The organism is Streptococcus oralis (assembly GCF_002386345.1).
Taxonomy (GTDB): Bacteria; Bacillota; Bacilli; order Lactobacillales; family Streptococcaceae; genus Streptococcus; species Streptococcus oralis_S.
The window spans coordinates 1887501-2002843 of sequence record NZ_CP023507.1 but is presented as its reverse complement, the minus strand read 5'-3'; the positions used below and the strand labels follow the sequence as shown (position 1 = coordinate 2002843).

Below are 115343 nucleotides of genomic sequence, written 5' to 3'. Positions count from 1 at the left end.
ATAGAAAGAGCAGATTATTCTTGGGTTGCTCCTCCAGGGCGCGTTCGAGACAGCCCAAGGCAATGGTCATATGAAAATCGTGTCCACAGGCATGCATGCGACCTTGGTGTTGAGAAGCAAAAGGTAGACCTGTTTGTTCGACAATAGGCAGACCATCAATGTCTGTCCGCCAACCAATGGTCCGCTTCGGCTGGCTTCCCTGCAAATAGACCAAAATCCCTGTTCGCCAAGTACGAACTTGAACAAAGTCCTTATCCGAAGTCAATTTCTCAATCACATCCAGCAAATAAGCCTGAGTCTTGAACTCCTCCAAGCCAATCTCTGGAATCTGGTGCAAATCTCGTCGAGTCTGAATCAAATCTAACATCTATCGATCCTCCTTTTGATAGAAGAAAGAGGCTGGAAAAAGGGTTCCGCCTCTTTTTTACTTTTACAATTACAAGGTACGAAGCGCATCCTCAAGCGCTGTTTTTTGTTGGGTTTGGGCATCGATTTCTTTGATAATACGAGCCGGAACGCCTGCTACCACTACATTTTCTGGGACATCTTGAGTCACGATAGCTCCTGCAGCGACAACTGAACCACTACCGATTTGGACACCTTCGATGACCACTGCATTGGCTCCGATGAGAACATTGTCCCCGACACGGACTGGATCGGCACTAGCTGGCTCAATCACACCTGCCAAAACCGCACCTGCGCCAACGTGGCTGTTCTTCCCAACGATAGCACGACCACCAAGGATGGCACCCATGTCAATCATGGTTCCAGCACCGATTTCAGCACCGATATTGATTACAGCTCCCATCATGATAACAGCATTGTCACCAATTTCAACCTGGTCACGGATAATAGCACCTGGCTCGATACGAGCATTGATAGCACGTTTATCTAACAAAGGAACTGCAGAATTACGAGCATCTTGCTCGACAACATAATCTTGATTTTCTACTAAACCTTCAAGAAGCGGAGCGACATCCTTCCAGTCTCCGAATAAAACATTTCTTAGTTTGACAACAGAGCTAGGCACAGCAGTTGCGAGTTGCCCCTCAAAGGTTACTTTGACACTGGTTTTCTTTTCAGCATTGGCGATAAATTGAATAATTTCTTGAGCGTTCATTTTTGTAGCAGTCATAGGTGCCTCCTGGTTCGTTATAATGATACCTATTCTACCAAAAAAGGCCTCAAATTTGAAGCCTCAACTATCAAATAATCATCTTTACCTGGCTTGTTTTGCTTCTTCTACAGATAAGAAAATCATCGGAACGATAATCAACACCATAGCTAAGGCCAAAAAACCATCCATGACCAATCCCAAAAAAAGAACACTTAATAAAGCTGAAGAGAGCGGTTCGCTAGCACTCACCACCGATACAACCAGCGGAGAAACGAGTGACACAGCCTTCATAGATAGGAAGAAGGCAAAAGCAGTACCAAAAACGGCAATCGTCAGACAAATCAGCACACTTACCAGATCCACTTGAAAACTTATCCGATAAATAGGGTAAAGGAAATTACTAAAGAGACCTGCCAGAATCATCCCCCAACCAACAGTGGGGACAAAACCATAGTGGCGTGCAAAGCGTTGGGGAAGAATAACATTAAACATGACCCCTACTGCACTGAGTAGACCAGTCACTAGAGCCAAGGGTGTCATGGACAACTGGGACAAGTCCCCTTTTGTGGCCATCAAAAAAACACCTAGCATGGCAATCAAAACATAGAGAATCGCTGTAATCGAAGCCTTCTTCTGGTAGACAATGCGATTGTAAAACAAAATAAAAACTGGACTGATAAATTGCAAAATTGTCGCCGTCGTCGCATTGGAATACTCAACGCAGAGATAGAAGAAAAACTGCACAGAAAAAATACCTAGAATAGCATAGGCTAAAAAAGGTAGATAATTTTTCTTATCACGCCAGATGTCCAACAAGCGGCTACGCAACTGAAAAGCAGATAAACCTAAAACCAAACTCCCTGCTACTAGTAAACGCATAGAAGTAATCCATCCAGAAGACACTGGATAATGAGTGAAAAAATACTCTCCTAAAATCCCACAAATCCCCCAGATTAGGCCTGAGAGTAGCGAGTATACTGTCCCCTTAACAATCTTTTTCTGATAATGATTCATATTATTATTGTAACACGAAACCAACAAAGAAAAAAGTAGCAACAAGGAGAAATTACTAACCTTGCTACTACTCTTTCTTAACGATTAAATAGACGTGAACGTCCTGAAGAACCACTTTGAGTATTTCCACTCGAACTTGAACTTCCAGAGCTACTGCTTGAACTTGAGCTTGGAGGAGTCACTGCTGGAACGCTTCCTAGAATATTCTTCCATGCGTTCAGATAATCTGCATCGCTTCCTCCAATAGCAAAGCGATAGGTGGTCACTGGGGCGCCTTCCTTAGTCGCCCAGTAGCTCGTTACTGTTGATCCAGAAACTTCTATTTCTTTCCCATTGATGGAAACCTTGCCTGGTTTTTGCCCTGTAGATCGGAGAACTTGCGACTTGGTCACACTTGGATCCAGATTAAAGCGCTCATTCCCCCATATTCCAGGTTCAGCTTGCTGGATAGCATTGACCAAGTGGGCCATATAGTTGGCATTGCGGTAGTGGCCTGCTCCTTTGGCTAGTGGTCGGTTGTCATCGTGACCTAACCAGCCACCCAAAGTCAAGCGAGGTGTAGAAAGCATAAGCCACATATTTTCATCTTCATTGGTCGTACCAGTTTTTCCGATCCAGTCAGCACGAGCTAGGGATGGATTGATAGTCGTCAAGTCCGTCTGGAAACTTGAGGTAATCCGAGATGAGATAACATCTCGAAGGAGACTTTGCATGATGGTTGCTGTCGCTTTTGAATAAACTTGGACAGGCTCATCCTTGTGCTCGTATACCAGTCGGCCATCCGTTGATTCGATCTTCGCGATCATATGTTTCTTATGGTAAACTCCGTTGTTGGCCAGAGTTTGATACCCGTTGGTATGCTGGGCAACTGTAACGTCAATCCCTCCACCCATCGGTAAACTTTCAATCCCATATTCTGGGATTTCGTAACCCATTTTTTCCATATAGCCTTTGACATCCACACCCTTCTCTCGAAGCGTACGATACGTCCAGTAGGCTGGGATATTCCATGAGTAGTTAAGAGCTTCTCCCAATGTCATCATGCCTGTACCAGGACTATTGACATACATGATGGGATTTCCATTTGAGAAGTTGGTAGGATAGTTTGATAAGATACTTGCACTTCCCATCAAACCTTGGTCAATAGCGATACCATAGGCCAATATAGGTTTTGTGGTTGAAGCTGGAGAACGCTTGGTATCGATAGCGTGATTGTTCTGATTTTCTTGATAATTACGACCACCAACAAATCCAAGGATAGCTCCCGTTTGGTTGTCCATGAGGACATTCCCCACCTCAGGCTGGCCTGTCGAATCATCTAGCAGATAGCCGTAGGTCGCAACCGCATTTTGCATCGCAGCATGAACATTTTTATTGATAGTTGTCGTAATCTTATATCCACCATTTTCAATTTCCTTAGTGGCTAAATCACGATAGGATTTCTGAATGGACTCATTCTTTAATTCTTGCGCAGAAACATTATCTCGTTGGACGAGGTAATCATACATGCGGTCAGTAGCTTCTGCCAAGGTTGCATAGTAGAGATAGTCACGTGAAGTACCACTAACACTACCTGATGGTAGGAAGTCTTTCTTAAAGTCATAATCTTTGTACTTATCGTAGTCTTCCTGACTTAGAGCCCCTGTCCGGTACATGTTGTAGAGGACATCCTTGGCACGCTTGATTCCCAGAGCCATATCCTCATCACTCTTCATACTACCATCAGATTCATAAGGAGAATAACTGATTGGACTCTGTGGCAATCCTGCGATAAAGGCTGCTTGAGGGACCGTTAAATCCGAAGCATTGACCCCAAAGATTCCTTCTGCAGCCTGCTGGGCACCTGCAATATTTTGACCTTTATGATTGCGACCAAAAGGAGCTATGTTAAGGTAGGTTGTCAAAATCTCATCCTTACCCATGGCCCGCTCTAAAGCAAGAGCATCAATAATCTCTTTAGCCTTACGAGCTAGAGTTGGAGCATCCCCCACTACTTGTTGCTTGATGACCTGCTGGGTCAAGGTCGAACCACCACTAGACGAACCTAGACCGACAAAGGTTCCCAAAGTCGCACGAATAACGGCCTTAGGCACAACTCCCTTGTGCTCATTGAAATGCTCGTCCTCTGTCGCAACAATGGCTTTCTTAAGGTTATCTGAGATAGCATCTGAAGCGACTGAAGTGCGCAATAAATCGCCCTCGATCGAGGCAATGGTACTGCCGTCAGAATAAGTGATTTCTGAGATAGAGGCAATATCCTTCACTTGCTTGACCAACTCTTCTGCTTGAGGCACCTGGGCCTTGTCAAATAGAGCGACTCCATAACCTATAGCCACACCAGCGCCAAACAGTCCACCGATAAAGCCTAAGATAAAGAGAGTGTTAAAGACTATTTTAAACCCACTCAAAACCTTAGCAAAAATAGACCCTGCCCTTCTAACTTTATCAGAAGAGATCCCCTTTTTACTGGTTTTCTTATTAGCTAGTTTTTCTGCTAGTCTTTTCTTCCATTTTGCAATTCGTTGTATTAGCTGCTGGAAAAAATGCAGCATTTTTGTTTTTAATTCATTAATTCTTTCTTTCATGAATGTCCTCGCTTTCTCTATTATACCATAAAAGGGAAACTTTCAATAAAATAGCCACTTTCTTCCCTATTCCACTAGGCTATTAATCAAGTTTGTGATACAATAGGTAGAAACAATATTTTATAAAGGAGAAAAGACACATGCACATTTTTGATGAGCTAAAAGAGCGTGGTTTGATTTTTCAGACGACTGATGAAGAAGCTTTGCGCAAAGCCCTAGAAGAAGGTCAAGTTTCTTATTATACTGGCTACGATCCAACTGCTGACAGCCTTCACCTCGGTCACCTTGTCGCAATCTTGACAAGTCGTCGTTTACAACTAGCAGGTCACAAACCTTATGCGCTCGTTGGCGGTGCTACAGGTCTCATCGGAGATCCGTCCTTCAAAGATGCTGAGCGTAGTCTCCAAACAAAAGACACAGTAGAGGGCTGGGTCAAGTCTATCCAAGGACAACTTTCTCGTTTTCTTGACTTTGAAAATGGTGAAAATAAAGCTGTCATGGTCAACAATTACGACTGGTTTGGCAGCATCAGCTTCATTGACTTCCTCCGTGATATAGGGAAATACTTCACTGTCAACTACATGATGAGTAAGGAGTCTGTAAAAAAACGGATCGAGACAGGGATTTCTTACACAGAGTTCGCTTACCAAATCATGCAAGGGTATGACTTCTACGTCCTTAACCAAGAGCACAATGTAACCCTTCAAATCGGTGGTTCTGACCAATGGGGAAATATGACTGCAGGTACCGAATTGCTTCGTCGTAAGGCTGACAAGACTGGTCACGTTATCACTGTGCCACTCATCACAGACGCAACTGGTAAGAAATTTGGTAAATCAGAAGGAAACGCAATCTGGCTCAATCCTGAAAAGACTTCCCCATACGAAATGTACCAATTCTGGATGAATGTTATGGACGCTGACGCTGTTCGCTTCTTGAAGATTTTTACCTTCTTGTCACTGGACGAGATTGAAGACATCCGCAAACAGTTTGAAGTAGCTCCACACGAACGCTTGGCTCAAAAAGTCTTGGCTCGTGAAGTCGTGACACTTGTTCACGGTGAAGAAGCTTACAAGGAAGCCCTCAATATCACTGAGCAACTCTTTGCTGGAAACATCAAAAACCTTTCTGTCAAAGAACTCAAACAAGGACTTCGTGGGGTGCCAAACTACCAAGTACAGGCAGACGAAAACCACAATATCGTGGAACTCCTCGTGTCATCTGGTGTGGTGAACTCCAAACGCCAAGCCCGTGAAGATGTTCAAAATGGAGCTATTTACGTCAACGGCGACCGCATCCAAGACCTTGACTATGTCTTAGGAGATGCAGATAAGTTAGAGAACGAACTCACTGTTATCCGTCGCGGGAAGAAAAAATACTTCGTTTTAACCTACTAAAACATTTAAAACTGTCAACATAAATTATCGAATTTTAAAAACTAAAAGGAGTTGTCTCATTTGAGAATAACTCCTTTTAGTTTTTATAACCTCAGCTCCTCGGTCTCTTACCTACTTTTAATAGAAAGACTACGAAGGACGATTCTTAAAGTAGTCAGATTGTGCAATATCGAAAGATTAGATGGGCTTAACCAATTTAACAACCCAAATCCAATTAAACTTCCATTTATTACAACTGTTTCTTGAATATTTCTTTGTATTAATTTCTGTAACGATTCAGATAAAGAATTCAATTCCTCGAAGAAATCCAAGCGATTATCTAACAATAAGATATCACTCATTTGCTTAGAAATATCTGCACTCTCATTCATCACCACACCGATATCTGATAGGGTTAGAGCAGCTGAGTCATTCAATCCATCCCCAACCATCAAAATAGTGTGACCTGCTCTCTGCAGTTTCTCTACTAACTCAAACTTCCCATCAGGTTTCAAGTCTGTATAGACTTGATCAAAGGGCAAATCTTTTACTAATTCCTCTGTCCTAACCAGGGTATCCCCTGTTGCCAGAATCAATTTTTTCCCTTGTGCCTTAAGTTTCTCCAAGGCTGCTTTTGCTTCTTTTCTCAAAGGAGTATGGATGCAGAACATTCCAATCAATTCATTCTGATATGCTAAGAATAAGAGATTGTAGTGGCTCTTATACTCTTCAATTAAAGCATTTTGTTCCGAACTGATATGAATCTGCTCATCCTGCATCAAGACATAATTCCCAATAACAACTGGTTGGCCATCGATATAGGACTTAATTCCCTTGCTTGCAATATATTGGAGTTTCCCATGCATTTCCTCATGTTCAATTCCCTCTATCTCAGCTTGCTTGACAATGGCATTAGCGATAGGATGATAGATGTGTTCTTCAAGACAGGCACTTATTCTTAAGATTTCTTCCTCACTATAGTCTCCAAAAGGTAACACCTTTTCAACTATAGGATAGCTAGTTGTGATTGTCCCAGTCTTATCAAATAAGAAGGTATCGACTTCCAGATATTTCTCCAGAACATCCCCATCCTTAATCACCATTTCACGATTCAACCCCTCCTTGATAGCTGTCAAATAAGCTACAGGAGTAGAGATTTTCAAAGCGCAGGAGAAATCGACTAATAGGAAAGAAATAGCCTTAGAAAAAGAACCTGTTAATAGGTAAGTTAGCCCAGCCCCCAAGAAATTATATTTGACGACCTTATCCGCCATCTTGATGAAATAGCGTTGTTTCGTTTTCTTGTTTTCTTCAGATTTCTTCATTAACTCAATCAGTTGTAAAATCCGGCTGTTCATCTGATTATCGGTTACACGAATGCGTAACTCTCCAGTTTCTAATACTGTATTTGCACAAACCAAATCAGACTCTCTTTTTTCAACTGGAAAACTCTCTCCCGTCAAGGAACTTTCGTTGACCATACCTAAACCTGAAACTACTTGTCCATCAAACAGAATTTCATTTCCTTGAGATAGGACCAAGACATCTCCTATTTGAACATCGGAACTCTTGATACTAACAACCGTATCGCCCTGTACTAAGAATACGTCGCTCTCTTTTGCAAGAAGGCTTTGTTCTAAATCTGTTGCAGTTTTTTTCAAAGACCACTGATCTAAATGATTCCCCAAATCAAGCATAAACATGATATTGCTAGCTGTCTTGGATTGGTTCATAAACAAGGACAATAAAATCGCCGAACAGTCCAAGACTTCCATCGTTAGTTCCTTACGCGCTAGTGTTTGATAGGCTTCTCTAATATAACCCAAAGCCTGATAACAAGTCCATATATAGCGAATAGGATACGGCACAAAACTACGAAAAAGTACACGCTTAATCGCTGCACCTGAAACAATAGAATAAGCACTCTCTTCTCTACGAATGGGAAGAGTCATCAACTCAGAAACTTTCCCTTTATCAATTCTTTTTAAAAAGGCTTCTGCATTATCTAATACAGAAAAGCCTTCTTTTATGCGTAGAGTAAAGTGCTGTTGATCCATGTAAAACTGGATAGACTCAATCCCCTTTTCATCTCTCGCCAAGGAACGAAGATAGTCTTGAATATCCAAGGTGAGTGAAAAAGAAGATGATAGTCGGATATGTTGGTATCCTCTATGTAGCACTTTAAAAGACATATTATTCTCCTATAAGGCTATCTAATTGCTCTTCTTTTTTCTCTTGCTCGTACAAATATTTGGCATCTTGCAAGACATCGTCTCCATGTTGTTTCACAACAGAAACAGATGCATCTAGCCCGTCTTTCAACTTGTAAGCCTTAGCCAAAGCTTTAGAATAACCTTTTTTAGCTTCCTTACTTGCCAAGATTTTCAAACCAAGGGTACCAAATGCGACACCACCCAAAAAGAGTGATGATTTTTTCGCAACTTTTGCAACGGTTAATACTTCTTTTAACATACTTAATTCCTCCTTATCATTATTATATAGAAATTTAGATATAAAAGCAATTTTATTCTATAAATTGGAGAATTAGTTTTATTTCTACTGAATCTCCCATCTACTTATTTCTAAAGTTGCTTTCATTTGCCTCTTTTGATACACTTAAACTATGAATACAAACCTCAAACCCAAACTTCAGCGTTTTGCTTCTGCGACTGCCTTTTCCTGCCCTATCTGCCAAGAAAATCTGGCCTTGGTAGAGTCTAGCCTCAAGTGTAGCAACCGCCATTCTTTTGATCTGGCAAAATTCGGCTATGTCAACTTGGCTCCGCAAATCAAGCAATCTGCCAACTACGACAAGGAAAACTTCCAAAACCGCCAGCAAATTCTTGAAGCTGGTTTTTATCAGGCTATTTTAGAAGGTATCTCGGACTTACTAACAACTAATCCATCCGCAAAAACAGTCTTGGATATCGGTTGTGGCGAAGGTTTCTACTCTCGTAAACTCCAAGAAAGTCACTCTGATAAAACCTTCTATGCCTTTGACATTTCAAAAGACTCGGTCCAAATCGCAGCTAAAAGTGAACTCAACTGGTCAGTTAATTGGTTTGTCGGTGACCTGGCTCGACTTCCTATAAAAGACGCCAGTATGGATATCCTGCTCGACATCTTTTCACCTGCCAACTATGGGGAATTCCGTCGCGTTTTATCCAAAGATGGCATCTTGATCAAGGTCATCCCGACTGAAAATCACCTCAAAGAAATCCGTCAAAGGGTACAAGACCAGCTGACAAACAAGGACTATTCCAACCAAGATATCAAGGAACATTTCCAGGAATACTTCAGCATCCAATCTATCCAAATAGCTTCCCTAACCAAACCCATCACAGCCGAGCAACGCCAAGCTTTACTTAGCATGACCCCCCTTCTCTTTCATGTTGACCAGACCAAAATTGACTGGAGTCAACTGACAGAGATTACCATTGAGGCAGAGATTTTGGTTGGGAAAGCACTGTAAATAAAACTTTCAGATAAGACAAAACCCGCACCTCTTCTTGAGGCGTGGGTTTAAATCACGATTTTTCAACTGTCTATCCGAAAAGTGGAAAAAATTTTAACCTCTCCATTTATTTTCGATTCGAAATGACAAATTTATCAATGAATAATAAGTGAAATGAGGCAAGTGTAATCCCCAAATAGCACCCATGATAAGAGATTTCTTGATGGGTAAGTGGAAAAAGAGTACGATTCCCCATCGAGAGTGATGACAAAACCACAAATAGTATCCAAAATAAATCAGTCCATTTATATTTTGAAAAATATTTTTTCCACATAAAAACACCTTCTTTCTTCACCACAATGCTATTATAATACAAATTATAAGCGGATACAAGAAATACGAGGCCATCAACTACGAAGAATCATGAGACTGAAATACAGTAAAAAGCAGTATTTCTAAAACTTCAACGTATCTATGATTTATCTCTTTTTAGACCTGATTGGCTAAAATCCACATCATTCAAAAAAGCGAATTTCAATTGAAATTCGCTTTTTTTACAAAGTGATTAGTATAAATTTTGTATCTTAGTTCAAGTGCCAGATATCTTCGTTGTACTGAGCGATTGTACGGTCAGATGAGAAGAATCCTGCTTTGGCAATGTTAACGATGACTTTATCCAACCATGCGTCGCGGTCTTCGTAGTCAGCAAGCATTTGCTCTTTGACTTTAATGTAGTCTTCCAAGTCAAGGAGAGTCATGAACCAGTCTTTGTTGATCAATTCGTTGTAAAGACGTTCCAAGCGTTCTTTCTTGCCTACTGCAAGAACAGCGTCACTCACGATGAAGTCAACTAATGGTTTGATAGCTTTACGAGCGTAGAATTCGCTTGATTTGTAAGCTGCTTTTGCGTAAAGGTCGATAACAGTTTCTGAATCTTCACCGAAGATGTAGATATTTTCGTCGCCAACCAACTCAGCAATTTCCACGTTAGCTCCGTCCATAGTACCAAGAGTCAAAGCTCCGTTCAACATGAATTTCATGTTACCAGTACCTGAAGCTTCTTTAGAAGCAAGTGAGATTTGTTCTGAGATATCACATGCTGGGATGAGGAAGCTTGCTGCAGTAACGTTGTAGTTTTCAACCATAACCACTTGCAAGTGTGGAGCTACTTCTGGATCATTTGCAATCACTTCTGACAAGCAAAGGATCAAGTGAATGATGTCTTGGGCGATTGTGTAGGCAGGAGCTGCTTTACCACCAAAGAAGACTGTGATTGGACGAGCAGGGATGTTACCAGCCTTGATATCAAGGTATTTGTGGATGACATACAAAGCGTTCATTTGTTGGCGTTTGTACTCGTGAAGACGTTTGATTTGGATATCAAAGATAGAGTTTGTATTGATTTCCACACCTTGGTGATCTTTCAAGTGACGAGCCAATTTACGTTTGTTGTGAGCCTTGATGCTTTCCAATTTTTCTTTGACAGCTGCTTTGTCTTCGTAAGACAAGAGTTTTTCAAGCTCATCTGCTTCATGGTGCCATCCCTCTCCAATAATCTCATCCAAGTAGTGAGATAGTCTTGGGTTGGCATGCATGAGCCAACGACGGAATGTGATACCGTTTGTTTTGTTGTTGAATTTTTCTGGGTAGATGTCGTAGAAAGCTTTCAACTCTGAATTCTTCAAGATTTCAGTGTGGAGTGCTGCCACCCCGTTTACGCTGTATCCATAGTGGATATCCATGTGAGCCATGTGTACACGGTCGTTTTCATCAATGATTTGAACAGCTGGATCTTTGTATTCTGCCTTCACACGACGGTCCAATTCTTCGATGATTGGTACCAAGTGAGGAACCACTTCTTCCAAGAATTCAAGAGGCCATTTTTCAAGGGCTTCAGCAAGGATTGTGTGGTTAGTGTAGGCAGTCATGCTACGTACGATTGAGATTGCTTCATCAAGCTCGATACCTCGCGCAGTCAAGAGACGGATCAATTCAGGAATCACCATTGATGGGTGAGTATCGTTGATTTGTACAACAGCGTAGTCTGCAAGGTCATGCAAGTTGCTTCCTTTTTCGATTGCTTCGTCGATGATCAATTGCGCACCGTTTGAAACCATGAAGTATTGTTGGAAGATACGGAGCAATTCACCTTGCTTGTCGCTATCGTCTGGGTAAAGGAAGAGAGTCAAGTTGCGAGCGATATCTGTCTTGTCAAAGTTGATACCATCTTCGATGATAGAAGAATCAACTGAATCCAAGTCAAACAAACGCAAGCGGTTTTTAGTAGCTGTCTTGTAACCAGGTACATCAATATCATAAAGGGTAGATGTCAATGTGAAGTGTGCAAATGGCACTTGGTAGCTACGGCTTGAGCGTACCAACCAGTTTTGCTCTGTCAACCAAGCGTTAGGAATTGTTTCTTGTTGGTTGTTTTTAAGAACTTGTTGGAAAAGACCGAAGTGGTAGTTCAATCCAACACCGTCACCATTCAAACCAAGTGTAGCGATTGAGTCGATAAAGCAGGCTGCCAAACGTCCCAAACCACCGTTACCAAGTGATGGTTCCAATTCTACTTCTTCGATTTCGATCAACTCTTTACCTGCAGCTGCAAGCTCTTTTTTAACTTCGTCATAAAGACCAAGGTTAATCAAGTTGTTTGACAAGAGTTTACCGATCAAGAACTCAGCTGAGATGTAGTAAACCTTTTTCTTACCAGTGTTAACTGGTTTTTGGCTGCTTGCAAGCTTGCTGTAGTTAAGAAGAGCAAGGTAAAGCTCTTCATTGCTACATTCTGCAATGGTTTTATTGTAACGTTTTTGTACAAATTCGTTTAATGGTAACATGTTTATGTGTCTCCTGATAATGTCTTATTTCTTTAATTCTACCAAATTTTCATTGATTCGGCGATAAATTGTAGTCAAGTCAAGCAAAGTTTCTTCAACAGCTGGTGTGAGTTGGTCTGCTGTCATACGCCATGACCAGTTTCCGCCAAGAGTAGATGGGAAGTTCATACGAGCTGACTCATCTAGTTCTAGCAAGTCTTGCATAGTTGCAATAGCCATGAAGCTAACAGATGAAAAGACTGTGCGAAGCATTGCGTGTGGCACTGTTTCGTACTCTTTACGGTTCGTGTAACGAGCCATGTATTCACGAGTTGGATCGTCGATTTCATTACGGTACCAACCAAGAACAGTGTTATTATCGTGTGTTCCTGTGTACATAACAGAGTTGGCAGGTGCCAAGTGTGGGCTATCGATACTTTCATCTTCTGGGTTGAAGGCGAATTGAAGAATCTTCATTCCTGGGAAGCCAGTACGTTCACGCAACTCGATGACTTCATCTGTCATGAAACCAAGGTCTTCTGCGATGATGTTTAGCTCACCAAGCTCTTCCTTAACGGCTGCAAAGAGTTTGTAGCCTGGACCTTTCACCCATTTACCAGGTGCTGCTGTATCGGAACCAGCAGGAATTTCCCAGTAAGATTCGAAACCACGGAAGTGGTCGATACGAACGATATCGTAGATCTTGAAGCTTTCGCGCAAGCGTTCAACCCACCATTTGTAACCGTCTTTGTCCATTGCTTCCCAGTCATAGATTGGGTTGCCCCAAAGCTGACCAGTTGCAGAAAACTCATCTGGTGGGCATCCTGCGATGCAAGTTGCTTTACCATTGGCATCTGTCTTGAAGAGATGTGGATTTGCCCACATGTCGCTTGAATCTTCCGCTACATAGATAGGCATGTCCCCAACGATTTCGATGTGGTTGTCGTTAGCGTAGGCTTTCAATTTCAACCATTGTTGGAAGAAGAAGTATTGAGTCACACGGTGGTAAACCAACTTGTCTGCCAATTTCTCACGGTAGCTTTCAAGTGCTGAAGCTTTACGAGCACGAGCATCTGCATCTGGCCATTCTGTCCAAGCAAGATTGTCAAAATGCTCTTTGATCGCCATATATTCTGCGAAGAGTTCAAGCCATGATTGGTTGTCTTGAGCAAACTTCTCAAAATCTTTGACATCTCCCACTTCCAAGAAGCGTTTAACTGCCTTCTCTAAAAGCGGACGACGTGCGTAGTAAATCTTCGCATAGTCAACTTCAGATGCATCGCTACCAAAGTCAACACCTTCAAGGTCACTGGCTTCGAGCAAGCCTTGCTCTACCAAGATATCAAGGTCGATAAAATGCGTATTTCCAGCAAAGGCTGAGAAGGATTGGTATGGAGAATCTCCATAGCTTGTTGTCCCAAGAGGGAGGATTTGCCAGTAACGTTGCTTCGTACGAACCAAGAAATCAACGAAATCATAGGCAGTCTGGCCAAATGATCCAATCCCGTATGCTCCTGGCAGAGAAGAGATGTGCATCAACACACCACTTTGACGTTTTTTCATAATAGCACCTCATGTGTTTGTTATAAAACGTTGCGCAATTAAGGCGCAAACGTTTGCGTTAATTTAAGTATAACTCATTTCAAAAACAAATGCAAGCGTTTTTAAAAAATTTTTTTGAATTATTTTAATCAAACAAAACTTGGTGCCACTGATATTTTATGAAATAAGCGAAAAAATTTTAAAGATTTTCTGATTTAAGATAATTCATTCCCAATATCTGCTCTATTTTCTGAAAAACCGAGCCGAATTTACGCAATCGTTTTCCTAATATATTTTCCATTCAAGAAAAACAAACATTTTAAGTTCTTTCCTATACAAAGGCTTTAATAAATGTTTGAAACCTTAAAATTTTTTTAAAATTTTTGCTAAAAAAGCTTGCAACCGTTTTCTATTTGTGCTATACTAAGTTCGTAAAAGAAAACGTTTGCGTTTTCTCATTAAATTATTTTTGTTATTCTTTAGGAGGAATACACTATGTCATCTAAATTCATGAAGAGCGCTGCTGTGCTCGGAACTGCTACTCTTGCTAGCTTACTTTTGGTAGCTTGCGGAAGCAAAACTGCTGATAAAGCAGCTGATACTAGCTCATCTGAAGCAAAAGAAATCACTTTCTACGTTGAAGACCAATACAAAGCCTACGCTGAAAAAGTTGCTGCAGCTTATGAAAAAGAATCAGGTACAAAAGTTAACATCAAATCAGGTGACCAACTTGGTGGACTTGACAAACTTTCTCTTGACAACCAATCAGGTCAAGCTGCTGACGTTATGATGGCACCATACGACCGCGTAGGTAGCCTTGGTACTGACGGACAACTTTCAGAAGTTACTTTGAGCGACGGCGCTAAAACAGATGATAAGACTAAATCTCTTGTAACAGCTGCTGACGGTAAAGTTTACGGTGCTCCTGCCGTTATTGAGTCACTTGTTATGTACTACAACAAAGACTTGCTAAAAGAAGCTCCAAAAACTTTTGCTGAATTAGAAGAACTTGCTAAAGACAGCAAATACGCTTTCGCTGGTGAAGATGGCAAAACTACTGCATTCCTAGCCGACTGGACAAACTTCTACTACGCATACGGACTCCTTGCTGGTAACGGTGGTTACGTATTCGGACAAAACGGTAAAGACGCTAAAGACATCGGTCTTGCAAACGACGGTTCTATCACAGGTATCAACTACGCTAAATCTTGGTACGAAAAATGGCCTAAAGGTATGCAAGATACTGAAGGTGCTGCAAACTTGATCCAAACTCAATTCCAAGAAGGTAAAACAGCTGCTATCATCGACGGTCCTTGGAAAGCTCAAGCATTCAAAGATGCTAAAGTAAACTACGGTGTTGCTACTATTCCAACTCTTCCAAATGGTAAAGAATACACACCATTCGGTGGTGGTAAAGCTTGGATCATCCCATCAAGCACTAAGAACCTTGAAGCTGCACAAAAATTTGTAGACTTCCTTGTTTCAACTGAACAACAAAAAGCATTCTACGATGCAACTAACGAAATCCCAGCTAACACTGAAGCTCGTTCATACGCTGAAGGTAAAAACGATGAGTTGACAACAGCTGTTATCAAACAGTTCAAGAACGCTCAACCAATGCCAAACATTTCTCAAATGTCAGCTGTTTGGGATCCAGCTAAAACAATGCTCTTTGACGCTGTAAGTGGTAAAAAAGATGCTAAGACAGCTGCTAACGATGCTGTAACATTGATCAAAGAAACAATCAAACAAAAATTTGGTGAATAATTGAATTCGTTACAAGGGGGGAGAATACAAATCCCCCTTTGATTTTATAAATTTACGAATGATTGCAGTTGCCTATCTAGTGATTGGAGACAAACTTCAATCTCGTATCCTATGAAAGGAGTATTCATGGAAAACCAACAACCTAGCAAAGCAGCCTTGCTTTCAGTGATTCCTGGGTTAGGACAGATTTACAATAAACAAAAGGCCAAAGGTTTTATCTTCCTTGGTGTAACTATCGTATTTGTTCTTTATTTCCTAGCACTTGCAGCCCCTGAATTGCACAATTTGATCACTCTTGGTGACAAGCCAGGTCGTGATAATTCCCTCTTTATGCTGATTCGTGGTGCCTTCCATTTAATCTTTGTAGTCGGTTATGTGCTCTTTTACATCTTTAATATCAAGGATGCACATACGACTGCTAAACGTATCAACAACGGTATTCCCGTAGCTCGTACCTTCAAGGACATGATTAAAGGCATTTATGAAAATGGATTCCCATACCTTTTAATCATCCCATCTTACGTCGCTATGACATTTGCGATTATCTTCCCAGTTATCGTAACCTTGATGATTGCCTTTACCAACTATGACTTCCAACACTTGCCACCAAACAAATTGTTGGACTGGGTTGGTTTGACTAACTTTACAAACATCTGGAGCTTAAGTACCTTCCGTTCAGCCTTCGGTGCGGTTCTTTCTTGGACCATCATCTGGGCCTTGTCTGCTTCTACTTTGCAGATTGTGATTGGTATCTTCACTGCTATCATTGCTAACCAACCATTTATCAAAGGAAAACGTATCTTTGGTGTTATTTTCCTTCTTCCTTGGGCTGTTCCAGCCTTCATCACTATCTTGACATTCTCAAACATGTTTAACGATAGTGTCGGAGCGATCAACACTCAAGTATTGCCTATCTTGGCTAAGGTTCTTCCTTTCCTTGACGGTGCTCTTATCCCTTGGAAAACAGACCCAACTTGGACGAAGATTGCCTTGATTATGATGCAAGGTTGGCTAGGATTCCCATACATCTACGTTTTGACTTTGGGTATCTTGCAGTCAATTCCTAACGACCTCTACGAAGCGGCTTATATCGATGGTGCCAATGCTTGGCAAAAATTCCGCAACATCACTTTCCCTATGATTTTGGCTGTTGCAGCACCAACATTGATCAGCCAATACACCTTCAACTTTAACAACTTCTCTATCATGTACCTCTTCAACGGCGGAGGTCCTGGTAGCGTTGGTGGTGGAGCCGGTTCAACTGATATCTTGATCTCATGGATTTATCGCTTGACAACAGGTACATCTCCTCAATACTCTATGGCGGCAGCTGTTACCTTGATCATCTCTATCATTGTCATCTCTATCTCTATGATCGCATTCAAGAAACTACACGCATTTGATATGGAGGACGTCTAAGATGAATAACTCAATCAAACTCAAACGTAGACTGACTCAAACCCTCACTTACCTCTACTTGATTGGTCTTTCAATCGTGATTATCTATCCACTTTTGATTACTATTATGTCAGCCTTCAAGACTGGTAACGTCGTAGCTTTTAAACTAGATGCTAACGTCGACTTTAGCTTTGCCAACTTCCAAGGGCTCTTCACTGAAACCTTGTACGGCACTTGGTACCTCAATACCTTGATCATTGCCTTGATTACAATGGCTGTTCAAACAAGTATCATCGTACTTGCTGGTTATGCCTACAGCCGTTACAACTTCTTGGCTCGTAAACAAAGTTTGGTCTTCTTCTTGATTATCCAAATGGTGCCAACTATGGCCGCTTTGACAGCCTTCTTCGTTATGGCCCTTATGTTGAATGCCCTTAACCAAAGCTGGTTCCTCATCTTCCTATATGTCGGTGGTGGTATCCCGATGAATGCTTGGTTGATGAAAGGCTACTTCGACACAGTACCGATGTCTCTTGATGAATCAGCAAAACTAGATGGTGCAGGACACTTCCGTCGCTTCTGGCAAATTGTTCTCCCACTCGTTCGCCCAATGGTTGCAGTACAAGCGCTCTGGGCCTTCATGGGACCTTTCGGAGACTATATCCTCTCTAGTTTCTTGCTTCGTGAGAAAGAATACTTTACAGTTGCCGTTGGTCTACAGACCTTTGTCAGCAATGTGAAAAACTTGAAGATTGCCTACTTCTCAGCAGGTGCTATCCTCATCGCCCTTCCAATCTGTATTCTCTTCTTCTTCCTACAAAAGAACTTTGTTTCAGGACTTACAAGTGGTGGCGACAAGGGATAATTTATCCCCGCCACCCTTTTTCATTTTATACTCTTCGAAAATCAAATTCAAACCACGTCAGCTTCGCCTTGCCGTAGATATATGTAACTGACTTCGTCAGTCTTATCTACAACCTCAAAGCAGTGCTTTGAGCAACCTGCGGCTAGCTTCCTAGTTTGCTCTTTGATTTTCATTGAGTATTAGAGCTTGTGACTATAAAACTATTCTTGAAGCAAGCAATTTGTCTCCTAGACTTGAAATAAAGCACATTTCTCTATATAATAATACTCATATAGAAAACACTTTTAGAAAGATGCCTATGCTTCCATATCCATTTTCATATTTTTCAAGTATTTGGGGATTTCGTAAGCCCCTGTCAAAACGTTTTGGACTCAACTGGTTTCAACTCCTCTTTACTAGCATTTTCCTCATCAGCTTGTCTATGGTTCCAATTGCCATTCAAAACAGCTCACAGGAAACGTATCCACTGGATACGTTTATCGATAATGTCTACACACCCCTGACAGATGAAGCGATCATGGATTTGTCGGAGAATGCGCAGATAATAGATGGAAAACTGAGCTATGCTGGAACTAAAAATCAGCAGCCTTCTCTTTTAATTGGCCCAAGCCAAAACAAAGAATTGCCAAAGGACTTGCAACTTCATTTTGATACGGAAGAACTCGTCATCAGTAAGGAAAGTAAGGAACTAACTCGCATTCGCTACCACGCGATTCAAACGGAGAGTTTCCAGAGTAAGGAAGATCTAACCCAAGCCATTTCTAAAGATTGGTACCAACAAAATCGGGTCTATATCAGTCTCTTTCTCGTTCTTGGTGCAAGCTTCCTCTTTGGATTGAATTTCTTCATTGTCTCTCTTGGAGCTAGTCTCCTCCTTTATATCACCAAAAAATCACGCCTCTTTTCATTTAGGACCTTTAAAGAGTGCTACCACTTTATCTTAAACTGTTTAGGATTACCCACTCTGATTACGCTTATTTTGGGACTTTTTGGCCAAAATATGACAACGCTTATCACTGTACAAAACATTCTTTTTGTTCTTTATCTGGTCACTATTTTTTACAAGACACATTTCCGTGATCCAGATTATCATAAATAGGAGATTTTTATGCCCGTGACGATTAAAGATGTGGCTAAAGCAGCAGGTGTCTCACCTTCAACTGTTACCCGCGTCATCCAAAATAAATCAACGATTAGTGATGAAACCAAAAAACGAGTTCGCAAGGCTATGAAGGAACTCAACTACCATCCCAACCTCAATGCTCGTAGCTTGGTAAGTAGTTATACTCAGGTTATCGGCTTGGTGCTCCCTGATGACTCGGATGCCTTTTACCAAAATCCTTTCTTCCCATCTGTTCTACGAGGGATCGCCCAAGTGGCATCTGAGAACCACTATGCTATCCAGATTGCAACGGGGAAAGATGCAAAAGAGCGGCTCAAAGCTATTTCCCAGATGGTCTATGGTAAGCGTGTAGATGGTTTGATTTTCCTCTATGCCCAAGAAGAGGATCCTTTGGTTAAGCTAGTAGCAGATGAGCAATTTCCTTTCCTTATCTTAGGTAAATCTCTATCTCCCTTCATTCCGCTCGTCGATAATGACAATGTCCAGGCAGGTTTTGATGCAACAGAATATTTCATCAAAAAAGGATGCAAGCGAATTGCCTTCATCGGAGGAACCAAAAAACTTTTCGTAACACAAGATCGTCTAATGGGTTATGAGTTAGCTCTTAAACGATACCAACTTCCTATTGATCCAAATCTGACCTACTTTGCGACCGAATTTCTTGAAGATAATGGTTATCGCTTTAGTAAACTTCTCTTCGAGCATGATCCAAATATTGATGCTATTATTACTATTGATAGCCTTCTTGCTGCAGGGGTCTGTGATTACATCGCAAAACACCAACTGGATGTCCCTGTCCTCAGCTTTGACTCGGTCAACCCTAAACTGAACTTGGCAGCCTATGTGGATATCAATAGCTTAGAACTCGGGCGCGTTTCCTTTGAAACCATTCTCCAGATTATTAACGATGCCAAAAACAATAAACAGATTTGTTACCGCCAGTTGATTGGGCACAAAATTATCGAAAAATAAAGACCAGCCTCAAGGCTGGTCTTTTGAGTATTATTAATTGTCTGTTTCTACGAATCGTCCTAGGATGTGGACATTTTCGGATACAGAGACAAAGGCTGTCGGATCGACCTGTTTCATGATGTGTTTAAAATCATTAAACTCTGCTCGCGTGATAACCGTAATCAAGACTGCTTTTCTCTCATGATTATAGGTTCCTTCTGCATCGTGGATCATGGTTGCTCCGCGGTGCAATTTTTTATGGATTTTTGCGATTACCTTGTCAGGATTATTGGTCACAATCATGGCCTGCATGCGTTTTTGCTTGGTAAAGACCGCGTCTGTCACACGACTGGAGACAAAGATAGTAATCATGGAGTAGAGGGCGTATTTCCAACCAAAGGTCAATCCTGCTATCAGCATAATCGTCCCATTCACTAAGAAAGAAATACTACCGACATTTCTCCCTGTTTTCTTTCGAATAGTGAGACTGACGATATCTGTACCTCCGCTAGAAATATTGTTACGGAGTGCAAAACCAATCCCCAAGCCCATGACAACACCCCCAAAAAGGGCATTGATGATGGGATCCTCTGTCAGGGTCACAACTGGCACAAGCTGGATAAAGAGGGAACTCATGGATACTGTGATAAAGGTAAAGATTGTAAACTTATGCCCAATCTGATACCAAGCCAAAATCATCAACGGAAAATTGATAGCATAAAAGGTTAGCGATATCGGAATGTAAAAACCAAACCAGTGATTACTCAAGGCAGAGATAATCTGTGCCAGACCCGTCGCGCCACTGGAGTAAACGTGCCCTGGTTGAAAAAAGAAATTGACTGCTACTGCTGACAAAAAGCCATAAACCAGAGAAGCCGATACTTTCTCATCATATTTTTCCCGAGAGATACTTTGTAAAACTCGTAAGATTTTTATCTGATAAGCAAAGCGGCGCAGATAATAGCGCCACCGCTTAATTTGTTTTGCTTGTTTCATCTTCTTCTACTTGTAAGCTGAGTTCCTCTAGTTGTTTGAGAGCGACTGTTGATGGAGCTTGTGTCATTGGATCGGTTGCCTTATTGTTCTTAGGAAAGGCAATGACTTCACGGATATTTTCTTCTCCTGCTAAGAGCATCACAAAACGGTCAAGACCGATCGCCAAACCACCGTGTGGTGGGAAACCATAGTCCATAGCCTCAAGAAGGAAACCAAACTGGTCATTTGCTTCTTCGGCTGAGAAACCAAGAGCCTTGAACATGCGTTCTTGAAGGTCTTTTTGGTTGATACGGAGGCTACCACCTCCAAGCTCATAACCGTTCAAAACGATATCGTAGGCAATGGCACGAACCTTAGCCAAATCACCTTCTAATTCGTGAGCTGTCTCTTCCTGTGGAAGGGTAAACGGATGGTGGGCACTCATGTAGCGACCTTCTTCTTCAGACCATTCAAACATTGGCCAGTCAACTACCCAGAGGAAGTTAAATTTGTCGTTATCAATCAAGCCAAGCTCTTTGGCAATACGTCCACGAAGGGCGCCTAGTGTTGCATTAGCCACTTCAAGCGTATCCGCTACAAATAGAACCAAATCCTTATCTTCAAGACCAAGTGCTGCAGTCAATTCTCCTTGGATACCCGTCAAAAACTTGGCAACCGGTCCATTTAATTCTCCATCAACTACCTTGACCCAAGCAAGACCTTTGGCACCGTACTGTTTGGCTACTTCGGTCATCTTGTCGATGTCTTTACGTGAGTAGTTGTCCGCAGCTCCTTTGACTACAATGGCTTTAACAGCAGGTGCTTCTGAAAAGACTTTGAAATCAACACCCTTGACAACTTCTGTCAAGTCCTGAAGCAACATGTCAAAACGGGTATCTGGCTTATCAGAACCGTAAAGAGCCATCGCATCATCGTACTTCATACGAGGAAATGGAAGCGTTACTTCGATGCCTTTTGTTTCTTTCATCACGCGCGCAATCAAGCCTTCTGTGATATCTTGGATTTCTTGCTCCGTAAGGAAGGATGTTTCCAAGTCGACCTGGGTAAACTCAGGCTGACGGTCTCCACGCAAGTCCTCGTCACGGAAACATTTGACGATTTGGTAGTAACGGTCAAATCCAGCATTCATCAAGAGCTGTTTGGTAATCTGTGGACTTTGAGGAAGAGCATAGAAATGTCCTTTGTTGACACGAGATGGCACCAAATAGTCACGCGCCCCTTCTGGTGTTGACTTCGAAAGGAATGGCGTCTCCACATCAATAAACTCCAACTCATCCAAGTAGTTACGGATAGAATGAGTCACCTTAGCACGAAGTTTAAGATTTTCCAACATTTCTGGACGACGAAGGTCAAGGTATCGGTAACGCAAACGTGTATCGTCATTGGCCTCAATCCCATCTTTAATCTCAAAAGGTGTTGTTTTAGCTGTATTAAGAACAGTAAGGGCTGTCACATTCAATTCAACTGCACCAGTCGGCAACTTATCATTGGCCTGCTCACGCGCAGCGACTTGTCCAGTCACCTCGATAACAAATTCGCTACGAAGACTTTCAGCTGTTGCCATAACCTCTGCAGAAACTTTTTCAGGGTTGATAACCAACTGCATGATCCCTTCACGGTCACGAAGGTCGATAAAGATCAAACCACCCAAGTCACGACGACGGCCAACCCATCCTTTCAAGGTAATTTCTTGTCCGATATGTTCCTCACGAACACGACCAGCATACATACTACGTTTCATTGTTTCTCTCCTCTTTTATTCTGTTACTATTTTACCATAAAAGCGCAAGCTCTTCATGAAAATCATCAGAAAAGTTTGATTGTCTTTAGAAATCAAAACGAACAGACAAAAAATCCGATGGAAACGTCATCGGATTCTCTGATTGTGATTCTTAACCTTTTTTACGCTTTTCAGCGATCTCAGCTGCCTTTTTAGGTAGAACAATCTCCGTCGCATAAGCCGAAGCAAAACGCAAGACACCTGCAATAGGCGCAAAGACAACTGCTAGATAGTTGTAAAAGAAATCGCCTTTAAAGGCATAGGCAAGTGCCCCGATGATAAAGAAGAGAACGACCGCCTGTATCACTGCTAATAAAATTACTCGTTTCATGTGACCTCCTGACTCTATTATAGCATGAGTATCATCAAAAAGCCGATTAAATTATTCAAAGCGTGGAGAGAAATGCTGTAAAGAAGACCTTTTCGGCTTACATAAGCCAGTCCCAAACTCAATCCCAGACTAGCATAAACTAAAAACTGTTGCAAAGTCCCTGGAAAATGAATCAAGGCAAAAAGCACACTTGATACTAGGAGAAATAGAGCTGTCTGTTTGCTATTGTCCTGCTTAGGAAAGAGATAGCGCGCCACCATCCCTCTAAAGATGAGTTCTTCCGTCAGAGGAGCAAAGACTACCACCATAAAGAAACCAAAGACAGGCTGAGCCACTGTCAGTTGAGATACGATTTGTTGATTGACCGACGGATCGTCTGGTAAAAAGAACTGGGCTGTAATCGCCACTAGCAAAACCAGGGTAGGCAACCAGATATAACGATTAAAAGCAGTCGTCTGGATGCTAACCTTTTCTGTCTGATACCATCTGTAAACTCCATAAACATAGGCTCCTGATAGGGCAATATAAAGTGGCAAGACTCCAAAGATTGAAGCCCCTAGTCCAAGAGCTGATAAAGCCATACTCTGAACCAGACCATAGCCAAAGAAAAAAGATAGAACAGCTAGAAGAAACCAGCCAAGATTTTTAAGTAGTTTCATAAAAGACTCCTATTTGAAATGAAGACTTAGCATTGTTATTCACATCATCTTGATAAAAATGTGGAATACAGTCGCAACTAAAAGGGCTAATAAGAGAATTCCTCTTGCAAAAATAGAAACGGTAGTAATGGTTTTATAAAGATATTTTTAAGCAAGCAAAAGCAATGTTGATCCTAGGAAAAAGAGAGTCAGGATATATTCCTGACCGGTTTTTCTACTATTAAAAGCCTAATTTTTCAAAGATTTCTGAGAAATTTTGATTGATAGCATCAAGTGACACTTGAACTTCTTCTCGTGTTTGGTTGTTCTTAACCGTCACTTGTCCGCTTTCGACTTCGCTCTCCCCTAGCGTGATGAGAGTCTTAGCCGCAAAGACATCGGCTGACTTGAACTGAGCTTTAAGCTTCCGGTTGAGGTAGTCACGCTCTGCTTTGAATCCTTGTTGGCGAAGGGCTTGTACCAATTCCAAGGCCTTAACATTTGCTCCTTCACCCAAGACTGCGATATAAACATCTAGAGCGTTTTCGATAGGGAGGGCCACACCTTGCTTTTCAAGAATGAGAAGCAGGCGCTCTACACCAAGGCCAAATCCAAATCCAGCAGTTTCAGGACCACCAAAGTAGGCAACCAAACCATCGTAGCGACCACCCGCACAGACCGTCAAGTCATTGCCCTCAATCTCAGTAATGAACTCGAAAATCGTGTGGTTGTAATAGTCCAGACCGCGCACCATATTGGTATCGATGATATAGTCTACACCCAGATTTTCCAACATCTGACGGACGGCATCAAAATGAGCTTGGCTTTCCTCATCAAGGAAATCCAAGATAGACGGCGCATTCTCTACTGCTACCTTGTCTTCTTTTTCCTTAGAGTCCAAGACACGGAGAGGATTTTCCTCCAAACGACGTTGGCTATCCTTCGACAAGGTCTCCTTGAGCGGTGTTAAATAGTCGATCAAGGCTTGACGATAAGCCGCACGGCTCTCAGGATTTCCCAGAGTGTTAAGGTGCAATTTCACACCTTGGATGCCGATTTCTTTCAAGAAATGAGCCGCCATAGCGATGGTTTCCACATCGGTAGCTGGATTACTAGAGCCAAAGCACTCGACACCAATCTGGTGGAACTGGCGTAAACGACCTGCTTGTGGACGCTCATAACGGAACATAGGGCCCATATAGTAGAACTTACTTGGCTTTTGCACTTCTGGGGCAAAGAGTTTATTTTCCACATAGGAACGGACAACAGGCGCAGTTCCTTCTGGACGAAGGGTAATATGGCGGTCACCCTTGTCATAAAAATCGTACATTTCCTTGGTTACGATATCCGTTGTATCTCCGACAGAGCGACTGATGACCTCGTAATGCTCAAAAATAGGCGTACGCACTTCCGCATAGTTATAGCGCTTGAAAATTTCACGGGCAAAGCCCTCAACGTACTGCCACTTGGCAGATTCAGCAGGTAAAATATCCTGCGTTCCTTTTGGTTTTTGTAATTTCATAGGGTGTCCTCTTTTAACTTAATAGTCTTATTTTACCATAAATAGAGGGATTAAAACAGTGAGAGGAGAAAATCTCAAGAGAGTCTTTTTCAGAAAATTCATCAAAAACTTGCCAAATTGTCAGAATTATGAGAAAATAGAGGATATTTATCAGGTGGAGGGACTGTTATGAGAGACGATATCAAAATCAATGACCGAGCTTTGGCCTTACAAGACCAAATTATCGAAAAACTAGAGAAGGTTTTTGATACAGATGTGGAATTGGATGTTTACAATCTAGGGCTGATTTATGAAATCAATCTAGATGAAACAGGTCTCTGCAAGATTGTCATGACCTTCACCGACACTGCCTGTGATTGCGCCGAAAGTTTGCCTATCGAAATCGTTGCAGGTCTGAAACAAATCGAGGGTATCGAAGATGTCAAGGTTGAAGTTACCTGGTCGCCTGCCTGGAAGATCACACGAATTAGTCGCTACGGCCGTATCGCCCTTGGACTGCCACCTCGTTAATGAGGCAAATCACTTTTGAAGATAAAAAGAAGCAAGCCGAAGATGGCTTGCTTTTTGATACTCAATGAAAATCAAAGAGCAAACTAGGAAACTAGCCGCAGGTTGCTCAAAACAGTGTTTTGAGGTTGTGGATAGAACTGACGAAGTCAGTAACCATACCTACGGCAAGGCGACGTTGACGTGGTTTGAATTTGATTTTCGAAGAGTATGAGTTTATTTTTTACCTGACTTGTCCATATTCCAGAAGTCTGTCACGGCTCCGCGAGAAGCGGATGATACGATGTGGGCATATTTACCGAGGACACCACGGCTGTAAAGTGGTGGCAAGGTTGTTTCTGCCTTACGTTTTTCAAGTTCTTCTTCGGATACGGCCATGGAAATTTCTTTGGTATCTTGGTCAACTGTAACGATATCCCCTGTACGGAGGTAAGCAATTGGTCCACCATCCTGAGCTTCAGGAGCGATATGTCCGACAACCAGACCATATGTACCACCAGAGAAACGGCCGTCTGTCAAGAGAGCAACCTTGTCTCCCTGACCTTTACCAACGATCATGGATGAAAGGGATAGCATCTCAGGCATACCAGGACCACCCTTAGGTCCAACGAAACGAACAACGACAACATCGCCATCAACGATTTCGTCTGTCAAGACAGCCTGGATAGCATCTTCTTCTGAGTCAAAGACCTTAGCTGGTCCAACGTGGCGACGCACTTTCACACCTGATACCTTAGCTACCGCACCATCAGGAGCAAGGTTCCCGTTCAAGATGATAAGCGGACCGTCTGCACGTTTTGGATTTTCAAGTGGCATAATAACTTTTTGACCTGGTGTGAGATCTGCAAAGTCAGCCAAGTTCTCAGCGACTGTCTTACCAGTACATGTGATGCGGTCGCCATGAAGGAAACCATTTGCCAAGAGGTATTTCATAACCGCAGGGACACCACCGACTTCGTAGAGGTCTTGAAAGACATACTGACCAGATGGTTTCAAGTCAGCCAAGTGAGGCACGCGCTCTTGGATCGTATTGAAGTCCTCAAGTGACAAGTCAACATTAGCCGCATGGGCAATGGCAAGCAAGTGAAGAGTGGCATTTGTAGAACCACCGAGAGCCATAGTTACAGTGATGGCATCTTCAAAAGCTTCACGAGTCAAGATATCTGATGGTTTGAGACCAAGCTCCAGCATCTTGACAACAGCACGTCCTGCTGCTTCGATATCTTCTTTCTTGTCAGCTGATTCAGCTGGATGAGATGAAGATCCTGGCAAACTCATACCGAGAACTTCGATAGCAGTTGCCATGGTATTAGCTGTATACATACCACCACAGCCACCAGGGCCAGGGCAGGCATTACATTCGAGACGTTTCACGTCCTCAGCTGTCATGTCACCATGGTTCCATTTTCCGATACCCTCAAAGACAGAAACCAAGTCAATGTCTTTGCCATCAAGATTTCCCGGTGCAATAGTACCACCATAGGCGAAAATAGCTGGAATATCCATATTGGCAATGGCAATCATAGAACCAGGCATGTTCTTGTCACAGCCACCGATAGCGACAAAGGCATCCACGTTGTGACCACCCATCGCAGCCTCAATAGAGTCCGCGATGATGTCACGAGATGTTAGAGAGAAACGCATACCAGGCGTTCCCATGGCGATCCCGTCTGCTACGGTAATGGTTCCAAACTGAACAGGCCAAGCGCCCGCAGATTTGACACCTTCTTTAGCCAATTTCCCAAAATCATGCAAGTGAATGTTACATGGTGTATTTTCCGCCCAAGTTGAAATCACTCCCACAATCGGTGTTTCAAAGTCCTTATCTGTCATTCCAGTGGCACGAAGCATGGCACGGTTTGGTGATTTCACCATACTGTCATAAACGCTACTGCGGTGACGTGTATCTAATTCTGTCATTTGTTCCCTCCCATTTCAGTTTTTACCATTATAGCACAATTTCCGCATGAAGAACAGAATAAAATTCTTGAATTTTCAGAAAATTTCGATTACTAGCTTCTAATTTTTTTATCTTTTTTTGTCAAGTAACTTTACTTTACAAAAAAAATGTGTTATCCTAGTATGGTTGATGAAAATCACTAGATTGAATCGAATTTAAATACCTAAAGGAGAAAAGAAAATGGCAGTACCTGCACGTCGCACCTCAAAAGCGAAGAAAAACAAACGTCGTACACACTACAAAGTAACAGCTCCATCTGTAAACTTTGACGAAACTACTGGAGATTACTCACGTTCTCACCGCGTATCACTTAAAGGATACTACAAAGGACGTAAAATCGCTAAAGCTGCATCAGCTGAATAATAGAAGGGAGATACCATGCGCGTAAATATCACACTTGAACACAAAGAATCTGGTGAACGCTTGTACCTTACTTCTAAAAACAAACGTAACACTCCAGACCGTCTTCAATTGAAGAAATACTCACCAAAACTTCGCAAGCACGTAGTGTTTACAGAAGTTAAGTAGGGGTTCAATACGAATCAATACATAAGAAAAACGCTGATTTAAAGCGTTTTTTCTTTTTGCCAAATGCGATATATTGCACTGTATTTCAATCCAAACTCTACCTTTTTCTCTACCTTTTTTCTTAAGACCTGGTTTGGAAAGTATGAATTTCAGTTGGACTAAAAACAGCGTAATATCAAGACTTTTCTCCGCTTTTATAAAAGCGTTTTTCCAATCAAATTCAACTAATTTTATCTAAATGGTGTGGATTTTACCCCCAAAATTACAGAGAATGGAGCTGATAAACACTAAACGTTCACACCATTAGTTAAATGATTTTTTTCATCATTTTTCTTAGATGATAGAACTTCTAATTTATTTCTTATTCAAGCAAAAACAACCTGCTATAAGTAAGAAAGAGGAAGATACAAGAAAAACACGGCGTAAAAACCGATTCAGTTCATTGTCCTCAATCCTTGTCTGCTTCATTTTCTTTTACGAGATCGTTTTGTGAATCTTTTTCAGAGAGTTTTTGATCAATATACTTGTCAATGTTTTCATAAAATTCCTTGGTCGCTTCACTATCTAATGTTGGCGAGTTCTGAACTTGATTCACTTTCAATTGAACAGATTGAATACCGTAAGAGGCTTGTTTTTGGTGGAGTGTTTCTAATTCTTCTTCTGAAATCGGATCTCCAACAACCGTCAAGACCAATTCATTGTTACTTGACTTGTAGACTTGATTAATAACCGTATAATTGGCGAACTCTTTTCCTACAAACTGTTTGATCCCTTCTTTGCGCGCTTGTTCTATTGTCAGAGTAACTGCCGAATAGCTAGCTGGAAGAATCAACAATACAATCAAAGAAATCAAGCCAATTCTCATTTTAATGCTCAGCTCTTTAAATGAAGTTAAAGGAGATTTTCTCATCAAAATTCTTGTTCCAACAATGTTGGCTAGCATGATAAAGACACAGTTGATCAAGAAAAGATAGAGAGCCCCCAATAAAAATCGTACATTCCCATTAGCTAAACCATAGCCAGCAGTACAGATAGGCGGCATCAAAGCTGTAGCAATGGCTACTCCTGGCACGATATTGTTTGCTTCTTTTTTCCTTGAACCGATCACACCAGCAATCCCACCAGCAATAGCAATGAGAACATCCCAAATGGTTGGAGAGGTTCGTGCGATCAACTCGCTACTTGCATAAGACAAGGGAGAAATCCAGAAATACAGAGTCGAGACAAGCAAACTGACCAACACTTGAGTCAATAAAACCTCTAGAGATTGCTTGATTAAACGCGTATCAAAAATAGCTAAACCGAATCCCAGTCCAACAATCGGTGTCATGAGAGGTGAAATTAACATGGCTCCAATAATAACAGCTGTTGAATTCATATTTAGACCGATAGAGGCAATAAAAATTGCACACATCAAAATCGCTGTATCTCTCAATCGAACATGAAGGTCATCGTATAATTTCTCACGGTATTCCCGTGTTGAATAATTGGCAGTCATTTGTCCTCTCCTCTTTCCTTATTTAAATCGGTATAATAATTAATAATAACAGCTGATAAACAGCCAAAAAATATGAGCCCATAAATCGTCAAGAAGACACTGGTAATCCTTCCAATCAAGGTCACAGCTAGGAGATCCCCGTAGCCGACAGTCGTCGAAGTCACAAAAGCATACCAAAGACCGTCTCCGTAATTTGTGATAGCAGGTTCAACTAGGAAAAGCACGCCTCCTGACCCAAAAACAAAGGTCACAAAACTCAGAGCAAACCGAGTAAAACCCGTAACCTGTATAATATGCCATAACATTTTTAAACGTCTCATTTGTTCTCCTTATTCATACTAGCTCCTGACCGAGCCGTTTTTTCCAATAATCAAAGTGAAGATAGGACATGATCTCCATCAGAGAAAGATAGACAAACTGATAGATCTGATTTAAGCTGATTATCAACTGATATTGTTTGAAAAATGACTGGAAGAAAGACCAGATATGACTGTCTTGAATCAGTCCCTTCTTAACATCAGACAGGATATTAGCTAAAGCTCCCAAGGACTGAAACGGTAAATCCTTGACATTTATATAGATCCGGTCCACCACATCATTCAGACTGGTATCTTGGATGGCATGAAATTCTCCAAAGAGAACTCCTGCCGCTCCAAGAGTAGAAACAAATTCCACCAAATAATTTCTGAGGAAATTTTCTCAACCTTTTCCCATAATGTGTTTAGTGCCATCCATAACGATCCCAACCAGAAAAAGGAAAGAAAATAAGCAAAGAAATTTTGCCGTAAATCCCAAAAAGCTTGAAGACTTGGTGTCGTTGGTTTTTCTAACTCTAAAATCAAAATGGTCATAATAATTGCTAGAACAGCATCTGTCAATGCAATTAATCTATCTTTCTTCATCAGATTACGTTGCCTTTCATTTTGTAGTATTCTATCTCATCGTATAATATTTATTAATCTTAAATATTGGATAGTCACTTCATATTTTGAGTACAAACAAGATACACTAAAAAGCATGTATCTGTCATATTTTATTTAACTTTAGAAATATTCATCCATCTAATCAATAAATATATCATATTTCACAATAAATGACTACTATCAAAGATACATTTTCTTTCAGATTTCTCCCTTTTAAACTTGGCTAACTTGACCTGCATTACCTAGGTCGCTTTGCTTTAAATTATACTTTTTTCTTAAAGATTTGCTACGAGTAGTCTTTCATGTGAGTAATTTTTATCAAAAAATTTCATAGATAAGTCCTATATATAATCATGATAAAGTAGTAAAAATAGTTGTTATCCTAGTTGATTAAAAAAGTCTTTGATTTCCTCATCTTTTATAAAATAATATATAATTTTCCCCTCTCTTCTAGTATCCAAGATGTTTTGATTGGCTAGTTTACGAAGATGGTGGGAGGCAGATGCCATACTGAGATTTAGTAAACAGGCTATATCACAGACACAGAGTTCTTCAACAGCAAGGAGATAAAAGATGATATTTATCTGTTTATTATCGGTAAACTTTGATAAAATACGAAGTGATTTTTGGACTTTTTCCTTTTCAAGGTAGTTCGTTGCGGTTGTAACATTTTGCTGATTTATAATATTCACTTGGCAGATACTATCTTTTTTCATAATTTTTTCTCCTAGCCGAACACAGTCCTTAGCATGTTAAAGCTGTTGTTTTCAATCAGGATATACATCCCCAGTCCTAAATAAACAACGGCAATAAACCATCTGCTATATTTTTCCAAAGTTTCTCCAACAGAAGGGACTTGTGCCAATTTTTGGGCAGAAAAAACCAAGAGATAAATCATGACTAGAAAGGTAAGTAAAGCCACTATCAAATTCGCTAAATTTAAGGTAATAAAATATGGGACAAAAACACCAATATTGTCAGCACCACAACTTGCAAAAGTAATCATAGCGACTAGAAAAATCAGGTTTTTATTATCTTTGCGCAAACCATCTTTTGCAATAGCTTCTCCATCAGAATCTCCTAAAAGCAAAACTTTGAGTCCTAGGAAAATTGGAATCAAACCGAGCAAACCTAAAATCTCTTTACTAGGAATATAATTTAAGACAAATGCAAAAAGTAAACTTAGCAATATTAGACTAACAGAGCCTAGAAATTGTCCTAAATAGATGTTAATGATGTCTTTTCTGCTTTTTCTTTTGGCAAAAAATAACATTAGGATAATAAGTAAGTCTACGGCTGTCCCAGAATACAGGATTATTGAAGTAACAACATTTTGAACCATAAAGCACCTCATTCAAATATATTTTTGAATGTATTTTAACATTAAACTTTGTAGATGTCAACTTCAGCTCCATCAAAATATAGATAAGAAGGTAGTGTCCCAAACATTAAAAAGCCCTGCCATCGAAATGATAGCAGGGCTTAACTTCAATATCCAGATGATATATTTATCTAAAAAAGGTAGAGTAAAAGGTAGAGTTTTTATTGATTTGTAGTGCGATATAATGAGTTTCCAAAAATCAAAAATCGCTTAAAATCAATATTTTGACATCTATTGACGTGTACTGAAACCCTTACTTAACCTCTGTAAGGATATAATTACGGTACCAGTATATCATAAATAATAACAAAATCTTGACTTTCCGAAAAATAAGTATTTTCCGGAAAAATATCGAAATTAAATCAAAACTAAAAATATCTCATACATTTGAACTGCACCCCAAAAGTTAGACAGAAAAAATCTAACTTTTGGGGTGCAGTTCATCAAAGGTGCTTTTCATTTTAAAAAACTTGTGGAAAAACTTCATCCCATATATCTACTAAGCTTTTCCCGTCAAATACTTTAGCTTCCATAGCTTCATCAATTGTATCAAACTGCTGACCTTCATAATCATAACCAACTACACATATACTCGATAAAAAGCAAGCACCTCGGCTATTATAATTAAATTCAAGATCTTTGTCTAAATATTTTTTAATTTCATCCTTTTTCATATAGGACCATCCCAACTAAAACAATCTCAACAAACAAGATTTTTTCCTTAGATTCTATTCCCACTACTAGCTTTCTATGATGCTGACGATTTCATCTTCAAAATATTCATAAAGAGTTCCATCAACATCTACCAGCAAGGAGTCAATCTCCTCGTCATTGTCAGAGGCGTCACAATAGTCTTCTACAAATCCTCTAACTACCGCGCCATTTTTTAACGTGATAATTACATCTGTACGGTTAAATTTCCAGAGTGTCATTTAAATATTCCTTTCAATATTGGCTAATTGCTTTGCTTTTTCGTAGTAAGGTGTTAAGAAATCGATAAAACCTTGTTTGTCGCTTGGATCATGTTCCTCTAAAAATATCATCAACTCAAAGTCATTGAGAGCGTCAAACATTTCAGAGTTTTCATTATCCCAAGCCTCGGAAAATTCCGCATCTTCTCCAAAAAGAGCGTTAAACGTAAAGGAAAAATCCCAAAAATTATCAATCTGACCACTGACTGTTTGCTGGAGCATGTCTAATACTTGTTGACTATAACCCATTACCCTTCCCCTCCTAATAAGAACGTTGTAGCATATTGAGCTACGTTCCAAAAATTTAACAGACAAAATCTAATTTTTGGGGTGCAGTTCATTCATCAAAGATGATTTTTATTTTAATAATACTGCACTTCAATTCCATCCATAATTTCTACTAAAGTGTTATCGTCAATTTTTAGAGAAATCAGATCAATGAATGATGATACCTGGTATTCCTTATCTCCAATCACCACTACAATATCATGAACAGAATTAGGAAAAATCCCACATACTTGACCATTATAATCAAAAGAGGCATCCCAACCATTGTCATATAACTCTTGTAAATCATCTAATATTGCCATATAAACTAAATCCTTTTCCATAGTGTTTTCTTTCAAATAAGGCAGGTAAAAGCACCTAGATTGTTCTAAGTCCTATGAGATTGTTTTAATCGAGACAATCTCACTCTCAAAGAGAGAAATTTCAGTAGCTTCATCTGGACTAGGATTAGCAATGAGAATAGTGATTTCATCTTGCTCATCATTGTCCATTTCGTCAACAAAGTCTATGACACGTCCCTTGATTATCTTATCGCAATTAGTGACTATCTGAACCCTTGATCGAAGATACTTCCAAAGCTGTTTACTCATTTATTTTCCTCTCTGCTATTTTTTCGATAGTTCTTATACTTTTTATAGTTAGTCGATAAAATCGCCTAGGTTGAACTAAGCACTAATAATTTTGATTTTCTTGATAATATCTTCAGGATATGAGCGATCACCTATAACTATTTCGTCAGGACCATCTAAATCATAACCGTCAAACCAATCAACCACCCTACCCTTGATGGAGGTCCCATCTTCTAAAATAAGGCGAACATTTTTATCAACATATTCCCATAATTTCATTAAGTTCCTTCTCTCTAACATCGGAACAATATGACCCAATATTAGTTATTTACTAATGGCTTTTAGTTCCTGTTAAAAGCATTATAGCACACCTTACTTGCTAAAGTACAACAAGCACCCCATTAGACTAACCTGCTACTTTGCTTTCTTGTAAAAATGTTGTATACTTAAGTAAATAAAGGAAGTAATCTTGTTCCCCCCTGTCTACTATGTGGTCGGAATGATGGTTACTTCTTTTTTCCCCCTTACTATCTCAATAGCCTTGTATTTAAAAGTTTTTTAGGCTATAATTAAATTAACGAATAGAGGTTTTCCATCTCCCCTTGAAACAGATCTTTCTGCGGTAGGAGGTGGGACGCCTCTATTTGTTTTTTAAGTCAAAATGATGTAAAATTAATTCAAGAAAGAAGTGTGGTTTTCCCGCCTAAAAGCTCTATAGCTGTGGGAGGGTCACGCTTCTTTTTACCTCTCAAAAGAGAACGCAAAAAAAGCCGTCTCATTCTTTGAAGCAGCAATGAAATCAATCTAGCAAATATCTAAGCAAACCCAGAAATCAACCTTTTAAGACAAAGCAAAAAGCCCACTGTTGTAGGCTTTCTGTAAGATATTTCTTAAAATTAAAGCATCTTGTTGTATCGCTTTTTTAAATATCCAGCAAGTATCTTTATTACTTCTTAATGTTGGATAACAGGGTTTTTGGAGTTTTCGCTTTTCGTTTGAATGTTTTGGAGTTTCTTCCTTACTCCACAAATCACTGAACATAAAACTCTACTTTTTTAATGAGTTCAGCAGGCAAGAAGCTAGCACGTTTTAAAACGTGCTTTTTATGTTACTCTACGTAAGATTTTAACAACGAAACGTGCTATATCAATTTTTGTGTTTCAGCTTTTCAATATAAGCGAATGCCTCGCTTTCTGAAATTTCTTCAAAATCCGTGAAGTCATTGAAATAGATTTTATTAAACCAATCAATACTATCAATCCACTTTTTTTCGATATCAAAAACTTGCATAACACCACCAAATAAACGAAGTATTTGAGGATTATCCGTTGTTGTGTGATAATATCTGTTTTTTATCATATTACCTCACCACTACTATTTTTCAGCAATTTAATACTTACTTTTTTGTGCCTTTTTCATGTCTACATAATAGGAAACAATTATATCATATCTTCCACTGTTTTTCCATTTTATGCATTTGTGCCACATGAAGTACTAGATCACGATACTTCCAGGTTGGTACCAAATAATCTAGCAAGTCTTTATCCTCTACTTTAAAATCTAATAGGAGCAATAACTTAACTGTGTATTCATTCTTGAGTATTGGTACACTATAAGTCACGTTTACACTAAGATCAATATTTAAATTGTTCATTTTCTTCCTCTAACCTTATTATTCGTAAAAATAAAAAAGCAACTAATAAAATAGTCGCTTTAATTTTTAAATTTTAGATTATATACTATTGCTATTCTATCTAAGAAATCTTCTGGAATATTTAATGTTTCGTATAAATTCCCTCTAGGGGAATATTTTAAATTAGGGTTAAAATCTTTATTTCTAAACATTGTACCGAAATCATAAATATATTGGCGAAATACTAATGGATCATTTATCAAAACCGCAATTGATAATATTACCGCAAATAAATCTTTTTGCCCAATACCTTTGTGGTATTCTCTTTCAGTTAATACTCCCTCTGGGAACAATGATAGCAATATATCCTTAGTTAATTCACTAGTGACATTAGATAAAAATGTTCTATTCCCATGTGCAATATTGTTTCGGTATTCTTGTAAAAGAGATAACATAGAAACAAGCATCTCTTTTGCGCTTTCATCATCAATTGAAAAACTTACAAAAAATTGATTTGCTATGTATTCTTTTATATCATCCTGACAGATTTTATACCAATTAATTGCAGTCCCAAAATATATGCCGCTGGTTGCAACCCAAGGAGGGATTGTATCATGTCTCTCCCGATAATGCTGAATTGAAGCGCTGTTTTTGTTGTTTTCAATTTGATTTCTTATGTTTTGAATTTCAGATTTTCTATCTAAGCTTCCATTAGATCTATATTTTGTATAATCTAAATATGAATCAAATTCTGTAGTATACTTATGAGCAATCTTATAAGATAATTTCGTTTTTAATGATTTTTCAATGTATATAATATACTTAAACAATAAGTTATTCAATGCTTGATCCAGAAGGAAAATACTATGAATAGACGAGAATTGTACTTCTTCTTTAAATCTTTCTATTTGAAAATCTTCATCGAAATATACTCCAAAAATATCTTTATAACCATTTACTATTCCATAGTATGATATACTTTGAAGAACTTCCATTGCTAGCTTATCATTTTCAATAAGTATTCCCTTTCTTCTCATTCTATCTAACTGCTGGGAATATGTTATGCTGGGTTTATCAGTCACAAAAGAAAACCTCCTATCATAATGATAAGAGGTAGTTTCCTAGCCACATCCGTAGCCATTCAATTCACTCTTATCGTAACATTATTTTATCTCTGTGTCAAGTTAAAAATCTTCAATTCTTACTAGATCACCTTTTTTTACTTGGATATCTTTAGGGGCTAAGGGTTCAATTTCTTCTTCATCGACATTAATTAATAGCTTAGTTTTCCCACCTGATAAAAAGTCATTAACAGAGAATGGAGATGTCTCCTCAATATTTTGGGCAATTGAAAATTTTTGAAAAACTTCAGTGGTTATTAACTTAGCTTTAGTGAAATCATATCTCCCCAAACTATTGCCTTCCAAATCTTTTATTTCTGGACCAGGTTCAAAAACAATTATCTCGGTACCTTCTTTTATATCAGCAGTTTCATAACCTTTGTCAATCATAATTGTAAAATCATCAATTATGCGAATAACTCTTGCAAGTTCCATCTTAATTCTCCTTTTATATTTCTAATTTTTAAAAAAGATATAATTATTTCTCTTTTTCATTATATCTTTTTTAAATTTTTTCTTCAACAAAACTATCATTTAACATTATAATTTTTTGTTAATTTTCAGTTGATAATAAAAAGCACTTAGAATAATCTAAGTGCTACATTCCAGGTATCCAATCTTTTATTTCTTTCAAAATTTTATAAGCCTGTTTCATTTTAGAGTTGTCCTCCAAATATTCAATACCTTTAGTTGTAATTCTAACAAGAGACAAATTCTCAATATACACATTTCCAGACATGTCTCCAGTTACACAAGTACCTGTCAAAAATCCATCATCAAATAAATTACGATAGACATCCATTAAGTAAAGATAGGGGATTTCTAGAGCTGAAGCGTTTATTTCATTTTCATCGGCTGGCTCTCCATGCTTCATTTTCTGAAAATAATAACTAAGAATTTTATAAACAATTACCCAATAATCATTTTTTGCCATGAATACAGTCTCCTTTTTTTAAAAGTATAATCCTTTGTACTCCACTTTATTATAGCTCTTTTACTATCTTCCTGCAATAAATCAAGTTTTATCTATTTCTCCTCTACCGTATGTATCTTACCCTTCAAAACTAATCATTTTTCTGGTAAATCGGCCAGTTTTTACCCCCTTTTTGTCTGAAGTGCTCCGACTTGGAAAAAGTTCCCTTCACCGGTACCCTACTGGGCAGAAAGATTTTTTAAAAGGTGGGGGGAGTCAATATCCTTTCAATTCCACAAATCTTTTAGCGATTACCTTTCTACGGCTATTTATATAACGAGTAGTTTTATTTAGTTTCTCTGCCACGTCTTCCCAAGTCGCACCAGCTTCTAAATATCTCATTTTAAAAATTACTAGATCACTTTCAATTAAGTTTTCCATCAAGGTATCTACAACTAGTTTGAAACCTTCTAAATATTTTAGCGTTTGGTCTTCTTCAATTCTAATGATTGTCGCTTCAGTAGGACTAGATACTGTCTTGCCTTTCCCACCAGTATAATCTTCAGTGCTATGTTTCTTATTATGTATCAGTTCCTGTCTTCTCAAATAAATTTTATTAGCAAGTGTTCTATATCGTCCTAACTCAATATCTATCCCGTCCAGGTCTCTGTTACTCAACTCGTACATAGGCAAGTACCTCCACTTAAATTTAAAAATTTTTTTATCTTTCAATTTGTCAAATTGTAAATTCTGTCAAACTGACAAAAAGCGCTAAAAGCCTTCCAACACTCCACTTACCAGGTATCATTGTTTTAAGTTTGACAACTCTTCAATATGACAAGTTCAAGGGAAATTTCTTTAATTTATCCCCTCAGTTTCTCATATCTTACATTCTGTGAAACTCACTCCATTCTGTAAACCCCTGATATACCTTGCTTTCAAGCTATTACTTCTTTTCAGTTTATGCTTACTTTGTTATGTGAAACTTAGTAAAGCATAAAAGTAGGACTAGCGATATCTCTTCTGTTTCAGCCATATATCACTAGCCTTACTTAATTTGTTCCCTATTTTTCTAAATACTCTTTAATGTCCCGATATTCCTTAAAAAAATCCATCCACCCGCTAATATCAGGGTTTAAGAATGGTAGGACAGTAAGCGGACTTACTTCCGTTCGATATAGCGATAGAGAATGTTTCTGACTTATTTCCCTGACTACACCTGTATGGATTTCTTCTACATCCTTCTTTAGTTCTTGAATTTCATCATATGCGTCCAGAATTCGTCTAAGTTTCTTTCGGTATTGTTTATAGATCTTCTTAGTTTCCATCCGTTGCTTAGTTTCTTTAAAAATGTATTCAAAGATGACTGCTTTAGCTTCTGAAAAATCACTATTATATTTTTCCTGAAGAGAATTAATAGCTTTTTCCATCTTTTCAAGCTGTTCCAAAGACTCTAAGTTGTTAGATAAAAAATTATCTATATTCTCAAATGAAACTGTTTGATTGCCTAAAAGGCTTTTTCTTTTTTCGCTTAACTGTTTTCGTGCTGAATTAATCTTACTTTTTTTATTATCTAGATCATCCAGTGTTTCAAATACTTGATTAATATCCATTTCTTTCTCCTAGTTCCATTGAATAAGACAACCACAATCTTCTTCAACTTTTTTTACATCAAATCGGGTATGTAAAATCAACCGTTTCCCAAAATAGTCATTCGCATTTGCCCAACTAAGTGTATCTTTCTTGCGATCAAACAAAGTAACAAAGTTTTCTAGATCTCCGATAAAGCCTTTTTTGTCACCTTTATTCCCTAATGTTGTATCATCTACAATTAAAAAGTTATCTACAAAGAATGTTTCACTTGTTCCTGTCTCTTTATCAACTTTAAGAAGATAATTTCCTGAAGTGTCTTTCATTTTTTCTAAGACACTAAATAGTGATTGACTAACAACCATAGATACATTGCGCTCTGGATTTATTAAAGAAACAATAGATTTCAAGTCGTCCATACTTGTAGCAGTCTGCACTTTCGCAGTTTGGAGAATTTTCCCAATCTCTCTATTTCGTGTTCTACGTTTTAATTTAATAATCTTCTTACCAAGAAAATCCGTTAAATTATATTGACCATCATCTAATTGTTCCTGTGAAAAATCAAGTTTTCCACTGAATAATTTAACTAAGTAATCAACGCTGATAGTTTTCTTTTTATCTGCTTCTGTTCTCTCAACCGAATTTTCGCTAACTTCTTGTAATGAATCAGATTCAAAGTCAGTTACTTCATACTTTCCACCACGGGTGCGAGTCTCAATAACATTTACTAGATCAACCAGTTCTTTACGTTGATGTTCATCTTCGTAACTATCAAGGATTGGTTTTTCAATGAGTACATGATTATTTTCTACGTTCATCCCTCTAGTGTTATAACCTGTACTTCGGATATAAGCTTCTAGATTTTCTTTTTGTTTAGCTAAGTTAGTTGTCATTTTTTGCTCCTTCATCTTTTAATATCTGATTTTTGTTTATAATTTTTTCTAAAATTCTTAGCTCTTAGCTTTTCTTTTATGACTCTCCGAGCCTTTAGAATCATTTTTTCTAGATTTTGATTTGTCTTGTTTGTTAGCATATTTTTCTAGTATTTCTTGTTTCCGTTGTTCTAAGCTATCATCTTCTTTTTTACACTGAGAAAAGATTTTCTGTCTTTTATCTGGATCCATAGAAAACTTATTGGCTACTACATACCCTAAAGAAGTATCTCCTGACATCACCCTCACCCCCTTTCTATGCAAACAAAAAGGGACATACCTCTAGCATTAGATGCTTTACGGTATGTCCCTGAGTTGTTCTCAATAGACTTATTTTTTAGTTTCTTTTTTGACTAGATGGGTAAATTTCCCATCTGAATAGAATAAAGTAATTTCTCCAAAACTTGGAACTTTTTCTATCTCTATTATACCACATTTTTCGTAGACAACAAAGCCTTTTTCTGTTGCAAATCGCATTTTATCATCATTCATTGATATTCTCCCCTCACTGTGTTTATAGTGTATCTCTTATCTTTAATCGTAAAAGCCTTGAAAGTGTTCCCTTCTAAACCTTTCAAAATCCTACTTGAGTTTCTAGCATTGTAAACCGTTCGCAGTTCACTGCTATCTAGATTCGTGTTGAAAATCGTAGTTTCTCGATTATTGATAATATCAAACAAGAAATCCTGTTCCCAATCGCTCTTAGGAGAGATTGTCCCATTTTTTGCCCCCAGGTCATCGATGATTAGAAAATCTACATCAACTAACTTTTTAACCGCCTCATACTCTGTTAAGTTTGCATTTCTTCCATAAGCCCAGCCTTCTTTTATCTGTTTGATAATCTCGGTTAAGCTGACAAACAAGACACTCTTAGGCTCGTGCTTCTCCCTGAAACTCTCATTGATTTCTTTAGCCAAGGCAAGCGATAAATGACTTTTTCCTATTCCTGTGCTACCACTGATTAAAGTATTTCCAGTCATACCTGCAAGGTACTTCTGGACTTGCCCCTTTACAAACTCTAACATCTGACGTTCCTCTGTCGTCTTAATAAAGAAATTATCAAACGTTGCCCCCTTCAACTCGTTAGGAATCGTGCTATCACGCATTAAGACATCATAAGTTTTAAAGTAAGCTTGCCTGTCCTCGAACTGCTGCAATAGGTCTTTCTCTTTTTGTTTAATCTCTCCCTTCACACACTCCGGGCAAAATGCTTGTAGTTTTCTTTCTGAACTCCCTAACACTGGTACAGAAATTTCCCAATAATTTACCTGGTGAATATCGCAAACTTTATCCGATATCTTTCTGTTATTAAATTCTTTAAATTGTTCCTTCATCTTTGCAACTCCTAAAATGGTAGGTCTGGGAAGTTATCTTCAAACTTCCCTTTTATGGTTTTAGGCTTTTGATTCAAATAACCGTCAAACTTAGTTCCGAAAAGTGTTTCTGGTCTCAGATATTTAGAAAATTCAGGGCTATCCTTCCATTCTGCCGTTTTAATATCTATCACCTGTTTAAAATCTTCAAGTGTATAGCCTTCTTTGAATCGTGCTATTATCGGCTTCAAATTTTTGTCCAAATATTTATAATTTTTCCCTACTGTATGATTCAGATAAGCTAGAGGGATTCTTATTAAATACTTCTCAGGATGTCCTTTAGTTATTTCCTCGATCATTCTCGGAGTTAACCAATTTGGGAAAGTAAAGTCAGGTTTACCTGACAATATATATTCTTTATATAACTCTTTATCTTTATCTGACTCTTTATCTATCTCTGTTGGACATGAGTTGGAAATAGTCTTTTTATTTTGGACATTCTCCAATTTTGGTATATCTTGACTATTTTTTCTTTGGTCTCGCTTATATTTCGCCCAGTTTGTTTCACTCTCAACCATGGCTTTTGCTTGCGATAATGTGGCATGGCCATCATCGTCTATCTGAATTAGTCCGCATTTTGTAAAATACGCAACTGTCATATTTATATCATCTTCAGAAACATCCAGTTTTAAAGCTAATTCCTGTACCAAACTATCAAAATATCCTTCATAGTACAAAATACAATCATCTTCTAAACTTTCCAACATAAGGCGGATATAAATCACTGTCATAGTGTAGCCACCAGGTATATTTTTAAGTCGCTTAATAAAAAGGTTATCAAAAAACTTCTTATCAACTTTTAACCAAAAATATATTTTAGTCTTTGCCATCATCTACCCCCAGGAACTTCAAAATATCCGTAACTTTGTAATAGACTTTTCTAGTATCTTCTAGTGGTGGTTGGTAACGTCTTAGTCCTGCACCTTCCCACTTTTGCAAAGTTTTGTATTTTATATCTAACTCGTCCATAGCTTCTTGTGCTGATATTAAACCAGTTAGTCTTGGTTTAGGTTGTTCTCGAACTGCTAGATAGTTTTCTATAACCGTGCTTATTCTATTAGTTAAATCATGTTCGCTTTCTTTACTCAAACTAAACATACTTAGCCCCCTTTACTGACCATTCCAAGCTGAATATATCGCCCATAATCAGGGCTTAAATCCTCGCTAGTTGTTTTCAATCGTCTGTGTACTTTCTCGCTCGATTTGAGCGCTTTTTTTGCGGTCTCGGTGATTTAGATAAAGCAGTAAGCCAATCAGTACCACCGTAAAGATTACCGATTGTATATTGGTCAAATCTAATTCATTCATGCTATGCCCTCGCTTTGTAATTCTTGATATAATTTACTTGATAGTTTCGCTCCATCTTTAGAAAGTCGTACACCTCTTCTGGAGTTACTTTATCATCTAAAAAGTCAATGATGAACTGAAAGAGGTTCGGATTTCTATCCTTGATTTCAGTAATTCGGTTGTCAAATTCTGATTGTGTCATGTTATCTAGATCTAGAGTCATATTTTTCTCCATTAGCCTTTCCTTGTCCTTTTTCTTGCCTGTTTTCTATATGGTATGCTTCACCACTCCAAACGCTGGGCGATTGCCCCAAGTTGGCGAACGCTTGTAGCGGTGTTTCGTGAGTAATTACCCATCTTTCAGCTAAACAAGGTCTTAGAATCACCCTGTCAGCACTTGATTTTCAAAACCTTTTCTAATTGCTTGCCTGCTCTTCGGTTTTTTTAGGTATTTGATAGAATAGATATTTTTTGCTATAATCAGAGCATAGAAAAAATTTCTATATCCTTAATCTTGTCGCTTGCTCGCCTCGTCTAAAATTTGAGCAAGTGATTTTTTTATTTTCTTTTTGCATGATTACTACCTGACTTTGGTTTATAAAGCAAGTCTTTACTTTCGATAAGATCTAGAATCCAACTAATTCCCTGTTCTACTGTTTCAAGAAATACGCCCAGGTCTTCACTGTCCAAGTTCTCGTAGTTCATACAAAGATATTCGGCTAGTTGTCTGTCTTTCTCAACTAGCTTTTTAAAATCCTTGGGATACTTAGGAATTTCTAACCCCTTGGTATTTGTAACTGTCTTAAAATCATTTCCCATTTTCTATACTCCTATACTTTAAAAATTAATTCCTTAATTTCTGAATACCCCCTATTCAAGTTAATCATAGCTATTGCCATATCTTCCAAACGTTGGTAGTTTGTCAGCTCTACACTTGTCAAGCCATCAATGCCGTTCTTACTTTCTCGCTCCTTCATGAGTTGCGCTTTATTCTTCCCTGTCACTCCCTTTAGTAGTAAGTTTGTAAGGGTACTATAGGCGTGCTTAGGTGCTTTCTCCCATGCTTGGATAGCTTCGGTTAAGCTTTTACGCTTTGGCTTTTCCAGTTCTCTTTGAAGATAGCGTTTAGAAAGTTCATCACGCATTTCAAAGAAGGCTTTGACTAGGTTCATTTTGAATTGCCGTACTGGTTCGGTATTCTTCAGATAAGTAATCAGCAAGGTTGCCTGTTGCTCATTCAGAAGATAGATTTTTTTCGGTTGCCCTCTCTTATCTAATTTATGGATTTTAAATCCAAGTATTCCCAACGCTTCAAAATCAGCTTTATTGTCTCTGACTAAGCGTGTAATAGTATGGTGCTGTACTTCAGCACATTCAGCGATAATCTCGCTCGTAGTATACGGCTCTTTCTTGCCGTCTATATAAACCAATTCCATTGGTTCGCTCCTTTCTTCTTGTTGCTCGTGCTTGCCACCTAAAACAGTACCAAAGTAAATCATTGAGGTAGGGAAAATTTAGGAGAGAATAAACCCCTACAAACCCTTGATACTGCCATAGGTAGCAAGCAAATCACTCTAGCAAATATTTAGCTAGAACCGTTTATCAATCCCCAGTGGTAAAGCACCATGCAAGAAGTCTGTAAATATAAACTAAAATCGTGATTGGTTCGCTCCTTTCTATTCTTTCGTATCTAGAAATTCATCCAGTGTAACGCCCAAGTAACTAGATACTTTTTTTAACGTATCAATACTTGGATTCTTTGCACGTTCATAGTACAAAGCCGTTAAAGTGCTTTTTGAAATTCCTGTAGCCTCTGCAACATCAGCGGTTTTCTTACGTTGCTTGGCTAATAACAATCTCATGTTATTTTTCATAGTACTAAACCTCCTTTATTGGAAAATATCAGTTGAATAATTTGAAAAGTGTCGAATTATAACGCAAGATATCTGCGTTACATTTTGAATTATACCGCTTATTTTTTGCGTTGTCAATCATTTTTTTAAAAAATATGCGATTTTTTTGCGTTTAGATTTTGAAAACGTGATATAATACTCTTTGAAAGGTGTTGATATAAATGAATAGATTAAAGGAATTGAGAAAACGAGATAAAATTACGCAAGTAGCTTTTGCTAAAGATAATGGTATACCTCTAAGAACATTGCAAAGTTGGGAAAACGGAGAAAGCCAGATAAAACCCGAAAAAGCCCAGCAACTAGCGGATATATTCGGAGTCAGTGTTGGATATCTTTTAGGGTTCAATATTGATGATGTTACGGAAGATGAAATCAATTTCCATAACAATGTTATGGAGAGGATGAACAAAGAAGCATTTGTTAGATTTTTAGACTTTATTACACTAAGTGATATCGTTTTATCTGATAAACAAATAGAAATGATTTTTTATCAATTACAAGATTTATCTGAACTGAATTCCGATTACAGGTACACAGAAACAGATGTAGAAAAGCTTAAATCTATGTACTCTGTAAAGTTAAATTATATGCCAACTGAAGGATTAATTAAAATATCTAATATACTTTACAAGGAAGATGCAATAGAAGAACAATTCGAACAATACAAAAAAATCATTGACTAAGTTTTATCAATTACTAACATAATAAAAGGAGTAAGCCCCATGGGATTTTTTGACACTGTAAAACAAGAAGGTAGTTTTTCTACTGCATCTGGAGTAAATGGACTACACTACGTTGTCCTTCAGGTAACTTTGAAAGAAAAGTTTTTCGGCACTGGATCAGGAAACCTTACAGAATTAGAAGATGTTATCAATAAACAAGCTTCAAAAGGTTATCGCCTGCATACCATCACAACCGCCAATGGTGGAAGTAAAGGACTGGGTGGTGGTGACCGTATCCAGGCTACAATGGTATTTGAGAAGATTATCTAATTAATATCCTTTATAAGCTCCATAATCGCTTTATTTTCCTATCTGGTTATTTTACTGATAGTCCTCTTAAAATCGAAAATAGAGGAGTTCTCGTAGCTCCTAGCATAGTATAAACTCAAAACCTTTTCTAATTGCTTGCCTGCTGATGGAAAGGAATACTATGCAAATAAAACAAATCACAAAAAAAGACGGTTCAATAGTATATCGTGCTAATGTCTATCTTGGTGTTGATAAAGTCACTGGAAAAGATGTAAAGACAAGCATAACAGGAAGGACAAAAAAAGAAGTTAAGCAAAAGACAAAAGAAGCTGAAATTGCTTTTTTACAAAATGGATCTACTAGATTCCAGGCTGCAAATATTACTACTTACAAGGAATTAGCTTCCTTATGGTGGGAAAGTTACAAGCATACAGTAAAACCTAACACACAATTAAACGTTAGAAGACTGCTAGATAACCATATCTTACCTTTATTTGGCTCTTATAAGTTGGATAAACTAACTACTCCACTTATTCAAAATGTAGTCAATAAACTTGCTGACAAAACCAATAAAGGGGAAGAAGGTGCTTTTTTATACTACGATAGCTTACACGCTTTAAATAAGCGTATTTTGCAGTATGGTGTAGTTATGCAAGCTATACCGTTTAATCCTGCTCGTGAGGTAATATTACCTCGCAACACACAAAAAGAAAAGCGAGAAAAAGTAAAGCATTTTGATAATGAAGACTTAAAAAGATTTCTTCAATACTTAGATACTCTGGATGTAAGTAGGTATCGCTATTATTATGAGATTACACTTTATAAGTTTTTGCTTGCTACTGGTTGTCGTATCAATGAAGCTTTAGCCTTGTCCTGGTCTGATATTGACCTAGATAATGCCATTGTGCATATCACAAAAACACTAAACTATAATCAAGAACTCAATAGTCCTAAATCAAAATCTAGCTATCGTGATATCGATATAGATCAAGCGACTGTTAGTATGCTGAAGCAGTACAAACATAGACAAGTACAAGAAGCTTGGCAACTTGGGCGCTCTGAAACTGTAGTCTTTTCTGACTTCATAAATGAGTACCCCAATAATCGAACCTTACATACTAGGTTAAGAACCCACTTTAAACGGGCAAACGTCACTAATATAGGTTTTCATGGCTTCAGACATACACACGCTAGTTTATTGCTTAACTCTGGAATACCCTACAAGGAACTTCAGCACCGTTTAGGACATTCCCAATTATCTATGACCATGGATATATACAGTCACCTCTCAAAAGAGAACGCAAAAAAAGCAGTCTCATTCTATGAAACTGCACTAAAAAGTTTATAACTGAACAAATAACTGAACAAACCCAGAAATCAACATTTTAAGACAAAGCAAAAAGCCCACTCTTGTAGGCTTCTTACAATATAAAGTCTTATCTTAAAGCATTTTGTTGTAGAATTCAACGACAAGTGCTTCGTTGATTTCTGGGTTGATTTCGTCGCGTTCTGGCAAGCGAGTCAATGAACCTTCCAATTTTTCAGCATCGAATGATACGAATGCTGGACGTCCAAGAGTAGCTTCTACTGCTTCAAGGATTGCTGGAACTTTCAATGATTTTTCACGAACTGAGATTACTTGACCTGGAGTTACACGGTATGATGGGATATCAACGCGTTTTCCGTCAACAAGGATGTGACCGTGGTTTACGAATTGACGAGCTTGACGACGAGTAGTCGCAAGACCAAGACGGTAAACAACGTTATCCAAACGACGTTCCAAAAGAAGCATGAAGTTGAAACCTAGGATTCCGCCTTTGATTTTTGTAGCTTGTACGAACAAGTTACGGAATTGTTTTTCACCTACACCGTAAGTGAAACGAAGTTTTTGTTTTTCAGCCAATTGCAAACCGTATTCTGACAATTTAGAACGGTTGTTTGGTCCGTGTTGTCCTGGTACGTAGTTACGACGTGCCAATTCTTTACCTGTACCTGTAAGTGAAAGGCCAAGGCGACGAGCTTGTTTCCAAGATGGTCCTGTATAACGTGACATATGTATGTCCTCCTGATATAAATAATATTTGGCGGAAATAGTCACTTAGAAAGCCCTGATTCGTGCAGATGCCCTTCGCCTAAACAGCCAAGGTTACTTGTCATAAGACACCTGTTGACGAGCTTCATGCTTTCCTGCTGCTATTTCACACAAAGGCTATTATACCATGAAAAGCTAGATATGTAAAGGGATTTTACAGCTTTATTTCAAATTGAGGCTGAATGTAAATTTGCTTCCTAAGCCATATTGACTTTCTGCTGTGATTTCGCCACCAAGCTGATGGGCTAGTTCGCGTGCAATCGCAAGTCCTAATCCATGTCCACCTGTCTTCATATTGCGCGAAGTTTCTACACGATAAAGTCGTTTAAAGATCTTTTCCAAATCCTCAGGAAGGATTCCCTGACCCTCGTCTTTCACACTGATTCTCAGCTCTTGTTCTGTTAATTGGGCAAGAACCTCGATTCTGGTTCCTGGTTCTGAATATTTAAAGGCATTGTTTAACAAATTGACCAGAATGCGAGAAAGTTTGTCAGAATGGCTCTTGATTTTCGCCGACTCAGGTGATACTTGAATGTAAACATCTCGCTCCTCTTGTTCAATCTGGAGTTGAAATTCACTCATTGACTCAATCAACAGCTGATCTAAAAAGACCTCTTCGACTTCTTCATCAGCAGTATCTTGAGGTTGGGTGTTAAGAGTCAGAACATCCAATTCCTCCACTAGCTTGTTTAGACGCTCGGTTTGCCGACCAATCGTGGTTAAGTAGTGGAGCCGCTCCTCTTCCTTGATCACTCCATCTAGAATTCCCTCCACAGTAACCTGAATGGAGGTAATGGGAGTTTTAATATCGTGAGAGAGCTGCGCAATCATCATTCTCTTTTCTTGCTCGCTCTCATCAAGTGATTGAAAGGTAGCTTGCAAATTGTGAGACATGTCATTAAAAGCCTGGCCCAGCTCTTGAAATTCTAATGGTCCTTTGGTTTCGATTTCTGTGCTGAAATCCTTGCTTGCTATATCCTGAGCTTGTTTTTTCAAATGTTTCAGAGAAGAGAACACAGGCGACAAAAGAAAGATGCTCACTGCAGCGCCAATGAAACTAGCAATCAAGGTCATTCCAACGAGAAAGTAAACTTCACTTTTCTCAATCAACATTCGTTGGACTGCCCAGAAAACGACCAAAATCGTTAGTAGAGTCGACACTAGATACCCCACTAAAATATAGTTTTTTAATTTCATTTTCTACCTCTTGGTCTTTCCATCTTATAACCCAAACCCCAGACAGTTTTGATAGCAGGAGCATTTGAATTTGTATACTTGGTCAACTCTTGCCTCAAAGCATGGATATGAACATTGAGTGTATTGGTATCATCTACATAGTCCTCTTGCCATACCTTCTCGTAAAGTTCCGTCTTTGAAAAGACTCTCTCGGGATTGCTGGCTAATATCCATAGAAGTTCAAAGGATTTTACTGTCAATTCCAAAGGTTGCTCCCCAATGCGAACCTCATGAGTCACATGGTTGATTACCAAGTCACCAAACTCGATCTGTTCGGTCTCTCCTCCACGGCTAAGGCGACGCAAGATATTATTCACTCTTAAAACCAATTCGCGTGGGCTAAAGGGTTTGACTATAAAATCATCTGCCCCCAAACTCAATCCATAAATCTTATCCTGTTCGCTTGTCTTAGCAGTTGTAAAGAGGAAGGGTTGATCCGGAGCGATATACTGAACTTCACTGATAAAATCATACCCGTCCATATTGGGCATCATGATATCTGTGATAATGAGGTCGATAGATTTTTTTCTGAAAAGCTCTAATCCCTCCTTACCATCATGGGCGACCAAAACATCGTAACCTGCCTGTATAAGATAACGGTTTTGAATATCTAGAATATCTATTTCATCATCAACCAGCAAAATTGTCTTTTTCATCTGACACTCCTTCGATAAAAACAGTGTTATACTTGCTTTAGTATAACACTATTTTCTCTAATGTTTAAGTGATTTGAATCTTAATCTTCTCGTTTGCTTGTCAAACCCAAAAGTCCAACAAGACCTGCCAAGGCTAGACCAAAGATACCAAGCCCAGCTGTAGCTGTTTTAGCTTCCCCAGTATTTGGTAACATCGCTTTATCATCTTTTTTCATCATATTAGCCATTGGGCTAGAAGCTGGTTGATCTACTTTCATATCTGACATATGGTGATTTGTACCCATCATACCCTCAGTCGTACCTGTAGAGCCTGTTTCAGAAGGCTTCGTATTCATCTGATCTTGTTGAGATGGTATTGTCGCCATTTCTTTTCCACGAAGCTGAATCGTTACTTGACGAGTAGCAATCAGATTGGTCAAATCAGGTTTGCCATCTTTAGAGCCATAGACTTTAACAGTAGCTAGATATGTATGTGTTCCGTTAGCTCGAAGTTGATCCAGCAAGGCCTGACCATCTTTGCCAACCGTATTGCCATTCAAATCCACTTCGTAGAAATATTGACCTTTAGCCAAGCCTTCAAGTGGCAATAGCGCTGGGTTCTTCGCTGTTCCATTGTCAGACCATGGAGCTTTGTCTGAGGCTTTTAACAAGAGGCGAGTCAACATACCATCTCCACCAAAAGCTTCGTATGGAATAACTTGGTTGACACCGGCCAAGAAAGGTCCAGGAACCTTAGCCTTATCAAGGTAGCTAGCTGGAACATCAATCATGTCTTTGACATTGTTAACAACAGACTCTTTGACCTGATTTGGTGTGGTCAAGCCATTCAAATTAACAGTCAAATCTTTAGTCGCTATGAGGTTAGTTAAGTCAGGCTTGCCGTCTTTCGCACCGTACACCTTGATAGTAGCTTTATAGCTTTGAGTGCCGTTTTGTTTCAAAAGGTCAAGTAGTTCCTTGTCAGATTTTCCTTGAGTGCCAGCCAAATCCACTTCATAGAAGTAAAGGCCTTTGCCCAATTTCTCTACTGGTGGGAGAGCAGGATTTTTAGCTGTTCCGTTGTCTGACCAAGGGGCCTTGTCGGAAGCTTTTAACAAGAGGCGGGTCAACATTCCATCTCCACCAAAAGCTTCGTATGGAATAACTTGGTTGACACCGGCCAAGAAAGGTCCAGGAACCTTAGCCTTATCAAGGTAGCTAGCTGGAACATCAATCATGTCTTTGACATTGTTAACAACAGACTCTTTAACCTGATTTGGTGTGGTCAAACCATTCAAATTAACAGTCAAATCTTTAGTCGCTACCAGATTGCTCAAGTCAGCCTTACCATCTTTCACACCGTACACTTTAATAGTAGCTTTATAACTTTGAGTACCATTTTGTTTCAAGAAGTCAAGCAGCTCTTTATCTGATTTACCTTGAGTACCTGCCAAGTCTACTTCGTAGAAATATTGGCCTTTAGCCAAGCCTTCAAGTGGCAATAAAGCAGGATTTTTATCCATTCCATTGTCTGACCAAGGGGCCTTGTCAGAGGCTTTCAAGATAAGGCGGGTCAGCATTCCATCTCCACCAAAAGCTTCGTATGGTATAACTTGGTTGACACCGGCTGTAAATGGTCCTGGGAAATTAGCTTTGTCAAGGTAGCTAGCTGGAACATCTACTGTGTCTTTGGTGTTGTCGGCCACACCCTTTTGCACTTCAGCTGGAGTGGTCAAACCATTCAAGTTAACATCCAAATCTTTAGTCGCTACCAGATTAGTTAAGTCAGGCTTGCTGTCTTTTGCACCGTACACCTTGATAGTAGCTTTATAGCTTTGAGTGCCGTTTTGTTTCAAGAAATCAAGAAGCTCTTTATCTGATTTACCTTGGGTGCCAGCCAAGTCTACTTCGTAGAAGTAAAGGCCTTTGCCCAGTTTCTCTACTGGTGGGAGGGCAGGATTTTTAGCTGTTCCGTTGTCTGACCATGGGGCCTTATCGGATGCTTTCAAGATAAGGCGAGTCAACATGCCGTCACCAGCGAAGAATTCATATGGAATAACTTGGTTGACACCAGCTGTAAATGGTCCTGGGAAATTAGCTTTGTCAAGGTAGCTAGCTGGAACATCTACTGTGTCTTTGGTGTTGTCGGCCACACCCTTTTGCACTTCAGCTGGAGTAGTCGCTGGTTGCGCTTCACTAGCTTCACGGTCTTGTCCAGAAACTGTAGACTCAGAACCTTCCACAGGTTTAACTGCATCTTCTGTTTGTTTCTTAGAGTCAGGTTGTGCTTGCACTTCTTCTTTTGGCGCTACTTCCGGATCTTTAGCAGTTGCGTCCGCTTTTTCTGAAGAGCTTGTAGTATCCACACTTGCTTGAGGTGTTGGAATAGACTGTTCTGAAGAAAGATCTACATCGACTGCTTTATTTAGAACCTCTGCTGATAGGTCGCCCTTTTCACTCACTGAGGCGTCGTTTGACACGACTTGGGCAGGAGTCGGATTAACGACATCAGCACGTGCAGAACTTGGTTGACCGACTAGGACAAAGAAACCACTAGCCACAACAACTGAAGCAACACCGACACTGAGACGGCGAATAGACCAACGAGTATATCTCTGATTTGGATTGAATTTCATAGGATTCTCCTTAGAGTTTTCTTTTTTTTGATGACTCTAGTATAATCTCCTAAAATTAAAAAGGATTAAGAAAAAGTTAAAATTTTTCTTAAATCCTTCTTATAAAATACTTATATTGACTCAATAGTCACTAGAAAAAAGAATGGTCATTTCTCTTTTAATCATTAAGGTGTGCTAGATTATCCAAATATTGGTTATTGATTACTGCCATCATATAGCCATCGGCTTTCAATAGATCATCCGGCCCAAATTGAACATCCAAGGGAGCATTTTCATAGTCACGAAAACCAAGAATATTGAGATTGTATTGTCCTCGAAGATCAAGTTCACTTAGACTCTTACCTGCCCACGACCTTGGAATTTTCATTTCGACTATCGAGACATTTTTGTCCAACTGAAAAACATCAACGCTGTTATTAAATAAAATAGTCTGTGCCAACGAACGACCCATCTCAAACTCTGGTGAGATGACTGAATCTGCGCCAATTTTTTCAAGGACTTTTTTTGCTGTATGGCTTTTAACCTTAGCAATAACAGTTGGTACTCCTAGACTCTTGCAATGCATAACTGCAAGCACACTAGATTCTAAATTTTCCCCAGTTGCCACCACAACTGTATCGCAGGTATCAATTCCTGCTGAGAGCAAGAGCTCTTCATCGGTAATATCTCCAACAACTCCACGCGCCAGCACAGGTTCAAATTGATTAATGCGTTCCTCGTGGTCATCAATAGCAATGATATTCATGTCATGCTTGGCTAGGGCAGCCAAAACACTGCTCCCAAAAATTCCCAAGCCTAAAATTCCAATTGTCCGATCTGACATCGTTCTTCCTTTCTTATCCGATAGTGATATCTGCTTTCATATAGTGAATCGTATCTTTCTTGTCTGGCTGGTATTCTGCTACACTGACCAGTAGTGTCAAGGGACCAATACGGCCGATAAACATCAGCAACATAACGATGCTGAGGGCTATCTTGCCTAGCTCTGGTGTTAAATTTGCCGTCACTCCAACTGTCGCAAGGGCTGAAATGGTCTCAAACATGAGGTAGATAAAGCGCGGATTTCCCTCTGCTGTTATCCCTAGTAGGATCAAGCCCAGCAAGAATGTTAGCAAGAAGATAATAAAGACACTGAAAGATTTTTGCACGGTTCGGGGTTCAATGGTCCTCCGAGCCACATTGGCATGAGGCAAGCCCAATAGTTCGCTACGAGCGAAGACCAACAAGACAAAGAAGGTCGTAATCTTGAGCCCCCCTGCTGTCCCTCCAGGCGCCCCTCCTAGAAACATCTGTAGGATATAGATGAACAAGGTAACTGGTCGAGCCTGGGTGTAGTCAATGGAAGCAAAACCTGCCGTTCTCATACTAACGGTCTGGAAGAAACTAACCAGCAGTTTCTCTGGGGCGCTAAGATTTCCAATCGTTCCAGGATTATTCCACTCGATGAATAAAGTCGATACGGTTCCAAAGAGTAAAATTCCCGCCGTTAAAAAGAGAACCAGCTTGGTATGGAAACGCAGGCGGCGTTTTTTCTTTTTCCCAAACTGGGTCGCTAGGTCAAACCAGACCATAAATCCTAGCCCACCCGTGATAATCAATCCTGCAATCACTAGATTGATCAAGGGGTCCGTTTGAAAAGCTACCAAACTCGTACTTCCAAAATTATCAAATCCAGCATTACAGAAGGCTGAAACAGCCAAAAAGATAGAAGTTAACACCCCTCGTCCCCAGCCAAATTCAGGAATAAAGCGAAAACTCAGGAGAAAGGCACCAATCCCTTCCACCAAAAAAGTCGTCAAAAAGATCGAGCGAATAAAGTCCTTTAAGGACTGAGTTTCTCCATAACTGAAACTTTCTTGAATGGTCTCACGGCCACGAAGACTGAGCTTTTGCTTGCCTTGGATATAAAAGATTCCGATAAAGGTCATGAGCCCCAAACCACCAATCTGGATTAAGAGCATACAGATCAACTGGCCCCATATATTATAAGTAGAGGCCACTGGCAGGGTGAAGAGCCCTGTAACACAGACCATGGATACCGTTGTAAAGAGATGATCAAAGTAGGTCGCTTGTGACGTTGTTGCTTGCACAAAGGGAAGGCTTAAAAGGAGCGAGCCCAAGAAGATAACTAAGGCAAAACTTAAAAAGATGCGACGGGCTGGTGATAACCGAGACAGCGTCGTCTTGATTTTTTCCAAAAAAGATTTGAATAACATAGCTACATTTTACCATAAAAACAGTCAGAACACTCACATGTGGTGCACAATGGCAAGACAGAGTTCGAGTGCCTTATCAAAAGCTTCAGAGCCCCAGTCACGACTGTTGTAGTTGTCCAGATCTGCCAAGGAATCTGCGGTAAAGAGCAATTCCCCCCAGACAACCCCACGTAGTTGGGCAACTGCCGCAAGAGCAGAACACTCCATCTCCACAACAGCACAGCCTTCTTCCTTGCGATAGGCAACTTTTTCAGCCGTCTCTCGATAAAAACCATCTGTCGTCCAGGTCATGACCTCCTCGTAAGGAATGCCTCTTTGTTCCAAGACTTGCTCAATGGCAGAGATAGCCTCAATCTGCATCTCCATATAACGAGAAGGCGCTACATAGTGGTAGCTGGTCCCCTCATCTCGCAAAGCGCGAACAGGGACGAGAAAGGCATTTTCCTCTATATCGGCTAGGACTCCACAGGTTCCAGTGGAAATGATTTGCTCCACACCATAGCCAATCAACCAATCCATAAACTGGGCCGCTGGGGCAGAGCCCACGGGCGCCTGGGCTAGACAGATCTCCTCGCCCTTGTAGTTGAGGACATAGACTGGATAAGTCTTGGTGGCCGAAACGAACTCACCAACACAATCCGCCCCTACTTCCTGAGCGTAGCGGTCAATCTCCTCCTCCAAAAATGCATAGATGCACTTCTTTGGCAACTTTAAATCTAGCCCCTCGTGATTTGGCATAAGGACCGCCTGGGGGTTGTCGTCAAACTCTAAAATGGGAATCGCATGTTTCTGAATCATAGCCCACCTCCTCTAATTTTGTACTATTGTATCAAAAGCTGACGAAGTGTCAAGGAGTTGTCTTTATCAATCCAGAAATCTCCTCTTCCATACACTTGAGAAATCGTTGCACCGCTGGAGAAGTCGGTTTCTGTTTTGGCAAAATGATTGAGGACTTATAAACACATACCAAATCCAACAACAAAAAAGACATGAATCTGAAATAAGCAGAACATGTCTTTTTTAGCTTGTTTGAAAGTCAAGTAAATAAATCTTAGCTCCTCTAGAACTCCCCTATTTCCACAAAGCACCCAAAATCTGTTTTTCTAATAAGTCTAGGTCCTCTTCCTTTATTTCTCCATTGTCGCTAACGATATAAAGTTGAGCGAAGTAAGCCAACAATGGAGCAACACAAATACGAACCATTTGAGGAATCGTTAACTCTGGATTTACACGTGGATCTGCTAGCAATTCCTTATGAAGTACTCGAAGTTTATCTTGAATAGCATTCCAGATAAAAATCTGTTCATTTTTTAGTTTTTTATTTGAAAAACTCTCCTGCAGAATGATTTTCATCAAAGCACGATTTTTTTTGAGATAGCTCATACGATCGTGGACGAGATAACGAACCCTCTCTTCTGTCGTTTCAAAAGCTAAGAGTTCCTCAAAAAAACTACCGAAAATGCTTGGGACTACAGGATGTAAAATAGCCGTCAGTAGATCATCCTTCGTCTTAAAATACTTAAACAAAGTTGCCTGGCTTAGTCCAGCACGCTCAGCTATGTGAAGAGTTGAGGTCCCATGGTAACTCCTAGTTGATATGAGATCCACTGCTGCCTGCATGATTTTTTTCTTTCCTTGAGGGTAATTCGCTTCTTCTAAGTAATCTTCAAACGATTCAAAAACAGTCTTATCCATCTAATCTTCACACCTTTTTAGCATTATTTATGTTGATTTCTAAACTTTACGATAACGACGCAATCCAACAATATTGAGAATTGTTAAAATGATCAAGAAAATCATTAAAACACCAAGATTTGGCAAAATATCACCAAGATTGTGTCCGTAAAGAATAATCTGGCTTATTGCATCACCAGAATAGGTTAATGGCAAAAATTTCCCCACAGTTGGAGCCCATTCTCCCATGGATGACAATGGAATAATCCCTGAGAAAAAAAGTTGGGGCATAATCACGAGAGGAATAAATTGCATCATTTGGAATTCCGATTTTGCTAGAGTAGACAAGAGAATTCCAAAAGCTAGTGCTACAAGAGCCAGTACCACATTAACTATTATAACATTTAAAATACTTCCTACAACTTCTACATCTAGTAGCCAAATTGCTGCTAAAACGACAACTGCCGTTTGAAAAATCGCAATAATACCGTAAGACAACATATAGCCATAGACGATTTCAGATCGTTTCACTGGTGTTGCTAACAAACGTTCTAGTGTTCCACTGGTGCGCTCTTTCAAAAGCGCCATACCTGAAATCAAAAAGACAAAGAAGAAAACTACAAAACCTATCAAAACCGGAATCATACTGGTAAAGAAGCTTGTATTTTCATCTCCATACTGGTAAGACTCCTTGATTTCTGGTGTTTTTGCATCCGATTCCAATTGTGGAAGGGCTTGTTTGACACGAGATAGTAACTGATCGGTGCCTTCACTGGCGATACTTGTCCGTAACACTTGTCGTATCATAGAGGTCTTGGAGGCGTCTGTGTTTGCGTAGTCGACCTGGTACTCACCGTTTTTATAAGAAATCACAGCATCGACTTTTTCATTTGCTAGCGCTTCTTTGGCTTGATCTAAGTCTTGATAAGTCTCGACGTCCACATGATCGAGCTCATCCATTTTCGTTACCAAACCAGTTGGTAGATCTTGTGTTGCCAACTTGACATTCACGGTTGTACTAGCTGAAAACATGAGGTTCATCAACCACATGATAAAAACAGGTGCTATAAACATCAGGGCTAGAGTTCGTTTGTCACGAAGTAATTCTTTGATGACCTTTTTTGCAATCGCTATTGTTCTCATTTTACTCACCTTCTGCTTTTAAAAATACTTCTTCAATACTTGAAACTTGATAACTTTCTTTTAAGTGTTGCGGTGTATCAAAAGCAATGATTTTTCCGCCTAATAATAAGCCGACCTTATCCGTCAACTCTGCTTCATCCATAACATGGGTAGTAACTAATATCCCAACCCCATTGTCTCTAAGCGCGAATAATTCTTTCCAGATTTTCTTTCGAAGAGAAGGATCAATTCCAACTGTCGGTTCGTCCAAAATCAAGAGTTGAGGATTTCCTAACAGCGCGATAGCAAGAGACAAACGCCGTTTCATTCCTCCAGAATAACCAGATACCGCCTTGTTTAAGTAGTCTGTCAGATCTACTACTTGAGCTATATGAGCAATTTCCGCCTTTAGGTCTTTTTTAGAAAGCCCCTTTAGCTGACCAAAAAATTCCAGATTTTCTTGGCCTGACAAGGACTCGTATAAAGCATCTGATTGGGCCATATAGCCAATATCTCCTAAAATATGGCGATTGGGCATAGTGTGATTTAACACTAAAGCTACGCCTCCATCAGCCTTTTCCATCCCTAACATGGTTTTAATCATAGTTGATTTACCAGCACCAGACGGACCAATTAATCCTATAATTTCTCCTGGATGCAATTCAAAGCTGACATGATTCAGAACCATTTGACGACCAAAAGACTTATCCAAATCTTGTAAATGTAGCAATTTTTTCATATGCTTCCTCCTAGGTGAGTGTTTACTCACTTTTTTAAATCACAAGAGCTATTATAGTGAGTGTTTACTCACTTGTCAAGAAAAAAGTTGAAATTCTTTAAAAAATAAAGCACCAGATATTATTATCTGATGCTTATAATGGATAGCTATTGCTTTTAGAGCTGTTTCTAAATCTCTTCCCGATACTCCGAAATGGTCTTTCCTGTCCACTTTTTAAAGGCCTATTCTTCCTCTACTTTTCTCAGCTAATCCAACCATCGTCATCACAATAGCAACCTTGATAACCTTAGCTACGGAAATTCACTTTATCCGTTTTTATATGAAACAGACTAAGAAATTTTCAAGACCTAATTGGGAGTTATTTTAGCTACAATCCACCTCTCAAACACAAAAACTCTCCCTTCTCTTTCGAGAAAGGAGATTCTTTTTTATCCTTGTCCGCCAGGGGTTGGACCGCCGCCTTGAGGTCCTCCATTTGGTCCACCACCTCCAGGCATAGAGTTGACGATTTCAGTTTGTTTTTCACCGTTGAGATAGATATCTCCGCCTGTGTAGGTCGCTGTTCCATCAAAGTCAAAACCTGTTTGACCAGTCATTTTAATGGTTCCGCCTGTGACTGTGATATTGCCGTTCGAGTCGATTGGATCTGTGTCTCCTTGGCCGACTTCTACTGTCAGGTTCCCACCGTTCATGGTAAAGAAGATTTCACTCTGTTGGGCGTTTTTATTAGCTGCATTGACTCCATCATCTGTCGAATAGATGCTAATGTCCCCACCGTTGATAGTGATGGACTTACCTTCAAGTCCTTCTGTCGAATTCTTGACGGTGTAGGTACCACTATCGATAACCAGGTCTCCAGAAGCGTGGATGCCATCATCTCCTGCTGTAACGGTGATGTTGTTGTTGGATAGGTACATGGTTCCGACTGAAGTATCCTCATCATTGTCCACCTTGACTCCATCCTCTTTGGCATCAATGGTCATGGTCGTACCAGTGATGTTGAGTTCATCATTGACATTAAAGGCATCGCCAACCGCTGTGATGTTATAAGTTCCACCCGTGATGTGGAGGGTGTCGTTGGCCTTGATACCGTTGTTCTTCTTGCCTTCTACATTAAGAGTGCCTTTCCCGTTGATGGTTAAATCCACCTTAGAAAATAAGGCTGCGTCGGCTTTTTCGTCGCTGTTCGTGCTTGAGTCAGAGAGACTGTTGGTGGTTCCCTCTGCTAGAGTTAAGTAGACATGGCCAGCTGATGTCGCAGATATCGCTGCATTGGTATTGGTCATGGTCGCACCTTTTAGGACTAGGTGAACATCTGCCGACTTATCTGCCTCGACCTTGATCTGCACTCCGTCAGACTGACCTGAAATCACATAGGTTCCAGATTTTGTGATGGTCACTGTTGATTCAGAGACTGTCACCCCATCTCCAGAGACGTTTGCAGATGAGCCAGATAGCTCAATCTTAGAAGCTGTGCTTTCGTCATAAGAGGTATCATTGTCCTTCTCTGTAAAATAGGATGATTGGTTTGTCTTTGTTGCAGTTGTTGTGGCACTATTTGTCGTTGCATTGGTATTGGATGTAGTTGTTGACTGGGCACATGCTGCCATCAGCACCATTGCCGTTAAACTCGTTGCGAGCAGGGTCCATTTTTTTGATTTCATACCTTTTGCCTCTCCTTCGTATGATATAGCTAGACAGTCTACAGAAGATTCCTGAAACAAAACTAAAACTTTTCTGAAAGTTTCCTTAAATTCCGTTTCGCTCAGTATTCTTTTGAAAGGGCTACTAGAAACAATTTGAGAGTACTAAAATGCATTTAATAGTTTTTAAAAGCAACATCCCCAAGTGCGATATCACTCTAACCCAAAAAGCCAAAAAGAAGAAAAATTTATAAGACTAAGATAAAGATTATAAAAAGAACAGCCCAAGCTGTTCTTTTTAGTTTTCTTTTACTGGGATTTCCTTGATGACACGCGCAGGATTCCCAGCTAGGACGACATTATCTCCGAAGGACTTGGTAATCACGGCCCCCGCTCCTGCAACGACGTTATTTCCCAGTGTCACTCCAGGAAGGACAATGACGCCACCTCCAGCCCAGAAATTATCTCCAATGGTGATGGGCTTGCCGTATTCGACCCCTGAATTGCGTTCATCCGGATCCAGTGGATGGAGTGGGGTTAAAAACTGACAGTTGGGGCCAAGCATGGCGTTGTTCCCGATGCGAATCGGGCAAACATCCAGCATGGTCAAGTTCCAATTAGAATAAAAATTTTCCCCTAGATGGATATTGACTCCATAATCGACCACCAAGCGTGGATTGACATAGAGATTTTCCCCAGTTGAGCCAAACCAAGTCTTGATGATTTCGGATCCCTTCAAGGGATCTTCTTCCTTGTTAAAGGCAGCCTGTTTTTGGCGAGAAGCTTGTGCCAAGGCACGCAACTCTGGGTCCGACGGACGGTAAGGCTCCCCTGCTATCATTTTCTGGTATTCGCTAGCCATCTTATCACCTCACACTTAATTTGGACCCATCATATCAAAAAGCCTTTGAAAGGTCAAGAATAGCCTGCTTTCTAAACTCTCAAAACCAATCCCCTCCCAAGTTAAAACAACTTGCTTGACAAAAGATTAACTTCATGGTTTAATATACCCCATAAGGGTATATTTGGAGGTGCCTATGTTTCACTTATTTACAAAAATTGACAGTATTTCTACCAGCGAGTTAGAAGCTAAACTCAAAGAACCGATTCAGCTACTAGATGTTCGGACGCCTACGGAATTCCGTAGAGGTCATATCAAAAATGCCAAAAATGTTCCTTTAACGGAAATCGGTTCATACACACCTGCGACAAAAGAAACACTTTATGTCATTTGTCACTCTGGTGTACGAAGCAAACTAGCTGCGAAAAAGCTTAAGAAAAAAGGCTACGATGTCATCAATGTCCGAGGCGGTATGAGCGCTTGGACAGGCAAGGTCATCTAGAAGCATAAAATAATTGGCTACGCAGCCTTGAACCTTATCGAAGGTCTGAGCGACCATATCCAATGGTGTCAGCTCAAAGACGATCTGACTAAGGGCAAATAATCCCTAGATGTGCGGACAAGTGGCGAATTTCAGAGTGGTCGACTCAAAGTCGACACCATCCACATTCCCCTAAACGAATTACGGGAACGCTTGGATGAATCGGACAAGAAGCAAACCTACATCCTTAGCTACCACAGCGTTTTGCACAGCTAGATCACAGAGCGTATCCTCCAGCGGCAGGATTTACCGTCCAAAACCTTGATGGCGCTTATTCACAATATAAAATGTCTAATCCAGAAGGAGTCAAATATGGAAACGAGTATCAGCATGGCTGATTTTTATGAAGAATACCTAAATGAAAATCTAAACCTTATCGATGTACGTGAAGAGCACGAATTCCAAGCAGGACATGCACCAGGTGCCAAAAATCTGCCTTTAAGTACCTTGGAGCAAGGTTACAAAGAACTCAAACCTGACCAGGAATATCATGTCATCTGTCAAGGTGGAGTCCGTTCCGCATCTGCTTGTGAATTTCTAAGCGCCCAAGGCCTCACAGTTATCAATGTAGAAGGTGGTATGAATGCTTGGCCCGGTCAAGTAAAATAAGCAAAAAACCGATTAAGTTCCTTAATCGGTTTTTTCATTTCTGCAACCCACTGATATAGGGCTCGTAACCCGTCGCTTCTATAAAACGAAGCAAATTGATGGTATCTAAAAAGAGGTTTTCTCATTGGTATTGGGGGAACTCATCCATTTGTCCGACATGATTTTTTGTCGAAACAAACTTAAATACCTTTGTCTGCATTGTTTATCAATAGCAAATTAGTTTATTTCCGTTTAATCAGGTATCGGATGGCCTTTTCCAAGCGTTCCTTTTGAGCCTCAGGGTCCTCTAGCGGTTGGTTGATGCAAGCGGTGAGATTTTCGGTAATCATCATCTCAATCACGCGCTCAACACTGGAGCGCACCGCGGTCAACTGGGTAATGATATCTGCGCAGTCACGATCTTCATCGATCATCTTTTGGATCCCACGCAACTGGCCCTCTGAACGTTTCAGGCGTGTTATATACTTTGAGTTTGTCATTGATTTATCCTTGGTCACTTTTTCTTCATTATATCTCGAATAAGGTTCTTTGTCAAAATTCTCATCCTATCTGTCTTTATAGGAGACAACCTTTTCTTTGTATTGGCTAGAAAAGATTACTGAACATGAAAAAGGAGAACTAAAGCTGTTCTCCTTGAAGCATAATCGGGACATCAAGTTTCCGATTAGTTATGCCTTATATCTTGGACAAAAAGGCTAGGATTACTATCCCATAGACCAGAACTAGGGCCAGTCCAAATCCGATACCAAACCACTTGTAAAACTTGTCCATCCCGCTATAGCGTTCGACATAGGCCCTGTTCGGCTTGTCTGGATCGTACCAAACCGTCAGCTCCGAATGAAGGGGGAAATGGGTCTGCATCAAGCGTTTGAAGGAAACAAAGGAGTTGCTGTAGCGAGTGATCGAAGGCGCTAGCATATCTTCTCTTGTATAGTCCTTTAAAAATTTAGTAGTCCCCCACGGAATTGTGACCGTTTTGAACATAAAATACTGCAAGGTTTTCTTATAAGCAATCCCATCCACCGTGTATTCGACGATAGGTGGATACCCCTCACGAAAACGGCTATAGCCGATAACCGTTCCAGGAACGGATGACTTGGCAAGGCGGACCAACTTCTGATCCCGAAGATAGAGGAAAAGAAAGGTCCCACACACAAATACAAAAGATAGGAAGATAACGATTGTTCCAACTATCAAACCAATCACTTCTTTAGTCATATGAACTCCTCCTGTTATTCTATACAGTAAAATCTCAAAACGAACTCATCCAGAAAAGACATCGAAGCCCTGGAGTCTACTCTTCGGATTTTTCTTTTGACTGTTTTTCTCTTAAATCTTTCACAGATTTCGATATGATATCTCTCACCTGTTCGTCAGTAAGTCCTGGAATCTGGTAATAGGGATTATTGGACTCGCTTTTTGACGGTTTTGTTCCTGAATTTTCGGTTTTAGAACTTTGTTCAGTCGAAGACGAGGATTTCGACTCTGAGGAACTGGACGACTCAGACTCAGAAGGCTTGGACGTTTCAGGCGTTTTAGAATCAACCTTAGGTGGCTTGTTTACTTGGTCGTTCGGCTGTTTCACAGGTTTATAGAATAGCCCAAAAGACAACAGCAAAGCAATCAAAGTCCCAATACCAGCCAAGGTTCTTTTATTGGCTTCAGCCGAGGGAACCTTTACTCCCTTTGTACTGAGTATTTTCCATTCTGGATGCTCTTTTTCTATAGCTTTTTTCTGTCTCCTAAGAGGACCAAGTAGAAAATGATTAAAAGGCACAATCGTTACCATAGCCACCGTTATAAGCGGGACATAATTGGAATGACTTGATACCAGTAGAACATCGAGTATAGCGAGAAGAATGAAGAGGAAACGCCCCACAAACTTACGAACTTGATGCTCTTTTTTGATTTGCAAATATCTCTCTTGTGACATTATTATATCTCCTCTTTTCTATTTCTCTTCCCTAAATAATACTTTTCCCTGCTTCCTTTCCATTAGAGCAAGCTCCAAAAATCAATGACAAGATGATGACAAATAACTTCTTCATTTTTTCCTTCCTATTTAAAATTCAATGTCAAATATCAATATCTATTGGAATATAAGACAAATGCTTTTGTCCCATTATTCTTCCTCCGTACTGGATTTATAATATTGTAAGAACTCTTCTTCGCTTTGAACCAAGTGTTCCTGTCCATCTTTCGAACTAGCTGCTGGAATGGTGATATCCTCAAAAATATTTGTACCCTCTGGAAGAACCAGCTTTAAGAAAGAGATTTTAAAACGAACATCTTCTTTTCCAAGGAAATATAATTCAGATAACAACCCTTTACTCAATATATCAAATACCTTTGGATATTTGCTTGATAAGGACAGGTATTGGGATTTTTCTACTGGTTTTTTAAAACTAAAAAGAGATAAGACAAAGGCAAGCTTTTCGTTTGAAAATTTATGATTCGAAATAAGAATATCATCTAACTTCGGTTTGTATGATCCTTTCTTATCGTTATAAAGATCTTTGGAAGTTTTACCAGATGGAGTAGCTGCTATTATCTTTCCTTCCTCTATATCAATAAGCCCAGTTTCAGTTTTTGATTCTGGCTGTTGGCCAATAGCCATACTAATTGGTAAGTAAGTTTTCCCTTGTTCCGTATACAAGAAATAATTAACGTCACGAACCCTTCTTGGAATATAATCCTTATTATATTCCCTCACCATCTGAAATACATCATACGTCTTTTGTTTGATTGTCCCATCTTTCGTGTCATAGACGTCTAACAACCAGTACTCTCCCTGCTCTGGAATATTACTTTTCAAATATGGCACCGCATCTTCTTCAAGAATCCAATACTTATACGTGGCTGATTTTAACTTATAACTTTGTTGGATGATATAGCGTTCTCCATTAACTCTCGTCATTGTTTCTACATTGACACGCGAATCATATTTCTTAGCCTCTTTCGCATCTTTTAACTCCGCATCATTATCCCACTCAATCGCTACTGCCTTGTTATCATCCATGAATTCATAACTTGCAATTTTAGCTCTTGGACTCCACATGACAAACTGAGTAAGTTCGTGCCTACGATATGCCTGATAAGCAAAATATAGTCCTATGACAGTAAGTGCTAGAAGCATGACTTGAACTAATTTTGATTTCATTATTTTTTTCATTATCTTCCCTCCTCAGTGATTTAGATAATATCAAAACGCTTTATAGGTCTAGTATCCATAACTGCCATATTCAAAAATTCAACATACTTTTCTTTCATCTTATCCCCCACTTATTTCTCTTCCCTAAATAATACTTTTCCCTGCTTGTATTTTCGTACGGCTAAGAGCCAGCGGATTGGATTGTTTTGAAATAGTAGAAGAACCACGCTAATTGGGACAATCGTTGCTCCGATTGGTACCATGAACATGGACGGCTCAAACCATTCCTGTTCATAGTAAGGAATGAAAGTCGCAGGTATAGCAAAAAATACAACAATAACAAAAACAAATAGAAGAACGAGGATAACAAATAGATACAAGATGATTTTATCGACTGTTGGTTCCTTATCTGGTGACTTCCTCCAAAAAGTACTTCTTTCTACCGCTTCTTTAAACTGTTCTTCACTTGCTGGAACAAGCGACTTGGCCCCACTGTAGAACAGTTTTTCAAATCCATAAACACTTCCGATAAAAACGAAAAGGATTGCGGCTAGATGGATAGGAATCATCCACTCACTCAATCTAAAGGGTGCTATCAAGGAACGAATCCAAATACTGATGACAGCAACTAGCAAGAAAGCAAAGAAGAGAAGCCAAGGCCACTTGGATTTCTTTGAACTGATAGCACCATCAGTGTCTGAAACGGTGCTAGATTCTGTTGTTAAAGCCTCTCTCGTCCTTGTGTTATAGTAGATGGATTGCAGGCTTCCTTGGCCTATATAAATGATTTTTCTCATCTTACATTTCTCCCTCTTTTCCTCGGCTATCGTCCTGTAATGTCTCCATCAGCTCTTTGAACAGTCGTTTGCGTGTTTTCATCTGAAATTCATAGACAATATAAACAAGTGAAAAAATCCCTAACATATACATCATCAAGAACAGAAAATCAGAGTAGGTAAAATAACGATAGATGGAAAACAGAATCATGAGGAAACAAAAAATCTCAACTAGGACTGTCCATCTAGATTTTCTTCTAAGTGTTTTAATATTGGCTTTTGTTAACCGAACTTTTCTAAATCTATCTGTCTTCATTTTACGTCGGGTAGATTTGGCAAGGAGAATTGTCCCGAAAATTAAAAACAGAGACATCAAGATAAAGAAAAGCAGATTGAAAGGGGATGAGACATCTCCAAAGGTTTGGTTGAGCAACTTCGACAGCCGTTGCAAGGAAAAGACTGCAATAGGAGCTGCAATGGCTGAATAATTCATGCCTTGTTTTACTTCATAGAATACTTGATTCCTCAGATCATAATAAATAAAATAGTCCTCCAGAGGGCCCATATTGATTAATTTTTTTATACTTGTGTCCATCTTATTTCCCGTCTCCTAAACTTAATACGGATGTTCAAACAGAGTTCTACTTTCTCTTAAAAGCATCGTGACAACGATTGCCAGTAGTCTATCCGATTTTCGGCGTTTGCCTTCCTAGAGAAAGAAAAGTTTATTAGTATTATAGCATGAACCCCCAGAAAAGGGAAAATATCCCCAGCAGATACCTTTGCTAGAGCCAAGAAAGGCTTCGTCATTCCATAAAAAAGCGAACAAGTCCGCATTCTAAAAACAGAATGCGAGCTTATCCGCCTTTTTCTATGTCTCTAAAATAAATAATGTGTTTTCCTCGTCTCATCGTGCCAAGCGAATGCGAGTCACAATCCCATCTGGGTCTACAAGATCCAACTCACTCGAATTTAGCCACTTAATCGGAGCTTCTAGCTCTTGTGCTTGCTTAACGATGTCCAAGAGTTCTTCCTTGCTTTCGACCTCAAGGACATAGTAGGCCAAGCCTGGCAAGCCTTGCTCACGCGGAGCTAGCCCTTTTCCAGCCCATTCGTTGACAGCCAGGTGGTGATGGTACTGACCAGCCGCTATCCAACTAGCACTAGGGATGCTAAATTTATCCTCTAATCCTAACACCTTTTGATAAAACTGGCTCGCCGCACGACTATCCTTCACCGATAGATGGATATGCCCCATTCTCGTCCCTTCAGCTAGGATAAAGGGATCCACCTTTTCCCCTAAATCATAGATATCCTGTGCCGCAAGGGCTTCGGTCACACCGATAATGCGGCCGTCTTCTCGAATATCCCATGAAGACACTGGCTTATCACGGTAGAGTTCAATGCCATTTCCTTCCAAATCCTCTAGATAAAGAGCCTCACTGTATCCATGATCTGCACCCCCGACCAGAGGAATCCGCAAGTCACTTAGATGTTTCAAGACATCTGCCAAGGCTTTTCGTGTCGGCAACAAAATCGCCAGATGGTAGAGCCCATAATGCTCCCTTACTTCGCCAGACTTTTCTGCCTGAATCAAGTGAACCAAGGCTTTTCGACCAAGTCCCAAAATCGCTTCTGTCTCTGTTTGGGATAAAATCTCCAAGCCAATAATCTGGTGATAAAAAGCCGTTTGATTCGTTAAATCCTTGACATTTAAAACAGCCTCTGCTAGGTAAATGTGGCTTTGGTATGCATAAGTCATAGGGTGTCTCCTTTTGTTTGTTGTAACTTTATTAATTACATCAATTATACACTATTGAGATAAAATGTCAATGAAGACAACTTAAAAGAGCTGGAAACCAGCTCTTCTTTTTATTTTACAACAAGCTCATAGCGAGTTTTGCTGGTAAAGATTTTCCCTGCTTTAAGAATGACTTGGTCTTTGAGGTTGCTGTGAATGGCATCTGGTAAAGCTTGCGCTTCAAGGGCAATTCCATTGTGCTGTACCATTGGCTGGCCTCCTATGATGACACTCTCATCCACAAAGTTTGCTGTGTAGACCACAAAGCAAGGGGCCTCTGTCTTGAACAGCAGGAAACGACCTGAGTTTTGGTCATAAAGGAAACCAGCATTGTCATGACCGGCAGGAAGGGCAAATGGGTGATCCAAACCAGATACCAGCTGGATTTGCTCATCTTCCTCTGCAAAGATGTCCTTCAACAAAGCACCATTATAGATGTGTTTAACTACATCACGAGTAGCATCTGGAGTCTTAGCCGGAACACCGTCCGGAGCGATTGGGTAAATGCCCTCCGTATTTAGCTGGAAGACATGGCGGTCAACTGTCTGCGTGAAATCACCAGACAAGTTGAAGTAGCTGTGATTAGTTGGATTGACAAGCGTATCCTGATCTGTCGTCACCTTATAGCTGATTTCGTAGGCGCCAGTTTCTTCCAAGTGGTAGCTGATCCAGATTTTGAGATTACCAGGGAATCCTCCTGTCCCATCTGTACGCTCTGTGTAGAGGGTCAAGCCATGGTCGCTTACCTCAGTCAATTCAAACAAGCTCGCATCCCAACCTGTTGAACCACTGTGGTTACAGTTGCTAGCATTGTTGACTTCAAGATTATAGGTCTGGCCATTGAGTTCAAATGTTGCACCTGCAATACGGCCCGCTACAGGACCTACACTTGCTCCATGCTTGGGACTATTGCCTACATAGCTATCAAAATTATCAAAGCCCAAGATCACATTGGCAAAATTACCAGCCTTGTCAGGTGTGACATAGCGCAAGATGGTCGCACCATAGGTCATAACTTCAAGCTGGTAACCACCGTCAGTCTCAAAGCGATAGGCCAAGACATCCTTGCCCTCATGATTTCCAAATACACGCTCTGTGTATGCTTTCATTCTTCTCTCCTTTGATCTATTTCTCTTAAGTAAACAAACCATAGAGAGCCTATTCACCATCTATGGTTGTAGTTTTTATTTTCAGAATCCTTTGTCAGAAAACCTTAACAAAAGGGGGTTCTTCTATACTTGTTTTATGCTTCCACACGTTCAGTCCATGAAGTCGCTGTTGTTTGAAGAACCTTGTTGAGTTCGTCAATGTTCTCAAATCCAGTTGTGCGAAGCCATTCGCGAGCTGCTGCTTCACCATCTTTGATGTAAGCTTCAACTGATCCAGCCCATGTTGCACGGCCACAAAGAACTCCGTTGAAGTTTGCGCCTGATTCGTGAGCAAAGACAAGGGTTTCTTGGAAGAGTTTAGCTGATACACCCGCACTTAAGTAGATGTAAGGAAGATTTGTTGCTTCGTCTTGAGCTTTGAAGAAGGCTGCTGCTTCTTCACGTGTATGAACGATTTCACCATCACCAAAGCCTTCAACGTATTTGACGTTGACTGGAACTTCCACTTTCAAGACATCAATGTTAAAGCGTGGGTCTGAGAAGACCTTCATAGCACCGATAACCTTGTGTGGTTTTACTTTAGCGTATTCAGCAGAACCTGCGTCAGCGATTTTTTCATCATAGGCAAGAATTTCAAGGAAGAATGGAATGTCTTCCGCCACACACTCAGAACCAATGCGCTCGATGTAGGCTTGTTTTTGTTGGTTGAGTTCGTCAGAGCTATCTACGTCATAGTAAAGCAAGAACTTGACAGCATCTGCACCTTGTTCTTTGATGCGTTTGGCAGACCAAACATCCAAGCAGTCAGGCAAGCGTTTAGTGCTAGTTGTGTCATAACCCGTTTTCTCATAAGCAAGGAGAAGACCAGCATTGGCATCAAGCGCTTTTGTAGCTGGAAGTCCATACTCTGGGTCTAGAAGCATAGAGGATGCGTATTTAGTCAATTCATCTGCAACCAAGACTTTGAGTTCTTCCATTTGAGCCACTGTTGGCTCTTCTGTTTGGTATTGAGCCATAAGGCGTTTCAACGCACCACGTTGGTCAAAGGCAAGAGCTGAGATAATGCCGTTCTCGTCAGAGAGTTTTTGCAAGCAAGCTACTTTATTGGGACTTAATTGTAATTTACTCATAGACACTTCCTTATTTTTGATAGTCATGAATGATCACACCTTGTACCACACGGTTTACAGTGCCAGTAGGAGATGGTGTATCTGGTTTATTTTCTACCTTGAGTGAAGTCAATAGGGCAAAGAGTTGGGCATAAACGATGTAAGGGAAGACACGGTAAATATCGTTCAAGACACCGCCACAACCAAGTGCTACTTCTTTGACATTTTCAAGACCAAAGGCTTGATCACTCAAGAGCACAACACGACGAGCAATCTGATCACCAGCCACTTCACGAACCAAGTCCAAGTCGTACTTGCGAGTGTAGTCTGTCGTTGTACCAAATACCAAAACAACGGTATCTTCGTTGATCAATGATTTTGGACCGTGACGGAAGCCGACTGGGCTCTCATACATGGTCGCCACTTGACCAGCAGTTAATTCCAAAATCTTGAGCTGAGCTTCATGAGCAAGGCCAAAGAAAGGACCTGCACCCAGGTAGATAACACGGTTAAAGTCGAGGTCAACAAGCTCTTTAACATCTGCTGCATTGTCTAGAATCTTACGAGCAAGGCTAGAAACAACTTCAAAACGTTCAGTTTTCACAGCAAATTCTGTAGGATCAAAGACCAAGAGAGCTGTTAGCATCATAGACGTAAAACTAGAAGTCATGGCAAATCCAGCGTCATTGGAAGCAGCTGGTTGCAAGAGTAAGAGATTGTGGTCATCGCCATGGGCTTGAAGTGCCAATTTCCCTTCTGCAGCACATGTAATGGTCACTTGATAGAGGTCGTCAACCAAGGCTTTAGCCAAATCAACCGTCGCCACACTTTCAGGTGAATTCCCACTACGAGCAAAGGAAACAAGGACAGTCGCCACATCTTTTTTCAAATAAGTTTCTGGATTGGCAACAATATCAGTTGTCGCAATAGCATTGAAATTCCATTTGCGTTCGTCATAGACTTCCTTAAAGTATGGTACCAAGGTATCTCCCACATAAGCAGAAGTACCAGCACCCGTCAAGATGACCTTGATATAGTCATGTTTATTCGCAATCCCTTGTAGGAAGGCTGCAATTTCTTCACGTTTTGCTTGATAGGCTTCAAAAGCTTCTTTCCATACATCGGGCTGTTGGTAGATCTCACGAGTCGTGATTTCTGCACCCAGTTCAAGTAATTCTTCTTTTGTGTAATTTAGCATAGAGTTCCTCTAATCTATTGTTGTTTCATTCTTATTGAAAATATGGGAATGGGAGTGACTCCCATTCCCATGTATATTCTATATAAGATGCTCTAAGTTACATCTTATACTCAATGAAAATCAAAGAGCAAACTAGGAAGCTAGCCGCAGGTTGCTCAAAGCACTGCTTTGAGGTTGCAGATAGAACTGACGAAGTCAGTAACATCTATACGGCAAGGCGACGCTGACGTGGTTTGAATTTGATTTTCGAAGAGTATTATTCATCTTCGTCATCATCGAAGCCCGCTAATAAATCGTTGACTTTTACAATGCTTTCTGCAGCACGGCTCTTATAGTCTGCATCTGCACCTGTAAGGCTGGCATTGATAAATTCAATCACCATTGGAAGATTCATCCCTGCGTAGAGTTCAATGTCGCGACCTTCCATAATCAAACGGCTCACCACGTTACATGGAGTTCCACCAAGAAGATCCGCAAAGACTAGGAAATCATCCAATCCTTCAACAGCAGCTTCAAATTTAGCAGTAAATTCTTCTGGTCCATCTTCTGGAAGAAGAGCAACCGCATGAATGTTGTCTTGTGGTCCCATAATCATTTCTGTGCTACCTTTAAGTTCTTCACAGAAACGACCGTGGCTCACTAAAATCAATGATTTAGTCATAAATTATGCGCCCATTCCAAGTGCAAATTTACCAAAGGCAGAAAGAGCCAAGGCAAGCACGATAATGATACCGATAGCTTTTGTAGAGTTCATACCTTTCTTACCAAGCAACCAGAAGATAAATGCAGTGAAGATTGCTGGAAGCAAACGTGGGAAGATTGAGTTCAAGATGTCTTGGAAGTCAATCATCTTTTCACCGATTGGTAATTTGTATGAAATTTCAAAGTTGATCATTGTTGCTACAAGAGCACCCATCATGAATACACCAAGTACAGATGCAGCTTCAATCAAAGCTGTCAAAGTACTTTGCATGTTGTTGATAAGGTTAACCCCTTCTTTGTATGCAAATTCCAACTGTTTCCAACGGAAGATGTCATACGCTACTGCAACTGCAATCCAAAGGAAGATACCCCAAGGTTGACCAGCAATAGCCATTGTTGCAGCGATAGATCCCATGATAGCAGGTACAAGTGAACCAAAGATAGTATCTCCAAGAGGAGCGAATGGTCCCATCAAACCTGTCTTGATACCGTTAACCGCATCTTTTGAACCCACACCATCTTTTTCTTCCATGGCAAGGTCAAAACCAGCGATAATTGTGTGGAAGAATGGTGAAGTGTTGAAGAATTGAGTATGAACTTTCATCATTTCTTTCAACTCAGGAGTTCCATCTCCATACATTTTACGCAATTGTGGCAAGATCATGTAAAGGTAACCTGATGCTTGCATACGTTCGTAGTTCCATCCCAATTGGAAAGTGAACAAGCTACGTTTGTTAATTTGATTAAAATCTTCTTTTGTTAATTTGTAATTAGAATTCGTCATCTTCAATTTCCCCACTTTCTGATGGTGTAGAAGGTGCTGCTACAGCTACTTTTTGGCTGTTCTTAAAGTGAACAACCGCAAGGAAGATACCTACGATAGAGATACCGATCATAGACAATCCTTTGAAGTTGTTAACAAAGCCAATTTTTTCAGCAACTTCAGCAGGAAGAGTGCCAATGATTCCAGCAACTGCTCCACCAAGACTTGTTACGTTTGAGTAAAGAACAGTCAACATAGCTGTCAAACCGAATCCCATAGCAAGGTAGTGAAGGTTACGTTTAACTGGAAGGTAACGAAGCAAGATTGCAAATCCAAGACCTGGAAGCATACGACCTGCAAGTGTCAAACCGTCTGCAACCCATTGGTATTCTTTAACAAGGTTTACAACACCTTGTACGAATTCTCCACCAAAAGCAAGAGCGAAGAATACTGGAAGGGCACGTGAAAGAGCCCATGGAATCGCACCAAGTAGGTAGTTGCGTTCGATTCCTTTGTAGTCAAAGCGTTCAATCGCAGCGTCAATACGGTGTGCGAAGAATGTAGTAGTCATACGACCAAGTACGTCGAAGTAAGTCAAAAGTGCTGCTACTGGTACAGCGATTGTTGTAATCGCAAGATCTGTATCAATACCTTGAGAGATAGAGAATGCTGTTGCAAGAACCGCACCAGAAGTTGCGTCGATACGAGAAGCACCACCAAAGGTACCAACCCCGAGAACGAACAACTGCAAGCTACCACCGATAAACAAACCAGTTGTCACATCTCCCATGATCAAACCAGTAATGAAACCAGCGAATACAGGGGAACCTGCAGATGAAACGATTGTCAACTCATCACAGATTTGATAAGCTGAGTACAAAGTGAGAAGTAAAATTTGCCACGGTTGTATCATAACAATGACCTCCTAAAAATTTTTTCCTATTTTAATAAGCTCAAAAAGTCTGAAACTGGATCATTTGGAACCATTTGAGCAGTGAGTTTCACACCTTTTTCTGCTAGTTTGTGGAAATCTTCCACATCCTTGTCTACCACGTTGATAGAACGTGTGATAGAGCGAGTTTCTGGTGTTTGAGACATATTGCCAACGTTGAGTGTTTCAAGCGGAACACCTGCTTCGACCAAACCAAGGAAACGGTCTGGTTTACGTGCAACGATAAAGAGACGTTGGCTATCGTATTTACCAGCAAGGATATTTACTGCTGCTTTCTCAACTGGCAAGATACTGAGTTTCACACCTGGTGGTGTCGCAAGTTTCAAACCACTCTTTTCAATATCGTTGTTAACAACTTCGTCGTCTACAACCATAATGCGTGAAACATTTAGTTTTCCAGCCCAAAGATTGGCTACTTGACCGTGGATCAAACGTCCATCGATACGGCATCCTACAATTGTCATAAGTTTTCCCCCTTTATGTGTTTTAGTGTAGGTTTACGAGTTAAATGAATCTCTTCTTTATATTCGCCCTCAGTTTCAAAGATGATGATGCGGTTAGCACCTTCCTTGAGATAGCTATGAGGGATATAAAGTGAGAGGGTCGGGCCGACGTTCCAGAAACGTCCTAAGTGACGCCCGTTGACAAAGGCAACTCCCTTACCAAACTCAGACAAGTCTAAGTAGGTATCCTTCGGCTCTTCAACAGTAAAGTCGAAAGCGTAAAAGGCTGGTTGTCCTTCTGTCCATCCTTTTGAAAAATCAATCTTCTCAGGATTATCCAGTGGCAGTGGATATTGTTTCCAATTCAGTAAGAAATGTAGATCCTTGCAGACACCTGTTCGAATTCCTTTACGCTGCGTATCTGCCAAAAACTTATGTCCGTAGTTGACACGCCCCATATTTTCAATCAAGATGTCAATCTCTGAAAAGCCTTCTCGGTTGCCTTGACAGTAGATGTCTTCGCCAATCTCTGTCTGGTATTGAGTAGCAATCCATTGACCATCTACAAAGAGTTGAGCTCGGTCACGTCCATCGATGATACGGAGACGTTCCTCTTCTGCATCCCAACTTGCCTCCGTGCGGTAGAGAAGGTAGCCATAACTTTGACCAAGTTCTTCCATCGCTTTTGGATAGAGGCTTTCAGTAGGACTAGAGAGATTATCCAGGGTTTCAAACAAGGAAACTTTTTCGACCAATGGAATGGACCCTATCTCCATGCTTTCCTTATAGAGTGGTTCCAACTGTGGATACTCTGGGAAGTGGGTTGCCATCATCTTCTTGACTGCTAAGTATTTAGCAGTTGGATTTCCTTCTTCATCGAGAAGGGCATCATAGTCGTAAGATGTGACTTGCGGCAAATCCAGAGTTCCTCGAGCCGAGCAACCATTCATGAAACCAAAGTTTGTACCACCATGGAACATGTAAAGGTTGATAGAGCCTTGCTCCAATACCTCTCGAACAGCTTCTGCCAATTCTTTAGGATCACGAGTGATGATGGGTTCTTTCCAACGGTTGAACCAACCATCCCAGAATTCCATACACATGAGGGGCCATTTCTTGCCATGCTCATCAAAGAATTCCTGCATCTGTGAAAAGTTGTACGGAGCTTTAGAACCGAAGTTTCCTGTCACAAAGAGATCGTCTTCGATCAAGGTTCCGGCTTTCAGAGTAGCCCTCCATGGGCCATCTGAAGTAAAGAGTGGGCAATCAATCCCTCGGTCTTCCATCAATTTCCGAATTGCTCGTAGATAAGACTTATCTTCTCCATAAGAGCCATATTCATTTTCGACTTGCATCATAAGAATGTTTCCACCATTATCCAACAAGCGAGGCACAAGCCTTGGCAATAATTGGTCATAATAGCGAGCAACAGCCTCGATGTAGGCCGGGTCGGACGAGCGAATTCGCATGTCCTTTGTCAAGAGCCAAGCCGGCAAGCCACCAAATTCCCATTCCGCACAGATAAATGGAGACGGGCGTACAATGGCATAGAGACCTAGATCTTGTGCAATTTGAAGAAATCTCTCCAAATTTCTGGCACCTTCAAAATCAAACTCCCCTTCAACAGGTTCGTGTAAATTCCAAGCCACATAGGTCTCGACTGTATTAAAGCCAAGCGCCTTTAAGTTATAGAGAGAATGATACCAATCCTCTGCTGGAATCCTAAAATAATGAATGGCGCCGGACAAAATCTTGAACGGTTTTTCGTCTAAATAGAAATCGTCCTCAATTTTAAATCTGGTCATGTTATTACCTCTGACGAATTAAGTTTGCGCTTTCATTTATTATAATATTAACTATAATCAAATCTTTTGCATTTGTCAATAGGTTTTAGAAAATTATTTAAAATTTTTCTATTTTTTTACTTACCGTTTACCGAAATTATCTAAAAATAGCATGAAAACGATCTTTTTATGTATGATAATTCACAAGAACATCAAATGAATTTTTTTACATGTAAAATAACATTTTTAGTCTATTATTTTAATTTTTTGACCTTAATACTACTCTTTTCTCTATATTTGTGGTAAAATCAAAATTGGAGAAAGAGAATCGAGGTGAAATTTATGGCTATTCCTAAATACCAATATATTAAAGATGAATTAAAAAATAAAATCATCTCTGGTCAATTTGCAAGTGGAGATAAATTTTATACAGAAGCCGAATTGATCGCGATGTACGATGTGAGTTCAATCACAGTTGTTCGTGCCTTGAATGACCTTGCTAAAGACGGCTACATTGTCCGCCAACAAGGTAAAGGTACTTTCGTTTCACGTGCCCGTAAGCACAAACTCGTTGAGTTTTCAGATGTCGAAATCTTTGAAACAAAAGACGATAAAGTTACTGTCCTTTCTATCGAGCGCGGAAACAAACTTGAATATTTAGATAAACTTGGACTACGTGGAGATCAATTCTACTATAAGATTGAACGTATTCGTCAGACAAACGATGTGACATACATCTACCACACATCTTATATTCCTGAGCAATACATCAATGCCAACTATCCAAATCTTGACTATTATAGCTCTATCTATACACGTTTCAAATTGGATTACCGCATTCACATGAGTGATGAACATTTTGAGGAAATCAACGAAATCGCATTCCCAACTCCAGAGCATGCTGCTTCTGTACTCGGAATCGATACACAATTCCCAACTGTCTTCCAAACGAAGACTACAAAACTTGAGGCCACTGGCCAAGTCCTTGCCTATAGTGAAACTTATAAGCGAGCAGACTACTACAAAATCAAATTCATCTCATGTAACCGAGGTCATTAAGAAAAAGCCTGAGCCTAGCTCAGGCTTTTTCTATATTCATTATAGCACGAGAAAGAAGTTGTGAAAACGCTATGAAGGGCTCTTATTTAATTAGTAGCATTTTTACTAAAAACAAGGTAAAATTTCGTTTGGTTTTTCCTCTGTTTTATCCCTCATTAGCAAATTTCTCCTAAATCTTATGATTTCCTCTATTTATTATAGTTCTTATATAAACCCACTTGACATTTTACTCCTTAGATAATAAAATAAAATTGGTTTTATGTAAACGCTATCATATATGATAATAACAAGGAGGTTTTGTCATGAAACTAGAAAAGAAACAGCGCTTCTCCATCCGTAAATACGCGGTTGGGGCAGCTTCTGTACTTATAGGATTTGCTTTTAGCGCCCAAGTCGTATCTGCCGACGGGATTACTCCAGCTCCAACAGCTGAAGAAACTGTTCAAACTATTCAGGAGAGTCCGCGAGCAACCGAAGAACCTGTAGACTCTAAGGTTCCAGAAAAACTGGAAGAAAAGGCTGACAAACCTGTAAAAGAGGAGGTCAAAGAAGACAAGGAGGCTCCTCGAACAGTTGCTCCAAAAACAGAAGAGTCAAGCGCACCAGTAGTGACAGAAAATGCTAGTTCAACTCCTACTGCCGAGAAAGAAAGCCCTGCCCCAGCTGAAACTCCTGCCGAAAGTACTCCTTCCGAAAAGAAAAATGAAGCCGTCACACCTGCAGTAGCCACTCCTAGCACGGAACGAGCAGCTCAAGTAAATGAAAAACTGGCAAAACGAAAAATGATCTCAATCGACGCTGGACGCAAGTATTTCTCTCCAGACCAACTAAAAGAAATCATCGACAAAGCCAAACACTACGGTTATACTGATCTTCATCTACTAGTTGGAAATGATGGCATGCGTTTTATGTTGGACGACATGACGATCAAAGCCAATGGCAAAACCTATGCAAGTGACGATGTCAAACGTGCACTCGAAAATGGAACCAATGCCTACTACAAAGATCCAAACGGCAACCATTTGACAGAGAGTCAGATGACGGACTTGATCAACTATGCTAAAAACAAAGGCATTGGTCTCATCCCAACTGTAAACAGCCCTGGTCACATGGATGCGATTTTGCATGCCATGAAAGAATTAGGTATCCAAAAACCGAACTTCAACTACTTTGGTAAGGAATCTGCTCGTACCGTTGACCTTGATAACAAAGAGGCTCTTGCATTTACCAAAGCTCTGATCGACAAGTACGCTGCTTACTTCGCTGGCAAAACTGACATCTTCAATATAGGACTAGACGAGTACGCCAATGATGCTACAAACGCCAAAGGCTGGAGCGTTCTTCAAGCCTATAAATGGTATCCAGAAGATGGATTCCCAGACAAGGGTTATGATAAATTTATCGCCTACGCCAACGACCTTGCTCGCATCGTCAAATCTCACGGCCTCAAACCAATGGCCTTTAACGATGGTATCTACTATAATAGCGACACTAGCTTTGGAACCTTTGACAAAGACATCATCGTTTCTATGTGGACTGGTGGATGGGGCGGATACGACGTCGCTTCTTCTAAACTTCTAGTTGAAAAAGGCCACCAAATCCTTAATACCAACGATGCTTGGTACTACGTCCTCGGACGAAATGCCGATGGCCAAGGCTGGTACAACCTCGACCAAGGACTCAATGGTATCAAGAACACTCCAATCACTTCTGTACCAAAATCTGATGGGGCTACTATCCCGCTCATCGGGGGTATGGTAGCTGCTTGGGCGGATACCCCATCTGCACGCTATTCACCATCACGCCTCTTCAAACTCATGCGTAGCTTCGCAAATGCCAATGCTGAATACTTCGCAGCTGACTATGAGTCTGCTGAGCAAGCTCTGAAAGAAGTTCCAACAGACCTTAACCGCTATACTGCAGAAAGTGTCGCAGCTATCAAAGAAGCTGAAAAAGCCATTCGCTCACTCGATAGCAACCTCAGCCGTGCTCAACAAGATACCATTGACCAAGCAATCGCAAAACTCCAAGAAGCTGTAAGCAATTTAACCTTCACACCAGAAGCTCAAAAAGAAGAAGACGCGAAACGTGAAGTTGAAAAACTTGCCAAGAACAAGGTAATCTCCATCGATGCCGGACGTAAGTACTTCTCAGCTGAGCAACTCAAACGTATCATTGATAAAGCTAGCGAACTTGGATATTCTGATGTGCATCTCCTCCTAGGAAATGATGGACTTCGCTTCCTACTTGATGACATGACTATCACTGCTAACGGAAAAACTTATGCAAGTGACGACGTCAAAAAGGCCATCATTGAAGGAACAAAAGCTTACTACGATGATCCAAACGGAACCACTCTTAGCCAGGCTGAAATCACTGAATTGATTGAGTACGCAAAATCAAAAGGGATTGGACTAATTCCAGCGATCAACAGCCCAGGTCACATGGATGCCATGCTTGTCGCTATGGAAAAATTGGGTATCCAAAATCCTCAAGCCAACTTTGACAAGGTCTCTAAAACAACCACGGACCTTGAAAACGAAGAAGCGATGAACTTTGTCAAAGCCCTTATCGGCAAGTACATGGACTTCTTTGCGGGCAAGACTAAGATCTTTAACTACGGTACAGACGAATACGCTAATGACGCTACCAACGCTCAAGGCTGGTATTATCTAAAATACTACAATCTCTATGGCAAGTTTGCTGAGTACTCTAACACTCTTGCTGCCATGGCCAAAGAAAGAGGCCTTCAACCAATGGCCTTCAACGATGGTTTCTACTATGAAGACAAGGATGATGTTGAGTTTGACAAGGATGTCATCATCTCTTACTGGTCTAAAGGATGGTGGGGCTATAACCTTGCAACTCCTCAGTACCTAGCAAGCAAAGGCTATAAACTCCTTAACACCAACGGAGACTGGTACTACGTGCTAGGTAATCACAAACCAGATGAAGCCTACCCACTATCAAAAGCACTTGAAAACTCTGGCAAAGTACCATTTAACCAGCTTGCATCTACCAAGTATCCAGAAGTAGACCTTCCAACCGTCGGAAGCATGCTTGCTATCTGGGCAGACAAACCAAGTGCTGAGTACAAGGAAGAAGAAATCTTTGAACTCATGACTGCCTTTGCAGATCACAACAAAGACTACTTCCACGCTGACTACAATGCTCTCCGTGAGGAGCTTGCTCAAATCCCTACTAACTTGGAAGGATACAGCCAGGAAAGCTTGGATGCTCTAAATGCAGCGAAAGAAGCTCTCAACTACAACCTCAACCGTAACAAACAAGCCGAGTTAGACGCTCTTGTAGCCAAACTCAAGGCAGCCCGCCTAGGCCTCAAACCAGCGGCAACTCACTCAGGAAGCCTCGATGAAAATGAACTAGCTGCCAATGTTGAAACCAAACCGGAACTCATCACAAGAGCAGAAAAGATTCCATTTGAAATTATCAAGAAGGAAAATCCGAATCTCCCAACTGGTCAGGAAAAGATCATCACACCAGGTGTAGAGGGCGAACGCACTCATTACATCTCTGTCCTTACTGAAAATGGGAAACAAACAGAAACGGTTCTAGATAGCCAAGTAACCAAAGAACCTGTGACCCAAGTGGTTGAAATCGGTGCCCCTATTACTCACAAAGGGGATGAACACGGTCTTGCTCCAGCCGCAGAGACAAAACCTAGACTGGACATCCAAGAGGAAGAGATTCCGTTCACTACCGTAACACGTGAAAATCCGCAATTACCACTCGGACAAACGCAAGTCATCGTTACTGGTGTAAATGGTCGTCGTACGATTTTCTACTCTGTCAGCACTACTGCTGACGGCAAGGAAGAAAGAACCCTTGTTAATAGTGCGGTATCGCAGGAAGCGGTCGCGCAAGTTGTCGAAGTCGGAACTGCCGTTGAGAAAGCTGAGCAAGCTGAAACAACTACTAGCAAAGCAGATGAAAAACAACTCCCTGCAACAGGAAGTCAAGACTCTGCGGGCTTAGTCGCAGCAGGACTCATGGCGACTCTAGCAGCCTACGGACTCACTAAGAAAAAAGAAGATTAAGATTCTTCTAAGAGAATACGAAAAAGCGAGATTGAATCTCGCTTTTTATTGTTAGGATTAATCACCAAGTCCGATACGTTCAAAGATATCATCTACTCGTTTGGTGTAGTATGCAGGGTTGAAGATTTCATCGATCTCCTCTTGAGTGAGGCGTGATGTCACTTCTGGATCTGCTTCGAGAAGCGGTTTGAAGTCTACTTGGTTGTCCCAAGAGTGGGCTGTTTTTGGTTGCACCAAGTCGTAGGCTTGTTCACGCGTCATGCCTTTTTCAATCAAGGTCAACATAGCACGTTGACTAAAAATCAAACCAAACGTAGAGTTCATGTTGCGGATCATATTTTCTGGGAAAACCGTCAAATTCTTGACAATATTTCCAAAGCGGTTGAGCATGTAGTCAATCAAAATGGTCGTATCTGGTGTGATGATACGTTCAGCTGATGAGTGGGAAATGTCACGTTCGTGCCAGAGAGCGACGTTTTCATAGGCCGTCACCATGTGACCACGGATAACACGCGCCAAACCTGTCATGTTTTCAGAACCGATAGGGTTGCGTTTGTGAGGCATTGCTGAAGAGCCTTTTTGCCCCTTGGCAAAGAACTCTTCCACTTCACGTTGTTCTGATTTTTGAAGACCACGGATCTCAGTCGCCATACGCTCGATGGAAGTTGCAATGCTAGCAAGAACTGCAAAGTACTCAGCGTGAAGGTCACGAGGAAGGACCTGTGTAGAAATTTCTTGGGCACGGATACCCAATTTATCGCAGACGTATTTTTCAACGAATGTTGGGATGTTGGCAAAGTTACCAACCGCACCAGAAATCTTACCAGCTTCCACTCCAGCAGCTGCGTGCTCGAAACGCTCGATGTTCCGTTTCATTTCGCTGTACCAGGTCGCCAATTTGAGACCAAAAGTTGTCGGCTCAGCGTGCACACCATGAGTACGACCCATCATGATAGTGAACTTGTGTTCTTTTGCTTTGTCAGCGATGATGTCGAGGAAGTTTTCAAAATCCTTGCGAATGATGTCGTTGGCTTGTTTGTAGAGGTAACCATAGGCAGTATCCACCACGTCAGTAGAAGTCAACCCATAGTGAACCCACTTACGCTCTTCACCAAGCGTTTCAGAAACCGCACGTGTGAAGGCAACCACATCGTGACGCGTCTCCTGCTCAATTTCCAAAATACGGTCGATGTCAAAGTCCGCCTTTTCGCGAATCAAAGCCACATCTTCCTTAGGGATTTCCCCCAACTCAGCCCATGCCTCGTCAGCCAAGATTTCCACCTCAAGCCAAGCACGGTATTTATTTTCTTCAGTCCAAATGTTCGCCATCTCAGGGCGAGAGTAACGGTTGATCATGTTTAAGATACCAAGGGCGACTAGAAAGCGACTGAATTTTAGGAAACCAACAACGGACGTTTACGTCCTAGGCGGATTATCTAAATCCCGAGCTTTCCGCTCGGGTTCAGTTCTGCAAACTAGATGTCCCTTTCCTTTCTATGTTTACAATTAGGAAGTCCGTAGCCCGTATTCAGTATAGAGGATACGGAGCCCTTGTTCCTTTCTGTTTTTAAAATAATTTTTTCGAGAAAAAGATCTGTAACAATAATGTATATTAGAATACTGCAAGAAAAACCAAAATATCATATCATGTTTATGAATTTCTGATTACTCTCCTATACGTAATTGTCTTAATATTGCTTTTGATTGATGTTCCACATCAGGATAAATAAAACCATCAGTTATTCCAAGCATTCTCAACTCATTCAGAATCGATTTTTTCTTTTCTTTTGGAATTCTAAATGTTAAAAGACCTCCAGAATTAGCTTTTAGTTGATATTCTTTGATTGCGTTATCAATCTTTAACTGTACTTCTTCTATTTTTTTGTCTGTTGTATTGAATAATGCCGGGAGAATAAAGAGACCATTCTGGTTAATGATACGTTGTTGTGCTTTTGGAGATCTTACTATTTGACAATTTATAATATCCAAGTAAATTGCATTGGGATAACAGAGACGTTCTCTCGTCATAGCCGCTTGATTTAGTATTTCTACAAAATCTTCCAAAAATTTCTTAATTTCACTCATTAGATAATCTTGGTAATATCTCATATCAAACTCACCCGGTAAATTGCCTAATATATTTTCTGCGTAGTGAGTATCTCCATACCTCCAGTTGATTAAAAATTGAGAAATCTCTTCTTTAACTTCACACTCTAATGCTTTTTCTAAAGTTAATTCGCCAAATTTGTCTCTTGCTGTTTTTAGTATATCTTCCTGTTTTCTAGGTGAGCCATTATTGTCAACAAACTCACCTTTTATTCTGCGATTTATACAAAAAACAGTTCCTGATTTCGCACGATGTTCCATCTCAAGTTCTTCATTACCAAATTGATTTATATTTGCCATTTTTTCAGGAAAATTATCTATATTTGGAGAAAGTACTTCAAAAGATTTCTTTAATTCTTGAATTATACCATCTACCGTTAAAGTTTTACTAAGAACATTTCTTTGATCACCTTTTTCGCCTATATTTTTATGTAAATAATCCATTAAATAGAGGAACTGATTTATTTTCTCCTGATCAACAAAGTTTAAAGCTGTTTTTACTGAAACAGTATGTCCTGTACTATATTTTTCTTTATTTAATTCACTTACGTAAACATGAATAACACCGTCATCCTTAATATCTTTTTCAGCATCTTCACATGCAAAAAACAAAGAAACTAAGGGATTTGAAGATATATCAATATTTCTCGTTACTGCTCCATAATGTTGAATTTCTGCTATAAAATTAAACAATGTATTATTGTCGAGGGAAGAAGAATAACCTAATTCATTTAGGAGTTGCCGATAATACCCTTTTGATCCTTCAAAAATAAGATTTTCATTCCCATTTCGGTACAAGCCAGGAATCGTTTTCTCGTATTCCCTTTGTTCTCCCCTAAAATATATCTTTTTTTATCTTCAACTTGCATTTCATTAAAGATATAATTAATAAAATCTGAAACTGATTCAATAATTACATATTCTCTATTTCCCATATAACAATACCCTACCAATCAATTCCTTTCCCAAACTCATCCACACTATCCGGCGCATCACTAAACAAAGTCACATGTCCCATTTTGCGGTTGTGCTTCGCTTCTATTTTACCATACATGTGGAGGTGGGCGCTTGGATTTTCTGTGACATACTTTTCAGCGGCCTCGACGTGTTGGCCGAGAACGTTGAGCATAACAGCTGAGGCATGTAGTTTGATAGCTGGCAATGGTGCTCCGAGAACACCCAAGATATGGGTGTCAAACTGGGAGAAGTCACAGGCTTCAATCGAGTAGTGCCCTGAGTTGTGTGGACGTGGGGCGATTTCATTAACAATGATGTCATCAGCAGTCGCAAACATCTCCACGCAGAGAGTTCCAGACAAGTTAAGCTGTTCTGCGATTCGCACTGCCATTGACTTGGCCTTTTCAGCTAGACTTTCTGAAATGCGGGCTGGCACAATAGTTTTTGAAAGGATGTTATTGCGATGGATATTTTCCTGAACAGGGAAGACTGTCACATCCTTGCCATTGCCTGACACGATGACAGAAATTTCAAGGTCAAAGTTGACGAATTCTTCCAAGACACAGTCTGCTGAGTCGGCTAGTGCACGGGCTTCTTCCAAATCTGCTTCTGAGCGAATGACCTTTTGTCCATGGCCATCGTAGCCACCAGTCGCAGTCTTGAGGACATAGTTTTTGGAAGGATCAATATCTGCCAAATCTTGACTTGAAGTCACAACCTTGTAAGGTGCCACAGTCACTTGTGCCTTGTTTGAGAGGAAGTCCTTTTCAAAGATACGGTTTTGTGAAATGCGAAGGAGGTCTGTACCTTGTGGAAGCTGACCGTCTTTGATAACAGCGTCCAAACCGTCAGCGTCTACATTTTCAAACTCATAAGTGAGGACATCGCAACGCTCAGCCAACTGATGGAGGGCAGCCACATCGTTATAAGGCGCCACGATGATTTCCGCTACACGAGAGGCAGGACAATCCTCCGCAGGATCCAGCGCGATGACCTTGTGCCCCATGTAGATAGCAGAAATGGCCATCATCTGCCCCAGCTGACCGCCACCGATAATTCCGATTGTTTTAGATGAGCTCATTTGTAGACTCCTCTGCGATTTTTCCTTGCTCTTCTGCGAAATCTGCCAATGCTGTCGCAATAGCCTGGTCCTCTACTGACAGGAGACGGAGGGCAAAGAGGGCAGCGTTAGTCGCACCTGCTTCACCGATAGCCATTGTCGCAACAGGCACACCGCCCGGCATCTGGACGATAGAGTAGAGCGAGTCCACGCCACTAAGAGCACGTGATTTGACTGGCACCCCAATGACTGGAAGGGTTGTTTTGGCAGCTACCATTCCTGGCAAATGGGCTGCGCCACCAGCGCCTGCGATAATGACCTTGATACCGCGACTACGAGCCTCCTCCGCATGTCTGAACATGAGGTCTGGCGTACGGTGGGCAGAGACAACCTTCTTTTCGTAGACTACACCGAAGCGGTCTAGAACTTCTGCTGTTTTTTGCATAGTTGCCCAGTCGGATTTTGAGCCCATAATAATGGAAATTACTGGTTTCATTTCTTCTCCTTTTTTAATAATCGTCTAATGTAGTGCGGACGTAAGCGACCGCCTATGGCGTTCCATTACTAAAACTGGAGCCTGAGTCTCCAGTTTTCCGCTCCTAGTAGCTTTGCTACTAGGAGTTCCACTACTGCGACGATTATCCTATAGTGGCTCGCTTTCGCTCGCCATGAAAAATTTAGTAGCTGTTAATCTTTTATGGCCTTGCTTCCGATATCTGTTCGGTAAAAGAGGCCTTCTGTATTTTGTTTGTCAAGTTCCTTGTAGATGGTTTCTTGGGCTTCTTTGACGGTGTCTGCTGTGGTGACTAGCATATAAACACGTCCACCGTTTGATAGCAGTGCTCTACTATTTTCCGCGAATTTGGCACCGGCATAGTAAGTGATGATGTCGCCCTCGGTTTTTGCTGGCAATTCAACACCTTTTTCATAATCTAGCGGGTAGCCGTTTGACGCGACAACCACACCCAGAGTCACACCCTTATCCGTCCAAGTGATGTTTGGCTCCTTGCTATCGAGGATATCCGTGATATTTTGTGCAAAATCGGAGGTCAGACGAGGCAAGATAATTTGTGTTTCTGGATCTCCGAAACGAGCGTTAAACTCGATAACCTTAGGTCCATCTGCTGTCAAGATAAGCCCTGCGTAAAGGACACCAAGATACGGGCGACCTTCTTTGATCATTCCTTCAAGGACTGGCTTGACAATGGTCTCCACAGCTGTATCAACTACACTCTCTGGCAAGTGTGGAACTGGCGCATAAGCTCCCATACCGCCCGTGTTAGGGCCCTTGTCGCCGTCATAGGCACGTTTATGGTCCTGAGCCGTCGGCATGATGTAGAACTTGTCCCCATTGACAAAGGCAAAAAGAGAAAACTCTTCCCCATCAAGGAATTCCTCGATGACCACACGCGCACCTGAATCACCGAATTTATTGTCCAAAAGCATCTCGTGAGCGGCTTCGACTGCTTGCTCAACTGTCTCCGCAACGACGACACCTTTCCCAAGAGCCAAGCCGTCTGCCTTGACGACGATAGGAGCGCCTTTCTCCTCGATATAAGCCTTAGCTTCCTCGAAATCTGAAAATGTGCCATAGGCTGCTGTCGGAACGTCGTATTTGACCATGATTTCCTTTGCAAAATCCTTAGACCACTCCAGCTCCGCTGCAGCCCTAGTCGGACCAAAAGCCTTGAGACCAGCTGCATTGAAATCATCCACAATCCCAGCCGCAAGGGCATCATCTGGACCGATGAAGGTCCAAGCAATATCGTTGGCCTTTGCAAACTCAATCAATTTAGAATGTTCGGAAATAGAGATATCCACTAATTCCAGACCATCCAGAGTCATCCCGTCATTCCCAGGAGCTACAAAAACATTTTCAACGTCTTTTGACTCAATCAACTTCTTAGCAATCGCATGTTCACGACCACCCGATCCGACAATTAACAGCTTCATCTTTCAACCTCTTTTGCGAATTATTTACTAATATTATACCATAAACGTTCGTTTTAATCTAATTATATTTGCGAGTAAAAAATACAACATCAAGTAAACTTACTGAACCGATTTCATTTTTAGCCTTTAAACATTCAATACCGCCTCATTATAAAACAAGGCGGTATTGAGTGCGGAATATCTCTAAAAGTATGTAGAAAAGCTTCATTAGGTATTAAGCTTACCAGCTATAAGAAATATGATTTATTCGTTTCATCCTTATATCGGTTACCTCAAAACAATCCGGCGTAAATATAGCCAAATTGAATCCTTCGGGATTCATAACGCTGCGGAATTCAATTCCTTGATAAATTAATTCTCCAGAAATTGGTTTGGTTAGAGATTTCACAAAATCAGCTATATATTGAGTAGGGATATAATCTAGAATATCATCAGAATTTCTCATTACTCGCCCCATCTCAGAATCAATCTTTTTTAGATTTTTTTTATTAATCGCTAATTCAGCAAGATCATCAATAATACCATCTTGAAAAGGGCTAATTTCAATTATTTTTTTAAAATCAATGACTGTTATTGCAGACTTCAATTTAAAAGTGCCAATACATACATGATCATATAAACCTGTTCTTGTTTCATGTATTGTTGTCGTCTCTGAATCACCTAAATAAAGCATTACAACTCCTTTTGGATTAGCTCTTCCATCGGCTGATTTACCTTTAGGAGGTGCCCCTATCTCTTCTGATTCAAATGGTTTCCCGTCTTTTGAAATCCTGCACCTATAGAACTGTTCTCCTTCTGAATAAGTCTTTTGAATAGCTTCACAATACTTTCTTAGAATGCATTTATTAATTTGATTTGAATGAAAACGATTGTTATATTTAATGTCGTCAACAAAATCTTCCCAACTCTTACTGAACAATGAATGATCTTTTAAATAAATTGAGTCATACATCTGCTTTACTCCAACAGGGTGCGTTAACAATTCAGGACTTTCTTCGAATAGATTTTTACAAATCTCAGAAAGCATTTGGTGAATCTTGAACTCCTCTTTAGTAGTAAATATATTCCAATTTGTAGCTATTTCTGTTTTTAGAAGCGTTTCTTGCCCAACTGGGAAATTTTCTATTTTATCTACTGGAGAAAAAATAGAAACGAGAGAGCTCAAAAATGGAATTAAATAGTCGTCACACTGTGTATCATAAACACAAATATTATTATTTGAACAAATGTCACAGCTAGCTTGCCTTTCAGCTATATTAACTTCGTTTTTTAGAATCTCATCTGCAAAACAATCTTTACAAATTTTCATTCACTGTCTCCACTGATTCGGTCAAGATACTTACTAACTAATTCAATATGATGCATAATGGACAATTTCTTTACTGTGCCAAGTCCTGGATAAGAACCCGTTTTATACAATTTTTCAAATTCATTTATCGCCAGTGTTCTTTCCACTAGGCCCTCGTTGACAAATGTAATTAATTTTTCAAGTGCTTCCTTAAACTTACCAGCTGGGTTTGTTGGATCTTGGTTTGTTTCTGATACAAAATGGTGAATTCTTAGATTTTCATCAGAATCAAAATAAACGATGTGGATAGCAACAGCATAAGGAGCAAAACCTGATTCACTATACTCCTCTCCTACAATGGAATAGTCAGAAAATCCCTTATATTCATCTTCTATAAAATATTTATGATCATCTGAGAAGAATTCATCATCTTTGTATGAATAATCTGTATTTCTTGCTAATTTAACAAAATTGTCACTAATCTTGACTTTATTTCCCTGAACTTCTCTTTTTAGTCTTCCTATTTCTGAAATAAAATTATACGCCGTCTCTTGTTCCCTATAATTTTTATTATATCCTTGTAAATCATCGGGCTTCTTACATACTGTTATTTGTTTGCCAATATCTGCAATAGACTTAAAATTTTCTTCTAAACTATAATCCTTACTCATCAACGAAACATAATAAAAATTCTCACTTTCATCAATCAAACTATCCAATCGAGTAGCAAGATTACTTTTAGAAAAATCGCTATATTCCTCCAAAAAAGATCCTACACCTGGATTCATTACAATAGAACATTTCTGCCTCTTATCTTTAAAACCCTCCAAAGTACTTACCAGTGTAGGAGATAATCTTACCGGTTCAATAATTGGAATTACAGCGCTTCCTAATTTATTATTTTCTAACAATTCTCTAAGAGCAATCAACTCATACTGTCTTCCTCTCAAATACGGAAAATACATATAAATACTCCTTTATTCATTTAAAAACTGCTTTAATGCCTTAAAATCCTTAGGTTTAAAATTCATGAAATACACCAAAAATTTAAGCTCATAAGGAACATCTGCAAATAAATCTTTATCTATTGAATTCCTCTTCTTCAATTCCAAAAGAAAATCCGAATAAAACTGTTCCAATGGAATCTTTTTGGTTAATAATTTACAAACGTCATAATACTCAAATTGAGACACATCTGGTAACGAATTAAAATGTTTCTCAATAATGTTTTCATATTCCCCCTTACGAAGTATTTTAAAAATTATTTCCCTATCTAAATCAGTATTGTACTTCTCTGGTTTAATTATTGTTTTAATTTTGCTGTTTCTTTGGAGCACATAAAGACCTACAGGTTTTTTTAACAACTTAATTTTCTCCAAAGCTAAATTTACATTTTTTTCATGAGTAACAATTGCAACATGATTAAATGCTCTATAGTATTCTGTGATTTGATTTTCTAACCTGTCAAAATTATCAAATTCAGTTTTGATTTCATATACCACAGCTTTTCCATTTATTAAAATAAAATCTGGTTTTGCATTTCCAACAGGTATTTCAGTCAAAGCAGTAGTAGTATTTATACTATGTACCCCTAATAATAATTTATTTAACAACGTATTTTTATAAAAATATTCATTTCTATACGATTGAGAGAGTTTCATATAAGTATTTTGAATTATAGACAAATTATTTCCTAATTTATGATGTTGCGATACACACTCAAAAATTGGATCTTTTTTATTTTGTACGAGGTTTTTTATAGTATTTCTGGAAAAAAATCTATTTACTAAATAATTTTTTTTAATTTCCAAATTAATCCCCTCCTTAATTTCGCCCTTCTAACATTCATTATATCAAAAAAATCTACTTCTAACACGATTTCTCATAACTTTATTTATCACCTTTATTCTAAAATTATGATGTTTTTCTAACTTATCAACAAGTTTCGTTTCTCATAATTTTTTATTAATCTATTACTTAATTTCAAAAAAGGAAAGAAACTGTTTTCTTCCCTTTTATTTTCTTAATGTCTAAAATGTCTCACGCCTGTAAAGACCATAGTCAAGCCGTATTTATCAGCCGCTTCGATGGACTCTTGGTCACGGACCGATCCACCTGGCTGGATGATAGCCTTGATACCTGCTTTGGCGATTTCTTCCACGTTATCCGCAAATGGGAAGAAGGCATCTGAAGCAAGAACAGCACCGTCCAGACGATCCTTGGCTTGGTCGATGGCAATACGAACAGAGGCCACACGGTTGGTTTGACCAGGGCCAACACCAAGTGTCATATGGTCGTTGGTTATGATGATTCCGTTTGATTTGACGTACTTGATAGCCTTCCAAGCGAACTCAAGGGCAGTTGCTTCTGTCTCAGTTGGTTGGCGCTTGGTCACAACTTGCCAGTCAGCCGGACTTTCCTTGATCACGTCTTGGTTTTGCACGAGAAGTCCACCGACAACACCAGTATATTCTGCTTCCACTTCGCTAGCGTCTTGGGCATCAAATGGCAAAGCAAGGATACGCAAGTTTTTCTTTTTATTAGTCAAAATAGCTAGCGCCTCATCCGTATAGCTTGGTGCGATGATGATCTCGAGGAAAACGCCGTGCATCTTCTCAGCTGTCGCAGCATCCACCTCACGGTTGAGAACGACAATCCCACCGAAGATAGACACTGGATCAGACTCATAAGCATAATCCCAAGCAGTTTCGATGTCATCTGCCTGACCGATACCGCACGGGTTCATGTGTTTGAGAGCCACAACGGTTGGACGGTCTTTGAAGTCACGGATAATACGAATGGCAGCATCCGCGTCACGGATATTGTTGAAGGACAATTCCTTACCGTTAAGCTGTTTGGCTGAAGCAATGGAGTAATCTGTCGGCAAAGCTTTTTGATAGAAGTCCGCATCCTGTTGAGGATTTTCCCCATAGCGCATGGCTTGCTTGAGGTCATAGGTCAAAGTGAGTTTTTCAGGTTTACTTTCGCCCACTTGAGCTGTGAAATACTCTGCAATCAAAGCATCATAAGCTGCTGTGTGACGGAAAACCTTGGCTGCCAAACGTTGGCGAGTTTCGTAAGTCGTTTCACCATTGGCTGACAACTCGTCCAAAACCACAGCATAGTCAGCAGGGTCTACCACAACTGTCACGCTAGCGTGGTTTTTAGCCGCTGAACGAAGCATGGATGGCCCACCGATATCGATGTTTTCAACCGCATCAGCGTACGTCACATCTGGTTTGAGAATCGTTTCCTTGAAAGGATAAAGATTGACAACTACAAGATCGATGAGCTCAATCTTATTGTCCTTAGCCGCTTCCAAGTGGCTATCCAAGTCACGACGAGCAAGAAGCCCTCCGTGGATATTTGGGTGGAGAGTCTTGACACGACCGTCCATCATTTCTGGGAAGCCCGTCACATCATCAATTGCAATGGTCTCCACCCCAGCATTATCAAGGGTAACCTTTGTCCCACCTGTCGAGATAATCTCCCAACCGAGTTTTTTAAGTTCTTGGGCAAATTCAACAATGCCCGCTTTGTCTGAGACGCTGATTAAGGCCTTTTTCGTCATTCTATTCCTCTTTCTTTAGATCCAAGCGCATAGCGACTTCGTTATTTTCTTCTATAAATTCCGTTTCCTGAAAACCCAGACTAGTCAACAGGTGCTTCATTTTTTCATTTCCAACCACATAATCTGCGGCAATATGACTGCAAGCTCTATCCATCTGAGCCCCTTTGATTAGAACTTCCAAGGCTTTTCGACCATAACCTCTTCCTTGGTACTGCTGACCAATCATTATCCGCCAGATAAAGTATTCCGCTTCATCCTTGTCTATTTCTAGCAGGAGAAAGCCAACCACTTGCTTATCCCAATAGATTGCCATCGGAAACACATCTTCGTTTTTCCGGTAGAGCCATGCATCAGCTAAAGAGCGCACATTTGGAGCTACGAAACGTGCTCGTTCATCAGCTTCTGATATTTTCAAATCCAGCACTGCCTGAAAACTGCTCTCATCTACCAATTTCAGTTCAATCATTTTTTCTCCTAGCAAGATTGCGCAATCAAAACTTGATTTACCTCTTACCTTCTCTCCACTCCCAAGTTATCCAACACCTCTGGATACAACTTGTACTCAGCCTCATGAATGCGAGCTTCAAAGCTATCCATGGTATCATCAGCTAGTCGTGGTACGCGTACTTGTTTGATGACCTTGCCTGTATCCACACCCGAGTCCACCCAGTGAATGGTCACGCCAGACAGGTCTACGCCAGCATTCCAAGCGTCCTCAATTCCATGAGCTCCTGGAAATTCGGGCAGGTAGGCTGGATGGATATTGATAATACGCCCCTCATAGGCTCCAAGTAAGGTTGGCCCAACGATTTTCATGTAGCCTGCTAGACAAACCAAGTCAATCCGATGTTCTTCCAAGAGTTCGACAAGAGCTGCTTCGTAGTCCGCCTTGTTCTCAAACTCCTTGAGTTCAAAAGCATAGGACAGGACGCCGAGCTTGTCTGCACGTTCCAGCACATAGGCGTTACGATGGTCTGAAAAGACAAACTCCACCGGAAACTCTTCGGCAATCACCTGAAAATTTGAGCCGTTACCAGAGGCAAAAACCGCTATTTTTTTCATTTGATGATGACACTTTCGTTTTCTTTCTTGACGATGCGACCAATTTCATAAACTGGTTCATCCAGCAATTCCTTGACTCGACCTACATTTTCAGGGCTAACTGCCAGCATGAGTCCCACACCCATATTGAAGATTTCAAACATTTCCTCATGCTTGATTTTACCGTATTTTTCAAGGGCTTTGAAAATCGGGAGGACTGGAACTTTGCTTTCCTCAATCTCAGCAGCCAGGTCATCCGCAAACATACGAGGGACATTCTCGATAAATCCGCCACCTGTGATGTGGGCAATGCCGTTGACTAACTCTTCCTTGATGAGTGGCAAGACATCCTTGACATAGATACGAGTTGGCTCAAGAAGGACTTCCTTGAGTTTCTTGCCTTCCAATTCTGGTAAGACTTCCTCACCCGTGTAGTCGGCAAAAACACGGCGAACCAGAGAGTAACCATTTGAGTGAATCCCACTTGAAGCAAGTCCGAGAAGAACATCACCTTCAGCTACTTTTGAACCGTCTATGATTTGAGATTTTTCAGCTACGCCGACCACAAATCCAGCCAGATCGTAATCATCTACGCCATACATACCAGGCATTTCAGCCGTTTCCCCACCGATGAGAGCAGCGCCTGCCTGCACACAACCTTCTGCCACACCAGCAACGACTTGTTCTAGTTTAGCTGGTTCATTCTTGCCGGTCGCGACGTAGTCAAGGAAGTAAAGAGGCTCCGCACCTGCAGCGATGATATCATTGACACACATAGCCACACAGTCCTGCCCGATGGTATCGTGCTTGTCGTACTTGATAGCCAGCATGAGCTTGGTTCCGACACCGTCAGTCCCTGAAATCAAGACGGGCTCTTTGACACCTGTTTTTGAGAGGTCAAACATGCCACCAAAACCACCAAGAGCTCCCATAACACCTGCACGCTCCGTACGAGCCACATGCTTTTTAATCCGTTCAACAACTTCATAACCCGCTTCAACATCCACACCAGACTGCGCATAAGCATTTTTATTCGTCATTTTATTCATTCCTTTTCTTTAATGGAGAGTCTTTATCCGTCTATTTGTAGAAACTGGTCTTTTCTTCCAAACTTCTACGATAGTCTTCTTCATAGTCGTAGAGAGGTGTTGGGTAGTCGCCGTCAAAGTAAGCGACACAGAGACCACCATTCGGCGCATCTGTTTCAATACCAATCGAATCAATCAAGCCATCAATCGAAAGATAGGTCAGGCTATCCGCACCAATGATTTGGCGAGTCTCTTCGACTGTATGATTGGCCGCAATCAACTCCTGACGCGTCTGGATATCAATTCCATAGAAACATGGATAAGCTAGCGCAGGGCTCCCAATAGCAACATGAACCTCAGACGCACCTGCTTCTTTCAAAAGCTGAACGATACGGCGGGAGGTTGTCCCGCGAACAATGGAATCATCAATCATGACCACACGTTTGCCTTTGACAACGCCCGAAACAGCAGACAGTTTCATCCGCACCCCTTGCTCCCGCAATTCCTGAGTCGGTTGGATAAAGGTACGTTGGGTGTATTGGTTTTTGATCAGTCCCATTTCATTTGGCAGACCAGATTCTTCTGCAAATCCCATAGCTGCGCTGAGTGAGGAATTTGGCACACCGACCACAATATCTGCTTCGTGCTTGAACTCACGCGCTAATTGAGCCCCCATACGTTTGCGAGCTGTATGGACATTAACACCATGGATATTAGAGTCAGGACGGGCAAAGTAGATATACTCCATAGAGCAGATCGCCAACTGGGTATCATTCGTATAGCTATCGTACTGAATCCCATTGTCATCCACAATCACAATTTCCCCTGGTTTCACATCACGAATCCACTCGGCACCAATGACTTCAAAAGCACAGGTTTCTGACGAAACGACCACCGCTCCGTTTGCCATTTTCCCAATAGAAAGTGGACGAAAACCATTAGGATCAAGCGCAGCAATCAACTTGTCCTCAAACAGCAGGATATAAGCAAATCCACCTTTGACAAGGCTAAGCGCCTCTTTGATTTTGCCCATCAAGTTGGGATTGTGACTCCGACGAATGAGGTGAGCCAAGATTTCCGAGTCCGAAGTTGAACTGAAAATAGCTCCTCTTTGTTCCAATTCTTGCTTGAGCGATTCGGCATTGGTCAAGTTTCCGTTATGAGCAAGTCCAAACTGCATATCATGAAAGCGGAAGAGGAAGGGCTGAATGTTATCCACAGAAGCTTCGCCAGCAGTCGCATAACGCACATGCCCAATCGCGCTCGTTCCTGTCAATTTATCCAAATTAGCAGGATTTCTGAACACTTCTGATAAAAGCCCCATATCACGATGGCGCTTCAATTGCCCCTGATCATTGGAGAGGATTCCTGCCCCCTCCTGACCACGGTGCTGAAGACTGTGGAGACCAAAATAGGTCAATTTAGCAGCATCTGGATGTCCCCAGATACCGAAAACACCACATTCTTCATTAAGAGATTTTACTTCGTATGTCATTTTATATACCTTTTATTTCCCTGTGAAATAACGCACAGCCGACGCGAACAGGTGCTGGTCTTTATTTCCTGGGATGTTTTGGAAGAGACCGTCTTCATAACGTTCTGAGTGGCCCATCTTACCAATGATTTGACCATTCTTGCTGGTAATTCCTTCGATGGCATTTACCGAACCATTCGGATTGTACTTAGAATCCATACTTGGTTTGCCGTCAAAGTCAACGTATTGGCTAAAGATTTGACCATTGTCACGGAGCTCTGCAAATTCCTCAGCCGTCACGACAAATTTCCCTTCACCGTGCGATACTGGGATGGCATGGATATCGCCCACTTGTACTCCAGCCAACCATGGCGAGTTGGTATTGGCAATCCGAGTTTCCACCATCTTGGCCACGTGCTGGTTAGCATCATTGTAGAAGAGAGTTGGACTAGTACTGTTAGCATCCTCAAAGTTTCCGTATGGAAGAAGACCTGATTTGACAAGAGCTTGGAATCCGTTACAGATACCGATAATCAAGCCACCACGAGCGATAAAGCTATCAATCGCAGCACGCACTTTTTCATTAAGAAGGATATTGACAATAAACTTAGCTGATCCATCCGGCTCATCCGCAGCTGAGAATCCACCTGCAAAGAAGAGAATGTTTGCCTTGCCGATATTGTCAACCATGGTTTCAACCGACTTGACAATAGTCTCTTCATTCAAGGTCACAAATGGCACCAAGTTGACCTCTGCACCTTCTTTTTCGAAGGCCTTTGCTGAATCATATTCTGAGTTGGTTCCTGGGAAGACTGGGATGTAAACCACAGGTTTTTCAATGGTTTCCTTGGCTTTGATGACTGCGTCAGAAGCGACAGCTGGAACTTCTTCCAGTTCTTTAGCTTGGGCAAATTCAGTAGGGTAAACTTCTTCTAGTTTTCCTTGAAAAACACTGTCAAGTTTCTGTCCATCTAGCTTCACACCGTTGACAATCAGTGTAAAGTCTGCTTTTGTTTGTCCAATTTTCTCTACTCCAGTAATCTCTTCAGGAGATGTGAAGACAAATCCGCCTAATTGAGCTGTCAAAGAACTTTCAAATTCAGGCAAGGTCACCTCTGCACCAATATGGTTCCCAAAAGTAGCAAGGACCAAGCTTTCAAGGACACCGCCATATTTAACAGCTGATGCAGATGTTACTTTGTGTCCAGCTTGGATAGCTTCAAATTGAGCAAAATTAGACTTGATAAGATCAAAGTCAATTTCTTGTGCTAGAGCTTGACCTGGGATGTAGTAGATGTTTTCACCAGCAGTCTTGAACTCAGGAGAGAGGACCTTACGGCTATCTGCCGTCGTCGCCCCAAAGGCAACCAAGGTTGGCGGTACAGTCAATTCTTCAAAAGTACCAGACATAGAGTCCTTACCACCGATAGATGGCAAGCCAAGCTGGATTTGTGCTTCGATAGAGCCTAGGAGAGCTGCTACTGGTTGACCAAAACGCTCTGCTTGCTTGTCCATGCGCTCGAAGTACTCTTGGTAAGAGAAGCGAGCCTTAGACCAGTTGGCACCAGCGGCAACCAAACGAGCAGTTGCTTCAATTACTGCATAGGCAGCACCGTGGTATGGAGACCATTCTGCCACATATGGATTGAATCCTTGAGCCATGACTGACGCAGTGTGAGTTACACCGTGTTGAACTGGCAATTTCTGCACAGATGCCTCAGTTGGTGTGAGTTGGTAGCGACCACCAAGTGGGTGATTGACCGTTGAACGACCGACCGAACAGTCAAAGATGGTTTGCAAGCCTTTTTGACTCGCATGGTTAAGATCAGACAGAACCGCAAAGGTATCTGATTCAAGCGTGTCAACGCTTGTTGTTCGTTCTTCTGGAAGTTCGACGTCCTTATCCACTACTTTGGCATCAACGACTACGCGCACACCGTTTGTATCAAGGAAACGACGTTCCAAGTCAACAATGGTTTCACCATTCCAATGCATGACAAGATTTGGTTTTTCAGTCACTGTTGCCACAACAACAGCGTCAATATTTTCTTTATTACATTCTGCAACGAAGGCATCTACGTCTTCAGGACGCACCACAACTGCCATCCGTTCTTGTGATTCAGAGATGGCAATTTCTGTACCATTCAAGCCTTGGTATTTAAGAGGAACCTTGTTGAGGTCGATTTCAAGACCATCTGCCAATTCACCGATAGCCACACAGACACCACCTGCTCCAAAGTCATTGGATTTCTTGATGAGACGAGTGACATCTCCATTACGGAAAAGACGTTGAATCTTGCGCTCTTCGATGGCATTCCCTTTTTGAACCTCAGCACCAGCAGTCTCCACAGACTCAACTGTTTGAACCTTAGAAGACCCTGTCGCACCACCGACACCGTCACGTCCAGTCTTACCACCGAGCAAGATAATTACGTCACCAGCTTCCGGTTTTTCACGGACTACATTGCCCTTAGGAGCAGCACCAACAACGGCACCAAGTTCCATGCGTTTAGCTACAAAGCCTGGGTGGAAATATTCACGAACGTAAGTCGTTGCAAGACCAATTTGGTTACCATATGAAGAATAACCGTGAGCCGCTGTCTTCGAAATGACTTGTTGTGGCAATTTCCCAGCGCGAGTTTCCGAAATCGGAGCTGTAATATCACCAGCGCCTGAGATACGCATAGCTTGGTAAACGTATGAACGCCCTGACAATGGGTCACGAATAGCCCCACCGATACAAGTAGCCGCCCCACCAAATGGCTCAATTTCCGTTGGGTGATTGTGGGTTTCGTTCTTGAACATGAGGAGCCAAGGTTCCTTGACACCATCAACGTCCACTTTGATTTCAACCGAACAGGCATTGATTTCGTCAGACACTTCCATATCGTCCAAACGACCATTAGCACGCTCATAACGACCAAAAATAGTCGCCATATCCATCAAGGTTTGTGGCTTTTCAGACCGACCTAGTTCCTCACGCATGGCAATATACTTGTCATAAGTCGCTTGCAATTGTTTTTGAAATTTAGAAGCTGAAAAGTCGATCTGTTTCAACTCGGTCTCAAAAGTCGTATGACGGCAGTGGTCAGACCAGTAAGTGTCCAAAACCTTGAGCTCTGTTTCCGTCGGCACGCGCCCGATTGACTTGAAGTAGTCTTGGATAAAGAGCAGATCATCCACTTCCATGGCCATCCCTTGCTCTGCCTTGTAGCGAGCAAAGTCTTCTGCCGTATAGCTTTCAAAGAAAGTCAATTTAGGAATGGTCTTGTCCGACTCAGAAAATTCCTGCTTGGCAATCCCAGTCGTGATGTCCTTGAAACGAGAATCAACTGGGTTGAGCAGGTAGTTCTTGACCGCTTCCAACTCAGTCGCATCAATATCTTTATTAACCAGATAAAGTTGGGCTGTGTTGACTGTCACATCACTCGAACTCCCCAGCAAAAGCAAGGCTTCCTGTGACGAAGCTGCACGCTGGTCAAACTGTCCTGGCAAGCTTTCAATGGCAAAGAAAGCATAGTTAGCAAGATCCGCTTGCACAGCTGATTCATCCAAGACATGATCCGTCACCTGCTCAGAGAAGATGTGTTTTTCCGCAGGTGCAAACAAGTCCTCTGCCAAATCAAAGACATCATAAACCTGCACAATGCGAATACTTTTCAAAGTTGACAATCCCAAGTTGTGCTGGAGCTCCCTTACCAAACTCTCTGATTTAACCTGAAAATCAGCCTTTTTTTCAACAAAAATACGTTTATCCATCAATTCTTATTCCTTTATTTCAGCTCTTGCAATGTTCCCAACGACTTCTAGGTTGTTATTTCAAACCCTGCAACTTTTCCCAGACAATCTCGTAAACATCTGTCAATTCACCTAGTCCCCGACGAAAAACATCCTTGTCCATGTGGTTGCCATCTGCATCCCACAAACGGCAGTTATCTGGTGAAAACTCGTCTGCCAAGATAATCTTACCATCTTTGTCAAATCCGAACTCTAGCTTAAAGTCAATCAATTTAAGACCAATCTCAGCAAACCAAGCTTTCAAGAGCTCATTGATACGACGGGTTTCTTCTTTCAAGTAAGCAATCTGCTGGTCATCCGCAATTTTTAGGAATTTCACATGCTCATCATTGATAAAGGGATCATCCAAATCATCATTTTTATAGTAAAATTCGACAATTGGAGTCTCAAATGCGATACCTTCTTCTACGCCAAAACGTTTTGAAAAGGAACCAGCCGTGTAGTTGCGGAGCACAACTTCCAAAGGAATAATCTCCACCTTTTTATTGAGTTGTTCCGTGTCCGAAATTTTCTCCACAAAGTGAGTCGCCACACCAGCCGCATTTAATTTCTCAAAAATAAAAGATGAAATCTGATTATTCAAGACTCCCTTGCCCGCAATCTGCTCCTTCTTGACACCGTTGAAGGCAGTTGCCTGGTCCTTGTAAGTTGAAATAATGAGATTTTCATCCTCAGTTGTATAGATATCCTTGGCTTTTCCCGAATAGATCAGTTGTTTTGACATTTTAAAGTTCGCCTTTCGTTTTACTTGAGCACATTCTACCACAAAAGCATGGAAAATTCAAGGTTTTTACGAATAAATAACATTTTCCTGTTTCAAGCGTAAAGAAAAACTGCAAGATAAGCTCTTCTTACAGTTTAAAAATCATTTATCCTCTGAAAAACACGAATATTACCCTTTATTCAAAAATTGATCCCAAAAATAACGGAGATAGCTTTTCTTCCCTGTAATCATCTGTAGACGACCTTCTAAACCATAGCGAAGTTTTGTAGCCTGCTCAGAAGTCAGATGGGTCTCCGCCTCAATTTTAAAGAAATTCCCTTTTTCAGTTTTTGTAGCTGTCGCATCAATACTTGTAATCGTGGAATCCAGGAAAATTTGATTCTTGGCATCATTAGTCGTAGTATAACGGACAGAATCCCCAATCTTGACTCTAGCAACATCTTTTGAACTGAGATAGGCTGTGAGTTTGGTTTTTCCTTCTTTTTCCAAGGATGGGTAGAGCTGGGCTAGCAGGGTTCCTTCTGCGGCCATGGTAGAATCGCTAGTCTCAGGATTAAGGTGAAGCACCCCATCCTCACTTGCTGTAATCTTCCCCTTATCGAGGAGACCTCCTTGGACTTTCTTACCCGACTCTGCTTCTAAAATTTTCTGATCCAAAAGAGTTAATTCCTGACCGACTTTAACTAAGTGCTGAGACTTGAGTGATTCCAGTTGACTATCCAGTCCCGTTGCGTGGGCCTGTTGAGCTCCAGAACCTGCATATTGCACACGATACGTAGCTAGGCTAGACTCTAGCTGGGCAATTTGTGCATCCACTTGCGCAATAACTTGCGATTTAGCTTGCGGATCTTCTTCACCTTGATTTTTATAGGTCTGGTAAAAAGAGTAGGCTGGATTCTGACTATCCAGTTGATCTCCCTTTTCAATCGCTGACTTTGCTGTTTTATAGTCTCGAATTTTATCCTCTGTTTGACTGATAAGATTGCCAATCTCGGCCTGGCTCTGACTTGCTGCCGCATTTTGAGAGGAGATGCTGGCATTTTGCTGAGAAACATTACTCCTAAGACTACTAACTTGGCTGAGATAGTCTCGAAACATCTCCTGATAACCAAACTTATCCGCCTCTGGAAATTGATCACTCCCCTCTTTCAAACTGGATTGCAAATACCCCAACTGCTTTTTTTGATCCTTTAACATCTCCAATTGACTGGCATATGCCTCAACCTGGACAGCCTCCGCCCCTTGCTGGTACTGAACGAGCAGATCTCCTTGCTTAACCAACTTGTTTTCTTCCAGATAGTTGCCCACAATGCGTTGATTGCTAGTCGACTGGATGTTGGCAATGATCCGACTAGGTTCGACTGTCGCTCTGGTAGACAAACTCATCTCCTTCTCTGCAAAAACTGCAAATCCTAACAGAAATACGAGCAGAAGTGACATAGGTAAAATCACCCGACTGGAAAAATTATGGTAACGACGATTATAAAACTCCGCACTTTCTAAAAATTCTGGTTTCATCCTCTCCTCTTTCTAGCTATTCACCAAATGGGCGTAAAAGCCATCCTGTGCAAGCAAATCTGCATGGGTGCCCTCTTCGACAATCTTGCCCTGATCCAAAACAACAACCTTTTCTGTCCGCTCAGCGATGGTCAAGCGATGGGCGATGAAAATCAAGGTCTTATCTAAAGCCATGAGATTATCCACGATCCGCTTCTCTGTCAAAATATCCAAACTGCTAGTCGCCTCGTCCAAGATCAAGACAGGTGCATCCGTCAAGAGAGCACGCGCCAGAGCGATTCTCTGCCGTTGCCCACCAGAAATTCCAGCCCCATCCGAAGTCAATTCTGTCTGATAATTCAGAGGCATGCGCTCAATATCCTCCCGAATCTCTGCCAACTCGACTGCTCGTAAGATATCTTCCTGAGTCGTCCCCTCCTTGGCTCCAAGGAGAAGATTCTCCAAAATCGTTCCGTTAAAGACATAGGGCTGTTGAGGCAGGTAGTTGATATACTGGCGCAGGGCCTTTTTATCAATCTGATTAAGATTGACACCACCCAGACTAATCTCTCCCTGACTTGGGTCGTAAAAATTAACCATCATCTTGGCTAAGGTGGTCTTACCCGAACCTGAAATCCCCACAAAAGCCATCTTAGACCCTTGTGGAATGGTCAAATTGATATCCGACAAGACATCACGCCCATAGCCATACTTATAGTGAACTTGTTTAAAGGTCATCTCTCCCTTCATCATGCTCAAATCTTCGACTGTTTTCTGCTCCTCAAACTCCGAAGCTACTAGATAAACCTCATTTAAGCGATTATTGGCAACCTGCGCTGTCTGAAGTTTGGTTTGTAGGTTAATGATATTTTCCAAAGGATTGGTAAAGTAAACAAGCAAAGTATTATAGGTAATCAGCTGGCCCAAACTCATTTTCCCGTCCATAACAAGAATGGCTCCTAGCCAGAGAACGGCAACATTGAGCAGGAGCTGGGCAACTTTTTTCAGAGCCTTTTGCTGGCTTTCTGCCCGACTATAGGTAAAGGATTTTTTCAGATAAGCTACAAATTCCTTGTCAATCTTTTGATAGCGCGAACTTTCACTGGTCAAAGACTTAATGGTCTCAATACCGTTGATGTCCTCGATGATAGAGGAAGACAGAACCGCATTGGCTTCCATGGTATCCCGATTCATCTTTTCAAAAGGCTTCATAAAGGCAAAGATAATCACTGTATAGATGGGAAGCGCAAGTAGACTAATGAAAAAGAGCGTCATATTTTGTGAAAACAAGACCAGCGAGATAATCAAAATCGTCGACACATCTAGGAAAATCGACAGAATGGTCGACGACAGCGCATCGATGATACTATTGGCATCTGTAAAACGAGACACGATTTCTCCTGTCCTGCGTGTCGCAAAAAAGGACATTGGCAGGTGAAAAACATGCTTGATGTAGGACAAAATCACGTCAATCGATAAGCGTTGCCCAAGTATCAGTAGGAGATATTCCTGGGCATAAGACAAAATTTGCTGGAGGATATAGACGATGACCAGCCCAATAGAGATAATACCCAGTGTCGAGCGCATCTGGTCTGGTACGTAACTATCAATGATGGACTGAAGATAGTAGGAACCCACGATATTGATCAAGGTCACCAAGAGTGTCGCTAGGACGATATTGGTAATCAAGCCCCGCTGTTTGAGCAAAATTGGCAAGAAGGATAGGAGCCCCTGTTTTTTCTCCTTATGGGGTTTATAGTCTGGAGACGGAGCCATAAAGAGACTGACTCCTGTCCATTCTTGCGCAAATCGCTCACGGGAAATCTTGGTCAGCTTGACACCAGGATCCGGATCAGCGATATGAATATGCTTTTTATCCTGACCTATCACCACATAGTAGTGGAGCAACTTCCCTTCCTTGAGCACATGAGCCACAAAAGGAAAGGTCAAATCTGGCAAATCAAAGAGCGTCATATCCGCCTTGATAGCCCGCGTCTCAAATCCAATCTCCTCTGCCACCTTTACAAGTCCCAAAGCGGTCGTCCCATCCATGGTCGTCTTGGCTAACTCTCGTAGATGAGCCAAGGAGTAATAACTACCGTAGTAACCAAAGACCATAGCCAAAGAAGCCACGCCACAATCCATCTGATCCACCTGGGGACGATAGTGCCTTTTCCTAAATTTCATATCTTCTCCTTTTTCTAACAATCTCTTTAAAAATTTGTAAGATTATTTTAACCAAATAAGGATAAAAACAGGAGAATATTCCCAAATAAACCATTTTCGCGCCTAAAACGCACTTTAAAAAGCATAAACTATCATTTAAATGTAAAAAAGCAGAACAAAAGTTCTGCCTGTTTAAAGTAACCGTTAAAAAATGAACGTCCAGAAATAAACTATTCTGAAATGATATTCTCTTTACTTCTATAAAGTGAGATAAATGTCATCAAAAATAATGAAATCGTAGGTATATCAAAACATTCAAACCACGTAGGTAGATTTATTTTGTTTACATCAGCCACAATTCTAATCATTAGATAAGCTATAGAGCTAAACAATACAATAAACTCTGACCAAGCTTTTTGTAGTAATTGAACAACTTTCATCTCAAACTCCGATCTGATGGTTCATCAATTTCCAATCGTACTTTCTTTTGTTTTGTACTTGTATCCTACATAAAACAGACCAAGCAGAATTGGATAGGTTTCTGGATAAAACAGAGTATTGATCGGATTTTTCATAATCAAATACGTTGCGATATAAAGAATAATCGATACGACAAAATACCCCTCAGCAAATCCTAATAAGATTTTTTTCATAGCAGACTCCTATTTAACTGATAAGAAAGGCGGGAAACTCCGCCATTTACATGCACAAAATCCTTTCCATTCAGATTCATCATTTATAGTTTCGATTATTTTTCTTCAAATTCTTACAAAAAATACCAAAATAACCTGCAGCAATCAAACCTATTAAACTCCATTGCCAATCAAAAGATACTAGCGAACCCGTACGAATTAGATGAAGCGTAAGATTAAGACCTATTCCTAACAAAGGAAGTATAGTGGCTAGCTTAGGTAACAATGTATTGAGATTTAGGTTACGATTCATAGTTAATTTACTTCTATATTTAGATTAACGTCTACTTCCTAGATAACGCCCATACATATAAGCAGCTACTCCTAATACACCCCAAGCTATTGCTGTGGAAGTAGTGACAATGAAGCCTCCTTCAGTAAGAGCCAAATCTTCTTCTGTCATGATATCAAATTTTTTATCCATTTCTTTCATTTTTCTCTCTCCTTTTTAAATAATACTGGCTAATCCAATAGCTACTCCAACCAAAATCCCTACTATTCCTAAATTAGTTCTTATTTCATTGATAATAACTAAAAGATGACTATTCAATAGCAGTTGCCATACACTAAAAATAGTTCTCTTTAAACCTTGTCTTTAGCTAAATCCAAGTAACTCATCATCAAAATAAGGATCGGAACAACTAATTCTGTTTGGAAATATTTTTCAACATTAAAGGTGATTACATTTAAATCTCCCAATATGCAAAGCACTCCAAAAATAATTAGAACTGCTCCCATTACATTTTTTAGATTTTTCATACAAGTCTACTTTTATCCAAATTTACGTTTTAAATCTTGACCAATTAATCGACCACCAAGGAAAATTGCTACTCCTCCAGCAATCGTGGCTATGGTAATTAATCCACCTTCTGTATTCATCAATTCTTCTTCTGTCAATTCTGTCCATTTATTTAAATTCATTTTTTCTCTCCTTATTACATAAAATAGCCCCAAGCAATACCACCAATTAGTAAGACACCTCCTACAACTACAGCGGTAACCGAGCCCCCATTCACATCCGTCAACTCTTCTTCTGTAAGAGTTACAAAGTTCTGTTCCATGTTGTCAAAATTTGTCATTTGTTTTCTCCTTTATTTTTAGTTTACGGTTTCTAGGCTTTAAACCATTTTAAAAACCAGAATGGGTAAATTACTGAAATCATTTCCTTATCTCCTTCCTTTTCTTCTCACTTATCTATTCGAGAAGTGATTTAAAATGAACAGGTAAATTTCATTTATTTTAAATACCATTTGATAAACCATGGCAATAAGATTGGTAAATACATCGCGTAGTCTCCTTCCTTTTCTTCTTACCTATCTATTCGAAAAACAATTCGAAAATGAACAGCTATTTTACTTTTATTTTAAAAACCACTTAATGAACCAGGGATAAAAACCGGTAACATACATAAACGTTCCTCCTTTTTCTTTCTCGTCTCTTTATTCGCAATTTCTACTAAAAATTTTAACGTTTTTCTTTTTTCTGCAAATAAAAAAACAACATGACTTGCATGTTGCTTTCGGCTATATTTTACCTTTAATGATTTCGATTACATCTGTTACACTTTGAAGTTGATCGATTTCCTCATCAGTGATTTCGATACCAAATTCATCTTCTAGTGTCAAGACAAACTCCATCAAATCCACTGAGTCCGCATCTAGATCGTCTTTCAAACTCAAGGCCTCTGTTACGGCAAAGTCTTCTCCCTGTCGCTCTTGGATAATGGTTACAATACGGTCAAAAATTTCTTTTTCTGTCATCTTTTTTATTCTCCTGAAAATTCACGCGCAGTTTGAGCAACTACGTCTGTTTCTAGCATGGTACGAATCTGACGAATCGTACTGTACACAGCATTGGCATCACTTGAGCCATGAGTTTTTACAACTGGCGCCTTGACGCCAAACAAGACTGCTCCTCCAACATCTGAATAGTTGAGCTGTGTCTTCAACCCCTTAAGACTATCCTTGAGAAGTAGAGCACCTAGCTTCGCTCGAAGACCACCACCTGTAATAGCTGTCTTGAGCAAGCCCATAATTCCCATGGCTGTCCCTTCAATGGATTTGAGAACAGCGTTTCCCGTGAAACCATCTGTTACGACAACATCCGCAACGCCATTCATCAGATCACGCGCTTCCACGTTTCCGACAAAGTTCAAACTTTCATCAGCTACTAACAAATCGTATGTTTCCTTACGAAGCGGATCTCCCTTGCTGCTTTCTGTTCCATTGTTGAGCAAACCAACACGTGGTTTCGAAATTCCACGAACATTTTTCGCATAGAAGGAACCTAGGACAGCGTATTGATGGAGGTGCTGGGCTGTATTTTCCGCATTGGCTCCAAGGTCTAGCATGTCAAACCCTTTTCCATCAATGGTCGGCAAGGTAGACATGAGTCCTGGACGATCGATATTTTTGATACGACCCACAATGAAGAATCCTGCAGCCAACAAGGCACCTGTGTTACCAGCAGAGAGGACAGCGTCTGCTTCTCCCTCTTTAACAGCCTTAGCTGCCAATACCATGCTGGCATTTTTCTTCTTACGGATAGCTTTTGTCGGCTCATCGTCTGAGTTGATTTTCTCATCCGTATGGATAATGCTGACGCGCTCTGTCGCTGTTAGATATTGCTTGATCTTGCTTTCATCTCCGTAGAGTTGAATCTCAATATCTGAAAAGTCAGCTAGGGCTTGATTGACACCCTCAACGATGGCTTGAGGTGCGTAATCGCCCCCCATAGCATCTACTGCGATTTTTTTCATTTGTTTTCCTCTTTTAGTAATTGTCCCCAGTCTGCTAGGGAATCGATAAATTTCTTTGATTTTAGGTGAATCCCAACGTACTCTTCGTAGAGTTGATCCATAAACTTGCGTAGCTCTTGCTTGATTTCGGCCTTAAGCGAAATGGTCTCCAAGGTTTCAAAATCAATGGCTTGAAATTGATTGAGCAGATAAGGGATATTGGGATTTAGATGACAACGTCTCTCATCCTCATGATAATGCTCTGGGCAGAGGCAGGCTCCATATTTGAAAGAAAAGTCAAAGGCCTGACCGACCCGATGGCAAAAGACACACTCATTAAAATTAAGGCTGATTCCAAATCGAGTCAAGATTTGAATTTCAAAAATATTGGTTAAAACCTGATAATCTATCCCTGCTTCCATCAACTCCAGAGTCTTCCTCAAGAAAGCAAACAAGGGAGCATCCTGCTGATTATCCTGCAAACTAGCATCTGCAAGGGCAGCCACATAGGTTGCATAGGCCATGACAAAGAGATCACTATTAATCTTGGGAAAGGTCATCACCTCGTGATAGTCCTCAATGTAGCTAAGCCCATCATCATTGATTCGCAAGAGAAATCGTGCCAACACCAAGGGCTGAATAACCGGAGCTAGTTTGGACTGGCCAGCGTGTTTGACGAAAAACATGCGCTTGCCCGCCTGCTCGGTAAAGATCTTGACTAGCTTGTCATCTTCACGAAAGTTACGATTGTAGAGCACCAAGCCTTGACTCGTGATAGACTGAATCATGCTTCTCTCATGTACTCCTCAAGTCGTTTCATGGCCTCTCTGATCGTTTCCATGCTGGCTGCATAGGACAGGCGCACATAGCCTTCTCCGTAACGCCCAAAGGCGGCACCAGGGATAAAGGCAACGGCCTTCTTCTGAGCAAAATCCTTCAGAAAAGCAAAGGAATCTTGATTGTAGCCCGCTGGAATCTTAGCAAAGATATAGAAGGCCCCATCTGGTTTGGTAATCTCAAAACCAAGAGCAGTCATCTTTTCGATGATATAATCTCGACGCTGGATGTATTCCTTCTTCATAGGCTCTGCGTCGTTTTTACCAGCCGTCAAGGCCTCCACCGCAGCATGTTGCGCCATGGTATTTGCGGCAGTAACCAAATATTGGTGACTCTTGATTAACTGAGCTGTGAAAGCTGCAGGAGCAAAGATAAAGCCTAAACGCCAACCTGTCATAGCATGCGATTTAGATAAGCCATTAATAATAATAGCCTGGTCTCTCAGCATAGTTCCCAATGATACATGATTTTCCCCTGTATAGGTTAATTCTGAGTAAACCTCATCACAGACAACAAAAATCTCATACTTGCGTAAAACGTCTGCCAAGGCTTCCAACTGCTCCCGACTATAGGTAATACCTGTCGGATTGGCTGGATAGTTGAGAATAACTGCTTTGAGCTTGTCCCCTTGCTCCAAAATGGCCTTTTCCAACATCTCAGGAGTCAAGACAAAACCATTTTCAGTTGTATCAATCTCGACAATCTCTGCCCCAACTAGATTGACAATCGGCTCATATCCTGGGTAGGCAGGAGCTGGCAAGAGCACCTTGTCCCCCTCTTCCAAAATAGCCGTCAAAGTAGCAGATAAAGCCTCTGTCGCCCCAATTGTAACCAAAATTTCATTTTCAGGATTATAATCTAGCTGGTATTTTTCTTTTACAAAGTCGCTAGCAGCCTGGCGCAAGGTCAGTAAACCGCTCATCCCTGTATAGTAGGATTGGTTCTGGTCAATGGCTCGCTTGGCTGCCTCCTTGATATGATCTGGCGTTGTAAAATCAGGTTCCCCCAAGGTCAAACGCAAGACCCCAGGAATCTCTGAAATTGCCTGGTCAAACTGGCGAATCAAGGAAACTTGAATCTTGTCTAACTGTTTATTAAAGCGTTTGGTTAAGTCCATAGATATCCCCCTTGCTTACAGAACATAGTACTATTATACTACAAAAGCTCCCTGACCGCAAAATCCATCTGAAACCCACATTTTTCACTTTCTGTTTTACTTTTCTTCTCGACAGGACTATAATAATAAGTGCTTATTTTCGGAGGTTTATATGTCATTTTTATCAAAAAATGGAGCAGGAATCTTGGCCTGCCTTCTCATTTCTATCGTATCTTGGTGCCTGGGAGGATTTTTCCCCGTCGTGGGTGCACCTGTCTTTGCAATTTTTGCTGGAATGCTCCTCCACCCCTGGCTCTCACCCTACAAACAACTAGACGCAGGTTTGGCCTTTAGTTCCAAGAAATTGCTCCAGTATGCCGTTATCTTACTCGGTTTTGGTCTCAATATCTCGCAAGTCTTTGCAGTTGGACAAACTTCACTCCCCGTCATCCTTTCCACCATTTCGATTTCCTTAATCGTTGCCTACCTCTTCCAGCGTTTCTTTGCGCTAGACACGAAACTGGCTACCTTGATTGGAGTGGGTTCTTCTATCTGTGGTGGTTCTGCCATTGCTGCAACAGCACCCGTTATCCATGCCAAGGAAAAAGAAGTCGCCCAAGCCATCTCCGTTATCTTTTTCTTCAATGTCTTAGCAGCACTTATCTTTCCAACGCTAGGAACCTGGCTTCACCTATCCAATGAAGGTTTTGCCCTCTTTGCAGGAACTGCAGTCAACGATACTTCTTCTGTAACGGCTACCGCCAGTGCCTGGGACAGTCTTTACCAAACCAATACCCTTGAGTCTGCAACCATTGTTAAACTCACACGAACTCTGGCTATTATCCCCATCACGCTCTTTCTCTCCTACTGGCAAAGTCGCCAACAAAAAAATAGCCAGGGTTTCCAACTAAAAAAAGTCTTCCCACTTTTTATCCTTTATTTCATCCTAGCCTCTCTCTTAACGACTCTTCTCACCTCTCTCGGCGTGTCTAGTAGCTTCTTCACCCCTCTCAAACAACTCTCCAAATTCCTTATCATCATGGCCATGAGTGCCATCGGTCTCAAAACCAATCTAGTAGCCATGGTCAAATCCAGCGGTAAATCCATTCTTCTTGGAGCCCTTTGCTGGATTGCCATCATCCTTACCAGTCTTGGCATGCAAGCATTGATTGGTACTTTATAATACAAAAAGGTAGCCAGTAGGCTACCTTTTTATTGCTCAAGAATTAAGCGAGTATGTTCTCTCTTAATACAGCGATTCATCACGATGTCATCGCATCCTCCAGCACGTAAGATTTCTTCCGCTTCTAGATTTTCAAGTCCTAATTGCGCCCAGAAAATCTTGGCATCTGCCTTGAGAAAATCACGCGCCACATCTGGTAAAAACTCGCTCCGTCGGTATACATTGACAATGTCCACAGGAAAAGGAATCTCAGCTAGACTCGCATAAGCCTTCTCTCCCAAAATTTCCCCACCTGCAGCCTTGGGATTGACTGGAATGATTTTATAGCCCCGAGCCTGCATTTCCTTAGTCACTCGATTGCTAGTTGTTTCTTCACGATCGGACAAGCCTACTACCGCTAACGTTTTACTGGTTGCAAGATACTGACGTACCACACCATCACTTGGATTGATAAATTCTTGACTCATAGAAATCCTCCTTTTTTCTCAGTATAGCATATTTTGAAAAGGCTTGCAGATTTTGACTATAAAAATCTCCTAGCAAGAAAAGAAACCTGCTAGGAGTTCTGTCTACTTCAAGTGAAAGATTAAATCTTTTTCTCAATATAAAATAGAGGAGAAAGAGGACGTTTTTCGTGGATACGGATAATAGCATCGCCTAGAAGATGAGCAATCGAAATTTGTTCAATCTTATCAATCAAACGCTCTTCTGGTAGGTAGATGGTATCCAAAACAACCAATTTCTTAATAGCTGATTTTTGGATATTGTCCATAGCTGGCCCTGAAAGAACTGGGTGCGTACAGCTTGCATAAACTTCAACAGCACCTGCTTCAGCAAGAGCATCCGCCGCATGACAAATAGTTCCAGCTGTATCGATCATATCGTCAATCAAGATACAAGTCTTACCTTCTACCTTACCAATGATGTTCATAACTTCACTGGTATTCATCTTGTCTACACTACGGCGTTTGTCAATAATCGCAATCGGAGTTTTCAAAAACTCTGCCAATTTACGAGCACGAGTCACCCCACCATGGTCTGGGCTGACAACCACGTAGTCAGAGCCAACCATGCCACGACGTTCAAAGTAGTCCGCAATCAATGGAGCACCCATCAAGTGATCTACAGGAATATCAAAGAATCCCTGAATCTGTGCAGCGTGCAAATCAATCGTCAACAAACGATCCACTCCAGCAACTTCTAGCATGTTTGCAACGAGTTTTGCTGTGATTGGCTCACGCGCGCGCGCTTTTCTATCCTGACGTGCATAGCCATAGTAAGGCATAACAACATTGACAGATTCTGCACTGGCGCGCTTCAATGCGTCCACCATAATCAAAATTTCAAGTAAATTATCATTTACAGGTGAACTAGTTGATTGTAGGATAAAGACGTGTTTTCCACGGATTGATTCTTCAATGTTGACCTGAATCTCCCCATCTGAAAATTGGCGAACAGTCGATTTCCCCAACTCTATCCCAATTTCTTGCGCCACACGCTCTGCCAATTCTCTATTAGAAGAAAGGGCAAACAGCTTTAAATCAGAAAAAGACATGATTTCCTCCGGTATTTATGTATCACTTGTTTTTACACAACATTTTCCATCTACCATTGTAGCGCTTTTTCCTTTATTTTTCAATCAAAAATAAAACAAGAGTAAACATTTATACCCTTGTTTTATGCTATTTTATATTAGCTATATTAAAACTAAAAATTCTACATTTTAACAATCGATTTTATGCTAGGGTGAGATTTTTTCGAGACAAAGTTAGTATACTTCTCTCATACTTCCTGTATCCACATCATAGACAGCACCTGAAATAACCACATCATCAGGAATCAGTGGAGACTCTCTAAGCAATTGCATATCCTCTCTCACACTCTCTTCAACATCCTGGAATGGTAAAAAATCTTGATTAGATACATCAACTCCGAGCTCGTGTTTCAAATATTCATGAAAACTTTCATTTTGAAAGGTTTGAGCTCCACAGTCTGTATGGTGAAGCACCACGATTTCTCTTGTCCCCATTTGTTGCTGGGAAATCACCAGTGAACGAATCATGTCCTCAGTTACTCGACCACCCGCATTCCGCAAGATATGAGCATCCCCAAGGGCCAAACCTAGAGCTTGCGCAACGTGTAGACGTGAGTCCATACAGGTCACGATAGCTACTCTGGTTTTGGGTTTAAGTGGCAGATTTAACTGCCCATGTAGGGCAACATAAGCCTGATTGGCTTGCATAAACTGTTCAAAATACGACACGATTCCCTCCTCAAAAATTTGATAATCAAATATTTCTCCTATCTTATCATTTTTAAGAGGATTTGTCACGGATTATGCAAAGACCTTTTTCAAAACTTCCTGAATAGTCGTCACACCAATGACTTCAATTTCCTTGGGTGGAGTGATTCCTGTCAAGGAATTCTTGGGTACATAAATCTTGGTAAAGCCCAATTTTTCCGCTTCATTGATGCGTTGTTCGATGCGATTCACGCGCCGAATTTCTCCGGTCAAGCCCAGTTCACCCACAAAACATTCCTGAGGATTGGTAGGCTTGTCCTTGTAACTAGAGGCAATAGCCACTGCAACAGCCAAGTCAATGGCAGGCTCATCCAATTTTACACCACCAGCAGATTTGAGATAGGCATCCTGGTTTTGCAAGAGAAACCCTGCTCGTTTTTCCAAAACAGCCATAATCAGACTTGCACGATTGAAATCAAGTCCAGTCGTCGTACGTTTAGCATTTCCAAACATGGTTGGTGTTACCAAAGCCTGAACCTCCGCCAAAATCGGACGGGTCCCTTCCATGGTCACAACGATTGACGAGCCAGTAGCCCCATCCAAACGCTCCTCTAGGAAAACTTGACTCGGATTGAGCACCTCAACCAATCCACCCGACTGCATCTCAAAGATGCCAATCTCATTAGTGGAACCAAAACGGTTTTTGACTGCTCTCAAGATACGAAAGGTATGGTGACGTTCCCCTTCAAAGTAAAGCACTGTATCTACCATATGCTCCAACATACGCGGACCCGCCAAGGTCCCTTCCTTGGTCACATGCCCTACGATAAAGATGGCAATGTTATTGGTCTTAGCCAGCTGCATAAGCTCAGCGGTCACCTCACGCACCTGAGACACAGACCCCTGCACCCCTGAAATCTCAGGAGACATAATCGTCTGGATAGAGTCGATGATGAGAAAATCTGGTTGGATGCGCTCCACCTCAGATCGAACACTCTGCATATTGGTCTCTGCATAGAGATAAAACTCACTATCAATATCACCCAAGCGCTCTGCCCGTAACTTAATCTGCTGGGCAGACTCCTCCCCACTGACATAGAGAACCGTACCCACTTGTGACAGCTGCGTTGAAACTTGTAGGAGAAGGGTTGATTTCCCGATTCCTGGATCCCCACCGATAAGAACGAGACTCCCCGGTACCACTCCGCCTCCAAGCACACGGTTGAATTCCTCCATATCCGTCTTGGTTCGATTGACATTGATGGAAGTCACCTCAGCCAGTTTCATAGGCTTGGTTTTTTCACCTGTCAAGGACACTCGTGCATTCTTGACCTCGGCAACCTCAACCTCTTCTACAAAAGAAGACCAAGACCCACAGTTAGGACAACGCCCTAGATACTTAGGTGAATTATATTCACAATTTTGACAAATAAAAGTTGATTTTTTTTTAGCTATGATGATTCTCCTTCTACTGCAACTCCTATAGAGCGCCACTTATACAATGTATTTTGAAATTTCTTCTGGTTGACAACTCCGACAGCAGACAAATCGACAGAAACCTGATAATTCTCCTTGACAGCTGCCAAAACGGAAGCCTTAACACAGCCATTGCCATCTACCCCTATAAACTCTATGCTTTTAGCACCGTTTCCCTCTAAAAAATCTTTTAAATCTGGATTAGTAAAGCAAGAAGCCCGACGCTTCTCAAAGATACGAGAAGATACAAGGAGCAAGCCGGTCGCAAATTTCTTCTTTCTATCTTTTCTCTCCCAGAAAAAACGATTGAGAATATAGATAACTCGGTCACTGGGATAAGCAGCAATTTTGTCATTTACAGCTGCAGTCAGTTCTTCATGATATGCTTTTCCTACAGCAACATAATCTGACTGCATGTCTACAACTAATAAATAGTCTGCCATTTTATTCCTCTATTTCCCTGTTGACCCAAATCCACCCATCCGCACGCCGTCTGCCTCATCTCCGTCTGCGATCAAAAATGGAGCAAAGACAGCCTGAACCACACGTTCCCCAACTTCAAGAACTACTTCCTGGTCCGTAATATTTTTCATCTGCGCAAAGATATGTCCCTCATTCCCGGGATTGCCATAATAATCCCCATCAATAACCCCAACTGAGTTAATTAAAACCAAGCCCTTTTTACGAGGGTTTGAAGAGCGATCATAAAGGTAGAGGACCTCAGTTGGTTGCATATAAGCCTTAACCCCTGTCGGAACTAAGACAATCTCTCCTGGCGCGATCACCGTACGCACGGCAACCTTTAAGTCATAGCCAGCTGCATGAGCTGTCTCACGCTTGGGCAATAAATTTTCATCTGTAAAACTCGAAACCAATTCAAAACCACGAATTTTCATATTTTTCTCTTTTCTATTATCATTTATTCTAGGCTATTTTATCTTATTTATTCGAAAAAAGCACGAAAAAAGAGCACACAATTCAAATCGCTTAGGGCTGCTGGATTCCTCCCCTGACCCGCTTCACGCAGAACTGTTGCTCCACTATTTATTATATCACATTCCTATTCATTTTAAAAGAAAAATTATTTTTTCCGTCTATTTCTAAAAAAGTCTTGCATAATAGTTGCGCATTCATCTTCCAAAATTCCCGTTTCAACCTCTACACGATGGTTGAGACGCTCATCTGTCAAGATATCATACAAACTCCCAGCGGCGCCAAATTTCTGGTTTTTAGCCCCATAGACCACGTTTGGAATACGGGCGAGTCCAATCGCCCCACTACACATGACACAAGGCTCAATGGTCACAAAAAGCGTGCAATCCAGCAAGCGCCAGCTCTCCTCACTCAGGTTCGCATTCTCTATGGCCATGATTTCCGCATGCATGACCGCCCGTTGCAACTCCTCGCGCGCATTATGCCCCCTACCAATGATTTCTCCATCCTTGACAATCACACAACCAATTGGAATTTCATCGTGTTCTAAGGCAATCTCAGCTTCTCTCAAAGCCTCCCTCATAAAGACTTCTTTTTCTTCAAGCGTATAATCCATCTCTTTTCCCTTTTCCTACTTGTCGATTTTATTATTATATCATGATTCTCAACACAAAAAAAGCCACCGAATGCGGTGACTTAATAGGGAGATTATTATGAAAAAGAAAAGTTTAGGATATTTGTTACAACAAGTTAGGAGGTCTTCTTGTAACTGTCTATAGTATACCCAACCTGTCTTAAACTAATCTTAAAAATCTCCTATGACCAAACACTTTCTAAAATATTAGTTTGTTCACGACCAGGTCCTACTGAGAAAGTTGAGATACGAACACCAACCAACTCGCTTACACGACGAACATAGTTGCGTGCATTCTCAGGAAGGTCTTCCAAATTACGGA

The 115343-nt window shown here is 40.7% G+C and carries 126 protein-coding genes, 1 other RNA gene and 3 pseudogenes (2 of these 130 cut by a window edge); 20 read left to right on the top strand and 110 right to left on the bottom strand.

The features are described from left to right. From CO686_RS09925 to pbp1b, 4 genes are all read right to left on the bottom strand, one after another. Positions 1-367, bottom strand: partial view of an N-acetyldiaminopimelate deacetylase gene (locus CO686_RS09925; protein WP_096753777.1) — the start only. It extends 764 nt beyond the left edge of the window; 367 of the gene's 1131 nt are visible here — the first part of the coding sequence; its start codon is at positions 365-367; the stop codon falls past the left edge of the window. 69 nt (positions 368-436) lie between these two features. Then, positions 437-1135, bottom strand: coding sequence for a 2,3,4,5-tetrahydropyridine-2,6-dicarboxylate N-acetyltransferase (dapD, locus tag CO686_RS09920; RefSeq protein ID WP_096753776.1), 699 nt, complete (start codon positions 1133-1135; stop codon positions 437-439). Between the two features lie 84 nt (positions 1136-1219). Beyond that, complete coding sequence (locus tag CO686_RS09915) at positions 1220-2131, bottom strand: DMT family transporter (RefSeq protein ID WP_096753775.1); 912 nt, start codon at positions 2129-2131, stop codon at positions 1220-1222. 77 nt (positions 2132-2208) lie between these two features. Further along, positions 2209-4716 (bottom strand): penicillin-binding protein PBP1B, encoded by a 2508-nt coding sequence (gene pbp1b / locus CO686_RS09910; RefSeq protein ID WP_096753774.1) that lies wholly within the window; start codon positions 4714-4716, stop codon positions 2209-2211. Positions 4717-4856: 140 nt separating this feature from the next. Here pbp1b and tyrS point away from each other — a divergent pair, with 140 nt between their 5' ends. Beyond that, positions 4857-6113 (top strand): tyrosine--tRNA ligase, encoded by a 1257-nt coding sequence (tyrS, locus tag CO686_RS09905; protein ID WP_096753773.1) that lies wholly within the window; start codon positions 4857-4859, stop codon positions 6111-6113. Positions 6114-6220: 107 nt separating this feature from the next. Here tyrS and CO686_RS09900 read toward each other — a convergent pair whose 3' ends face one another. Together CO686_RS09900 and CO686_RS09895 are read right to left on the bottom strand one after the other, a co-directional pair. Beyond that, the gene (locus tag CO686_RS09900) at positions 6221-8284 is read right to left on the bottom strand and encodes a heavy metal translocating P-type ATPase (RefSeq protein WP_096753772.1); all 2064 of its coding nucleotides are present in this window, start codon (positions 8282-8284) and stop codon (positions 6221-6223) included. 1 nt (position 8285) lies between these two features. Next, on the bottom strand, positions 8286-8564 hold the full coding sequence (locus tag CO686_RS09895; RefSeq protein WP_000910910.1) for a DUF6110 family protein: 279 nt from the start codon (positions 8562-8564) through the stop codon (positions 8286-8288). Positions 8565-8715: 151 nt separating this feature from the next. Between CO686_RS09895 and CO686_RS09890 the strand changes: the two genes are divergently transcribed. Beyond that, complete coding sequence (locus CO686_RS09890; protein ID WP_044020094.1) at positions 8716-9564, top strand: putative RNA methyltransferase; 849 nt, start codon at positions 8716-8718, stop codon at positions 9562-9564. 109 nt (positions 9565-9673) lie between these two features. On the opposite strand, the gene CO686_RS10520 is transcribed toward CO686_RS09890, so the two are convergent. The 3 genes from CO686_RS10520 to malQ form a co-directional block, all read right to left on the bottom strand. Next, positions 9674-9880: a hypothetical protein gene (locus CO686_RS10520; RefSeq protein WP_009013759.1), complete on the bottom strand. Its 207-nt coding sequence runs from the start codon at positions 9878-9880 to the stop codon at positions 9674-9676. A 250-nt stretch (positions 9881-10130) separates the two neighbouring features. Continuing rightward, positions 10131-12389 carry a glycogen/starch/alpha-glucan family phosphorylase gene (gene glgP / locus CO686_RS09880; protein WP_096753771.1) on the bottom strand — a complete coding sequence of 753 codons (2259 nt, stop codon included), beginning with the start codon at positions 12387-12389 and terminating at the stop codon, positions 10131-10133. A 24-nt stretch (positions 12390-12413) separates the two neighbouring features. Beyond that, positions 12414-13931, bottom strand: coding sequence for a 4-alpha-glucanotransferase (gene malQ / locus CO686_RS09875; RefSeq protein ID WP_049478973.1), 1518 nt, complete (start codon positions 13929-13931; stop codon positions 12414-12416). A 474-nt stretch (positions 13932-14405) separates the two neighbouring features. Here malQ and CO686_RS09870 point away from each other — a divergent pair, with 474 nt between their 5' ends. From CO686_RS09870 to CO686_RS09845, 5 genes are all read left to right on the top strand, one after another. Further along, positions 14406-15677, top strand: coding sequence for an extracellular solute-binding protein (locus CO686_RS09870; RefSeq protein ID WP_049478972.1), 1272 nt, complete (start codon positions 14406-14408; stop codon positions 15675-15677). Positions 15678-15803: 126 nt separating this feature from the next. Continuing rightward, positions 15804-17096, top strand: coding sequence for a carbohydrate ABC transporter permease (locus tag CO686_RS09865; protein ID WP_049478971.1), 1293 nt, complete (start codon positions 15804-15806; stop codon positions 17094-17096). 1 nt (position 17097) lies between these two features. After that, complete coding sequence (locus CO686_RS09860; RefSeq protein ID WP_001065656.1) at positions 17098-17940, top strand: sugar ABC transporter permease; 843 nt, start codon at positions 17098-17100, stop codon at positions 17938-17940. A 298-nt stretch (positions 17941-18238) separates the two neighbouring features. Further along, positions 18239-19039, top strand: coding sequence for a DUF1189 domain-containing protein (locus tag CO686_RS09850; RefSeq protein ID WP_000938240.1), 801 nt, complete (start codon positions 18239-18241; stop codon positions 19037-19039). Between the two features lie 9 nt (positions 19040-19048). Then, positions 19049-20035 (top strand): LacI family DNA-binding transcriptional regulator, encoded by a 987-nt coding sequence (locus tag CO686_RS09845; RefSeq protein ID WP_045618053.1) that lies wholly within the window; start codon positions 19049-19051, stop codon positions 20033-20035. A 33-nt stretch (positions 20036-20068) separates the two neighbouring features. Here the strand turns inward: CO686_RS09845 and CO686_RS09840 are convergent, their stop codons facing one another. From CO686_RS09840 to hisS, 5 genes are all read right to left on the bottom strand, one after another. Then, the gene (locus CO686_RS09840; RefSeq protein ID WP_096753770.1) at positions 20069-21010 is read right to left on the bottom strand and encodes a YitT family protein; all 942 of its coding nucleotides are present in this window, start codon (positions 21008-21010) and stop codon (positions 20069-20071) included. Then, a complete protein-coding gene (aspS, locus tag CO686_RS09835; RefSeq protein ID WP_009729493.1) occupies positions 20988-22751 on the bottom strand; it encodes an aspartate--tRNA ligase in 1764 nt (587 codons plus the stop codon). The genes CO686_RS09840 and aspS overlap by 23 nt, the downstream gene beginning before the upstream one ends. Positions 22752-22902: 151 nt before the next feature. After that, positions 22903-23121, bottom strand: a complete 219-nt coding sequence (locus tag CO686_RS09830) for a hypothetical protein (protein WP_000832176.1) — start codon at positions 23119-23121, stop codon at positions 22903-22905. A gap of 17 nt (positions 23122-23138) precedes the next feature. Further along, positions 23139-23780 carry a CPBP family intramembrane glutamic endopeptidase gene (locus tag CO686_RS09825; protein WP_049479712.1) on the bottom strand — a complete coding sequence of 214 codons (642 nt, stop codon included), beginning with the start codon at positions 23778-23780 and terminating at the stop codon, positions 23139-23141. Between the two features lie 220 nt (positions 23781-24000). Beyond that, positions 24001-25281, bottom strand: a complete 1281-nt coding sequence (gene hisS / locus CO686_RS09820; protein WP_049549810.1) for a histidine--tRNA ligase — start codon at positions 25279-25281, stop codon at positions 24001-24003. A 168-nt stretch (positions 25282-25449) separates the two neighbouring features. Here hisS and CO686_RS09815 point away from each other — a divergent pair, with 168 nt between their 5' ends. Next, complete coding sequence (locus tag CO686_RS09815) at positions 25450-25791, top strand: metal-sulfur cluster assembly factor (protein WP_001204052.1); 342 nt, start codon at positions 25450-25452, stop codon at positions 25789-25791. 213 nt (positions 25792-26004) lie between these two features. Here CO686_RS09815 and ilvD read toward each other — a convergent pair whose 3' ends face one another. Then, positions 26005-27708: a dihydroxy-acid dehydratase gene (ilvD, locus tag CO686_RS09805; protein WP_000137380.1), complete on the bottom strand. Its 1704-nt coding sequence runs from the start codon at positions 27706-27708 to the stop codon at positions 26005-26007. A 220-nt stretch (positions 27709-27928) separates the two neighbouring features. Here ilvD and rpmF point away from each other — a divergent pair, with 220 nt between their 5' ends. Next, positions 27929-28111 (top strand): 50S ribosomal protein L32, encoded by a 183-nt coding sequence (gene rpmF, locus CO686_RS09800; RefSeq protein ID WP_000290417.1) that lies wholly within the window; start codon positions 27929-27931, stop codon positions 28109-28111. A gap of 15 nt (positions 28112-28126) precedes the next feature. Continuing rightward, positions 28127-28276 carry a 50S ribosomal protein L33 gene (rpmG, locus tag CO686_RS09795; protein ID WP_001265622.1) on the top strand — a complete coding sequence of 50 codons (150 nt, stop codon included), beginning with the start codon at positions 28127-28129 and terminating at the stop codon, positions 28274-28276. Positions 28277-28724: 448 nt separating this feature from the next. Here rpmG and CO686_RS09785 read toward each other — a convergent pair whose 3' ends face one another. The 6 genes and pseudogenes from CO686_RS09785 to CO686_RS09755 all read right to left on the bottom strand — a co-directional run bounded on the left by CO686_RS09785 (position 28725) and on the right by CO686_RS09755 (position 32039). Beyond that, the gene (locus CO686_RS09785) at positions 28725-29774 is read right to left on the bottom strand and encodes a DUF389 domain-containing protein (RefSeq protein WP_000126416.1); all 1050 of its coding nucleotides are present in this window, start codon (positions 29772-29774) and stop codon (positions 28725-28727) included. Next, positions 29771-30094, bottom strand: a complete 324-nt coding sequence (locus CO686_RS09780; protein WP_001253404.1) for a potassium channel family protein — start codon at positions 30092-30094, stop codon at positions 29771-29773. Before CO686_RS09780 ends, CO686_RS09785 begins: the two co-directional genes overlap by 4 nt. Positions 30095-30107: 13 nt before the next feature. Then, a complete protein-coding gene (locus tag CO686_RS09775; protein WP_000397556.1) occupies positions 30108-30449 on the bottom strand; it encodes a hypothetical protein in 342 nt (113 codons plus the stop codon). Continuing rightward, a pseudogene (locus CO686_RS09770) lies at positions 30431-30676 on the bottom strand (TMEM175 family protein); the annotation flags it as partial. The pseudogene CO686_RS09770 and the gene CO686_RS09775, both read right to left, overlap by 19 nt. Before the next feature lie 398 nt (positions 30677-31074). Next, entirely contained in the window at positions 31075-31413 is a 339-nt protein-coding gene (gene cadX, locus CO686_RS09760) for a Cd(II)/Zn(II)-sensing metalloregulatory transcriptional regulator CadX (protein WP_000711083.1), read from the bottom strand. Positions 31414-31424: 11 nt separating this feature from the next. Continuing rightward, a complete protein-coding gene (locus CO686_RS09755) occupies positions 31425-32039 on the bottom strand; it encodes a CadD family cadmium resistance transporter (protein ID WP_000250556.1) in 615 nt (204 codons plus the stop codon). A 28-nt stretch (positions 32040-32067) separates the two neighbouring features. Here CO686_RS09755 and CO686_RS10575 point away from each other — a divergent pair, with 28 nt between their 5' ends. After that, positions 32068-32253, top strand: a complete 186-nt coding sequence (locus CO686_RS10575) for a hypothetical protein (protein ID WP_009013804.1) — start codon at positions 32068-32070, stop codon at positions 32251-32253. A gap of 286 nt (positions 32254-32539) precedes the next feature. Here CO686_RS10575 and CO686_RS09745 read toward each other — a convergent pair whose 3' ends face one another. The 25 genes and pseudogenes from CO686_RS09745 to CO686_RS09625 form a co-directional block, all read right to left on the bottom strand. After that, positions 32540-32752, bottom strand: a complete 213-nt coding sequence (locus CO686_RS09745; protein ID WP_000710706.1) for a hypothetical protein — start codon at positions 32750-32752, stop codon at positions 32540-32542. Positions 32753-32818: 66 nt separating this feature from the next. After that, complete coding sequence (locus CO686_RS09740) at positions 32819-33010, bottom strand: hypothetical protein (protein ID WP_000177340.1); 192 nt, start codon at positions 33008-33010, stop codon at positions 32819-32821. Beyond that, positions 33011-33298, bottom strand: a complete 288-nt coding sequence (locus tag CO686_RS09735) for a hypothetical protein (protein ID WP_000542381.1) — start codon at positions 33296-33298, stop codon at positions 33011-33013. A 113-nt stretch (positions 33299-33411) separates the two neighbouring features. Continuing rightward, a complete protein-coding gene (locus CO686_RS09730) occupies positions 33412-33639 on the bottom strand; it encodes a hypothetical protein (protein ID WP_009013763.1) in 228 nt (75 codons plus the stop codon). Positions 33640-33711: 72 nt separating this feature from the next. Next, positions 33712-33927 (bottom strand): hypothetical protein, encoded by a 216-nt coding sequence (locus CO686_RS09725; RefSeq protein ID WP_000043341.1) that lies wholly within the window; start codon positions 33925-33927, stop codon positions 33712-33714. A 75-nt stretch (positions 33928-34002) separates the two neighbouring features. After that, a complete protein-coding gene (locus CO686_RS09720; RefSeq protein WP_000780387.1) occupies positions 34003-34185 on the bottom strand; it encodes a hypothetical protein in 183 nt (60 codons plus the stop codon). Between the two features lie 561 nt (positions 34186-34746). Continuing rightward, a complete protein-coding gene (locus tag CO686_RS10375; protein WP_096753768.1) occupies positions 34747-34947 on the bottom strand; it encodes a hypothetical protein in 201 nt (66 codons plus the stop codon). 105 nt (positions 34948-35052) lie between these two features. Further along, on the bottom strand, positions 35053-35265 hold the full coding sequence (locus tag CO686_RS09710) for a hypothetical protein (RefSeq protein ID WP_070837738.1): 213 nt from the start codon (positions 35263-35265) through the stop codon (positions 35053-35055). A gap of 85 nt (positions 35266-35350) precedes the next feature. Continuing rightward, entirely contained in the window at positions 35351-35560 is a 210-nt protein-coding gene (locus CO686_RS10590) for a DUF7720 family protein (RefSeq protein ID WP_070837735.1), read from the bottom strand. A 59-nt stretch (positions 35561-35619) separates the two neighbouring features. Beyond that, the gene (locus tag CO686_RS09700; RefSeq protein WP_070837733.1) at positions 35620-36621 is read right to left on the bottom strand and encodes an Abi family protein; all 1002 of its coding nucleotides are present in this window, start codon (positions 36619-36621) and stop codon (positions 35620-35622) included. Positions 36622-36723: 102 nt separating this feature from the next. Then, positions 36724-37095, bottom strand: coding sequence for a hypothetical protein (locus tag CO686_RS09695; RefSeq protein WP_070837729.1), 372 nt, complete (start codon positions 37093-37095; stop codon positions 36724-36726). A gap of 163 nt (positions 37096-37258) precedes the next feature. Beyond that, positions 37259-37594 (bottom strand): YjcQ family protein, encoded by a 336-nt coding sequence (locus CO686_RS09690; protein ID WP_070837726.1) that lies wholly within the window; start codon positions 37592-37594, stop codon positions 37259-37261. A 255-nt stretch (positions 37595-37849) separates the two neighbouring features. Beyond that, positions 37850-38260, bottom strand: a complete 411-nt coding sequence (locus tag CO686_RS09685; protein ID WP_070837723.1) for a DUF722 domain-containing protein — start codon at positions 38258-38260, stop codon at positions 37850-37852. Positions 38261-38637: 377 nt separating this feature from the next. Continuing rightward, the gene (locus CO686_RS09680) at positions 38638-39186 is read right to left on the bottom strand and encodes a hypothetical protein (protein ID WP_096753767.1); all 549 of its coding nucleotides are present in this window, start codon (positions 39184-39186) and stop codon (positions 38638-38640) included. Positions 39187-39195: 9 nt separating this feature from the next. Next, a complete protein-coding gene (locus CO686_RS09675) occupies positions 39196-40056 on the bottom strand; it encodes a phage major capsid protein (RefSeq protein ID WP_096753766.1) in 861 nt (286 codons plus the stop codon). A 57-nt stretch (positions 40057-40113) separates the two neighbouring features. After that, positions 40114-40335, bottom strand: coding sequence for a hypothetical protein (locus CO686_RS09670; protein WP_096753765.1), 222 nt, complete (start codon positions 40333-40335; stop codon positions 40114-40116). Positions 40336-40425: 90 nt separating this feature from the next. Beyond that, positions 40426-40587 (bottom strand): hypothetical protein, encoded by a 162-nt coding sequence (locus CO686_RS10370; RefSeq protein ID WP_162837499.1) that lies wholly within the window; start codon positions 40585-40587, stop codon positions 40426-40428. Beyond that, positions 40584-41429: an ATP-binding protein gene (locus CO686_RS09665; RefSeq protein ID WP_096753764.1), complete on the bottom strand. Its 846-nt coding sequence runs from the start codon at positions 41427-41429 to the stop codon at positions 40584-40586. The genes CO686_RS10370 and CO686_RS09665 overlap by 4 nt, the downstream gene beginning before the upstream one ends. 11 nt (positions 41430-41440) lie before the next feature. Then, positions 41441-42298 carry a conserved phage C-terminal domain-containing protein gene (locus CO686_RS09660; protein ID WP_096753763.1) on the bottom strand — a complete coding sequence of 286 codons (858 nt, stop codon included), beginning with the start codon at positions 42296-42298 and terminating at the stop codon, positions 41441-41443. Beyond that, on the bottom strand, positions 42285-42566 hold the full coding sequence (locus tag CO686_RS09655) for a transcriptional regulator (protein ID WP_070837713.1): 282 nt from the start codon (positions 42564-42566) through the stop codon (positions 42285-42287). Before CO686_RS09655 ends, CO686_RS09660 begins: the two co-directional genes overlap by 14 nt. A gap of 2 nt (positions 42567-42568) precedes the next feature. Continuing rightward, a pseudogene (locus CO686_RS09650) lies at positions 42569-42776 on the bottom strand (hypothetical protein). Position 42777: 1 nt separating this feature from the next. Further along, positions 42778-42978 (bottom strand): hypothetical protein, encoded by a 201-nt coding sequence (locus CO686_RS09645; protein ID WP_096753762.1) that lies wholly within the window; start codon positions 42976-42978, stop codon positions 42778-42780. A 335-nt stretch (positions 42979-43313) separates the two neighbouring features. Beyond that, the gene (locus CO686_RS09635) at positions 43314-43574 is read right to left on the bottom strand and encodes a hypothetical protein (RefSeq protein WP_049518860.1); all 261 of its coding nucleotides are present in this window, start codon (positions 43572-43574) and stop codon (positions 43314-43316) included. An 11-nt stretch (positions 43575-43585) separates the two neighbouring features. Next, positions 43586-44191: a Rha family transcriptional regulator gene (locus CO686_RS09630; RefSeq protein WP_049518885.1), complete on the bottom strand. Its 606-nt coding sequence runs from the start codon at positions 44189-44191 to the stop codon at positions 43586-43588. Between the two features lie 240 nt (positions 44192-44431). Then, positions 44432-44629 carry a helix-turn-helix domain-containing protein gene (locus CO686_RS09625; RefSeq protein WP_007518115.1) on the bottom strand — a complete coding sequence of 66 codons (198 nt, stop codon included), beginning with the start codon at positions 44627-44629 and terminating at the stop codon, positions 44432-44434. Positions 44630-44829: 200 nt separating this feature from the next. Here CO686_RS09625 and CO686_RS09620 point away from each other — a divergent pair, with 200 nt between their 5' ends. The 3 genes from CO686_RS09620 to CO686_RS09610 all read left to right on the top strand — a co-directional run bounded on the left by CO686_RS09620 (position 44830) and on the right by CO686_RS09610 (position 46987). Beyond that, positions 44830-45351 (top strand): helix-turn-helix domain-containing protein, encoded by a 522-nt coding sequence (locus CO686_RS09620; RefSeq protein WP_049518861.1) that lies wholly within the window; start codon positions 44830-44832, stop codon positions 45349-45351. Positions 45352-45390: 39 nt separating this feature from the next. Next, a complete protein-coding gene (locus CO686_RS09615) occupies positions 45391-45660 on the top strand; it encodes a DUF4177 domain-containing protein (RefSeq protein ID WP_004261908.1) in 270 nt (89 codons plus the stop codon). 160 nt (positions 45661-45820) lie between these two features. Next, complete coding sequence (locus CO686_RS09610) at positions 45821-46987, top strand: tyrosine-type recombinase/integrase (RefSeq protein ID WP_096753761.1); 1167 nt, start codon at positions 45821-45823, stop codon at positions 46985-46987. 93 nt (positions 46988-47080) lie between these two features. On the opposite strand, the gene rpsD is transcribed toward CO686_RS09610, so the two are convergent. The 12 genes from rpsD to CO686_RS09540 all read right to left on the bottom strand — a co-directional run bounded on the left by rpsD (position 47081) and on the right by CO686_RS09540 (position 60494). Next, positions 47081-47692 carry a 30S ribosomal protein S4 gene (rpsD, locus tag CO686_RS09605; protein WP_000092756.1) on the bottom strand — a complete coding sequence of 204 codons (612 nt, stop codon included), beginning with the start codon at positions 47690-47692 and terminating at the stop codon, positions 47081-47083. 201 nt (positions 47693-47893) lie between these two features. Further along, positions 47894-48928, bottom strand: coding sequence for a sensor histidine kinase (locus CO686_RS09600; RefSeq protein WP_049550130.1), 1035 nt, complete (start codon positions 48926-48928; stop codon positions 47894-47896). Next, complete coding sequence (locus CO686_RS09595; RefSeq protein ID WP_000751223.1) at positions 48925-49623, bottom strand: response regulator transcription factor; 699 nt, start codon at positions 49621-49623, stop codon at positions 48925-48927. The genes CO686_RS09600 and CO686_RS09595 overlap by 4 nt, the downstream gene beginning before the upstream one ends. An 80-nt stretch (positions 49624-49703) precedes the next feature. Continuing rightward, positions 49704-52238: an SSURE domain-containing protein gene (locus tag CO686_RS09590; RefSeq protein ID WP_096753760.1), complete on the bottom strand. Its 2535-nt coding sequence runs from the start codon at positions 52236-52238 to the stop codon at positions 49704-49706. A 157-nt stretch (positions 52239-52395) separates the two neighbouring features. Then, the gene (locus CO686_RS09585) at positions 52396-53061 is read right to left on the bottom strand and encodes a potassium channel family protein (RefSeq protein ID WP_070657301.1); all 666 of its coding nucleotides are present in this window, start codon (positions 53059-53061) and stop codon (positions 52396-52398) included. Positions 53062-53074: 13 nt separating this feature from the next. Continuing rightward, a complete protein-coding gene (locus tag CO686_RS09580) occupies positions 53075-54454 on the bottom strand; it encodes a TrkH family potassium uptake protein (protein WP_049550127.1) in 1380 nt (459 codons plus the stop codon). 33 nt (positions 54455-54487) lie between these two features. Beyond that, positions 54488-55252 (bottom strand): nucleoside phosphorylase, encoded by a 765-nt coding sequence (locus CO686_RS09575; protein WP_096753759.1) that lies wholly within the window; start codon positions 55250-55252, stop codon positions 54488-54490. Between the two features lie 273 nt (positions 55253-55525). After that, the gene (locus tag CO686_RS09565; protein WP_096753758.1) at positions 55526-56149 is read right to left on the bottom strand and encodes a TetR/AcrR family transcriptional regulator; all 624 of its coding nucleotides are present in this window, start codon (positions 56147-56149) and stop codon (positions 55526-55528) included. 39 nt (positions 56150-56188) lie between these two features. Beyond that, positions 56189-57271: an ABC transporter permease gene (locus tag CO686_RS09560; protein WP_049500769.1), complete on the bottom strand. Its 1083-nt coding sequence runs from the start codon at positions 57269-57271 to the stop codon at positions 56189-56191. A 1-nt stretch (position 57272) separates the two neighbouring features. Further along, positions 57273-57989, bottom strand: coding sequence for an ABC transporter ATP-binding protein (locus tag CO686_RS09555; RefSeq protein ID WP_049500771.1), 717 nt, complete (start codon positions 57987-57989; stop codon positions 57273-57275). Positions 57990-58417: 428 nt separating this feature from the next. Then, positions 58418-59653 (bottom strand): carbohydrate-binding domain-containing protein, encoded by a 1236-nt coding sequence (locus tag CO686_RS09545; protein ID WP_049500772.1) that lies wholly within the window; start codon positions 59651-59653, stop codon positions 58418-58420. 277 nt (positions 59654-59930) lie between these two features. Continuing rightward, a complete protein-coding gene (locus CO686_RS09540) occupies positions 59931-60494 on the bottom strand; it encodes a sugar O-acetyltransferase (RefSeq protein ID WP_049500774.1) in 564 nt (187 codons plus the stop codon). A gap of 175 nt (positions 60495-60669) precedes the next feature. Between CO686_RS09540 and CO686_RS09535 the strand changes: the two genes are divergently transcribed. The 3 genes and pseudogenes from CO686_RS09535 (at position 60670) to CO686_RS09525 (ending at position 61623) form a co-directional block, all read left to right on the top strand. Continuing rightward, on the top strand, positions 60670-60975 hold the full coding sequence (locus tag CO686_RS09535) for a rhodanese-like domain-containing protein (protein WP_096753757.1): 306 nt from the start codon (positions 60670-60672) through the stop codon (positions 60973-60975). 9 nt (positions 60976-60984) lie between these two features. Then, a pseudogene (locus tag CO686_RS10515) lies at positions 60985-61352 on the top strand (rhodanese-like domain-containing protein); the annotation flags it as partial. After that, positions 61327-61623: a rhodanese-like domain-containing protein gene (locus CO686_RS09525; RefSeq protein WP_049500778.1), complete on the top strand. Its 297-nt coding sequence runs from the start codon at positions 61327-61329 to the stop codon at positions 61621-61623. The pseudogene CO686_RS10515 and the gene CO686_RS09525, both read left to right, overlap by 26 nt. 221 nt (positions 61624-61844) lie before the next feature. Here the strand turns inward: CO686_RS09525 and CO686_RS09520 are convergent, their stop codons facing one another. The 15 genes from CO686_RS09520 to CO686_RS09445 form a co-directional block, all read right to left on the bottom strand. Next, a complete protein-coding gene (locus tag CO686_RS09520) occupies positions 61845-62102 on the bottom strand; it encodes a metal-sensitive transcriptional regulator (RefSeq protein WP_049500780.1) in 258 nt (85 codons plus the stop codon). A gap of 196 nt (positions 62103-62298) precedes the next feature. Further along, on the bottom strand, positions 62299-62841 hold the full coding sequence (locus CO686_RS09515; RefSeq protein WP_049500782.1) for a DUF3592 domain-containing protein: 543 nt from the start codon (positions 62839-62841) through the stop codon (positions 62299-62301). A 76-nt stretch (positions 62842-62917) separates the two neighbouring features. Further along, positions 62918-63556 (bottom strand): hypothetical protein, encoded by a 639-nt coding sequence (locus tag CO686_RS09510; RefSeq protein ID WP_049500784.1) that lies wholly within the window; start codon positions 63554-63556, stop codon positions 62918-62920. A gap of 189 nt (positions 63557-63745) precedes the next feature. After that, positions 63746-64795, bottom strand: coding sequence for a hypothetical protein (locus CO686_RS09505; protein WP_049500313.1), 1050 nt, complete (start codon positions 64793-64795; stop codon positions 63746-63748). Positions 64796-64905: 110 nt separating this feature from the next. Next, complete coding sequence (locus CO686_RS09500; protein WP_070837678.1) at positions 64906-65571, bottom strand: hypothetical protein; 666 nt, start codon at positions 65569-65571, stop codon at positions 64906-64908. Position 65572: 1 nt separating this feature from the next. Further along, complete coding sequence (locus tag CO686_RS09495) at positions 65573-66145, bottom strand: hypothetical protein (protein WP_096753756.1); 573 nt, start codon at positions 66143-66145, stop codon at positions 65573-65575. 312 nt (positions 66146-66457) lie between these two features. Continuing rightward, the gene (locus CO686_RS09490; protein WP_096753755.1) at positions 66458-67312 is read right to left on the bottom strand and encodes a VOC family protein; all 855 of its coding nucleotides are present in this window, start codon (positions 67310-67312) and stop codon (positions 66458-66460) included. 110 nt (positions 67313-67422) lie between these two features. After that, positions 67423-68460, bottom strand: coding sequence for an aldose epimerase family protein (locus CO686_RS09485; RefSeq protein WP_096753754.1), 1038 nt, complete (start codon positions 68458-68460; stop codon positions 67423-67425). A 134-nt stretch (positions 68461-68594) separates the two neighbouring features. After that, on the bottom strand, positions 68595-69590 hold the full coding sequence (gene lacD / locus CO686_RS09480) for a tagatose-bisphosphate aldolase (protein WP_004245774.1): 996 nt from the start codon (positions 69588-69590) through the stop codon (positions 68595-68597). A gap of 10 nt (positions 69591-69600) precedes the next feature. After that, the gene (locus CO686_RS09475) at positions 69601-70767 is read right to left on the bottom strand and encodes an SIS domain-containing protein (protein WP_096753753.1); all 1167 of its coding nucleotides are present in this window, start codon (positions 70765-70767) and stop codon (positions 69601-69603) included. 256 nt (positions 70768-71023) lie between these two features. Next, a complete protein-coding gene (locus CO686_RS09465) occupies positions 71024-71428 on the bottom strand; it encodes a PTS sugar transporter subunit IIA (protein ID WP_096753751.1) in 405 nt (134 codons plus the stop codon). A gap of 3 nt (positions 71429-71431) precedes the next feature. Continuing rightward, positions 71432-72253, bottom strand: a complete 822-nt coding sequence (locus CO686_RS09460; RefSeq protein WP_000185293.1) for a PTS system mannose/fructose/sorbose family transporter subunit IID — start codon at positions 72251-72253, stop codon at positions 71432-71434. Continuing rightward, a complete protein-coding gene (locus tag CO686_RS09455) occupies positions 72240-73145 on the bottom strand; it encodes a PTS mannose/fructose/sorbose/N-acetylgalactosamine transporter subunit IIC (protein WP_065371455.1) in 906 nt (301 codons plus the stop codon). Before CO686_RS09455 ends, CO686_RS09460 begins: the two co-directional genes overlap by 14 nt. Positions 73146-73171: 26 nt before the next feature. Continuing rightward, entirely contained in the window at positions 73172-73648 is a 477-nt protein-coding gene (locus tag CO686_RS09450) for a PTS sugar transporter subunit IIB (RefSeq protein ID WP_044020041.1), read from the bottom strand. Continuing rightward, the gene (locus tag CO686_RS09445) at positions 73645-75432 is read right to left on the bottom strand and encodes a glycoside hydrolase family 35 protein (RefSeq protein WP_061587428.1); all 1788 of its coding nucleotides are present in this window, start codon (positions 75430-75432) and stop codon (positions 73645-73647) included. Before CO686_RS09445 ends, CO686_RS09450 begins: the two co-directional genes overlap by 4 nt. Positions 75433-75753: 321 nt before the next feature. Here CO686_RS09445 and CO686_RS09440 point away from each other — a divergent pair, with 321 nt between their 5' ends. Both CO686_RS09440 and strH read left to right on the top strand, forming a co-directional pair. Next, entirely contained in the window at positions 75754-76470 is a 717-nt protein-coding gene (locus CO686_RS09440; protein ID WP_001007181.1) for a GntR family transcriptional regulator, read from the top strand. 302 nt (positions 76471-76772) lie between these two features. After that, positions 76773-80528: an LPXTG-anchored beta-N-acetylhexosaminidase StrH gene (gene strH / locus CO686_RS09435; protein WP_096753750.1), complete on the top strand. Its 3756-nt coding sequence runs from the start codon at positions 76773-76775 to the stop codon at positions 80526-80528. A 57-nt stretch (positions 80529-80585) separates the two neighbouring features. On the opposite strand, the gene purB is transcribed toward strH, so the two are convergent. The 28 genes from purB to CO686_RS09305 all read right to left on the bottom strand — a co-directional run bounded on the left by purB (position 80586) and on the right by CO686_RS09305 (position 108574). Next, positions 80586-81884: an adenylosuccinate lyase gene (gene purB, locus CO686_RS09430; protein ID WP_096753749.1), complete on the bottom strand. Its 1299-nt coding sequence runs from the start codon at positions 81882-81884 to the stop codon at positions 80586-80588. A gap of 309 nt (positions 81885-82193) precedes the next feature. Continuing rightward, positions 82194-83432, bottom strand: a complete 1239-nt coding sequence (locus tag CO686_RS09425) for an FRG domain-containing protein (RefSeq protein ID WP_253665843.1) — start codon at positions 83430-83432, stop codon at positions 82194-82196. 148 nt (positions 83433-83580) lie between these two features. After that, on the bottom strand, positions 83581-84672 hold the full coding sequence (gene purK / locus CO686_RS09420; RefSeq protein WP_065371460.1) for a 5-(carboxyamino)imidazole ribonucleotide synthase: 1092 nt from the start codon (positions 84670-84672) through the stop codon (positions 83581-83583). Next, positions 84659-85147: a 5-(carboxyamino)imidazole ribonucleotide mutase gene (gene purE / locus CO686_RS09415; protein WP_000805610.1), complete on the bottom strand. Its 489-nt coding sequence runs from the start codon at positions 85145-85147 to the stop codon at positions 84659-84661. Before purE ends, purK begins: the two co-directional genes overlap by 14 nt. Before the next feature lie 191 nt (positions 85148-85338). Beyond that, positions 85339-86604, bottom strand: coding sequence for a phosphoribosylamine--glycine ligase (purD, locus tag CO686_RS09410; protein ID WP_065371461.1), 1266 nt, complete (start codon positions 86602-86604; stop codon positions 85339-85341). 220 nt (positions 86605-86824) lie between these two features. Beyond that, positions 86825-87913, bottom strand: coding sequence for an RES family NAD+ phosphorylase (locus tag CO686_RS09405; RefSeq protein WP_065371462.1), 1089 nt, complete (start codon positions 87911-87913; stop codon positions 86825-86827). Then, positions 87910-88857 carry a sce7725 family protein gene (locus CO686_RS09400; RefSeq protein ID WP_065371463.1) on the bottom strand — a complete coding sequence of 316 codons (948 nt, stop codon included), beginning with the start codon at positions 88855-88857 and terminating at the stop codon, positions 87910-87912. The genes CO686_RS09405 and CO686_RS09400 overlap by 4 nt, the downstream gene beginning before the upstream one ends. 12 nt (positions 88858-88869) lie before the next feature. Beyond that, a complete protein-coding gene (locus CO686_RS09395) occupies positions 88870-89703 on the bottom strand; it encodes a sce7726 family protein (protein WP_065371464.1) in 834 nt (277 codons plus the stop codon). A 212-nt stretch (positions 89704-89915) separates the two neighbouring features. After that, on the bottom strand, positions 89916-91463 hold the full coding sequence (gene purH, locus CO686_RS09390; protein WP_065371465.1) for a bifunctional phosphoribosylaminoimidazolecarboxamide formyltransferase/IMP cyclohydrolase: 1548 nt from the start codon (positions 91461-91463) through the stop codon (positions 89916-89918). Between the two features lies 1 nt (position 91464). After that, positions 91465-91929: a GNAT family N-acetyltransferase gene (locus CO686_RS09385; protein WP_065371466.1), complete on the bottom strand. Its 465-nt coding sequence runs from the start codon at positions 91927-91929 to the stop codon at positions 91465-91467. Between the two features lie 44 nt (positions 91930-91973). Continuing rightward, a complete protein-coding gene (gene purN, locus CO686_RS09380; protein WP_065371467.1) occupies positions 91974-92525 on the bottom strand; it encodes a phosphoribosylglycinamide formyltransferase in 552 nt (183 codons plus the stop codon). Further along, positions 92522-93544: a phosphoribosylformylglycinamidine cyclo-ligase gene (gene purM, locus CO686_RS09375; RefSeq protein WP_065371468.1), complete on the bottom strand. Its 1023-nt coding sequence runs from the start codon at positions 93542-93544 to the stop codon at positions 92522-92524. The genes purN and purM overlap by 4 nt, the downstream gene beginning before the upstream one ends. 40 nt (positions 93545-93584) lie before the next feature. Next, positions 93585-95027: an amidophosphoribosyltransferase gene (gene purF, locus CO686_RS09370; protein WP_065371469.1), complete on the bottom strand. Its 1443-nt coding sequence runs from the start codon at positions 95025-95027 to the stop codon at positions 93585-93587. Between the two features lie 12 nt (positions 95028-95039). After that, positions 95040-98765, bottom strand: a complete 3726-nt coding sequence (locus CO686_RS09365) for a phosphoribosylformylglycinamidine synthase (protein WP_096753747.1) — start codon at positions 98763-98765, stop codon at positions 95040-95042. A gap of 55 nt (positions 98766-98820) precedes the next feature. After that, complete coding sequence (purC, locus tag CO686_RS09360; RefSeq protein ID WP_007522563.1) at positions 98821-99528, bottom strand: phosphoribosylaminoimidazolesuccinocarboxamide synthase; 708 nt, start codon at positions 99526-99528, stop codon at positions 98821-98823. 168 nt (positions 99529-99696) lie between these two features. Next, a complete protein-coding gene (gene comB, locus CO686_RS09355) occupies positions 99697-101046 on the bottom strand; it encodes a competence pheromone export protein ComB (protein ID WP_096753745.1) in 1350 nt (449 codons plus the stop codon). 12 nt (positions 101047-101058) lie between these two features. After that, entirely contained in the window at positions 101059-103212 is a 2154-nt protein-coding gene (gene comA / locus CO686_RS09350; protein WP_070800199.1) for a peptide cleavage/export ABC transporter ComA, read from the bottom strand. Between the two features lie 209 nt (positions 103213-103421). Further along, positions 103422-103631 carry a hypothetical protein gene (locus tag CO686_RS09345; protein ID WP_000869801.1) on the bottom strand — a complete coding sequence of 70 codons (210 nt, stop codon included), beginning with the start codon at positions 103629-103631 and terminating at the stop codon, positions 103422-103424. A 24-nt stretch (positions 103632-103655) separates the two neighbouring features. Further along, on the bottom strand, positions 103656-103844 hold the full coding sequence (locus tag CO686_RS09340; RefSeq protein ID WP_000722238.1) for a hypothetical protein: 189 nt from the start codon (positions 103842-103844) through the stop codon (positions 103656-103658). A 79-nt stretch (positions 103845-103923) separates the two neighbouring features. Next, positions 103924-104136 (bottom strand): hypothetical protein, encoded by a 213-nt coding sequence (locus tag CO686_RS10510; protein ID WP_049549866.1) that lies wholly within the window; start codon positions 104134-104136, stop codon positions 103924-103926. 24 nt (positions 104137-104160) lie between these two features. Next, positions 104161-104316 carry a hypothetical protein gene (locus CO686_RS10365; RefSeq protein WP_000661692.1) on the bottom strand — a complete coding sequence of 52 codons (156 nt, stop codon included), beginning with the start codon at positions 104314-104316 and terminating at the stop codon, positions 104161-104163. A 149-nt stretch (positions 104317-104465) separates the two neighbouring features. Next, positions 104466-104642 (bottom strand): hypothetical protein, encoded by a 177-nt coding sequence (locus tag CO686_RS10360; RefSeq protein ID WP_000793177.1) that lies wholly within the window; start codon positions 104640-104642, stop codon positions 104466-104468. A 12-nt stretch (positions 104643-104654) separates the two neighbouring features. Further along, positions 104655-104804: a class IIb bacteriocin, lactobin A/cerein 7B family gene (locus CO686_RS09330; protein ID WP_033629144.1), complete on the bottom strand. Its 150-nt coding sequence runs from the start codon at positions 104802-104804 to the stop codon at positions 104655-104657. A gap of 14 nt (positions 104805-104818) precedes the next feature. After that, positions 104819-104962 carry a class IIb bacteriocin, lactobin A/cerein 7B family gene (locus CO686_RS09325; protein ID WP_049549867.1) on the bottom strand — a complete coding sequence of 48 codons (144 nt, stop codon included), beginning with the start codon at positions 104960-104962 and terminating at the stop codon, positions 104819-104821. A gap of 444 nt (positions 104963-105406) precedes the next feature. Continuing rightward, a complete protein-coding gene (locus CO686_RS09320) occupies positions 105407-105643 on the bottom strand; it encodes an acyl carrier protein (protein ID WP_000136436.1) in 237 nt (78 codons plus the stop codon). A gap of 5 nt (positions 105644-105648) precedes the next feature. Next, positions 105649-106641: a phosphate acyltransferase PlsX gene (plsX, locus tag CO686_RS09315; RefSeq protein ID WP_000717432.1), complete on the bottom strand. Its 993-nt coding sequence runs from the start codon at positions 106639-106641 to the stop codon at positions 105649-105651. Further along, entirely contained in the window at positions 106638-107408 is a 771-nt protein-coding gene (gene recO / locus CO686_RS09310; RefSeq protein WP_000616143.1) for a DNA repair protein RecO, read from the bottom strand. Before recO ends, plsX begins: the two co-directional genes overlap by 4 nt. Further along, a complete protein-coding gene (locus tag CO686_RS09305; protein ID WP_049549868.1) occupies positions 107405-108574 on the bottom strand; it encodes a pyridoxal phosphate-dependent aminotransferase in 1170 nt (389 codons plus the stop codon). Before CO686_RS09305 ends, recO begins: the two co-directional genes overlap by 4 nt. Before the next feature lie 151 nt (positions 108575-108725). Between CO686_RS09305 and CO686_RS09300 the strand changes: the two genes are divergently transcribed. Continuing rightward, positions 108726-109736, top strand: coding sequence for a YeiH family protein (locus CO686_RS09300; RefSeq protein ID WP_000009147.1), 1011 nt, complete (start codon positions 108726-108728; stop codon positions 109734-109736). Between the two features lie 29 nt (positions 109737-109765). Here the strand turns inward: CO686_RS09300 and CO686_RS09295 are convergent, their stop codons facing one another. From CO686_RS09295 to CO686_RS09255, 9 genes are all read right to left on the bottom strand, one after another. Further along, complete coding sequence (locus CO686_RS09295) at positions 109766-110203, bottom strand: CoA-binding protein (RefSeq protein WP_000076504.1); 438 nt, start codon at positions 110201-110203, stop codon at positions 109766-109768. Positions 110204-110322: 119 nt separating this feature from the next. Beyond that, positions 110323-111291 carry a ribose-phosphate diphosphokinase gene (locus CO686_RS09290; RefSeq protein ID WP_096753744.1) on the bottom strand — a complete coding sequence of 323 codons (969 nt, stop codon included), beginning with the start codon at positions 111289-111291 and terminating at the stop codon, positions 110323-110325. A 213-nt stretch (positions 111292-111504) separates the two neighbouring features. Beyond that, positions 111505-111999 carry a beta-class carbonic anhydrase gene (locus CO686_RS09285; protein WP_025171793.1) on the bottom strand — a complete coding sequence of 165 codons (495 nt, stop codon included), beginning with the start codon at positions 111997-111999 and terminating at the stop codon, positions 111505-111507. A 72-nt stretch (positions 112000-112071) separates the two neighbouring features. Then, positions 112072-113409 carry a DNA repair protein RadA gene (radA, locus tag CO686_RS09280; RefSeq protein ID WP_253665855.1) on the bottom strand — a complete coding sequence of 446 codons (1338 nt, stop codon included), beginning with the start codon at positions 113407-113409 and terminating at the stop codon, positions 112072-112074. A gap of 20 nt (positions 113410-113429) precedes the next feature. Continuing rightward, complete coding sequence (locus CO686_RS09275; RefSeq protein ID WP_000796429.1) at positions 113430-113897, bottom strand: cysteine hydrolase family protein; 468 nt, start codon at positions 113895-113897, stop codon at positions 113430-113432. A gap of 9 nt (positions 113898-113906) precedes the next feature. Beyond that, the gene (locus tag CO686_RS09270; RefSeq protein WP_049549869.1) at positions 113907-114350 is read right to left on the bottom strand and encodes a dUTP diphosphatase; all 444 of its coding nucleotides are present in this window, start codon (positions 114348-114350) and stop codon (positions 113907-113909) included. A 59-nt stretch (positions 114351-114409) separates the two neighbouring features. Next, positions 114410-114503, bottom strand: an RNA gene (gene ffs / locus CO686_RS09265) — signal recognition particle sRNA small type. Between the two features lie 32 nt (positions 114504-114535). Next, complete coding sequence (tadA, locus tag CO686_RS09260) at positions 114536-115003, bottom strand: tRNA adenosine(34) deaminase TadA (RefSeq protein ID WP_000386706.1); 468 nt, start codon at positions 115001-115003, stop codon at positions 114536-114538. 200 nt (positions 115004-115203) lie between these two features. Beyond that, positions 115204-115343, bottom strand: the 3' portion of a protein-coding gene (locus CO686_RS09255) for an adenylosuccinate synthase (RefSeq protein ID WP_049549871.1). 1147 nt of this gene lie beyond the right edge of the window; only the last 140 of its 1287 coding nucleotides appear in the window; its start codon lies beyond the right edge, outside the window — the gene reads right to left on this strand; its stop codon occupies positions 115204-115206.

Coding starts and splice junctions, on each gene's coding strand:
- dapD (WP_096753776.1), bottom strand. CDS start 1,135: ATGACTGCTACAAAAATGAACGCTCAAGAAATTATTCAATTTATCGCC.
- CO686_RS09915 (WP_096753775.1), bottom strand. CDS start 2,131: ATGAATCATTATCAGAAAAAGATTGTTAAGGGGACAGTATACTCGCTA.
- pbp1b (WP_096753774.1), bottom strand. CDS start 4,716: ATGAAAGAAAGAATTAATGAATTAAAAACAAAAATGCTGCATTTTTTC.
- tyrS (WP_096753773.1), top strand. CDS start 4,857: ATGCACATTTTTGATGAGCTAAAAGAGCGTGGTTTGATTTTTCAGACG.
- CO686_RS09900 (WP_096753772.1), bottom strand. CDS start 8,284: ATGTCTTTTAAAGTGCTACATAGAGGATACCAACATATCCGACTATCA.
- CO686_RS09895 (WP_000910910.1), bottom strand. CDS start 8,564: ATGTTAAAAGAAGTATTAACCGTTGCAAAAGTTGCGAAAAAATCATCA.
- CO686_RS09890 (WP_044020094.1), top strand. CDS start 8,716: ATGAATACAAACCTCAAACCCAAACTTCAGCGTTTTGCTTCTGCGACT.
- CO686_RS10520 (WP_009013759.1), bottom strand. CDS start 9,880: ATGTGGAAAAAATATTTTTCAAAATATAAATGGACTGATTTATTTTGG.
- glgP (WP_096753771.1), bottom strand. CDS start 12,389: ATGTTACCATTAAACGAATTTGTACAAAAACGTTACAATAAAACCATT.
- malQ (WP_049478973.1), bottom strand. CDS start 13,931: ATGAAAAAACGTCAAAGTGGTGTGTTGATGCACATCTCTTCTCTGCCA.
- CO686_RS09870 (WP_049478972.1), top strand. CDS start 14,406: ATGTCATCTAAATTCATGAAGAGCGCTGCTGTGCTCGGAACTGCTACT.
- CO686_RS09865 (WP_049478971.1), top strand. CDS start 15,804: ATGGAAAACCAACAACCTAGCAAAGCAGCCTTGCTTTCAGTGATTCCT.
- CO686_RS09860 (WP_001065656.1), top strand. CDS start 17,098: ATGAATAACTCAATCAAACTCAAACGTAGACTGACTCAAACCCTCACT.
- CO686_RS09850 (WP_000938240.1), top strand. CDS start 18,239: ATGCTTCCATATCCATTTTCATATTTTTCAAGTATTTGGGGATTTCGT.
- CO686_RS09845 (WP_045618053.1), top strand. CDS start 19,049: ATGCCCGTGACGATTAAAGATGTGGCTAAAGCAGCAGGTGTCTCACCT.
- CO686_RS09840 (WP_096753770.1), bottom strand. CDS start 21,010: ATGAAACAAGCAAAACAAATTAAGCGGTGGCGCTATTATCTGCGCCGC.
- aspS (WP_009729493.1), bottom strand. CDS start 22,751: ATGAAACGTAGTATGTATGCTGGTCGTGTTCGTGAGGAACATATCGGA.
- CO686_RS09830 (WP_000832176.1), bottom strand. CDS start 23,121: ATGAAACGAGTAATTTTATTAGCAGTGATACAGGCGGTCGTTCTCTTC.
- CO686_RS09825 (WP_049479712.1), bottom strand. CDS start 23,780: ATGAAACTACTTAAAAATCTTGGCTGGTTTCTTCTAGCTGTTCTATCT.
- hisS (WP_049549810.1), bottom strand. CDS start 25,281: ATGAAATTACAAAAACCAAAAGGAACGCAGGATATTTTACCTGCTGAA.
- CO686_RS09815 (WP_001204052.1), top strand. CDS start 25,450: ATGAGAGACGATATCAAAATCAATGACCGAGCTTTGGCCTTACAAGAC.
- ilvD (WP_000137380.1), bottom strand. CDS start 27,708: ATGACAGAATTAGATACACGTCACCGCAGTAGCGTTTATGACAGTATG.
- rpmF (WP_000290417.1), top strand. CDS start 27,929: ATGGCAGTACCTGCACGTCGCACCTCAAAAGCGAAGAAAAACAAACGT.
- rpmG (WP_001265622.1), top strand. CDS start 28,127: ATGCGCGTAAATATCACACTTGAACACAAAGAATCTGGTGAACGCTTG.
- CO686_RS09785 (WP_000126416.1), bottom strand. CDS start 29,774: ATGACTGCCAATTATTCAACACGGGAATACCGTGAGAAATTATACGAT.
- CO686_RS09780 (WP_001253404.1), bottom strand. CDS start 30,094: ATGAGACGTTTAAAAATGTTATGGCATATTATACAGGTTACGGGTTTT.
- cadX (WP_000711083.1), bottom strand. CDS start 31,413: ATGAAAAAAGATAGTATCTGCCAAGTGAATATTATAAATCAGCAAAAT.
- CO686_RS09755 (WP_000250556.1), bottom strand. CDS start 32,039: ATGGTTCAAAATGTTGTTACTTCAATAATCCTGTATTCTGGGACAGCC.
- CO686_RS10575 (WP_009013804.1), top strand. CDS start 32,068: ATGTATTTTAACATTAAACTTTGTAGATGTCAACTTCAGCTCCATCAA.
- CO686_RS09745 (WP_000710706.1), bottom strand. CDS start 32,752: ATGAAAAAGGATGAAATTAAAAAATATTTAGACAAAGATCTTGAATTT.
- CO686_RS09740 (WP_000177340.1), bottom strand. CDS start 33,010: ATGACACTCTGGAAATTTAACCGTACAGATGTAATTATCACGTTAAAA.
- CO686_RS09735 (WP_000542381.1), bottom strand. CDS start 33,298: ATGGGTTATAGTCAACAAGTATTAGACATGCTCCAGCAAACAGTCAGT.
- CO686_RS09730 (WP_009013763.1), bottom strand. CDS start 33,639: ATGGCAATATTAGATGATTTACAAGAGTTATATGACAATGGTTGGGAT.
- CO686_RS09725 (WP_000043341.1), bottom strand. CDS start 33,927: ATGAGTAAACAGCTTTGGAAGTATCTTCGATCAAGGGTTCAGATAGTC.
- CO686_RS09720 (WP_000780387.1), bottom strand. CDS start 34,185: ATGAAATTATGGGAATATGTTGATAAAAATGTTCGCCTTATTTTAGAA.
- CO686_RS10375 (WP_096753768.1), bottom strand. CDS start 34,947: ATGTTCAGTGATTTGTGGAGTAAGGAAGAAACTCCAAAACATTCAAAC.
- CO686_RS09710 (WP_070837738.1), bottom strand. CDS start 35,265: ATGATAAAAAACAGATATTATCACACAACAACGGATAATCCTCAAATA.
- CO686_RS10590 (WP_070837735.1), bottom strand. CDS start 35,560: ATGAACAATTTAAATATTGATCTTAGTGTAAACGTGACTTATAGTGTA.
- CO686_RS09695 (WP_070837729.1), bottom strand. CDS start 37,095: ATGGAACTTGCAAGAGTTATTCGCATAATTGATGATTTTACAATTATG.
- CO686_RS09690 (WP_070837726.1), bottom strand. CDS start 37,594: ATGGCAAAAAATGATTATTGGGTAATTGTTTATAAAATTCTTAGTTAT.
- CO686_RS09685 (WP_070837723.1), bottom strand. CDS start 38,260: ATGTACGAGTTGAGTAACAGAGACCTGGACGGGATAGATATTGAGTTA.
- CO686_RS09680 (WP_096753767.1), bottom strand. CDS start 39,186: ATGGATATTAATCAAGTATTTGAAACACTGGATGATCTAGATAATAAA.
- CO686_RS09675 (WP_096753766.1), bottom strand. CDS start 40,056: ATGACAACTAACTTAGCTAAACAAAAAGAAAATCTAGAAGCTTATATC.
- CO686_RS09670 (WP_096753765.1), bottom strand. CDS start 40,335: ATGTCAGGAGATACTTCTTTAGGGTATGTAGTAGCCAATAAGTTTTCT.
- CO686_RS10370 (WP_162837499.1), bottom strand. CDS start 40,587: ATGAATGATGATAAAATGCGATTTGCAACAGAAAAAGGCTTTGTTGTC.
- CO686_RS09665 (WP_096753764.1), bottom strand. CDS start 41,429: ATGAAGGAACAATTTAAAGAATTTAATAACAGAAAGATATCGGATAAA.
- CO686_RS09660 (WP_096753763.1), bottom strand. CDS start 42,298: ATGGCAAAGACTAAAATATATTTTTGGTTAAAAGTTGATAAGAAGTTT.
- CO686_RS09655 (WP_070837713.1), bottom strand. CDS start 42,566: ATGTTTAGTTTGAGTAAAGAAAGCGAACATGATTTAACTAATAGAATA.
- CO686_RS09645 (WP_096753762.1), bottom strand. CDS start 42,978: ATGACTCTAGATCTAGATAACATGACACAATCAGAATTTGACAACCGA.
- CO686_RS09635 (WP_049518860.1), bottom strand. CDS start 43,574: ATGGGAAATGATTTTAAGACAGTTACAAATACCAAGGGGTTAGAAATT.
- CO686_RS09630 (WP_049518885.1), bottom strand. CDS start 44,191: ATGGAATTGGTTTATATAGACGGCAAGAAAGAGCCGTATACTACGAGC.
- CO686_RS09625 (WP_007518115.1), bottom strand. CDS start 44,629: ATGAAAAATAACATGAGATTGTTATTAGCCAAGCAACGTAAGAAAACC.
- CO686_RS09620 (WP_049518861.1), top strand. CDS start 44,830: ATGAATAGATTAAAGGAATTGAGAAAACGAGATAAAATTACGCAAGTA.
- CO686_RS09615 (WP_004261908.1), top strand. CDS start 45,391: ATGGGATTTTTTGACACTGTAAAACAAGAAGGTAGTTTTTCTACTGCA.
- CO686_RS09610 (WP_096753761.1), top strand. CDS start 45,821: ATGCAAATAAAACAAATCACAAAAAAAGACGGTTCAATAGTATATCGT.
- rpsD (WP_000092756.1), bottom strand. CDS start 47,692: ATGTCACGTTATACAGGACCATCTTGGAAACAAGCTCGTCGCCTTGGC.
- CO686_RS09600 (WP_049550130.1), bottom strand. CDS start 48,928: ATGAAATTAAAAAACTATATTTTAGTGGGGTATCTAGTGTCGACTCTA.
- CO686_RS09595 (WP_000751223.1), bottom strand. CDS start 49,623: ATGAAAAAGACAATTTTGCTGGTTGATGATGAAATAGATATTCTAGAT.
- CO686_RS09590 (WP_096753760.1), bottom strand. CDS start 52,238: ATGAAATTCAATCCAAATCAGAGATATACTCGTTGGTCTATTCGCCGT.
- CO686_RS09585 (WP_070657301.1), bottom strand. CDS start 53,061: ATGTCAGATCGGACAATTGGAATTTTAGGCTTGGGAATTTTTGGGAGC.
- CO686_RS09580 (WP_049550127.1), bottom strand. CDS start 54,454: ATGTTATTCAAATCTTTTTTGGAAAAAATCAAGACGACGCTGTCTCGG.
- CO686_RS09575 (WP_096753759.1), bottom strand. CDS start 55,252: ATGATTCAGAAACATGCGATTCCCATTTTAGAGTTTGACGACAACCCC.
- CO686_RS09565 (WP_096753758.1), bottom strand. CDS start 56,149: ATGGATAAGACTGTTTTTGAATCGTTTGAAGATTACTTAGAAGAAGCG.
- CO686_RS09560 (WP_049500769.1), bottom strand. CDS start 57,271: ATGAGAACAATAGCGATTGCAAAAAAGGTCATCAAAGAATTACTTCGT.
- CO686_RS09555 (WP_049500771.1), bottom strand. CDS start 57,989: ATGAAAAAATTGCTACATTTACAAGATTTGGATAAGTCTTTTGGTCGT.
- CO686_RS09545 (WP_049500772.1), bottom strand. CDS start 59,653: ATGAAATCAAAAAAATGGACCCTGCTCGCAACGAGTTTAACGGCAATG.
- CO686_RS09540 (WP_049500774.1), bottom strand. CDS start 60,494: ATGGCTAGCGAATACCAGAAAATGATAGCAGGGGAGCCTTACCGTCCG.
- CO686_RS09535 (WP_096753757.1), top strand. CDS start 60,670: ATGTTTCACTTATTTACAAAAATTGACAGTATTTCTACCAGCGAGTTA.
- CO686_RS09525 (WP_049500778.1), top strand. CDS start 61,327: ATGGAAACGAGTATCAGCATGGCTGATTTTTATGAAGAATACCTAAAT.
- CO686_RS09520 (WP_049500780.1), bottom strand. CDS start 62,102: ATGACAAACTCAAAGTATATAACACGCCTGAAACGTTCAGAGGGCCAG.
- CO686_RS09515 (WP_049500782.1), bottom strand. CDS start 62,841: ATGACTAAAGAAGTGATTGGTTTGATAGTTGGAACAATCGTTATCTTC.
- CO686_RS09510 (WP_049500784.1), bottom strand. CDS start 63,556: ATGTCACAAGAGAGATATTTGCAAATCAAAAAAGAGCATCAAGTTCGT.
- CO686_RS09505 (WP_049500313.1), bottom strand. CDS start 64,795: ATGAAAAAAATAATGAAATCAAAATTAGTTCAAGTCATGCTTCTAGCA.
- CO686_RS09500 (WP_070837678.1), bottom strand. CDS start 65,571: ATGAGAAAAATCATTTATATAGGCCAAGGAAGCCTGCAATCCATCTAC.
- CO686_RS09495 (WP_096753756.1), bottom strand. CDS start 66,145: ATGGACACAAGTATAAAAAAATTAATCAATATGGGCCCTCTGGAGGAC.
- CO686_RS09490 (WP_096753755.1), bottom strand. CDS start 67,312: ATGACTTATGCATACCAAAGCCACATTTACCTAGCAGAGGCTGTTTTA.
- CO686_RS09485 (WP_096753754.1), bottom strand. CDS start 68,460: ATGAAAGCATACACAGAGCGTGTATTTGGAAATCATGAGGGCAAGGAT.
- lacD (WP_004245774.1), bottom strand. CDS start 69,590: ATGAGTAAATTACAATTAAGTCCCAATAAAGTAGCTTGCTTGCAAAAA.
- CO686_RS09475 (WP_096753753.1), bottom strand. CDS start 70,767: ATGCTAAATTACACAAAAGAAGAATTACTTGAACTGGGTGCAGAAATC.
- CO686_RS09465 (WP_096753751.1), bottom strand. CDS start 71,428: ATGACTAAATCATTGATTTTAGTGAGCCACGGTCGTTTCTGTGAAGAA.
- CO686_RS09460 (WP_000185293.1), bottom strand. CDS start 72,253: ATGACGAATTCTAATTACAAATTAACAAAAGAAGATTTTAATCAAATT.
- CO686_RS09455 (WP_065371455.1), bottom strand. CDS start 73,145: ATGATACAACCGTGGCAAATTTTACTTCTCACTTTGTACTCAGCTTAT.
- CO686_RS09450 (WP_044020041.1), bottom strand. CDS start 73,648: ATGACAATTGTAGGATGCCGTATCGATGGACGTTTGATCCACGGTCAA.
- CO686_RS09445 (WP_061587428.1), bottom strand. CDS start 75,432: ATGACCAGATTTAAAATTGAGGACGATTTCTATTTAGACGAAAAACCG.
- CO686_RS09440 (WP_001007181.1), top strand. CDS start 75,754: ATGGCTATTCCTAAATACCAATATATTAAAGATGAATTAAAAAATAAA.
- strH (WP_096753750.1), top strand. CDS start 76,773: ATGAAACTAGAAAAGAAACAGCGCTTCTCCATCCGTAAATACGCGGTT.
- purB (WP_096753749.1), bottom strand. CDS start 81,884: ATGATCAACCGTTACTCTCGCCCTGAGATGGCGAACATTTGGACTGAA.
- purK (WP_065371460.1), bottom strand. CDS start 84,672: ATGAGCTCATCTAAAACAATCGGAATTATCGGTGGCGGTCAGCTGGGG.
- purE (WP_000805610.1), bottom strand. CDS start 85,147: ATGAAACCAGTAATTTCCATTATTATGGGCTCAAAATCCGACTGGGCA.
- purD (WP_065371461.1), bottom strand. CDS start 86,604: ATGAAGCTGTTAATTGTCGGATCGGGTGGTCGTGAACATGCGATTGCT.
- CO686_RS09405 (WP_065371462.1), bottom strand. CDS start 87,913: ATGAAAATTTGTAAAGATTGTTTTGCAGATGAGATTCTAAAAAACGAA.
- CO686_RS09400 (WP_065371463.1), bottom strand. CDS start 88,857: ATGTATTTTCCGTATTTGAGAGGAAGACAGTATGAGTTGATTGCTCTT.
- purH (WP_065371465.1), bottom strand. CDS start 91,463: ATGACGAAAAAGGCCTTAATCAGCGTCTCAGACAAAGCGGGCATTGTT.
- CO686_RS09385 (WP_065371466.1), bottom strand. CDS start 91,929: ATGATTGAACTGAAATTGGTAGATGAGAGCAGTTTTCAGGCAGTGCTG.
- purN (WP_065371467.1), bottom strand. CDS start 92,525: ATGAAAAAAATAGCGGTTTTTGCCTCTGGTAACGGCTCAAATTTTCAG.
- purM (WP_065371468.1), bottom strand. CDS start 93,544: ATGACGAATAAAAATGCTTATGCGCAGTCTGGTGTGGATGTTGAAGCG.
- purF (WP_065371469.1), bottom strand. CDS start 95,027: ATGACATACGAAGTAAAATCTCTTAATGAAGAATGTGGTGTTTTCGGT.
- CO686_RS09365 (WP_096753747.1), bottom strand. CDS start 98,765: ATGGATAAACGTATTTTTGTTGAAAAAAAGGCTGATTTTCAGGTTAAA.
- purC (WP_007522563.1), bottom strand. CDS start 99,528: ATGTCAAAACAACTGATCTATTCGGGAAAAGCCAAGGATATCTATACA.
- comB (WP_096753745.1), bottom strand. CDS start 101,046: ATGAAACCAGAATTTTTAGAAAGTGCGGAGTTTTATAATCGTCGTTAC.
- comA (WP_070800199.1), bottom strand. CDS start 103,212: ATGAAATTTAGGAAAAGGCACTATCGTCCCCAGGTGGATCAGATGGAT.
- CO686_RS09345 (WP_000869801.1), bottom strand. CDS start 103,631: ATGAAAGTTGTTCAATTACTACAAAAAGCTTGGTCAGAGTTTATTGTA.
- CO686_RS09340 (WP_000722238.1), bottom strand. CDS start 103,844: ATGAAAAAAATCTTATTAGGATTTGCTGAGGGGTATTTTGTCGTATCG.
- CO686_RS10510 (WP_049549866.1), bottom strand. CDS start 104,136: ATGAATCGTAACCTAAATCTCAATACATTGTTACCTAAGCTAGCCACT.
- CO686_RS10365 (WP_000661692.1), bottom strand. CDS start 104,316: ATGAAAGAAATGGATAAAAAATTTGATATCATGACAGAAGAAGATTTG.
- CO686_RS10360 (WP_000793177.1), bottom strand. CDS start 104,642: ATGAAAAATCTAAAAAATGTAATGGGAGCAGTTCTAATTATTTTTGGA.
- CO686_RS09330 (WP_033629144.1), bottom strand. CDS start 104,804: ATGAATTTAAATAAATGGACAGAATTGACAGAAGAAGAATTGATGAAT.
- CO686_RS09325 (WP_049549867.1), bottom strand. CDS start 104,962: ATGACAAATTTTGACAACATGGAACAGAACTTTGTAACTCTTACAGAA.
- CO686_RS09320 (WP_000136436.1), bottom strand. CDS start 105,643: ATGACAGAAAAAGAAATTTTTGACCGTATTGTAACCATTATCCAAGAG.
- plsX (WP_000717432.1), bottom strand. CDS start 106,641: ATGAAAAAAATCGCAGTAGATGCTATGGGGGGCGATTACGCACCTCAA.
- recO (WP_000616143.1), bottom strand. CDS start 107,408: ATGATTCAGTCTATCACGAGTCAAGGCTTGGTGCTCTACAATCGTAAC.
- CO686_RS09305 (WP_049549868.1), bottom strand. CDS start 108,574: ATGGACTTAACCAAACGCTTTAATAAACAGTTAGACAAGATTCAAGTT.
- CO686_RS09300 (WP_000009147.1), top strand. CDS start 108,726: ATGTCATTTTTATCAAAAAATGGAGCAGGAATCTTGGCCTGCCTTCTC.
- CO686_RS09295 (WP_000076504.1), bottom strand. CDS start 110,203: ATGAGTCAAGAATTTATCAATCCAAGTGATGGTGTGGTACGTCAGTAT.
- CO686_RS09290 (WP_096753744.1), bottom strand. CDS start 111,291: ATGTCTTTTTCTGATTTAAAGCTGTTTGCCCTTTCTTCTAATAGAGAA.
- CO686_RS09275 (WP_000796429.1), bottom strand. CDS start 113,897: ATGGCAGACTATTTATTAGTTGTAGACATGCAGTCAGATTATGTTGCT.
- CO686_RS09270 (WP_049549869.1), bottom strand. CDS start 114,350: ATGAAAATTCGTGGTTTTGAATTGGTTTCGAGTTTTACAGATGAAAAT.
- tadA (WP_000386706.1), bottom strand. CDS start 115,003: ATGGATTATACGCTTGAAGAAAAAGAAGTCTTTATGAGGGAGGCTTTG.